The following is a 102703-nucleotide window of genomic DNA, read 5'->3' on the forward strand; positions in this document are numbered from 1 at the left end:
TCGCAAACGCCCTTCAGGTTGGCGATCACCCCGTCCATTGAGAACACGCCGTCGGTGGCGATCAGCACGTGACGCGCGCCGGCGTCGCGCGCCTCTTTCAGACGGGCTTCCAGCTCCACCATATCGTTGTTGGCGTAGCGGAAGCGCTTCGCTTTACACAGGCGCACGCCGTCGATGATCGACGCGTGGTTCAGGGCATCGGAGATAATCGCATCTTCCGCGCCGAGCAGGGTTTCAAACAGGCCGCCGTTAGCATCAAAGCAGGAGGAGTAGAGAATCGCATCTTCCATACCGAGAAAATCGGCCAGCTTCTTCTCAAGCGCTTTATGGCTGTCCTGGGTCCCGCAGATAAAACGCACGGAGGCCATACCGAAGCCGTGGCTATCCATGCCGCTTTTCGCGGCGGCAATCAGTTCCGGGTGGTTCGCGAGGCCGAGATAGTTATTGGCGCAGAAGTTAATCACCTGGCTTCCGCCGACGGTGATATCCGCCTGCTGCGCCGAAGTAATAATCCGTTCTTCTTTAAACAACCCTTCCGCGCGCGCGGTATCCAGGTCATTGGTTAACTGTTTGTAGAAATCACCACGCATTGCAACTCTCCAGATTCGGCAAAATTTGGCACATATTACCTAAAGCTATACGCTGATACGAGATGATGCATTACTGCATGAATTATTTGCAGCATAAATCACGAGTCCCTCTCCACCTTATCGGCGAATGGCTGAAGCCTTTTCGATGTAGTGATATGATAGGAGTATTCATGTCCGGATTGTCTCTGGACTACCCACTTCAAAGGTTACAGTTATGATCATCGTTACCGGCGGCGCAGGCTTTATCGGCAGCAATATCGTTAAAGCGCTGAATGACCAGGGCATTACCGACATTCTGGTCGTAGATAATCTGAAAGACGGCACCAAATTCATCAATCTGGTGGATTTGAACATTGCCGACTACATGGATAAAGAAGACTTTCTGATCCAGATTATGGCGGGCGAAGAGTTCGGCGATATCGACGCTATTTTCCATGAAGGCGCCTGCTCTTCCACCACGGAGTGGGACGGCAAGTACATGATGGATAACAACTATCAGTACTCTAAAGAGGTGCTTCACTACTGCCTGGAGCGTGAAATTCCGTTCCTGTACGCCTCTTCCGCGGCGACCTACGGCGGCCGCACCAGCGACTTTATTGAATCCCGCGAATACGAACAGCCGCTCAACGTTTACGGCTACTCCAAGTTTCTGTTTGATGAATACGTCCGTCAGATCCTGCCGGAAGCGAACTCGCAGATCGTCGGCTTCCGCTATTTCAACGTCTACGGGCCGCGCGAAGGCCATAAAGGCAGCATGGCCAGCGTCGCTTTCCATCTGAATACTCAGCTGAATAATGGCGAAAGTCCGAAATTGTTTGAAGGCAGCGATGGCTTCAAGCGCGACTTCGTCTACGTCGGCGACGTCGCGGCGGTGAACCTGTGGTTCTGGGAAAACGGCGTTTCCGGCATCTTCAACCTCGGCACCGGCCGCGCGGAGTCTTTCCAGGCCGTCGCAGACGCAACGCTGGCTTACCACAAGAAAGGCAGCATCGAGTACATTCCGTTCCCGGATAAGCTGAAAGGCCGCTATCAGGCGTTTACCCAGGCGGATCTGACAAACCTGCGCGCAGCGGGCTACGATAAACCGTTTAAGACCGTTGCCGAAGGCGTAACGGAATATATGGCCTGGCTGAACCGCGACGCGTAAGAAGCAAGCATGAAAATACTGGTGATTGGCCCGTCTTGGGTGGGCGACATGATGATGTCGCAAAGTCTTTATCGTACGCTCAGGGCGCGCTATCCCCAGGCGATCATCGACGTGATGGCGCCCGCATGGTGCCGTCCGCTGCTCTCGCGCATGCCGGAAGTCAACGAAGCAATCCCGATGCCGCTCGGTCACGGCGCGCTGGAAATCGGCGAACGGCGTAAGCTTGGGCACAGCCTGCGCGAGCGTCGCTACGACCGCGCTTACGTTCTGCCTAACTCGTTTAAATCGGCCCTCGTGCCGTTCTTTGCGGGAATACCGCATCGCACCGGCTGGCTCGGCGAGATGCGCTACGGCCTGCTGAACGATGCCCGCAAGCTGGATAAAGACGCCTGGCCGCTGATGGTCGAACGCTACGTCGGTCTGGCCTACGACAAAGGCGTGATGCGCTGCGCGAAAGATCTGCCGCAGCCGCTGCTCTGGCCACAGCTGCAGGTGCATGAAGGCGAAAAATCGCAGGCCTGTAGCGCGTTTAATCTCTCAACCGAGCGCCCGATCATCGGCTTCTGCCCCGGCGCTGAGTTCGGCCCGGCAAAACGCTGGCCGCACTATCACTACGCCGAGCTGGCGAAACAGCTGATCGACGAAGGCTTTCAGATCGTGCTGTTTGGCTCCGCGAAAGACCACGAAGCGGGCAATGAAATCCTCGCCGCGCTTAATACCGAACAGCAGGCATGGTGCCGCAATCTGGCCGGGGAAACCCAGCTTGAGCAGGCCGTTATTCTGATCGCCGCCTGTAAAGCGGTGGTCAGCAACGATTCCGGCCTGATGCACGTCGCCGCCGCGCTGGACCGTCCGCTGGTGGCGCTCTACGGGCCCAGCAGCCCGGACTTTACTCCCCCGCTGTCGCATAAAGCGCGCGTGATCCGCCTGATCAGCGGCTACCACAAAGTGCGTAAAGGCGATGCCGCCGAAGGCTATCATCAGAGTTTGATCGACATTACGCCGCAGCGCGTACTGGAAGAATTAAACGACCTGTTGCTGGAAAAAACGGAACAAGAGGAAGACTAGCGGATGCGGGTACTGATCGTAAAAACCTCGTCCATGGGCGACGTGCTGCACACGCTGCCCGCGCTGAGCGACGCCGCGCTGGCCTTTCCCGGCATTCGTTTCGATTGGGTGGTTGAGGAAGGCTTCGCGCAGATCCCCTCCTGGCATGAGACCGTTGACCGGGTCATCCCGGTGGCGATTCGTCGCTGGCGCAAGGCGTGGTTTTCCGCGCCGATCAAAACCGAGCGCAAGGCTTTCCGCGACGCCGTACGGGCGGAAAAGTACGACGCGATCATCGATGCCCAGGGGCTGGTGAAGAGCGCCGCGCTGGTCACCCGGCTGGCCCGCGGCGTGAAGCACGGTATGGACTGGCAAACCGCCCGCGAGCCGCTGGCATGCCTGTTTTACAACCGTCGCCACCATATTGCTAAACAGCAGCACGCCGTTGAGCGCACCCGCGAACTGTTCGCGAAAAGCCTCGGCTACGCGAAGCCGGAAACCCAGGGCGACTACGCGATCGCCCGTCATTTTTTGCGCCAGGCTGATCCGTCCGCCGCGGCGTATCTGGTGTTCCTCCACGCCACGACGCGCGATGATAAGCACTGGCCGGAAGAGAACTGGCGGGCGCTTATCGCCCTGCTTGCCGACAGCGGCGTACGCATCAAACTGCCGTGGGGCGCGCCCCATGAAGAAGCGCGGGCCAGGCGCCTGGCGGAGGGGCACGATTTTGTCGACGTCCTGCCGCGGATGAGCCTGGAGCAGGTAGCTGAGGTACTGGCAGGCGCGCGCGGGGTGGTTTCCGTCGACACCGGCCTGAGCCATCTCACCGCCGCGCTCGATAAACCGAACTTCACGCTGTACGGCCCGACCGATCCGGGGCTAATTGGCGGCTACGGTAAAAATCAGTACGTGGTGCGCCCGGAAAGCGGCAGCAGCACGGGGGATATTCCCGCCTCCCGGATTCTGCAACTGTTGAAATCTCAGGAACTGGCTTAATGGGTTCATTATTTAAGCAGATCTATCGCTACACGCATCGACGCGCCTTTCGCCATAACGAAAATCTCTGGCCGTTTACCCACATCACGCGTGCGGCGAGCGGTGAAATCCGCACCCTGAAATACAAAGGGAAAACGGTGCCGCTGGTTAATCTCAGCGAACTGAAGGATAGTGCCGAGGGCGAGGTGCTGCTGACCGCCACCGGTCCCTCGACGCGCCGCATTGATTTTACGCGGCTGCCGAAAAGCGTTCCGGTGATGGGGGTGAATGGCGCCTGGCATCTCTCTGATAAAATTAAATTTTCGCTCTATACCATTGTCGATATGGAGTTTTACGATAAAAAGCCGGACGTGATTCGTTCGGTGATTAGCCAACCCGATCTCGTGCTCTTCACCACCATGCACGGTATCGCCAAAATCCTCGACCGTCACGGCGCGGAACTGCGCTGTCGTTTGGCATTAATTGAAGACGCCTGTTATAAAATTTATCAGCCCAAAGTCGCCAAAAGCGCGATACCGCAGGTCTGGAAAGGCGTTGCGGCGTTACGCTTTCACCCGCAGCGGCAGGATATTTGCTTTAGCACCGATATCCGCCAGGGAATTTTCGACGCCGGAACCGTGGTCTACTGGGCCCTGCAAATTCTGATGTGGCTGGGATTTAAAACCATTCTGATAAGTGGTCTGGATATGAGTAATTTCAACCAGCCGCGCTTCTACGAAACGGAACAGGATAAACTCCCCTCCTGGCTGGCAAATAAGGTGGATGACCTGGTCATGCCGTCCTTTTCGCACGCTGCCAACGTGCTGCAACAAAACCATATTCGGGTCGTTAACTTCTCTTTAGAAAGCGCGGTTCCGGAAACGATTTTCGCAAAGGTTTCTTTTGATGAGTACTTTAAAAATAAGTAGTTACGCCAGACAGGGCTACACCGTTTTCTTCACTTTATTTCTGTTTTTTAGCGCCGTTTTTTGCGTATCAACCCGGACAAACAACCTTCTTCATTTATCTATTTTGCTGTTTTTGCTTTCACTGCTTAACCACGATAACCGTCAGGCGCTAGCGGAAAGCATCCGCCAGCGGTGGCTGGTTTATATCCTGCTGGTGGTATTCTGCGTTTACTATGCCCTGAGCAACATTTGGGGGCAGACGCCGCAGCATATCGACTCGCCGCTGACGCACGGCGCCTATTTATTTTTTTATCTCCTGCTGCTAACTACCCTGCTGGGCGACCCCCGAACCCGACATCTGGCGCTGCTGAGCGTCGTTGCCGGGATCACGGTGCTCTCCATCTGGACGATGGCGATCGATTTCACCCTGGTCCTCAAAGAGCGCCTGGTATCACCGGGTAATCCCGGCCCGACTAACGTTATCGACCTCGCGGGTTATTGCGGTATCGGTATCCTTATTTGCGCCATGCTGCTGAAGGAGAAAGGCAGCCATCTCCTGTATGTGCCGATGGCGATCATGCTGGTGATGCTGTTTCTGACTCAAAGCCGCGGCCCGATTATCGCCCTGCTGGCGGCGTTTGTTTGCACCCTGCACCTGCACGTCTTTACCCGGCGTAATGTTCTGATTGTCGCCGCGCTAGCGTTGGTTCTGGGCGCGCTTTTCTTCTTCACGCCAACGGGAGACCTGCTGCTGGCGCGCTTTGAAGAGCTGGGCACCCAAAGCGGTTTGCGCCTCAGTATCTGGCGCCATACGCTCCAGGAAGTGGCCAGCCAGCCGTGGCTGGGTCGTGGCTTTGACTACGAGCTCAACTTTACCAACTACAGCGGCGAGCATATCACCACCACCCACAGCGTCTATCTTGGCGCACTGCTGAAAGGCGGCATAATCGGCCTGGCGCTGCTGCTGGCGGTGAATGCCGGAGGGTTATGGCAGGCATGGCGTAACCAGCAGGATGGCCGCTACGGGCTGGCGATTTTTATCTATGCGCTGATTTTTATGGCTTCGCAGGGCATGTTTATCATCAGCAACCCTCGCGAAAGCTGGCCGCTGTTTTGGCTACCGCTGGGCATTGCGCTCAGCGGAGGCCTGAAGGCGAAACGCTAAGAGAAGGAGAAGGGCCCGCAGCGGGCCCTTTTTTATGCCTGCTGGCGAGCGGCGATCAGGGCATCCGCCTGGGCTTTGATCACCGGCCAGACCGCGTCAATGGTCATGTCGGCGACGTTAGTCTCTTCGCAGACAATTTGTCTGGCCTTGTCATAACCCGGAGCCCAGATGGTATAGCCCGGCAATCCGGTGTCTTTGAGTTTACGTTTGTTGTAAACCGCCACCATGGGCTTGTCGAACGCGCGAGCAATATGCACGATGGCGGTATCCGCCGTAATCACCAGATCGCAGTGGCGAACAATCTCAACCGCTGAATTAATATTGCTATCAGGCAGATGCAGCGCCGTTTCCAGATTAAGCTGACGAATTTTCTCGCTATGCCCGACCATCACGACGCTGATTTTATAAGGGAGCGTATATAAGCGCTCAATCAGGGCAGAAACCTGATGACGGCAAAAGTCTTTATCCGTTGAGGCGGTAAACGGGTTGATGGCAATGCAGAGCTCGCTACCCTGTTGCTGAGCCAGCAGTGTTTTAACTCTTTCCCGCTCAAAAGCATCGCCGGGCAGATGATAGTGGTAATGAGGGTGTTCTATGCCAAATAGCCTGGCGACGGCTTTATAGCGGGCGGAAATATGGCTGCTGCTATCCAGAAAAGGGATGGAGTGATCGTAAAGTTTATATTCTTGTTTATTAAAACCGATAACGCAGCCAGGCTGCAAATCAGCCAGCAGTTTAAAACGCTCGTAGGTTTTAACATCGTCAAAATCAACGACCGCGTCAAATCCTGCCGCGCGCAACGCATTTAACGGCATCCGCGGCTGATATAAATAGACCTGCTCAAGAAAATCCGCGCCGGCAAGCATCTGCTTACAAACCGGCCCGGTCAGCACAGAAACCTTATAGCCCCGGTCGGCTAAAAGCTTTGCGCAGCCGGTTGTCACGACCATATCCCCAACTTTGTCATCCAGGCGCAATAATAAAACATGCTGAATCTTCGCGGGATTAAAGGGCTGGCGCGCGCTTTTATTTCTGTAACGATAGTTAATTAAATTAAACTTAATTTCGCGGAAGAAGGCATTTTTCTTCCGCGTAAACTGCTTCACGATACGCATACGGTACCTGGTTGTGATCTTTTATCGCTGTGTGCGTTTCTGTTGGTAATACTCCGCCAACGTCATTCCCTTCACCTGTGGCGCCAGCCAGCTGAAAAAAGACTCCAGATCGGCATATAAACGCTCGATATCCTGCTCGTTTTTAAACGTTGGACTGCCGCCGGGCATGTACTCAGAAGAGTGGAGCATATATTCGACGTAGTCATTGCCCTGAGTCAACGTTTGTTCCACCACTTTTTTCATCGTCTCGACGTTGCCGCCCATCGGACGCAGCCAGTGAACGGACGGCGAGCGCACTTTACCGCGCAGGCGATCGTAACCCTGCTTCAGGCTATTCATCCACGCGGGATGCTTGTACTGAATGCTCATCGGCACTTCCAGCAGCGATGATTGCCCTTCACGGCGGATATCGTTCTCGTCGAGGAAATAGGCGTGCTGCGGGAAATGACGGTAATCGGTGCCGCCGTCGCCCTGCGGCGCGCCTTTCGCCGTTTTCCAGTTCACCCGCGGCGTAACCGAACAATCCACCAGATAGCCATACTCCATCAGCAGACGCGCGTAGCGCTCGTCAAAGGCCCAGCGTCCTGCGCGATGGCTGACCATTTTGGTCTGGAAGGTCTCCTCCAGCAGACGGGTCATATAGTCGACTTTCGCCCGCATCGCCGCATCGCTGTACTCAATCAAGTACGGTTTATGCCGCCAGTCGTCATCGGTGAGCGGATCGGTCGGCGGACTGTTCCAGGCGTGCAGATGCATACCGATTTCCGCGGTTCCCCGGGCGATCGCATCCTTAGCGAATTCGATATAAACCGGGTCGATGGCCATTTCATAGTTGGTCAACCAGACCGGTTTGAAACCGTACTTTTCGCAAAGCTGCTGAAAACGCGGTAAATAACGCGCATTCTCGGTGGTGATGCTGTCATGTTTTTGCCAGAGGTTATCGCCCTCTGTGTCAATCGTGATGAGAAATGCGGGTTTGTGCACGAAAACGTCCTCAGGCCATACGTATCGGGTCATGGTAGAGCAAGACAACGCTTCTCTCAATCTATCTGATCCCCTAGAATCGGAACCCTGACCCTGAATGAAGAACAGAGAATGACGCCTGAAACCCGCACTTCCGGCCGCGTGAACCCGGCGCGAATCCTGGTCATCAAGCTGCGCCATCATGGCGATATGCTATTGATAACCCCGCTTATTCACGCGCTAAAACAGCAATATCCCGCCGCCAGCGTGGATGTGCTGCTTTATGAAGAAACCCGGGATATGCTCGCAGCGAATACCGATATCACCCACATTTACGGCATTGACCGGCGCTGGAAAAAACAGGGCGCCGGCCATCAGCTAAAGATGGAGTGGCGTCTGATTCGCACGCTCCGCCAGCAGCGCTACGATATGGTGCTCAATCTTGCCGATCAGTGGCCCAGCGCGATCATCACCAAACTGACCGGCGCGGCCACCCGCATCGGTTTTGACTTCCCGAAACGTCGTCATCCGGCCTGGCGTTTTTGCCATACCGCCCTCGCCTCAACCGAGCAGCATAACCAGCAGCATACCGTGCAGCAGAACCTGTCGATTCTGGCGCCGCTTGGGCTGGCTATTGATGACGCGCCGGCGAAGATGGGCTACAGCGATCAGGACTGGCGCGCCAGCCGCGCGCTGCTGCCGGAAGAATTTCAGGATAACTATATCGTCATTCAGCCGACCTCCCGCTGGTTCTTTAAGTGCTGGCGCGAAGCGCGGATGAGCGCCCTGATTAACGCGCTTTCTGACGCAGGCTACCCGGTCGTGCTGACCTCCGGCCCTGACGCCAGAGAGAAGCAGATGATCGACACCATTATGGCGGGCTGCCCCGATGCTCGCCTGCACTCCCTCGCCGGGCTGCTCACCCTGCGCCAGCTGGCCTCCGTCATCGATCATGCCCGTCTATTTATCGGCGTCGACTCGGTGCCAATGCACATGGCTGCCGCGCTGGGTACGCCGCTGGTCGCGCTTTTCGGCCCCTCCAAGCTCACCTTCTGGCGTCCCTGGCAGGCGCAGGGCGAGGTTATCTGGGCAGGCGATTTCGGCGCTATTCCCGACCCTGATGATATCGATACCGGCACGGACGAACGTTATCTCGATTTAATTCCCACCGACGCGGTTATCGCGGCGGCGAAAAAGGTACTGGCATGAGTAAATTCAGGCTGGCTCTGGTACGCCAGAAGTATCGCCCGGACGGCGGCGCGGAACGCTTTGTCTCCCGCGCGCTGGAAGCCCTCGACGACAGCGATCTTGAACTGAACGTCATCACTCGCGAGTGGCAGGGGCCGGTGAAGCCCGAGTGGAACATCCACATCTGCAATCCGCGCAAGTGGGGGCGGATCAGCCGCGAGCGTGGGTTTGCCGACGCCGCCCGCCAGCTTTGGCAGCGCGAATCATTTGACCTGGTGCAAAGCCATGAGCGCATCCCCGGCTGCGACCTGTACCGTGCCGGAGATGGCGTACACCGCCGCTGGCTGCAGCAGCGCTCGCGCATTTTGCCCGGCTGGAAAAGCCGCCTGCTGTTTGCCGACCGCTACCATCGCTATGTGATGCAGGCCGAGCGCGAAATGTACCAGGACTCGCACCTGCGCGGCGTTATCTGCAACGCGGAGATGATTAAACGCGAGATTATTGAAGACTTCGGCCTGCCGGCGGAAAAAATCCACGTCATCTATAACGCCATCGATAACCAGCGTTTTCTGCCGCCGACGGAAGAAGCCTTCGTCGCGCTGCGCGCCAAATGGAATCTGCCGATCCAGGCGACCTGCCTGATTTACGTCGGCTCCGGCTTTGAGCGCAAAGGGCTGGATGCGGCGATCCGCGCCATCGCCCCGACCAATCGCTACCTGCTGGTGGTGGGCAAAGATAAAGAGCAGGCTCGTTACCAGCAGTTGGCGAAAACGCTGAACTGCGAGGAACGGGTGCGCTTTTTCGGTATGCAGTCGGAAACCCTGCCGTTCTACCAGATGGCCGATGGCCTGCTGCTGCCGACGCTGTACGATCCGTTCCCCAACGTCATTCTCGAAGCGATGGCCTGCGGCCTGCCGGTGATTACGACTACCGGCTGCGGCGGCGCGGAGTTTATCGTTCAGGGCAGCAACGGCTACGTTTGCGATGCGCTGGATATCCCGGCCCTGCAGGAGTCGGTTAACGCCCTGCCCGCTCGGGCTTTGGGTTCTGCAGAAGGCCAGCGCGCCCGCGAGCGGATCATGACCTGCACCAGCGAACGGCTCTCGGCGCAGCTGCTCTCCCTCTATCAGGATTTGGTGAAATAACGATGCGCATACTGTTTGTTATCGACGGCCTGCCCGGCGGCGGCGCGGAAAAAGTGGTACTGACGCTGGCGGAGCATTTTCTTAGCCAGGGCGAACAGGTGTCGCTTTTTTCCCTGCGCGACATCTGCGAGTATCCGCTACCGGCGGGGCTGGATTATCAGGTCATCGCCGACCGCTGCCGCAAACCCTGGCGCAAACTCACCGAGCTATCCCGGCGCGCGCGCCAGCTTGATACGGCAATCGAGAAAGCAGAACAGCAGGGCCGTTTCGAACTGGTGCTATCGAATCTGCATAAAACCGACCGCATCGTCTCCCGCAGCCGCCTGCTGAACGGGCGCAACGTCTGGTTCTGCCTGCACGGCGTGTTCTCGACTTCCTATCTCGGACACCGCAGCGGTTTTGACCGCTGGATGAAAAAGCAGAAGATCGGGCGCGTTTATCAGGGACGCAACGTCGTCACCGTCTCCGATGCGGTCGGTCAAGACCTGGTTGAGCAGTTCGCCATTCGCCCCGCCCAGCTGAAAACGATTTATAACCCGTTTGATATCGCCGCCCTGCGCGCCGCGGCTGAAGAACCCAGCCAGCGCCCCGACGGCGACTATATTATCCACGTCGGCCGCTTTCACCCCGGCAAACGTCACGACCGCCTGATTGAGGCCTATGCGCAAAGCGGCATCGACGCGCCACTGGTGCTGCTGGGGCAGGGCAAACCGGAACAAGAACAGCGCCTGCGCCAGCTGGCGCAGCAGCTACAGGTTGCCGATCGCGTCCTGTTTAAAGGCTTCCAGAAAAACCCGCTGCCGTGGATTAAAGGCGCGCGGATGCTGGTCCTGAGCTCCGATAGCGAAGGCTTTGGCAACGTGGTGGTGGAGGCGCTGCTGCTGGATACGCCGGTCGCCAGCACCCGCTGCCCGGGCGGCGTGACCGAGATCCTTACCGGCGAGCTGTCGCGCGGCCTGGCGGATCTCAACAGCCCGGCGCTGGCTCAGACGATGCAAAGCATTTACCATAGCCCGCCGGCCATCGACGCAGCGGCGCTGGAGAAGTTCAGCGTGGCATCGATTTGTCAGCAGTATCGTCAGCTGCGCAGCGCCTGACGCCGTTATTTAACCAGGATCAATGAGTTATGAGTCAAACGCCTTTACTAAGCATCGTAGCCGCCGTCTATAACGGCGAAAAATTCCTTGCGCAATTCTTTGAGTGCCTTGAGCAACAGCAGCTGGAAAGCTATGAACTGATCCTGGTGAACGACGGGTCGACGGACGGCAGCCTTGCGGTTATCGACCAGTGGAAAGAGCGCCTGCAAAACGTGATCGTGCTGGAGCAGGAAAACCAGGGCGTGTCGGTGGCGCGCAATACCGGCCTCGCCGCGGCGACCGGTAAGTACCTGACCTTCCCGGATATCGACGATAAGCTTTACCCGGGCATGTACCGTACGCTTCTGGAAATGGCGGAAAAGGGCAATCTTGACGTCGCCACCTGCAACGGCCGCTACGTCTACGAGACGAAAAAAGATATCCATCCCATTTTCCCGCTGGACCGGCTGCAGTCGACCGGCGTTTTGCCCGGCCACGTCTGGTTAAAGCAGGCGCTGGATTCTCGTAAGTTCCTGCACGTCACCTGGCTGAATATCTATCGCCGGGAATTTATCGCGAGCCACCGCTTCCATTTTGAGCCTGGCCTGCGTCATCAGGATATCCCCTGGACCACCGAAGTGCTGCTGGCGGCAGAACGCGTGCAGTACACCAGCGAGCAGTTCTACGATTACTATATTCACTCGGAATCGGTGTCGCATAAACCGGACAACGACGACACGCTGATGCGTTCAGCGCGCCACTACATGAAGATTCTGGAGATGCTGGACGCCATCAACCAGCGCTACCCGGATAAGGTTCGCGATATTTCCGCCTGCCGCTGGCAGATCGCCAAAGAGGGGCTGGGAATTATTCATACCTTCGATAGCATGAAAGATGAGTCAAAAAAGCATATTATCATTAAAGAGTTTTTCGACCGCGGCATCTGGCGCCTGATCTGGAAAAACGCCCGTACGTTCCGTCTACGCTGGCGTCTTGGACGCCGCTATCTGCGCATCAAGCGCTATCGCGACGCGGCTTAATACTGAATCCCTTAGTTTCCGCCAAAGAGATAGCTTTACGCGGGTTAAATGCTTAGAATTTGCCCGCAAAAACATAAATACGGATAAATCGCTTGGAATTGCTTTATACCGCCCTACTTTACCTCATTCAGCCGCTGGTGTGGCTGCGACTGCTGTTACGCAGCCGTAAGGCCCCTGCCTATCGTAAACGCTGGAAGGAACGTTATGGCTTCTGCCAGAACAAGGTAGAACCGGGTGGCATCCTGCTGCATTCCGTTTCCGTTGGCGAAACCCTGGCGGCTATCCCGCTGGTGCGCGCGCTACGCCACCGTTACCCCTATCTGCCGATCACCGTCACCACCATGACGCCAACCGGGTCTGAGCGCGCCATGTCCGCTTTTGGCAAAGACGTGCATCACGTCTATCTGCCTTACGATCTGCCCGGCGCGATGAATCGCTTCTTCAATACCGTTCAGCCAAAGCTGGTTATCGTGATGGAAACCGAGCTGTGGCCGAACATGGTCGCCACACTGCACAAGCGTAAAATCCCACTGGTGATCGCTAACGCTCGTCTGTCCGAACGTTCGGCGAAAGGCTATGCCAAACTGGGTAAATTTATGCGTCGGCTGCTGAGCCGCATTACGCTTATCGCCGCGCAGAACGAAGAAGACGCTAACCGCTTTATCGCCCTTGGCCTGAAACGCAATCAGCTGGCGGTCACCGGCAGCCTGAAGTTTGATATTTCGGTCACCCCCGAGCTGGCGGCTCGCGCCATCACCCTACGCCGCCAGTGGGCGCCGCACCGCCAGGTGTGGATTGCCACCAGCACCCACGACGGCGAAGAACAAATTATTCTTCAGGCGCATAAAAAGCTGCTCGAGCGTTTCCCCAACCTGCTGCTGATCCTCGTCCCTCGCCACCCGGAGCGCTTCGGCGACGCCCGCGAGATGGTGCAGAAAGCGGGAATGAGCTACACCCTGCGCAGTACCGGCGAAATCCCGTCGAACAGTACCCAGGTGGTGATTGGCGATACCATGGGCGAGCTGATGCTGCTGTACGGTATTGCCGACCTCGCGTTTGTCGGCGGCAGCCTGGTGGAACGCGGCGGTCATAACCCGCTGGAGCCCGCCGCTCACGCGATTCCGGTATTGATGGGCCCGCACACCTTCAACTTCAAAGATATTTGCGCCAAGCTGCAGCAGGACGACGGTCTGATTACCGTGACCGACGCCGATTCGCTGGTGACGCAGGTTTCCAACCTGCTGACCGATGAAGATTACCGTCTGTGGTACGGCCGTCACGCGGTGGAAGTCCTGCACCAAAACCAGGGCGCCCTCTCCCGTCTGCTACAGTTACTACAACCCTACCTGCCGCAGCGGAGCCACTGATGTCGCCTCGCCTCTCGGTCGTGATGATCGCCAAAAATGCGGCGGATCTGCTGCCTGATTGTCTGGCCTCGGTAAGCTGGGCCGATGAGATAGTACTGCTGGATTCCGGCAGCAGCGATAACACCGTTGAACTCGCCCGCAGCCTGGGTATTCAGGTACATATCAACCGCGACTGGCAGGGCTACGGCATTCAGCGTCAGCGCGCCCAGGACTACGCCACCGGCGACTATGTGCTGATGATCGATACCGACGAGCGCGTTACCCCGGAGCTTGCGCAGTCCATCCGCAGCGTGCTGGCCGCGCCGAAAGCCGGGGCAATATACAGCATCGCCCGCCGCAACTATTTTCTTGGCCGCTTTATGCGCCACAGCGGCTGGTACCCCGACCGCGTGATGCGCCTGTACGAACGCGACCGTTACCGCTATAACGATAATCTGGTTCACGAATCTCTCGACGGCCAGGGCGCGCAGGTTATCGAACTCGCGGGCGATCTGCTGCATCTGACCTGCCGCGATTTTTTCGGCTTTCAGCAAAAGCAGCTGGCTTACGCCGCCGCCTGGGCGCAGGAGCGCCATCAAAGAGGGAAGAAGACCTCGCTGGCCGCTATCTTCGGCCATACGCTGGGCGCCTTTGTTAAAACGCTGCTGCTGCGCGGCGGCGTGCTGGATGGAAAGCAAGGTTGGCTGCTGGCGGTAGTCAACGCGCAATACACGTTTAATAAATACACCGAGCTGTGGGCCCTGAGCCGCGGCTACTCGGAGAAAGTATCATTATGAGCACAAAAGCGATCTATCCGGGAACCTTCGACCCTATCACCAACGGCCATATTGATATCGTCACCCGCGCGGCCAGCATGTTCGATAAAGTGCTGCTGGCTATCGCCGCCAGCCCGAGCAAAAAGCCGATGTTCACCCTCGACGAGCGCATCGCGCTGGCCACCCAGGCAACGGCGCATCTGGTTAACGTTGAGGTTATCGGCTTCAGCGATTTAATGGCTAATTTCGCCCGCGCGCAGCAGGCCAATATTTTGATTCGCGGCCTGCGGGCGGTGGCGGATTTTGAATATGAGATGCAGCTGGCGCATATGAACCGTCATCTGATGCCGACGCTGGAGAGCGTGTTTCTGATGCCGTGCAAAGAGTGGTCGTTTATCTCCTCTTCGCTAGTAAAAGAAGTGGCGCGCCACCAGGGCGACGTCTCTCACTTCCTGCCCGCTAACGTTCACCAGGCGCTGCTGAAGAAGCTGTAATCCTGCGCCTTCGGGGCTCTTCCCGGAGGCGATGCTGCGCATCTGTCCGGGCTACCGGACCAAGCGCAGCGCGAGACGGGATCAACGCAACCATCGCACCTTACTTCTGGCACTGGCGGCAATAAAACGTCGCCCGCTGTGCATGCTTGCTGCCGATAACCGGCGTCCCGCAAATGCGGCAGGGTTCACCTTTGCGACCATAAACCTGCAGCTCCTGGGCAAAATAGCCTGGTTTGCCGTCGCTTTGCAGGAAATCCTTCAGCGTCGTCCCGCCCTGTTCGATGGAGCGCAGCAGGACCAGCTTAATCACTTTCACCAGCTGCTCGCACTCCTCTCGCGACAGAGAAGAGGCCAGCCTGTCGGGATGAATACCCGCCGAAAACAGCGATTCGCTGGCGTAGATATTGCCCACCCCAACCACCAGCTTGTTATCCATCAGCCAGGGCTTAATCGCGGTTTTCTTCTTCGCGCACTTCTGCTGGAGATAATCAGCGTTGAACTCATCGCTCAGCGGCTCCGGCCCCAGATGCGCCAGCGCCGGATGGCCCTCCAGCTCTTTGGTCCACAGCCAGGCGCCAAAGCGGCGCGGATCGGTATAGCGCAGGACCTTGCCGTTACTCATCACCAGGTCTACGTGATCGTGCTTCTCTGCGGGCAGCTCTTCGCTGAGGATACGCAGGCTGCCGGACATGCCGAGGTGGACGATAATCCAGCCGTCAGGCAGCTCCAGCAGCAGGTATTTGGCACGGCGGCGCACGCTGAGCACCGGAACGTCGCTCAGGCGATAGATCTCTTCGGAAACCGGCCAGCGCAGGCGTCCGTTGCGCACCACGGCGTGCAGGATGGTGGCGCCAACCAGGTGCGGTTCAATCCCGCGGCGGCTGGTTTCTACTTCAGGTAATTCAGGCATATTTTTCTCATATTAAAACAGCAGGCGCCGCTATTTTACCTCGTTCAGGAGGCCGCGACGCGACTAGTGCTGAAAATTCACGCCGATGGTTATCTGCCTGCCATCGGGCTGCGGTTTGAACTTCCAGCGCCAGAGCATATCGACCGCCCGCGCATCGTACTGTTCCACTTCGCTGCTTTTGCTCACCAGCACCAGCGTCGGCGCGCCGTTTTTATCAATATCAACGGTAAGCTCAGTCCGTTTATCGCCCTGCATCTGCGGCGCCTTCCACTCAACGCCGAAGAAAGACGCGTTCAACACCGCATTCTTGTCGATATCAACCGTCATACTCACCGGCGGGTCAAAGGGAACGAGCGTTTCATGGCGGTCCAGCTTTTTGCTCGCCGGCAAGATTTCCCCGGCTTTTGCGGTCTCTTCACCTTTCGCTCTTTCCCCGAGGATATCAGCATAATCCGCGTACACTTTTGCCGAAAGAATCGCATTACGCTCGCCCATGCCAACCCGCATCAGTAGCTTAGTTTTGATATTCGCTATTTTCTGCTCGGTATCCTCGGCGAGTGGCTGTAGCAACAGGGAGTAGATCATTGCGCCGATGTACAGTTCAGGATCGCGCTCGGCCCACAGGCTGCCCCACCCCATCCACACCTGCGGATCCTCCGGAGCCAGCGCCAGCAGTTGCGCCCACGTCGCCCGTTTCTCGTCAAAGGAAACATAGCTCTTTCTCAGCGCCAAATCCTTCAATAACGGCGCATAGTAGGGATGCGTTTCGACCAGCGCTTCCATCGCCTCGGTCATTTCGGTAAAACCTTCTATTCTGCCTTTGGTCGTTTTTTCTCGTTTTTTGAAGTAGATAAGCTGTAAATTGCGCGCCTCTTCCGCGCTCAGTTTCTTCTGCGGAAAAAGCGCTTTCATCCGGGTGAATTGAGCGGCCATCTCTTGCGCGGCGGCTTCCATTCCAGGTTTATTATGCCGGGCCGCCAGCCGTGAGATACGCATCGCCCGTGATTCCATTTCCCGATAGTGTTCATTCGGAGACAGGCGATCGCTGATAAAGGTCACCGGCATCAGCAGGCGCTTTCCCTGCCGATTAGAGTGAAAACGCCACTGCGGCGCGTAGTGGAGCGCCGCTTTATCAAACTCGGGAACGCCGCTGCTGCACTCAACCACCACGTTTAACAGCTCGCCGCTGGCGTCTGTATCCAGCGAGAGTACCGTCGTCGCCGACTTGATATATTTATTTATCGCCGGGTAGAGCATCGGCGGCACCGTCTCTTTGCCGATCCCATATCTTTCTGGCTCAATGCTGACGTGCCCCGGAAAGTGCTCGTTAACTGTGCTGATGCCACGCACGGGGCCTTCTTTAAACACGATCGATTTCGATAAAGGCAGCACCTTGCTACCTTCGCCTTTTTCCGTTGCATACCGGTCCAATGGCAAATCACAGGAGCGCGTCTGCATTCTGGCCTGCAGAATATGTAGGATTTGCCGGTCGTCAGACGGCATTTGCGCGATATACGCCGCTAACCGCTGCTGTAGCGCAGGCTGGCGCGAGCTATCCTTCAGGCCCTCCGCCATCAATAATCCGCTCGTAATGCTTTGCGTAAGCGCCTGAAACTGCGAATTTCGCACCCGCTCATTATCGCGGGACTGGATCAGCGCTAACGCCCAACCCAGCCAGGCGTCAGAGTTTTCCGGCGCAATGGCGATTGCCTGCCGAAAGGCTCTTTCCGCCCGCGATTTGTCCGCATCCGTTGTCAGCGTCAGGATAGCCGCGGCCAGCGTCAGATCGCCACGGTCCGGCATCCAGCTGAGATAATCCGTTATTTTGGGTAATGCTTTCGCTTCTTGTTCGCGATAGCCCAGTGCCTGCTGCCAGAGCGCATCCGCGGCGGCGGCATCTTTTTCACTCCAGCCAAGCGGCAGCTCCGCTAATGGCTTTTTCTGCGCGATAAATTGCTCGACAATCTTGTGCTGATTAAACGGTTCCCCACGCAGGATTATCTGAATAAAACGGGCATGACGGTCATAGAGAAAATCCGCCCAGGCGGGCGATGCCAGCTGATTCATACTCTGCCAGCGCCGCTGGTTTTGCTCGCCAATTGGGACATTGAATAAGGTGATACCGATAACAAAAACAATCTGCGCCACGGCAGCAATCAGATAGCCTTTATTGCGCCGGGTAATCGCCACCCACATCAGGGCGGAAAAGTAGAGAGTTCCCCCTAGCCACAGGCCGTAGAGCAATAAACGCTGGGGAGCATTCAGCGCCGCCGGTAAAAGCGAAAGCTTATCCACCAACATAAAGGGTGCAGACCAGAGAAAGAGCACCATATTCGGCGCGACAAAAAGCGCAATCAAAGACAAGATGACCAGCAGGTGTTTTAACTTCGGCGTAATCATTTATGGCTTACTCCGAAGAATCGCCAGCAGCCCCATCACGGCTATCCAGACAAAAATCAGGATTAACGCCGCATTATCGTACCAGGCATGCCAGGGACCGCTCAGTTGGGTAAAATTACGCGCTAATATGGCCATCACCAGCGTGCTAATCACAGCCAGCGCGCCATGCCAAACAAATGCAGGAACTTTGCTGCGCATATTGCGCCACAGCAGCGTTAACGGCCCCGGCCCAGTTGGCTGACGAGGTACCGCAGCGGCTGGCGCCACGCGAGGCTGCCGCTTTGCGGGCGCAGGCTTTGGACTAACGGTTTGTGTCCGCTTATGCTGCTTCGCCTGTTTTACGCCCTCAACAACCTGTTTTTCACGTGCGCAGACCAGGCACGGCATCCCGGCGAAATGCTGGTGTTTCTTACTACAGAGAACAATTTTTTGCGTACTGCGTAGCGCATAAGGACGCAGGATCTTCGCCCATTCATCGGCGGAAGGACGTTGGGCAGGCGAATCGCTAAAGGCGCGATCGAATAGCTTGCGTAGCCCAGCGGGCAGCAGGTGATGGGTACTGGCCGGTACCGGAGAGATATTCTTTGCGGCATTGATGCCGTAGGCGTAGCAACCGGCGGCGATGCGACCGGGTAAATCATCAGGCACTTTTGCCGCCTGCGCGCGGCCGCTATAGGGATGAATGCCGTGGTTGAGCAACTGGAAAATAATCACCGCCAGCGAGAAGCGGTCCTGAGCCTCTTCCTGTTCGCCCGGCACCTGGCCAATGCGCTGGAACTCAGGCGCCAGGTAATCCGGCGTGAACTGCCCGGCCGGGAAACGCTCGCCCTCGCCCTGGATGCTAAAGCCATCGCAGTCAAGCAGCGCGATGTACAGGCTGTCGCGATAAAAACGCAGGTTGACCGGCTTCATGTCGATAACCCGGTGCTGGCGCGCGTGTAACGCCGAGACCAGGGTGGCGAGGTTGCAGGCCAGGCTCACTTTGGCGCCAATCCCCTCCGGCAGATTCTGCGCCTTCGCCTGCCGCGACTGCAAAATATACTCCAGCTCAATAGTGCGCCGGGTATCGAGCACCGGCATAACAAAGCCAATAACCCGCTTGCGCTCGTCGAAGAGCAAATAGTCAGGCCACGCCAGTTGGACGATCGCTTCACCGTCAGCAGGCGCGGGGATTTCCGGGCGCTGCGCAAGCATGGCGCTAAGCTTGCGCTGGTAATAGCCGGTATCGATATTGGGATGATAGATTTTCGCGACGCGGGAAGGGTCATCCGCCAGAAAATAGACGCTGCCAGCGCCGCCGCTCTTAATCAGTTTTCCCAGGCGTACCGCGCGACGTTGCTCGTTATAACACCCAGGGGCTTTTTTATGCTTCATTACGCAGAGCTACCAGAAGCGTCTTATCATCGCCGGTTATCGCCCAGGTGCGCGGGTCGTCAAGCGTGGCGCGTATCGCCTCACTCCCTTCAACCTCAGAGACCTGCAGCAAATAACGCAAAACAGGGTCCATAAAGGGGGAGAATAGCGCATCGCCGCGCTGGTTTAGCGCAAACGGCTGCACGCCGTCGGACATCATCACCAGTTGCGTGGCTCTGCCAGCAAACTGACGGATGCGTAAATGTTCGCGCCAGTCGTGGCTGGTGAGAAACCAGGTCTGGTTGGCGTATTCACCGTTTTCAGGTAACGAGAAGTGCTGCTCAGCGTCGATGCTCAACTCCGCGACGCCATCACCGATATGCAGCACCACTGAGGCGGTTTCCCCGAGCCATGCGGCCACAACGGTACAGGCAAAATCGCCTGCGGAAAGCCCTCGCTCCTGCGCCGCCAGCAGAACGACCTCACGCACGCTCGCTATCAGCGTCGCCAGCTGCTGTTCATCAGGCGCGGCGGTGAATTTCGCCAGCCGTTCGGCCAGCTCTCGGGCGACTAAAACCGCACCCTGTTCGCTATAAGCGGCTGAGCCTGCGCCGTCGCATACGGCGGCGACCAGACGATCGCCCAAATTGCGGTAGCAAAAGGCATCCTGACAAGGAAGGTTATTTTGTCGGTGGCTGCTGCCAATGACCGACGAAGCGTAAACGCGCCAGTTCATCGCGTCAGACCGAAATTTCTGACCAGCTATCCGTCGGCGGCAGCTGTGCTCTACCGCCAGGGGTAGACTGCGAAACTACCTGCATGCTGGCGCTCAGCCAGAGGAACAGCTCGCGGAACTGCAAACCTTTTAGCTGCTTCACGCCGTTTATACCGCTACGGCTGAAGTGACCCATCGATTCGGAAGCCTCGCTACCCACGCTAATCGGGAATACGGCAACCTTATTCGCCGCCTGCGCCTCGCGGCACTCCTGGGCCGCCGTCTGCCAGTTATCCGTTGGCGCGCCGTCCGACATCAAAAACAGCCATGGCCGGGTATAGGGTACGCCAGCTGCTTTCAGGCGCTGCTTTTCAGCTTCAATTTCACTTAACGCCATGCTGACGGCCTGCCCGGTAGGCGTTAAGCCGTTGGCTTCAAGAACAGGTGCGGTGAAATCCATCGCATCGCACCAGTCGCCGTACAGCTGACACTCGTCGTAACCGCCATATTTAATCACCAGCAGGCGAACGCGTTTGGCGGCTATCACATCATGCTTGAGTTCTTCTTCCAGCAGCTTGAGCCCCTGATTTAGCTGGGCGATTGGCTGGCCGTCCATGCTGCCTGAGCAGTCAAGGACTAAAATCAAAGGCGTACGCTGTTCACTATTATCGATAAATGAAACATCCGGAATTAAAGACGTCATAACAATCCCTGTCGGTGGTTTTCTGTACCGGCAGGATAAACACCCCATGCTGGTAAGACAAGAAAAACCAATTCATTCATATGGTTAATGATTATCAATAAAAAAGAAGAGCGGGATATATTTCGGAGGCAGGATGAGTGTAAAGCGAAAACAAAAAACCCCGCCGGGGCGGGGTTTTTCTGTACAAGGAGTCTAAAATTATTTGATTTTAGCTTCTTTGTATAAAACGTGCTGACGGACAACTGGATCGAACTTTTTCAGTTCCAGTTTTTCCGGCTTAGTACGCTTGTTCTTCGTGGTGGTATAGAAGTGACCAGTACCAGCAGAAGAAACCAGCTTGATTTTCTCACGAATACCTTTAGCCATGATTTATTTCCTCTAAGTACTTAGTACTTTTCGCCACGGGCACGCAGTTCGGACAGAACTGTATCGATGCCTTTCTTATCAATAACACGCATACCTTTAGCAGATACGCGCAGGGTGACAAAACGCTTCTCGCTCTCAACCCAGAAACGGTGAGAGTGCAGGTTCGGCAGGAAACGGCGTTTAGTCGCGTTCAGTGCGTGGGAACGGTTGTTACCGGTCACCGGACGCTTGCCAGTAACTTGGCAGACTCGGGACATGTCTATTCTCCAAAAATCAAATTAGCTCGAGCTTCGTATGGGGTATTGGCGCCTCGTCAGGCTTTACAGCCCGGTCATCGCAGTTCTAAGCGAACTCTCGATTGCCAGGCCCAAATGCCAAACCCGAGATTCTCAAAGGTGGCGTAGTATACGCTGACTCGGCGATGTGCTCAAGTCCCGAACAGACAAAGATCCCGATGGATCGCGCGATCGGGGCTAAATCCAGCCGCGTTCAGCGAAAGATACGTACGCTCCGCGGCCAATGACAAGGTGATCCAGCACACGTATATCCATGAATCGACAACATTTTATCACTCTTTCGGTAATCAGCCTGTCGGCCTTGCTCGGCTCAGGACTACCGGATGGATGATTATGTGCCAGGATCACCGCGGCGGCGTTCACTTTGATGGCTTCGCGTACGATTTCTCGCGGATGCACCTCAACGTGGCTAAGAGTACCAGAAAAAAGTCGGCTATGTTTCAATACCCGATTCTGATTGTCTAAAAAGATCACCATGAAGATCTCGCGCTCTTCGTCGGCCAGCTGGCTTTGCAGAAATTCTCGCGTCATCGATGGGGTAACCAGCGAGGGTTCTTCGGTCATTCGCAGACTAAAATAGCGTCGCGCCAGTTCAGCGATCCCTTTTAGCTGCGCATATTTCGCCAGGCCAATGCCTTCCACCTCGGCAAACTGCGACTCCTCCGCCGATAACAGGCCGTACAGCGAGCCAAAACGCTGCAGCAACTCGCGCGAAAACGTCATCACATCCTGCGTGCGGGTACCGGTACGTAAAAATAGCGCCAACAGTTCAATATCCGACAAAACTTCGATACCGTAGCGCTGCATCTTTTCCCTCGGCATCAGGGATTCTTGTATTTCCATCGCGGCCTCTCCTTCCTACTCCGCGCTATCCTGGCACAGCCTTTTTGCGCCGCCGATACGCAAGTTTTATCCCTGCGTGGCGCCTCGCAAAGTGAATCTCTACCAGGCACACGATGCCGTGAGGATTGTGATAAGATGCGCGAATTCTGGTGTACCGCAACAGGAAAAAATCATGATGAGTCTGGCTGGTAAAAAGATCGTTCTTGGCGTGAGCGGCGGCATTGCCGCCTATAAAACGCCAGAACTGGTGCGCCGCCTGCGTGACCGCGGCGCGGATGTCCGCGTCGCCATGACGGAAGCCGCAAAAGCCTTCATTACGCCGTTAAGCTTACAGGCGGTGTCCGGTTATCCGGTATCCGACAGCCTGCTCGACCCGGCCGCCGAAGCGGCGATGGGCCATATTGAGCTGGGGAAATGGGCTGATCTGGTCATTCTTGCCCCCGCCACCGCCGACTTAATCGCCCGCATCGCGGCAGGCATGGCCAACGATCTCGTCTCGACGATCTGTCTCGCTACGCCGTCACCGGTCGCCGTCGTGCCCGCCATGAACCAGCAGATGTATCGCGCCGCCGCCACCCAGCATAATCTTGGCGTCATCGCCGCCCGCGGCCTGCTGGTATGGGGCCCGGACAGCGGCAGCCAGGCCTGCGGCGATATTGGCCCAGGGCGGATGCTCGACCCGCTGACCATTGTGGATATGGCCGCGCAGCATTTCTCTCCTGTCAAAGATTTGCAACATCTGAACATCATGATTACCGCGGGCCCCACCCGCGAGCCGCTGGATCCGGTGCGTTATATAACCAACCACAGTTCTGGTAAGATGGGCTTCGCGATTGCCGCCGCCGCCGCGCGTCGCGGTGCGAACGTTACGCTGGTGAGCGGCCCGGTTTCGCTGCCTACGCCGCCGTTTGTACACAGAATTGATGTCACCACAGCGCTGGAAATGGAAGCCGCGGTGCAAAATAGCGCGTCTCAACAGCAGATTTTTATTGGCTGTGCGGCAGTCGCCGACTACCGTGCGGTCGCCATCGCCGAAGAAAAAATTAAAAAACAAGGTGATGAATTAACCCTGAAAATGGTTAAAAATCCGGATATCGTCGCAGGGGTCGCTGCGCTTAAGGCCAACCGCCCTTACGTCGTTGGGTTTGCCGCCGAAACAAATAATGTGGAAGAATACGCACGGCAAAAGCGAGCCCGCAAAAATCTTGATCTGATTTGCGCCAATGATGTTTCACAGCCAAATCAAGGATTTAACAGCGACAGCAATGCATTACACCTTTTCTGGCAGGAGGGAGATAAGCGCTTACCACTTGAGCGCAAGGAACTCCTGGGCCAATTATTACTCGACGAGATCGTTACCCGTTATGATGAAAAAAATCGACGTTAAGATTCTGGACCCGCGCGTTGGTCAGCAATTTCCGCTGCCGACCTATGCCACCTCCGGCTCCGCCGGACTTGACCTGCGAGCCTGTCTCGATGACGCCGTAGAGCTGGCTCCCGGCGCAACCACTCTCGTGCCGACCGGCCTGGCGATTCATATTGCCGATCCTTCTCTGGCCGCGGTCATTCTCCCGCGCTCCGGGCTGGGCCATAAGCACGGTGTCGTACTGGGTAATCTGGTCGGTTTGATTGATTCTGACTATCAGGGCCAGTTGATGGTTTCCGTCTGGAACCGCAGCCAGCAGAGCTTCATCATCGAACCCGGCGAGCGTATCGCGCAAATGGTGTTTGTGCCTGTTGTGCAGGCGGAATTTAACCTGGTGGAAGATTTTGACGCCACCGATCGCGGCGAAGGCGGCTTCGGTCACTCAGGGCGTCAATAAGCCCGGCGATAGAAAAAATCTTTCGGGGCGTCGCCGACAAAAGGGCAGCCTGAAGGATGAAGTGGAACCAGCATCGCAAAGCGCACTAATGCAATAACATCACCGCAGGCCACAGCTTGCGGTCGCTTTGTGGGTGCCTGCCTGACAAGTGCTTTTTTCAGGGGTATTTTAAAACATGGCAGAAAAACAAACTGCGAAAAGGAATCGTCGCGAAGAAATACTTCAATCTCTGGCGCTAATGCTTGAATCCAGCGATGGGAGTCAGCGCATTACCACAGCGAAACTGGCGGCGTCCGTTGGCGTATCCGAAGCGGCTCTGTATCGGCATTTCCCGAGCAAGACCCGCATGTTTGATAGCCTGATTGAATTTATTGAAGACAGCCTGATTACGCGCATCAATTTGATTTTAAAAGATGAAAAAGACACCTCAGCGCGCCTGCGGCTGATTGTTCTGTTGATTCTTGGGTTTGGCGAGCGTAATCCTGGGCTGACACGAATTCTGACCGGCCATGCGCTGATGTTTGAACAGGACCGGCTTCAGGGCCGTATCAATCAGCTGTTCGAGCGTATTGAAGTTCAGCTGCGTCAGGTGATGCGGGAAAAGAAAATGCGCGAAGGCGAAGGCTTTACCGTCGATGAGGCCCTGCTGGCCAGCCAGCTATTGGCCTTCTGCGAAGGGATGCTGTCGCGCTTTGTGCGCAGCGAGTTTAAATATCGCCCGACGGACGATTTTGACGCCCGCTGGCCGCTGGTCGCCGCCCAGCTGAAGTAATTATCGCCTGTCTCTATGCAGCCAGAAAGGCTGCATCTCTTCCCACAGGAACTTTATCCGCGTTGATATCCTGCAGCTCTTAGCGTAGCGGCTTAAATCAGCCCGGCGCCTGCCGGGCCGCGGTTTATACGCCGTACGCTTCGCGATAGGCGCGAACTGACGCCAGGTGTTCAGCCATTTCCGGCTTCTCTTCCAGATAGCTAATCAGGTCTTTCAGCGTCACGATGGAAATCACTTTACAGCCGTAGTCGCGCTCAACTTCCTGAATCGCGGAGATTTCGCCGCGCCCGCGCTCCTGACGGTCAAGAGAAATCAGCACGCCGGCCAGCTCCGCGCCGTTGGCCTGGATAATTTCCATCGATTCCCGAATCGCGGTGCCTGCGGTGATAACATCATCCACCAGCATCACGCGGCCCTGCAGAGCGCTTCCCACCAGATTTCCGCCCTCGCCGTGGGTTTTCGCCTCTTTACGGTTAAAGCAGTAAGGCAGATCGCGGTCATGGTGTTCCGCCAGCGCGACCGCCGTGGTCGTGGCAATCGGAATACCTTTGTAGGCCGGGCCGAACAGCAGGTCAAAATCAATCCCGGAATCCACCAGCGCTTCGGCGTAAAAACGGCCTAACAGAGCCAGATCGCGCCCGGTATTAAACAGGCCGGCGTTGAAGAAATAGGGGCTCTTGCGCCCGGATTTCAGCGTAAACTCGCCAAACTTAAGTACCTGCTTGTTAAGCGCAAACTCAATAAACTGGCGCTGATACGGTTTCATGGATTCGCTCCTCATCTTACTTTTCTACGGACAAAAAAAAGGCGACTTCTCAGTCGCCTTAAAAACTAGTTTTGCAACGCCGCTTTCTGCGTCGTGACAATGGATTCGATACCCCCCCGGGCCAGTGCCAGCAGGGTGAGGAGTTCTTCATGAGTGAACGGCTCGCCTTCCGCCGTTCCCTGCACCTCGATGATGCGACCATCTTCGGTCATCACCACGTTCATATCGGTTTCCGCCGCGGAATCCTCAACGTATTCCAGATCGCAAATCGCTTCGCCATTCACGATGCCTACGGAGACCGCCGCCACCATCCCTTTCATCGGGTTGGTTTTCAGCTTACCGGCCGCAACCAGCTTATTGAGCGCATCGGCCAGCGCCACGCAGGCTCCGGTTATCGATGCGGTGCGGGTGCCGCCGTCGGCCTGCAGTACGTCGCAGTCCAGCGTGATAGTGAATTCACCCAGCGCTTTCAGGTCAACTGCAGCGCGCAGTGCGCGCGCGATCAGGCGCTGGATTTCCATGGTGCGCCCGCCCTGCTTACCTTTTGCGGCTTCACGCGCGTTGCGAGTGTGGGTAGAACGCGGCAGCATGCCGTATTCCGCGGTGATCCACCCCTGGCCCTGGCCTTTCAGAAAGCGCGGCACGCCTTCATCAATAGAAGCGGTGCACAATACTTTCGTGTCACCAAATTCGACCAGCACGGAGCCTTCTGCGTGTTTTGTGTAGTTACGGGTCAGGGTTACTGGGCGCACTTGATTAGCGCTACGGCCTGCTGGACGCATGGTGTTCTCCGGCTTGAAACGAATGTGGCTGCGCATTATACGGATAATGCGCGCTTATTCCTATCCTGATAAGGCCTCGAAAGCTATAATCCACCCCACTCTCCTTTAAAAACAGGAACGTCTATGATCCGCAGTATGACCGCCTACGCCCGGCGTGAAATCAAGGGTGAATGGGGTAGCGCCGCGTGGGAACTGCGCTCGGTAAACCAACGATATCTGGAAACCTACTTCCGCCTGCCGGAGCAGTTCCGTAGCCTGGAGCCCGTGGTGCGTGAACGTATTCGTTCCCGTCTGACCCGCGGTAAAGTCGAATGTACCCTGCGTTTTGAGCAAGACCCGAGCGCGCAGGGCGAGCTGATCCTCAACGAAAAACTGGCAAAGCAGCTGGTTAACGCCGCCAACTGGGTCAAAATGCAGAGCGACGAAGGCGAAATCAATCCGGTCGATATTCTGCGCTGGCCTGGCGTAATGTCGGCTCATGAGCAGGATCTGGACGCTATTACCGCCGAAATCCTGGGCGCGTTGAACGGCGCGCTGGATGATTTTATCGTCGCCCGCGAAACCGAAGGCCAGGCGCTGAAAGCGCTGATCGAACAGCGTCTCGACGGCGTGACGGCCGAAGTGGCTAAAGTGCGCGCCCATATGCCGGAAATTTTACAGTGGCAGCGCGAGCGTCTGGTTGCCAAGCTGGAAGATGCGGAAGTGCAGCTGGAAAACAACCGCCTCGAGCAGGAGCTGGTGCTGATGGCGCAGCGTATAGACGTCGCCGAAGAACTGGATCGTCTGGAAGCGCACGTGAAAGAGACGTGGAATATCCTGAAGAAGAAAGAAGCGGTCGGTCGCCGCCTCGACTTTATGATGCAGGAGTTCAACCGCGAGTCGAACACCCTGGCGTCTAAATCTATCAATGCTGAAGTGACGAACTCCGCCATTGAGCTGAAAGTACTGATCGAACAAATGCGCGAGCAGATCCAGAACATCGAGTAACGGTTTCCCGCCCGCCACATCACGTTCGGACAAAAGGCCATGGTAAATCATGGCCTTTTATTTTCGCTGCGTTTCAGAAGAAATAGTTTTTATCCAGTATCCGGCAGGTTAAAAACGCCCCTGCGGCGCACAGCAGCGTGGGAGCCAGATAGCTGTGATCCATGTGGGTGAACTCCATCACCAGCGCTACCGCCGTTAGCGGCATTTGCATGGATGCAGCGAGGAACGCCGCCGCGCCGACGAGAGCAAAACTGGCGCACTCTCCCCCGGGAAGCAGCTGTTGCCAGAGCATGCACAGCAGCAGGCTGGTCATGCCGCCGACCGCCAACCCAGGCGTCAGCAGGCCGCCTTCCGCGCCGCCGCGCAGCACCGCCAGAATCACCACCATTTTTAGCGCCAGCAGCATCGCCGCCCCGGGGAAACCCAGTTCATCGTTGAGAGCCAGCTGCATAGGCCCTTTACCGTTTCCCGGAAGCTCAGGGAAATAGAGGCTGAGGACGGCGAGCAGGGAAAACGCCAGCAGACAGAAAACCGGCATCTGCCAGTTACTTCGGACGTGCGAACGCGCCGTGCTGGTCGCTTTGCGAAAGAGCCAGGCCCCGGCGCCAAGAATGGGGCCGGCGATAACCGCCCACCAGAGAAATGAATGCGGCAGGATGTCGGAAGCAAAATGGTATTGCGATTCATCGCCTAACCCGAGCGTTGCCGTCCACGCGGCAATCGCCGAGGTGATAATCGCCGCCAGCATTTTTTCCCAGCTAAACGACAGCAGCATGACCTCAAGGCTGAATAACGCACCGGCCAGCGGGACGTTATACACCGCCGCCAGGCCCGCACCGGCGCCGCAGGCAACCAGCGTTCGGGTTTCATCCGCCGTCAGCCCCAGCTTACGCGCCACCATCCCCGCCCCCAGCGCGCCCATTTCCCGGGGAGCCACTTCGCGACCAAGCGGAGAGCCCAGCGCCACGGTGACGATCTGCAACAGAGCATGAATCGTTGTGGTACCCGCAGGCATTGGCACGGAAGGGTTAGCCACCGCCGCCGCAATTGAAACCCGCTTCTGCCCATAGCGTCCAAGCAGCCACCAGCCGAACCCGGCGATGGCTCCCCCCGCCACAATGGCCGAGATGCGACGAGGCCAGGAAGAATCCGTGACGCCCTGTAGAAATGACTCCGCGCTCACGATCTGCCCAGGGCTGTAGCCAAAAGCCAGGTGCTGAATCGCGTGTAAAATCAGCGCCAGAACCATACCTGACAGACCGGCCAGTATCCCCGTCAGCACAACGGCAATCAGGCGGGTGAAAGAGTTTTTATTGCCAGCGGCTGCAGTCATTTTCTCAGGCCCTGAAGGAGGAAAATAAAAGGATAAAGGTCGGGAATTAAACATTAGGTATTCATTACGTATTCGCTAGAGATGTACGCCAGCGCCTTCATCATTACTTTTTCTAATCTATATTAAATAATAAAATGACATATTAACGTTTAAAAACAGGATACATAGGCAATACAAACATTACATAAATCTGGTTAAAGACATTCACTTTAGAAAAACTCAATCGTGATCCTGAGCACAAATCGTTAACCTTCCGCCATCACCGTGGGGGATTTATGCTGCTTCATATTCTTTATCTGATTGGGATTACGGCGGAAGCCATGACCGGCGCGCTGGCTGCCGGGCGCCGCCGTATGGATACGTTTGGCGTCATTATCATCGCTACCGCGACGGCCCTCGGAGGCGGTTCGGTGCGCGATATTCTGCTTGGCCACTATCCGCTTGGCTGGGTACAACACCCCGAGTACGTCATTATTGTTGCCGTGGCCGCGGTCCTGACCACGATTGCCGCCCCGGTGATGCCGCATCTGCGACGCTTGTTCCTGGTGCTTGATGCGCTCGGCCTGATCGTGTTCTCTATCATTGGCGCCCAGATCGCGCTGGATATGGGCCAGGGCCCGGTCATCGCCTCCATTGCCGCTGTGATCACCGGCGTTTTTGGCGGCGTGCTGCGCGATATGTTCTGCAAGCGCATCCCGCTGGTGTTCCAGAAAGAGCTGTACGCCGGGGTATCATTCGCCGCCGCGGTGCTTTATATCGCGCTCCAGCATTACGTCAGCAATCACGATGTGGTGGTTATCTCCACCCTGCTGTTCGGCTTTACCGCCCGCATGCTGGCGCTGCGCTGGAAGCTGGGCCTGCCGGTATTTAATTACAACCATAGCGCACATTAGTGCTTTCAGAATCCCGGAACGCGTTGCCCGCTCAGCCACTTCGCTAGCGCGGCAACATCCGGATGATGTAAGAACGTCACCAGCTGCCGCGCTCGTTCTGCTCCGATACCCGGCAGGCGTCGCCACTGCTCTTCGTTGCGATCCTGCATCCGTCGCCAGTCATCCTCCTTCAGCCCGGCAAATGCCATCTTCGGTATGGGCACGCCGATTGCCTGTATCCAGCGCAGGAAAGGCCGTTCGCGCGCAAGGTTAAACTGATGCCACAGCCGCTGCCCGCGCTGCGCAGAGATGCCCGGGATGGATTGCAGCCGCTCCGGCGTAAACGCCAGCCATGAAAAGAGATGCCCCATGCTGCGGGCATCGTGCAGAGTTCGCCACAGCGCTTCCCCCGCGCCGTCAATATCGAGAACCGATCGGGATGAGAGCCAGACCAGCCGCGAGAGAAACTGCTCCGCGCACTCGGGGGTGGCGAAGTAGCAGGTTAAGGCATTGAAACGCGCCGCCGGTGGCCGGGGTTTATTACGCTGAGCCGTGCGCCAGACGACCGAATCGATGCGCGGTATCCCCTGCCCGGCAAGGCTGATTTGCAGCTGATCGCCAACACCGATGTCCAGATTGTACCAGCGGGATACCGAGCCGACGTTCACCCGCTGCACGCGCTTATCGTCCAGCAGCTGCGGCTCCAGGAGCGCCACCACGGCTATTTTACCGCTGCGCCCGACGCTAAAGCTGATACCGCGAACCTCCATAACCCGCGAGGCAGGCGGGTATTTCCAGGCGATAACCCAATCGCCCTGACCCGGCGCCCAGTAACGCCCGGCGGACTCTTTTGCCCGCCGCACCACAACGCCATCGGTGGCAAAAGGCAGCGGTGAAGTCAACCAACGCTGGCGCCATCGTTCAACCTGCTGCGCATCCGCGACCGGATGCGAAAAAAGCGTGCTGTAAAGAAAGCCGCCCTGCCGCAGCAGCGCCAGCCGCTGTTCCATATCCTCTGGACCATCGGGCCACGCCCAGATAAAGATGCCCAGCCTATCAAGTTCCGCTTGCGCCTCCTGGCGCATCATCATGCCGGCTACTTTTGACCGCGCGTTCATGCCGCCCATTCGCTTTTGTACATGCCCCTCGCGGAGCAGGAACAGCTCACCCTGCAGCACGCTATTCGCCAGTACGCCGTCAGAGGTTTTAGGAATTGAGGGGATCTGCAAGACCCTGGCCGTCCAGTCTTCCCCGGTCAGGCCGTTACCCCGGCTTATGGCCTGCGTCAAACGCCCCTGCCGATACACCAGCGTGATCGCGACGCCATCGACTTTCGGCTGTACCCACAGGCCGGACTGGCCACGCATCCAGCGCGCCACGTCGGCTTGATTCGCCAGTTTACGCACGCCGGTGTGCGCCACCGGATGTCTGGTATCCCCCCTTAGCGGCGGAAGCGCAGAGTGAGCGGGAGTCTCGCCGGTGAAGCAGCGCTGCCAGTATGCCAGCCGCGCCGCAAGCTGGTCATAGACTTCATCGCTTACCGTACTGCTCCCCTGCTGCCAGTAGGCGTTATTCCATTCCGTTATCCGCTGACCGAGACGTTCCATTTCCTGTTCAGCCTTGGCCTGCGGCCACGCGGGGCAGGCTGCCTGCCCGTATCCCACCAGCATCCACAGCACCAGCGCCCAGACTCCTTTTTGCATCGCGATGCCCTCCTGTTTTCTCACCGGGGATTGTGCCGCAGGCTTATTTTCATCGGCGAGAGGGGATTTTTAACGCTGCGAGCAGGCTTCCGGCTTTTCTGTGTTGTTTCTGCAACGCCCGGAGAAATCAGGGAAACGGCAAGCAAAATGAAAGAAAGAACGCAAAAAGTGTGACAGGGACTGCGTCACGCTGCGCCGCCGTGTATAATAGGCTCGTATGTAAGCTCTATTTCGACCACCACATACAAAAGACACTCATGGCTCAAGGCACGCTTTATATTGTTTCCGCCCCTAGCGGCGCGGGTAAATCCAGCCTGATTCAGGCTTTATTAAAAACCCAACCGTTGTACGACTCTCAGGTTTCTGTTTCGCATACCACACGCGCTCCGCGCCCGGGTGAAGTGCACGGTGAACACTATTTCTTTGTGAATCACGACGAATTCAGGACGATGATTGGCAGAGACGCTTTTCTTGAACATGCAGAAGTCTTTGGCAACTATTACGGCACCTCGCGCGAAACTATCGAGCAGGTACTGGCGACCGGCGTCGATGTCTTCCTCGATATTGACTGGCAGGGCGCGCAGCAAATCCGCAACAGAATGCCCGGCGCGCGCAGCATTTTTATTCTGCCGCCGTCAAAAGATGAGCTTGATCGTCGCCTGCGCGGCCGCGGTCAGGACAGCGAAGAGGTTATCGCGAAACGTATGGCGCAGGCAGTTGCAGAAATGAGCCATTACGCGGAATATGATTACCTGATTGTGAATGATGATTTTGATACCGCGCTGAGCGATCTGAAAATTATTATTCGCGCCGAACGTCTGCGCATGAGCCGCCAAAAGCAGCGACATGGCGCTTTAATCACCAAACTGTTGGCAGACTGAACCCACATTCAGTATTATGCCCAGTCATTTCTTCACCTGTGGAGCATTTTAAGTATGGCACGCGTAACTGTTCAGGACGCTGTAGAGAAAATTGGTAACCGTTTTGACCTGGTACTGGTCGCCGCGCGTCGCGCTCGTCAGATGCAGGTAGGCGGAAAGGATCCGCTGGTACCGGAAGAAAACGATAAAACTACCGTTATCGCACTGCGCGAAATCGAAGAAGGTCTGATCAACAACAAGATCCTCGACGTTCGTGAGCGCCAGGAACAGCAAGAGCAGGAAGCCGCTGAATTACAAGCCGTTACCGCTATTGCTGAAGGTCGTCGTTAATCACACTGCGGGTCGCCCTTGTATCTGTTTGAAAGCCTGAATCAGCTGATTCAAAACTACCTGCCCGAAGAGCAAATTAAACGTCTTCGGCAGGCTTATCTCGTTGCACGTGACGCTCACGAGGGCCAGACACGTTCAAGCGGTGAACCCTATATCACGCACCCGGTAGCGGTAGCCTGTATCCTGGCCGAGATGAAACTCGACCACGAAACGCTGATGGCCGCTCTGCTGCACGACGTGATAGAAGATACCCCCGCCACCTACCAGGACATGGAGCAGCTTTTTGGTAAAAGCGTTGCTGAACTGGTAGAGGGGGTGTCAAAACTTGATAAGCTTAAGTTTCGCGACAAGAAAGAGGCCCAGGCCGAAAACTTTCGCAAAATGATTATGGCGATGGTGCAGGATATCCGCGTCATCCTTATCAAGCTTGCTGACCGCACCCATAACATGCGTACGCTGGGCTCATTGCGCCCGGATAAGCGCCGCCGCATTGCCCGCGAAACGCTGGAAATCTACAGCCCTCTGGCGCACCGTTTAGGTATTCATCACATCAAAACCGAGCTCGAAGAGCTGGGCTTTGAGGCGCTGTATCCTAACCGCTACCGCGTTATTAAAGAGGTGGTCAAAGCGGCGCGCGGCAACCGTAAAGAGATGATTCAAAAAATCCTCTCCGAAATCGAAGGGCGCCTGCAGGAAGCGGGAATTCCCTGTCGCGTAAGCGGTCGCGAAAAGCATTTGTACTCCATCTACTGCAAGATGGTGCTCAAAGAGCAGCGCTTTCACTCGATTATGGATATCTACGCTTTCCGCGTCATCGTCCATGATTCCGACACCTGCTACCGCGTGCTTGGCCAGATGCATAGCCTTTACAAGCCGCGTCCGGGTCGCGTCAAAGACTACATTGCCATTCCAAAGGCGAACGGCTATCAATCTTTGCACACCTCGATGATCGGCCCGCACGGCGTCCCGGTTGAGGTACAAATTCGTACCGAAGACATGGACCAGATGGCGGAAATGGGGGTGGCGGCGCACTGGGCTTATAAAGAGCACGGCGGCGAGAGCAGCACCACCGCGCAAATCCGCGCCCAGCGCTGGATGCAGAGCCTGCTGGAGCTTCAGCAGAGCGCCGGTAGTTCATTTGAATTTATTGAGAGCGTGAAATCCGATCTGTTCCCGGATGAGATTTACGTTTTCACCCCGGAAGGGCGCATTGTCGAACTGCCCGCTGGCGCGACGCCGGTGGATTTCGCCTACGCGGTGCATACCGATATCGGCCATGCCTGCGTCGGCGCGCGCGTCGACCGCCAGCCGTATCCGCTGTCGCAGTCGCTCTCCAGCGGCCAGACGGTGGAAATCATCACCGCGCCGGGCGCACGCCCGAACGCCGCGTGGCTGAACTTTGTCGTCAGCTCGAAAGCGCGCGCCAAAATTCGCCAGCTGCTGAAAAACCTCAAGCGCGACGATTCCGTTAGCCTCGGACGCCGCCTGCTCAACCACGCCCTCGGCGGTAGCCGTAAGCTGGCGGAGATTCCGCCAGAGAATATTCAGCGTGAACTTGAGCGCATGAAGCTGACAACCCTTGACGATCTGCTGGCCGAAATCGGCCTCGGCAACGCCATGAGCGTCGTGGTGGCAAAAAACCTGCAGCAGGGTGAAACTACCGCCGTGCCTGTACAGCCGGCGCCTATCGGCCATAACCATCTGCCGATTAAAGGCGCAGATGGCGTGCTGATCACCTTTGCCAAATGCTGCCGTCCGATCCCCGGCGACCCGATTATTGCGCACGTCAGTCCTGGCAAAGGCCTGGTTATCCACCATGAGTCCTGTCGTAACATTCGCGGCTATCAGAAAGAGCCGGAGAAATTTATGGCGGTCGAGTGGGACAAAGAGACGGCGCAGGAATTTATCACCGAAATCAAGGTGGACATGTTCAACCATCAGGGTGCCCTGGCGAATCTTACCGCCGCGATCAACACCGCCTCTTCCAATATCCAAAGCCTGAATACGGAAGAGAAAGATGGCCGCGTTTATAGCGCCTTTATTCGCCTCACCGCGCGCGATCGCGTACATCTGGCGAATATTATGCGCAAAATTCGCGTCATGCCGGATGTGATAAAAGTCACCCGTAACCGAAACTAGTATTATGAATTCACAGCGTTATGCGCGTATCTGCGAGATGCTCGCCAGGCGTCAGCCTGACCTGACGGTCTGCATGGAGCAGGTCCACAAACCTCATAACGTCTCTGCGGTCATTCGTACGGCCGACGCCGTTGGCGTGCATGAAGTGCACGCTATCTGGCCGGGTAGCCGTATGCGTACCATGGCCTCTGCGGCGGCCGGCAGCAATAGCTGGGTGCAGGTTAAAACCCACCGTACTATTGGCGAGGCCGTCACGCATTTAAAAGGCCAGGGCATGCAGATCCTGGCGACCCACCTCTCTGATAAAGCCGTTGATTTCCGTGAAATCGACTATACCCGCCCTACCTGTATCCTGATGGGGCAGGAGAAAACCGGCATTACGCAGGAAGCGTTAGACCTGGCGGACCAGGACATCATCATTCCGATGACTGGCATGGTGCAGTCGCTGAACGTTTCCGTCGCCTCGGCGCTTATCCTCTACGAAGCCCAGCGCCAGCGGCAGAACGCCGGCATGTACCAGCGCGAAAACAGCATGCTGCCGGAAGAAGACCAACAGCGTCTGCTGTTTGAAGGCGGCTATCCGGTGCTGGCGAGGGTCGCAAAACGCAAAGGTCTTCCCTACCCCCACGTCAACGAGCAGGGCGAAGTCGAAGCCGATGCCGCGTGGTGGGCCACCATGCAGGCGGCGAAGTAATCATGCAGGGCCGTCTGCTGGATGCGGTGCCGCTCAACTCCCTGACGGGCGTAGGCGCGGCCCAGAGCAGTAAACTGGCGAAAATCGGCCTTCACACAGTGCAGGATCTGCTTCTGCACCTGCCGCTACGCTACGAAGACCGCACCCATCTGTATCAAATCGGCGAACTGCTGCCCGGCGTTTACGCCACCGTTGAAGGCGAAGTTCTCAACTGCAATATCACTTTCGGCGGCCGCCGGATGATGACCTGCCAGATAAGCGACGGCTCCGGCATCCTCACCATGCGCTTTTTTAACTTCAGCGCGGCGATGAAAAACAGTCTGGCAACCGGGCGCCGCGTGCTGGCCTACGGCGAAGCGAAGCGCGGTAAGCACGGAGCGGAGATGATCCACCCGGAATATCGGGTTCAGGGCGATATGAGTACGCCTGATTTACAGGAAACGCTGACCCCGGTTTATCCCACCACCGAAGGCATCAAGCAGGCTACGCTGCGCAAGCTCACCGACCAGGCGCTGGAGCTGCTTGAAACCTGCGCGATCGCCGAGCTGCTGCCGCCGGAGCTGGCCCAGGGGATGATGAGCCTGCCGGACGCCTTACGCACCCTGCATCGCCCGCCGCCCACGCTACAGCTTAGCGAGCTGGAAAGCGGTAAACATCCGGCCCAGCGGCGCTTAATTCTGGAAGAGCTGCTGGCGCATAACCTCAGCATGCTGGCGCTGCGGGCAGGCGCCCAGCGCTATCACGCCCTCGCGCTTAGCGCTAACGACACGTTAAAAGACAAGCTGCTGGCCTCCCTCCCCTTTACGCCGACCGGCGCGCAGGCGCGCGTCACGGCTGAAATCGAGCGCGATATGGCGCTGGACGTGCCGATGATGCGTCTGGTGCAGGGGGACGTGGGCTCCGGTAAAACCCTGGTTGCCGCGCTTGCCGCCCTGCGCGCCATCGCCCACGGCAAACAGGTGGCGCTGATGGCGCCGACCGAGCTGCTGGCTGAACAGCACGCCAATAACTTCCGCAGCTGGTTCGAACCGCTGGGCGTTGAGGTGGGCTGGCTGGCGGGCAAACAAAAAGGCAAAGCGCGCCAGGCGCAGCAGCAGGCTATCGCCAGCGGACAGGTGCAGATGATTGTCGGGACCCACGCCATCTTTCAGGAGCAGGTCCAGTTTAACGGCCTCGCGTTGGTAATTATCGATGAACAGCACCGTTTTGGCGTCCATCAGCGGCTGGCGCTGTGGGAAAAAGGCCAACAGCAGGGTTTTCATCCGCACCAGCTGATTATGACCGCCACACCGATTCCGCGTACCTTGGCGATGACCGCTTATGCCGACCTCGACACCTCGGTCATCGATGAACTGCCGCCGGGCCGTACGCCGGTCACCACGGTGGCCATTCCGGATACCCGACGCAGCGATATTATCGACCGCGTGCGTAACGCCTGCACCCACGAAGGTCGTCAGGCCTACTGGGTCTGTACGCTGATTGAAGAGTCGGATCTGCTGGAAGCCCAGGCGGCGGAAGCCACCTGGGAAGAGCTGAAGCTCGCGCTGCCGGAGCTGAATATCGGCCTGGTGCACGGGCGCATGAAGTCCGCCGAGAAGCAGGCGGTGATGAGCGCGTTCAAGCAGGGCGAGCTGCATCTACTGGTCGCCACCACGGTGATTGAAGTCGGCGTGGATGTGCCCAACTCCAGTCTGATGATCATCGAAAACCCGGAGCGTCTGGGCCTGGCGCAGCTGCACCAGCTCAGAGGCCGCGTCGGGCGCGGCGCGGTAGCCTCCCACTGCGTGCTGCTCTATAAATCGCCGCTGTCAAAAACCGCCCAGAAGCGCCTGCAGGTTCTGCGCGACAGCAACGACGGTTTCGTCATCGCTCAGAAAGACCTGGAAATTCGCGGTCCCGGCGAGCTGCTCGGCACCCGCCAGACCGGCAACGCAGAATTTAAAGTCGCGGACTTACTGCGCGATCAGGCCATGATCCCGGAAGTTCAGCGCATCGCCCGCCATATTCACGAACGCTATCCCCAGCAGGCCCAGGCGCTGATTGAGCGCTGGATGCCGGAAACCGAACGCTATTCCAACGCGTAGCGCGAACGTCATCTCGCCACGCTGCGCATAATTTTTATTCAGATGAGTGGATTATGAAACGAGAACTGGCCATCGAATTTTCGCGCGTCACCGAAGCCGCCGCGCTGGCAGGCTACAAGTGGTTAGGCCGTGGTGATAAAAACACCGCCGACGGCGCCGCCGTCAACGCCATGCGCATTATGCTCAACCTGATCAACATCGACGGCACCATTGTGATTGGCGAAGGCGAAATCGACGAAGCGCCGATGCTGTACATCGGCGAGCGCGTCGGTACCGGCCACGGCGATGCGGTAGATATCGCCGTCGATCCCATCGAAGGCACCCGCATGACGGCGATGGGCCAGGCCAACGCGCTGGCGGTCATGGCGGTAGGCGATAAGGGCTGCTTCCTGAACGCGCCGGATATGTACATGGAAAAGCTGATTGTCGGCCCGGGGGCGAAAGGTACCATCGATATGAACCTGCCGCTGGCGGAGAACCTGCATAACATCGCCCGCGCGCTGAATAAGCCGCTGAGCGAATTAACGGTCACCATCTTAGCCAAGCCGCGCCATGACGACGTCATTGTTGAGCTGCAAAAGCTGGGCGTGCGCGTGTTCGCCATCCCCGACGGCGACGTTGCCGCCTCTATTCTGACCTGCATGCCGGACAGCGAAGTTGACGTTATGTACGGTATCGGCGGCGCGCCGGAAGGCGTCGTTTCCGCAGCGGTGATCCGCGCGCTGGACGGCGATATGAACGGCCGTCTGCTGGCGCGTCACCACGTGAAGGGCGACAGCGAAGAGAACCGCCGCATCGGCGAAAACGAGCTGGAACGCTGCAAAGCAATGGGCATTGAAGCCGGCAAAGTGCTGCGCCTGGACGATATGGCGCGCAGCGACAACGTCGTTTTCTCGGCGACCGGCATCACCAAAGGCGATCTGCTGGACGGTATCACCCGTAAAGGCAATATGGCCACCACCGAAACCCTGCTGATCCGCGGCAAATCCCGCACAATTCGCCGTATTCAGTCGATTCATTATCTCGATCGCAAAGATCCGGATATCCAGCTGCACATCCTGTAAAACATTTGATCAATAGAGCTTTCCAGCCTTTTCGGGCTGGAAATCTGCTCTCGTCGCGGTGAAGATACGCTAACAGGATTGAGAGGAGAGACGCTATGGCAAACTGGGTTACAGGCAAAGTCGTAAAGGTTCAAAACTGGACGGATGCGCTGTTTAGCCTCACCGTTCACGCACCGGTTGCGCCGTTTACCGCAGGTCAGTTTGCCAAGCTGGGCCTGGACATTGACGGTGAACGCGTGCAGCGCGCGTATTCCTACGTCAACGCCCCCGGCAATCCCGATCTTGAGTTCTACCTGGTGACGGTTCCGGAGGGCAAGCTCAGCCCACGGCTGGCGGCACTGAAGCCGGGCGACGAAGTGCAGATTGTCAGCGAAGCCGCCGGTTTCTTCGTCCTGGAAGAGGTACCGGATTGCGACACGCTATGGATGCTCGCTACCGGCACGGCGATTGGCCCGTACCTGTCGATTCTCGAAGAAGGGAAAGACCTGGATCGTTTTGAAAACCTGGTACTGGTGCACGCCGCGCGATATGCCGCCGATCTCAGCTATCTGCCGCAGATGCAGGCGCTGGAAGCGCGCTATGCGGGCAAGCTGCGCATCCAGTCGGTCGTGAGCCGGGAAACCGCGCCGGGCATGCTCACGGGGCGCATCCCGTTCCTGATTGAAACCGGCGCGCTGGAAGAGGCCGTCGGCCTGCCGATGAACGCCGAGAGCAGCCACGTTATGCTGTGCGGTAACCCGCAGATGGTGCGCGACACTCAGCAGTTGCTGAAAGAGACCCGGCAGATGAGCAAGCACCTGCGGCGCCGACCGGGTCATATGACCGCCGAACACTACTGGTAATCAGGATTCCGCTTTCCAGCGCACGTCCAGCGTCTCTTTACCAAACTTATTCGCGCCCTGGGTGCCGACAAACGCGCCCAGGTCGATCAGCATCATGACGATAATCAGCGTCGGTATAAACCGCCCGACGCCCCACTGCCAGACCACAGGCAGCATTGACCAGTTGCCCGCCAGCAGCATCCACGCCAGAATCATCAGCAGCGCCCAGAGCCCGGATTTACCCCGATCGTGCAGGCGTTTAATAGTCACCGCCGCCGTCGGCCACAGCAGGCACACCAGAATAAAAGCCGCCGTCTGTAGATTAAGAAGATTACTGCCGGCCAGCGTGAACAACGCGCTCATGGTCACTATCCAGATAGCGATCCAGATCCAGAAGTCGCGACGTCCAATCCGCCCTTTAATTGAGAATAGCCACTGCTGTAGGGTCATATTTTATTCCTTATCATCATCACCGACGTAGTTTACCCTGAAGGCGTGACTTTTTGACAAGCGTGACGGTTCTCGTTTTAATCGTCAGCAGATAAAAAAAGGGAAGATGGGCATGAAGAAGTGGGCAACCTTATGTTTGATTGGGCTGGCGGCGTTATCCGTTGGCCAAAAGGCGTTGTCCGCCGAGTCAGACGCCAGCGCTACGGCACCCTATCTTCTCTCCGGCGCGCCGGTCTTTGATATTTCCATCAGCGAGTTTCGGGAAAAATTCAATCGCGATAACCCGAAGCTAACGCTCAATGAATTTCGCGCCGTCGCCGCCAGCAAAGACCAGGCGAACCTGACCCGCGCCGCCACCAAGATCAATGAGAACCTCTACGCGTCGACCGCGCTTGAACGTGGAACCCTCAAAATTAAATCGATGCAAATAACCTGGCTACCGATTCAGGGGCCGCAGCAGAAAGCGGCGAAAGCCAGGGCCCTGGAGTATATGAGCGCCGTGATGCGCGCTTTTGTGCCCACGCTAAGTCAGACGCAAAGCCAGCAAAAATTGCAAAAACTGCTGACCACCGGAAAAGGCAAACGTTACTTCAGCGAAACCGAAGGCGCGGTGCGCTATGTGGTGGCAGACAACGGCGAAAAGGGGCTGACCTTCGCTGTTGAACCGATTAAGCTGGCGCTATCTGAAACGCTGGAAAACAACAATAAATGACAAAAAGCAAAGCCTTTCCAGTGATGAATCTCTATACTGTTTCACAGACCATGCTGCCCTCGGGGGCGGCTATATTCCTTAATTCGCTTTGAAGCGTGGAGAATAAAAATGCGACATCCTTTAGTGATGGGTAACTGGAAACTGAACGGCAGCCGCCACATGGTAAACGAACTGGTCGCAAACCTGCGTACCGAACTGGCTGGCGTGACCGGCTGTGCAGTTGCAATTGCTCCGCCTGAAATGTACATCGACCTGGCGAAACAAGCCGCTGCCGGCAGCCACATTCACCTGGGCGCGCAGAACGTTGACCTGAACCTGTCCGGCGCATTCACCGGCGAAACAAGCGCTGAAATGCTGAAAGACATCGGCGCTCAGTACATCATCATCGGCCACTCCGAGCGTCGTACCTACCACAAAGAGTCCGACGAGCTGATCGCTAAAAAATTCGCGGTACTGAAAGAGCAGGGTCTGATTCCGGTTCTGTGCATCGGTGAAACCGAAGCGGAAAACGAAGCGGGCAAAACCGAAGAAGTGTGCGCCCGTCAAATCGACGCCGTTCTGAAAACTCAGGGCGCGGCGGCCTTCGAAGGCGTGGTTATCGCTTACGAACCCGTATGGGCGATCGGTACCGGCAAATCCGCTACCCCGGCTCAGGCCCAGGCGGTGCACAAATTCATTCGCGATCACATCGCGAAAGCCGATGCGAAAGTGGCTGAACAAGTGATCATCCAGTACGGCGGTTCCGTTAACGCGGGCAACGCAGCGGAGCTGTTCACCCAGCCGGACATCGACGGCGCACTGGTTGGCGGCGCATCTCTGAAAGCTGACGCTTTCGCGGTGATCGTTAAAGCAGCAGAAGCCGCGAAAAAAGCGTAATTCGCTTTAAAGGCTACCCCCGGTCGCGCTTCGCAACCGGGCTACTGACCAGAAATCTGCAATATTTGTAGCCCGGCTCAGCACAGCGCAAGCCGGGTTTTTTACCCCGCTATAGTTTCCCCAACGCCTGATACCACAGATAGTCCAGCGGCAGCAGAATCAAATAGCTCACCGCCGCCAGCGCGATACACAGCAGCATTCCCGCCCTTGCAGGCACTTTCCCCAGCCCCATCGCCACCACAATCGGTGACGCTTGATACGGCAGCAGCGGCGTGGAGTACCCCAGCACCTGAATCATAATCACGCTCAGCAGCGGGAAGCCGGTCGCATCGGAGAAGCTCTGCGCGAAGGTGGTATACAGCGCCGGTACGCCGTTGGCGGTCATGATAAAGTTCAGCGCGCTGGTAATGCCGGTCAACGCGAGAAAGCTGGTAAACGGACTCTCTTTATCCAGCGGCATAATCTGCAGCAGCGCATTGCCCACCACGCCGCCGATACCGGTTTGGGTCACGGTGATAGCCAGCCCGAGAATGCCGGCAACGTAAATACAGGTGCGGATATTCACGCCGCTGGAAAACTCCTCGCCGCTGATAAAGCCGACCCGCGGCAGCAGCGTTACCACCGCCGCCGCCAGCCCCGTCCAGGCCGGCCCCACGCCGTGCCAGCTTTCGGTCACCCAGAGCGTCAGCACCACCGCCAGCAGCCACGCCAGGCGCTTCTCATCGCGGCTCATCGGCGGCAGCGGCGTCATGTCGCGCGGCGGGTGCGGTTTTCCGGGAAACAGCCAGCATATTAATGCAATCAGCACAGCGCCTTTGAGCCAGCCGAGCACCGGCGTATGCAGCAGTAAATAGGGCAGGTAATTCAGGTGAATACCATATGATCCCTCCGCCGCGCCGCTCATCACCAGATTCGGGACGTTGGCGGGTAGGATGGTGGCAGACAGCTGGAAGGTACCGAACCCCACCGCCAGCGCCAGGCCAAACCACGGGCGCGTCCCCTCTTCAATACCGGCACGCCTGGCCATTGCCGCCACAATCGGCATCAGCAGCGCGATACGTCCCATATTGGACGGCATCACAAACGCCAAGGCATAGCTGAGCAGCACCACGCTGGCGACCATCAGCGGCCAGGAGTCGGTCAGCCGCGACGAAAGCGACCGCGCCGCCCTGTCCGCAAGTCCGGTTTTGCGGATAGCGATCCCCAGCACAAAGCCGCTGAACACCAGCCAGAACGCCGATGAGGCAAAGCCGCCGAAAATCACCTCCGGCGGCGCGATTTTGGCGATCATCGCCGCGGCAAAAAACAGCAGCGCGGTCATAAACTCCGGTAGTAAAGAGGTCGCCCAGAGGAGAATAGTGATGCCGACGATGATAGAGGGAAGGAACAGAGGGTGGGAAAACCAGAGCGACATACCTGTCTCCTGTCGTTTTTTTCAGCAAGAATACGACGGACAACAGGACAGGTAAACGCCAGATATAGTGGGGTTATGACAACACCGGTGCGGGCAGATTAGTGATAATGAATTTCGCCAAAGTATTCCGACAGCACGTAATAACGGCAATATTCAAAAGGGCTGTTATGCCCGGCCTGAAACGTCTGTCTGGCGACGGATAATAGTGGTTTATTCGCCGCGATCTGCAGTTTTTCGCACAGGTCGGGGGAAGGTAAGATCGCCTCAACCTTTTCAATCGCCGAGTCACTGGTGACGTTTAATAGCGAATAAAGCGACGTATGTTCCAGCGCCTCTGGCGTGAGCTGCAGATCGGGAAAGAAGCTAAGATCGAGATAGATCTTTTCATGGTTAAACGGACGATTATTCAGGCAACGAATACGCGAGATATAGAGATAATGATGATGGGCGGGCAGGCTCAAACCATCTGCCTGAGCGTCACGCGCGCGACGCGGCGCAATCTCAAGAATACGGTTCTCTATCTCGACGCTGGCATCCTGAAGATCGCTGGTAATGCCGCGAAACGTGTGGCCGTAGCTCACTCCCTCCGGCACTGAGCACACTACCGATCCGCTTCCGCGCTGGGACGAAATAATGCCCGCATTGATTAATTCGCTCCAGGCCTGTTTAACCACGATGAGCGAGACGTTATAGGCTCTGGCAACCTCTTTTTGCGTCGGCAGCTGGCTGCCTAACGGCAAGGACCCATTCTGAATCTGCTGACAGATGATAAAAAATAGTTGCTTATAAAGCGGAGTAAAGCTCGTTTTATCAACCTGCAAACTGCGCACCTCACGTCTTCGCCAGCAGGGGACGTTTTACCGTCCCCGGCAGGGTGAATTCGCTACCCTGCGATTTGCCTGGCCAGTTGTGCCAAATCGAAATGATTCATACGATCCACGGTCGTTAAATAATCGGCGGGAAAAGCCTCCACGCCATGGAATGCGCCGGAAATCGCTCCAACCATGGTAGCGACAGTATCAGTATCATTGCCGATATTAACGCCGGAGATAATAGCATCTACGGCAGAATTCGGACAACACGCGAACAGGCCAAAGGCCGCCGGTACGGCTTCACTGACGTGCAGCCCGGAACCAATAATATCGGCAAGTTCCACCACCGCCGTTTCCCAATGACGATGGCGTTGACCGATAGCCACGGCCAGCTCGATGCGTCGGGCAACGGATGGGCCTGCCACCATCATCGCTCCTTGCTCCTGCGCCAGCAGATAGCCTCTTTGCGCGCCATAAATACCGGCGGCAATAATGGTGTCCGCATTGGTCTGCGATCTTAATGCTTCACTGGTTGCCGCCGCCATCGCCGCTGCGCCGGACATCGCCAGCACGTTATTATGCGTAAAGCGGCAAATCTGCAGCGCGCAGTGAATCGCCGCGTCAATATCCCCCGGATGCAGCACCGCCGCCGGCCAAATCTTCATGGCGGCGCCGTTGGTGGCTTCCGCGTTTCCCTTATTAATAATCTGTACCGACTGCTTTTCGCCTTCAAGATCGCCCTGCAAGGAGGCACGATTGTCATTGAATATCGCTTTCATTGCCGCACGCGTCGTCGGGCCGGTAAAGTTGGCGTAGTAAGGGTAATCCAGCCACTGCTGGAAGGCCTCGCGCATCGCCTCATCGCTGACCTGGCGCTGATGACGCAGCAGCGCGTCCATAATGTATTTCGCCTGAATAAAATCATCCGTGCACATACCCGCTTCGTTGCAGCGGCCAAACGTATCCGCTGGCGGTTTTTGAAAGGTCGTTACCCAGCCGCCGAAATAGTCCTTAATTTGCTGCTGGGTCCGTACTTCCGTCGCCGCGCCCATCGCGTCCGCTGCAGCGGCGCCTACCAGGCATCCCAGTATTTTGTTTTGATCAACGTGCATGATGACTCCTTATTTCACGGTCATGGCTTGTGCCAGCGAACGGCTGGACAGAAAAGTATTGAGCTGGTCGGGATACGGCAGAGCGGTCATTGCCCCTTTTGCCGTCACCGCCATTGCGCCGCAGGCGTTGGCATTGCTGATGGCCTCCGCCAGCAAGGCATGATTCCAGTAGTTTTCGCGGGAAAGCGTGAACAGCAGGCCGCCGACAAAGGCATCGCCAGCTCCGGTGGTATCGACGACCTCCACGCGCGGGGCGGGAAAAAGGAACTCTCCCTCGGCGGTGATGAGCAACGCCCCTTCGGCCCCCAACGAAATGATGGTGGTATCACAGCCCAGATCGCGCATGTAATACCGCGCATCCAGCCAGTGGCTGGCGCCGCTCAGCTGACACAGCTCATCGGCCGAGACTTTGCAGATAGACGCCAGCGCAGCGGAGCGGGCGATCAGGTCAGGGATCTCAGCGGTATTGCGCCACATCTTGCTGCGCAAGTTGACATCAAACAGAACGTAGCCGCCGGCCTCCCGCATTCTTCGCGCGCCCTCAAGACATGCCTCGCGAGCGGGACTGTCGGTGAGACCAATGGAGCTAAAGTAAAACCATTCGTATTTTCTGAACGTCGGCAGATCCTGAGGTGAAACGTAGGTATCAGCCCCCGGATGCACCAGATAGGTAAAGCTGCGCTCGCCGTCAGCCGTCAGATTGACGATCAGTACCGCACTGGTCAGGCTCGCATCCAGCCGCAGCGAAGAGACATCGACGCCGTTATCCTGAAAAACCTGGCGCAGGAAACGCCCGGCGTCATCGTCGCCAAGGCAGCCGATAAAACCGCACGTTCCGCCCAGCCTGGCAACGCAGACCCCCACGTTCGCCGAAGCGCCTCCGGGACATTTCAGGTAGCTGTTCTGTTTTTCCGGTACCAGGTCTACGGAGGCGTCTCCGATCGCCCAAACCTTATTCATGGCATTCATTTACGCCTCCTTATGCCTGTTTTTGCGCAAGGGCGAGCTGAATATCACGATAATATTCGTTATTAATCAGATACTTTTTCATAAGCAGCCCAACCGCAAGATGGAACAGTGCCGGAATGAGCGTCATCATCAGCGCAATACCGGTGAGCGAACGCGCGCTCTGTTCAACGTCGGCCTGATAGCCAAAGTGGCTCAGCAGAAATCCCAGTACGCCCCCCGCGATCCCCATACCAAACTTCTGGAAGAAGAGAATGCCGCCAAACGCGAGGCCGGATACCCGCAGCCCGGTTTTCTTTTCGCCATAATCCACCGCTTCGGCGATAGAGGACCAGAACACCGGCATTTGCATATCGCAGAAGAAATTAATAAGAAAATAGAATGTAAATGCCAGGATAAGATTTTCACGCCCGACGAAGAAATACATCATCGCGCTTAGTACAAAGGTAATAATCTGGGTGTAGCGGAACATCTTAATTTTATCCCAGAACTTGGTTATCCAGGTGGTGGCGATCATCGCCAGAATAGAGGCGACAACGCCGGTAGTCAGAAAAGGTGAAATCAGGCTATCGCCGCCATTAAGATAATACTTGGCATAATAGGCCGCGACGGAACCGCGAATAACGTAACCGCACATCAGCAATAAAATAACAACCCCAAGAATAATCCACTGATCGTTACGTAACAGATACTTAAACTGCTTCCCTACCGATAGCGAAGTAATTTCCGGCTCGCTACGTTCACGGGTGGTGAGAAAACAGAAGATAAACAGCAGGGCCCCCATCGCGCCCATTAGCCCCATAGAAAACTGGTAACCCAGCGCCTTGTTGCCCTGCCCCAGCCAGACGGCAAGCATCGGGACGACAATAGTGACCAGGAAAGCGGCAATTTTGGTCATCACAAAGCGATAGCCGTTTGCGCTTAGCCGTTCCACGGGATCGCTGGTAATCACGCCAATCATCGAGATATAGGGAATAGTGATAGCGGTATAGACCAGGGTCATCAGAATATAGGTGCCATAGGCCCACGCCAGCTTGGCCATATAAACCATATCAGGCGTGATAAACATTAAATAAACGGCGAAGCCAAAAGGGATGGCAAACCACAGCAGCCACGGGCGATAGCGTCCCCAGCGCGTATTCAGCTTATCGGTAAGGACGCCCATGGCCGGATCGATAATGGCATCGATCATCCGCACAACCACGAAAAGTACGCCGACATCAGCGGCGCTCAGGCCGTAGATATCGGTATAAAAATAGGCGAGAAGCAGCTGCATGGCGATGATCACAACGTTTATCGCCATATCTCCTGCGCCGAAGCCGATTTTTTCCACGATAGAAAGTTTCATGTTGATATTCCTTTACGCTTAGCCGCGCAAATAGAGGGAACAATTAATGATGTCACTACATGAAATAAAAACGTTTTTATAAATAAGCCACCAGTCAGACATGCAATGGAGGCTATGAAGAGAGTGTAACGATCCTCAAAAAGATATAAAGGTATACCTTTATATCTTTTGATCGGTTTCACATATTTTTATACACCCGATCCTACCCCGACGTTAAACCGGGATAAGAATCAAGGAGATAATGAATGGCGGGAACGTAAAGGAAATTAACGGGATGCCAGAATGGCGCAGCTATGGTCCTGAATCTCTTCCGCCGATGCGCGATTCAGCGTCAGCAGGTTACGCTCGGTCGCCAGCAGCACCAGCGAGCCGTCGCTCTGCTTCGCCATCGCCAGCGCGAAACGCCCCATATGTTCGCGCGCTTCCGGCACCTCTTCAGCCAGCATCAGGAACGGGCTGCGCTGCGCCAGCTCCGTTTCGGTGACCCGGCGCGCCAGATATTCGTGGCCCAGTAGTCCACCGGGCAGCGGCAACCAGCGACTGCTGATAGCGGGCGCTTCCTTGTCCAGCTGAGTACGGACATCGGGACGCAAGCAGGAGATATGGATATGGAAATGATTTTGCGTGCGTCCGCTGCGCGAGTTGATGGTCAAGGAGACCGCGTCATCCGATACGGCGGAACCACGATGCTGGCTCATGATTTCACGCCCCTGCCAGGCCTGCCAGAAGAAGTTCGGCGTCAGGGGATTGAGCAGCAGCGGGCTTTCGGTGCCGTTAATGCGGTAAGTGGGCATCAGCAGATACTGCAGCGGGCCATTGCGGTCTTTAAACAGGACATAGCCGCCCTTCAGGTTCACTTCCGCGCAGGGCGCGGAATTCTGGCGCTGCTGTTGATTGGGGACGCACTGTTGCAGAACAATTTTGCGCAACGCGTCAGGGTTGCCGGAATGGAGCCAGTAGTAGCCGCCGGCCATCGCCGCCACAACCGCCACCAGCAGCGCTAATAAAAGGTATCGTACTCTTCGCATTCTATTTTCCTGTCTCAGCCAGAAACGGAAGAGTAACGCAGTTTGATGACTAAATGAAAACAGGAAGAGGTTCGGTGTGTTTTCCCGGAGGCGGCGCTATGCGCCTGTCCGGGCTACCCCCTATTCCCGACAAACTCACCGCTGCCGGGAATAAGAAGAGGCTATTTAACGCTGATTGATCTGGTCGAAGGTGCCGCCGTTGGAGAAGTGCTCTTTCTGCGCTTTCGTCCAGCCGCCAAACACGTCATCAATGGTGAACAGCTTCAGTTTCGGGAACTCATCGGCGTATTTTTTCGCTATTTCAGGGTCACGCGGGCGATAGAAGTTCTTCGCCGCAATCTCCTGGCCTTCCGGCGAATAGAGGTACTTCAGATACGCTTCCGCCACCTGGCGAGTGCCCTTCTTGTCGACCACTTTATCCACCACGGAAACCGTCGGCTCGGCGAGAATCGATTCGCTCGGCGTCACGATCTCAAATTTATCTTTACCCAGCTCATTGGTCGCCAGCAGGGCTTCGTTTTCCCAGGCGATCAGCACATCGCCTATCCCGCGCTCTACGAAGGTGTTCGTCGCGCCCCGGGCGCCGGAATCCAGCACTTCGACGTTCTTAAACAGCGCTTTTACGAACTCCTGCGCCTTCGCCTGGTCGCCATTGTTCTGGTGCAGGGCGTAGCCCCAGGCCGCCAGATAGTTCCAGCGCGCGCCGCCGGAGCTTTTCGGGTTCGGGGTAATCACCGACACGCCTGGTTTAATCAGGTCGTTCCAGTCGTGAATCTGCTTCGGGTTGCCTTTACGTACGAGGAACACGATGGTGGAGGTATACGGCGCGGAGTTATCCGGCAGACGTTTCAGCCAGTTTTTGTCGATTCGGCCGCGTTCGGCAATTGCATCGACGTCATAGGCCAGCGCAAGGGTCACCACGTCGGCTTCAATACCGTTGATCACCGAGGTCGCCTGTTTGCCGGAGCCGCCGTGGGATTGACGAATCACCACGTTGTCGCCGGTTTCTTGCTTCCAGTGGGCGCTAAAAGCTTTGTTGTACTGTTCGTACAGCTCGCGCGTCGGATCGTAAGAAACGTTTAATAGTTGAATGTCTTTTGCCAGAACGCTGGCGGATGCCAGCAACAGAGTTAACCCCACGCCCCACTTATTCATCGCACCGCTCTCTTTATGTAGTGTTGTGATGGATTAAGCGTGCCAGAAAGCGGACTGATGATTAAAGAATAAAAAAAGATTGGCTATAACTTGCGAGTATATAGAACGGGGAAGTGTTGCCCCCTCCCGAACGGGAGAGGGCGGGAAGCGTTAGACTTCTTCCATACGGCCCAGCAGCGCCTGCAGACGATCCTGCCAGCCCTGCTGCTGTTCTTTCAGCTGACCGTTTTCACGCTCAAGCTCTTCACGGCTGTGCTGTGCGCTCTGTACTTCCTGCGCCAGCGTGTTGTTCTTCTCTTTCAGCTCTTCGATTTCCATCTGTAACAGAGTGATGGTATCAATCGCCTGCTGAACTTTAGATTCTAATTTCTCAAACACTTCTAATGACATCGTCATACCTCTCCTGAACTTGCAAGGCGTTGATAGAAACCGTCCGTTTCGTATACGCGTTGACGCCTTAACGAAAATTAGCGCACTACAGTGGTGATGTAGTCGATTGTATGAAGCCCCGTCGCCCCTGTCCAGCGACAACCCGCGTAGATTGCGGTTTGCGACACTTTTCAGCCTTTACCTGGTCCGTTCGCCGCTTTTACCCGGCAGTTTTTCGTAATTGTTAATCAAGGCGTAAAAAAATGCGCGGTGAAACGCTCCCGCAAACGACCGAACACGCGTTTATGGCGCGAAAACGCTCATTTTCTTGACGTGGTACACACATTTGAATTTCGATATTTCTCGTTTTTGTTCGTTAACGATAAATTAACACTATGCCTACATGGCAGCGTGGTCGCCTGCGACCTTCACACATACAATAATCATCACTACGCTTCAGGATTCGATTATGAGCCAAACATCAACACTAAAAGGCCAGTGCATCGCAGAGTTCCTCGGTACCGGGTTGTTGATCTTTTTCGGCGTTGGGTGCGTCGCTGCGCTTAAGGTCGCGGGAGCCAGCTTCGGTCAATGGGAAATCAGCATCATCTGGGGTCTGGGCGTCGCCATGGCGATTTACCTGACCGCAGGGGTTTCCGGTGCGCACCTTAACCCGGCGGTCACCATCGCGCTGTGGCTGTTCGCCTGTTTTGACGGTCGTAAAGTTGTTCCTTTTATCATTGCGCAATTCGCTGGCGCCTTTTGCGCTGCGGCTTTAGTTTACGGGCTTTATTACAATCTTTTCTTCGATTTCGAACATACCCACAATATGGTGCGCGGTAGCGTCGAAAGTCTCGAGCTGGCAGGCATTTTTTCTACTTACCCGAACCCGCATATCAATTTTGTGCAGGCCTTCGCGGTAGAAATGGTGATTACCGCTATCCTGATGGGCGTCATTCTGGCGCTGACCGACGATGGCAACGGCGTGCCGCGTGGCCCGCTGGCGCCGCTGCTGATTGGTCTGCTGATCGCCGTTATCGGCGCATCCATGGGCCCGCTGACCGGCTTCGCCATGAACCCGGCGCGTGATATCGGACCGAAAGCCTTCGCCTGGCTGGCAGGCTGGGGCAATGTCGCTTTCACCGGCGGCAAAGATATTCCTTATTTCCTGGTGCCGCTGTGCGCGCCAATCGTCGGTGCTGCGCTGGGCGCATTTTGCTACCGCAAGCTGATTGGCCGCCACCTGCCTTGCGACACCTGCGTCGTCGAAGAGAAAGAAGCCGCATCCCCCTCTACGACGCAACACAAAGCTTCGCTGTAATCTGACTACGGGACTCATACTATGACCGACAAAAAATATATCGTAGCGCTCGACCAGGGCACCACCAGCTCCCGCGCCGTGGTAATGGATCACGATGCCAATATCGTCAGCGTCTCTCAGCGAGAATTCGAACAAATTTATCCGCGCCCAGGCTGGGTTGAACACGACCCGATGGAGATCTGGGCATCGCAAAGCTCTACGCTGGTCGAAGTACTGGCAAAAGCCGATATTAGCTCCGATGAAATCGCGGCGATCGGTATCACCAACCAGCGTGAAACAGCCATCGTGTGGGAGCGTGAAACCGGCAAGCCGATTTATAACGCTATCGTCTGGCAGTGCCGCCGTACCGCCGAAATCTGCGAGCAGCTCAAGCGCGACGGCATGGAAGAGTACATCCGCAAGGCCACCGGCCTGGTGGTTGACCCCTACTTCTCCGGCACCAAAGTGAAGTGGATCCTTGACCACGTCGAAGGCGCGCGCGAGCGCGCTAAACGCGGCGAGCTGCTGTTCGGCACCGTAGATACCTGGCTTATCTGGAAAATGACCCAGGGACGCGTTCACGTGACCGACTACACCAACGCCTCGCGTACCATGCTGTTCAATATCCACGAGCTGGACTGGGACGACAAAATGCTCGACGCGCTGGATATCCCGCGCGCCATGCTGCCGGAAGTGCGCAAATCTTCCGAAGTGTACGGCCAGACCAACATCGGCGGTAAGGGCGGGACGCGTATTCCGATCGCCGGTATCGCCGGCGACCAGCAGGCGGCGCTGTTCGGCCAGCTGTGCGTTAAAGAAGGAATGGCGAAAAACACCTACGGTACCGGCTGCTTTATGCTGATGAATACCGGCGAGAAAGCGGTGACGTCAACGCACGGCCTGCTGACCACCATCGCCTGCGGTCCGCGCGGTGAGGTGAACTATGCGCTGGAAGGCGCGGTGTTTATGGCGGGCGCCTCCATTCAGTGGCTGCGCGATGAGATGAAGCTGATTAGCGACGCGTTCGATTCCGAATATTTCGCCACCAAAGTGAAGGATACCAACGGCGTGTACGTCGTTCCGGCGTTTACCGGCCTCGGCGCGCCGTACTGGGACCCGTACGCCCGCGGCGCGATCTTCGGCCTGACCCGCGGCGTAAACTCCAACCACATTATTCGCGCCACGCTGGAGTCGATTGCCTATCAGACCCGCGACGTGCTGGAAGCGATGCAGGCTGACTCGGGGATCCGACTGCACGCCTTGCGCGTTGATGGCGGAGCGGTCGCCAACAACTTCCTGATGCAGTTCCAGTCCGATATTCTCGGCACCCGCGTGGAGCGCCCGGAAGTCCGTGAAGTCACCGCGCTGGGCGCAGCCTATCTGGCCGGTCTGGCGGTCGGTTTCTGGCAGAATCTGGATGAGCTGCAGGAGAAAGCCGTTATCGAGCGCGAGTTCCGTCCGGGAATTGAAACCACCGAGCGTAACTATCGCTACAGCGGCTGGAAGAAAGCGGTAAAACGCGCGCTGGCGTGGGAAGAGCACGACGAAGCGTAAGTTTGTTGAGGTATTCCCGGCTTGCGGCGTAAACGCCTTAGCCGGGCTACCAAAACCAAAAACCGCGCTGGCCTGTAGCGCAGCGTCTCCGGGTTTTTATCAGCCGAATACCGGCAGCAGCAGATAGAGCTTAATCACCAGCGCGTTAACGATATCGATAAAGAACGCGCCCACCATCGGCACCACCAGAAACGCCATGTGCGACGGACCGAAACGGTCGGTTATCGCCTGCATGTTGGCAATCGCCGTCGGCGTCGCGCCGAGGCCGAAACCACAGTGGCCGGCGGCCAGCACCGCGGCATCGTAGTTTTTACCCATCATCCGGTAGGTCACAAACACCGCATACAGCGCCATCGCTACCGTCTGCACCGCCAGAATGGCAATCATCGGCAGCGCCAACGACGCCAGCTCCCACAGCTTCAGGCTCATCAGCGCCATCGCCAGGAACAGCGACAGACTGACGTTACCCAGCACCGACACCGCGCGATCGAACACGCGATACAGCCCCAGCGCCGACAGGCTGTTGCTCAGGATCACGCCGATAAACAATACGCAAACGAAAGTGGGCAGTTCAAATACGGTTCCCGCCAGCAGTTGCGCAACGATCTTCCCTACCGTTAAGCAGATGGCGATCAGCGCAATGCTCTCAATCAGCACCAGCGAGGTGATCATGCGCCCCATATCCGGCTTTTCAAACGCGGTCGGCGCGAGCTGATCGTCCGGTGTGCCGTCAGGGGAAGAAGAGTGCTTAACCAGATAGCGCGCCACCGGCCCGCCGATCAGGCCGCCAAGGACGAGGCCGAAGGTTGCGCAAGCCATCGCCACTTCGGTGGCGTTGGCGAAACCATAGCGCTCAACAAACAACTTACTCCACGCCGCGCCAGTGCCGTGGCCGCCGGAAAGGGTAATCGAACCGGCCAGCAGCCCCATCAACGGGTCGAGGCCCAGCAGCTTCGCCATGCCGATACCGAGGGCGTTTTGCAGCAGCAGCAGCCCCACCACCACAATCAGGAACGTCCCCACGACTTTACCGCCAGCCCGCAGGCTGGCGAGGTTGGCGTTGAGGCCGATAGTGGCGAAGAACGCCAGCATTAGCGGATCTTTCAGGCTCATATCGAAATCAATTTCGATATCCATGCTTTTCTTTAATACCAGCAGCGCCAGCGCGACCAGCAGGCCGCCCGCGACGGGCTCAGGAATGGTGTATTTCTTGAGGAAAGGAACGGTTTGAACGAGTTTTCTACCCAGTAGCAACACTAAAGTTGCGGCAACGAGCGTCGATAAGGTATCGAGATGAAACATAAAAAAGAGCTCCTTATAGGCGCATGATCCATTCACACGCGACGATATTCCCGGTGTCGATTGCTTCTCATCATGAGTAATCGGGAAGGGATTTTAAGCAGAAGTGTGGAAAAAAGGACAGGAAAAGATATTTTGTAGGGATATTGATGCGATCAAGCATACAAAATGTTAATAAATGTTTGTTGCCTATTCCTTGTATAAATATTTATCGCTAACGAGTGGCAAACGTTTGCTTTTGGTCTACAGTCCGATAAAATCCCCGCTTTGCCACCTTTGGGATTGTTGTGATGTCCGTTAACACCGCAGAGTCAGAAAATGCGCAACCGGTTGCGCACAAGCAAACCAGCGAATTAATCTACCGCCTCGAAGACCGCCCGCCGCTACCGCAAACCCTGTTCGCCGCGTTCCAGCACCTGCTGGCGATGTTTGTCGCGGTCATCACTCCGGCGCTGTTAATTTGCCAGGCCCTGGGCCTTCCGGCTCAGGATACGCAACACATCATCAGCATGTCCCTTTTCGCCTCCGGCGTGGCATCCATCATTCAAATCAAAGCCTGGGGCCCGGTCGGCTCCGGTCTGCTCTCAATTCAGGGCACCAGCTTTAACTTCGTCGCGCCGCTGATCATGGGCGGCACCGCGCTGAAAACCGGCGGCGCCGATGTTCCGACCATGATGGCCGCGCTGTTCGGCACCCTGATGCTGGCCAGCTGTACGGAGATGGTTCTCTCCCGCGTCCTGCATCTCGCCCGCCGCATTATTACCCCGCTGGTCTCCGGCGTGGTGGTGATGATTATCGGCCTGTCGCTGATTCAGGTTGGCCTGACCTCCATCGGCGGCGGCTACGCGGCTATGGCCGATCACACCTTCGGCGCGCCGAAAAATCTGCTGCTGGCGGGCATCGTGCTGGCGCTGATCATTATCCTTAACCGCCAGCGCAACCCATATCTGCGCATCGCTTCGCTGGTTATCGCGATGGCGGCCGGCTACCTGGCGGCATGGTTGCTCGATATGCTGCCGGCCAATACCGCGCCGACGGAAAGCAGCCTGATTATGGTGCCTACGCCGCTGTACTACGGGCTGGGCATCGACTGGAACCTGCTGCTGCCGCTGATGCTGGTGTTTATGATTACCTCGCTGGAAACCATCGGCGATATTACCGCCACCTCTGACGTCTCCGAGCAGCCGGTTTCCGGCCCGCTCTATATGAAGCGTCTGAAGGGCGGCGTGCTGGCTAACGGCCTGAACTCCTTCGTCTCGGCGGTATTCAATACCTTCCCGAACTCCTGCTTTGGCCAGAACAACGGCGTGATACAGCTGACCGGCGTCGCCAGCCGCTATGTCGGTTTCGTGGTCGCGCTGATGCTGATCGTGCTCGGGCTGTTCCCGGCGGTGAGCGGTTTTGTACAGCATATTCCTGAGCCGGTGCTCGGCGGCGCGACGCTGGTCATGTTCGGCACCATTGCCGCCTCCGGCGTGCGTATCGTCTCCCGCGAGCCGCTGAACCGCCGGGCGATCCTGATTATCGCCCTGTCGCTGGCCGTCGGCCTTGGCGTCTCCCAGCAGCCGCTGATCCTGCAGTTCGCCCCTGACTGGCTGAAGAACCTGCTCTCCTCGGGTATCGCTGCTGGCGGTATCACGGCGATTGTGCTGAATCTGATTTTCCCGCCAGAGAAAAACTGATCCTCTCTGACGCTCCGGCCGCGCGATGCTGGCCGGGGCGTCTGCATCATCAATCTCACATCATCTCATTACACAATTCCTGTCTTGAGGATTGCGCATAATTCGGGCATAACAGCCTTATGTGCCTCGCTCAGGATCGAAGATCATGAAATTTCTCAGAAAGCTGATTCTCTGGCTGCTGATTGCCCTGCTGGTGGTGATTATTGCCGCTTACTTCCTGCTGCAAACCCAGTGGGGTGGGCGCCAGGCCAGCGCCTGGCTAAGCGACGGCACCGGCTGGAAGGTTTCTTTCAACAAGATGAACCATAATTTCTCCTCGCCGATGCACCTGCAGCTGCAAAACGTCACCCTCGGCCGCGACGGCAAACCCGCCACACTGGTGGCGCAAACGGTGGATATTGGTTTTAGCAGCCGCCAGTTTAGCGACCCGCTGCATGCCGACGAAATCGTCCTCAGCGACGGCACGCTAAACTTTTCCCCTTCCTCTGCGGCGCTGCCGTTCGCCGCCGACCGTCTGCAGCTGCGCAATATGGCGTTCAACAGCCCGGAGAGCGACTGGGATCTGAGCGCGCAGCGCGTCACCGGCGGCGTCAGCCCGTGGGCGCCGGAAGCGGGCAACGTGCTCGGCAAGAAAACGCAGATTCAGATCAGCGCCGGTTCGATGACGCTCAACGGTATTGAAGCCAGCAACGTGCTGATTCAGGGGAATATTGATAACGGCGAAGTGTCCCTCTCGACCATTGGAGCGGACGTCGCCCGCGGTACGCTCACCGGCACGGCGAAACGCAGCGCCGACGGCGGCTGGCAGGTCGATAATTTGCGCCTCAGCGAAATCCGCCTGCAAAGCGATAAATCCCTCGCCGACTTTTTCGCGCCGCTGACTACCCTGCCCTCGCTACAGATTGGCCGCCTTGATGTCACCGACGCTAGCCTGCAGGGGCCTGACTGGGCGATCGCCGGTCTCGACCTTAATCTGCGCAACCTCACCCTGAGCCGCGGCGACTGGCAAAGCCAGGAGGGTACGCTGTCGATGAACGCCAACGAGTTTATTTACGGCTCGCTGCACTTCCTCGACCCGATCCTTAACGCCGGGTTCTCACCGCAGGGCATCGCGCTGCGCCAGTTCACCTCACGCTGGGAGGGCGGCATGGTGCGCACATCCGGCAATTGGCTGCGCGCCGGCAACGCCCTGGTGCTGGATGACGCGGCGTTCGCCGGGCTGGAATACACCCTGCCGGACAACTGGAAGCAGCTGTGGATGGCGCCGCTGCCCGACTGGCTGCAAAGCCTGACGCTGAGAAAGTTCAGCGCCAGCCGCAACCTGATTATCGATATTGAACCGGCGTTCCCGTGGCAAATCACCGCGCTTGACGGCTACGGCGGCGAGCTGCAGCTGGTGAAAAACCGCAGCTGGGGCGTGTGGAGCGGTAGCGCGACGCTGAACGCCGCCGCCGCGACGTTTAACCGGATTGACGTCCGCCGCCCGTCGCTGAAGCTGAGCGCCAACGCCTCAACGGTGAACGTTAACGAGCTCAGCGCCTTTACCGAGCGTGGGATCCTGCAAGCCACCGCGGCGGTGTCGCAGCTCCCGCAGCGCCAGGTCAACCTGAGCCTCAACGGTCGCGGCGTGCCGCTGAATATTTTGCAGGCGTGGGGCTGGCCCGCGCTGCCGGTTTCCGGCGACGGGAACCTTCAGCTGACGGCGACCGGCAGCGTGCAGGCGGATGTGCCGCTGAAGCCGACCGTCAACGGGCAGCTTAGCGCGATAAATATGGAGAAACAGCAGGTGGCGCAGGTGATGCGCAACGGGGAGGTCTCCAGCACCCAGCCCCCTTCAGCACCGGCGACAACGACTCCCTGACTTTCCCTCTCCCTCCCCCCTCTCCCCACGGGAGAGGGGCCTGTTCCATTCGCGAAACCTGTTGCCATTAAGCGGCTGTTTGTACCTATTTCCCGCAACCTGTTCCTTTCAAATAACGGACTTGCTATAACAAAAATACTGGAAGTTAAAAAAATAATTAAAGTCCCTGAACCTACAAAAATAAAGGAACAACCATGTCCGTAATACGTCAGCGTATTCTGGAGAATATGCAAAAATTCTCCAGAGCAATGATCGGCGCAGTATTGTTCTTGCCGGTCATTGGCTTAATTTTGGCACTCAGTTCAGTCTTAACTAACCCAACATTAATTTCGGAGACCAGTTTTTTACACCAGCTCGGACAGCTCCTCGGCGATACCTTCTGGCCTTTATTCGGCAATCTGGGATTACTCTTTTGCGTCGGCATTAGCTATGGTCTGGCAAAAGATAAAAAAACCGAAGTCGCGCTGGTTTCGGTAATGTGTTTTATCATGTTTCTTGGCGCTAACCACTCGTGGCTGGAGCATACCCACGGCCTTGCGGAAAAAATTAACGGCGAATATTACGGTACCGGGCAGACTCAGCTGCTGGGCTTTGTGGTGGTCGATATGGGGGTTTTCCTCGGGATTATTCTCGGCTGCACCATCGCCTGGGTGCATAACAAAGTCTCGACGATTGAACTACCCGGCGCGCTCTCCATGTACGGCGGAGCCAAGCTGACGCTGGTGGCGATGACGCCGGTCGTCATTTTCTACGCCATCGCCTTTACCTGGTTCTGGCCGTTTATGACCCACGGCATCGCGGCGCTGACCGGTTTTATGAAAAACGCCGGCGTAGCGGGAGTCTTCGTTTACGGCTTCTTTGAAAAATTCCTCATCCCCACCGGCCTGCACCACTTCGTCTGGTCGCCGTTCCAGCTCACGCAAATCGGCGGCACGCTGAGCGTCGACGGCCAGGTCGTCTCCGGTACCCAGGCGATTTTCCTCGCCTATATGCGCCACCCGGATTTAACCCCGGTGATGAACGAGGCGCTGCGTTTCTCGCAGCAGGGGATGACCACCATCTTCGGCCTGGCCGGCGCCTCGTTGGCGTTTTACCACACGGCGAAACCGGAGAAAAAAATGATGGCCAAAGCGATTCTGCTACCGGCCATTATCACCTCCATGCTCACCGGCATCACCGAGCCGATTGAGTTTACCTTCCTGTTCGTTTCGCCGCTGCTGTGGGTGATCCACGCCACCTTAACCGCGGCCTCGCAGGCGATTTGCGACATCTTTACCGTGCGTCCCTGGGGCGCTTCCGGGCTGATTGAGTTCCTGATTTACAACCTGCCGCTGCCGGTATCCCTGACGCGCTGGCCCGGCTACGTGCTTATCGGGATCGGTCAGTTCGCCGTCTACTACGTTATCTTCCGCACCCTGGTCGTTAAGTTGAATCTCAAAACGCCGGGTCGTGAAGACGATGAAAACGTGAAGTTATATAGCAAGGCGGATTATCGTAAAAAAATGGGCGAACCGCAGTCGGTGACTAACGAAATTATCAATGGCTTGGGTGGTAAAGAGAACATTATTTCCGTCGACAACTGTTTCACCCGCCTGCGCGTCGCTATTCATAATATGGATCTGGTTGACGATACGATATTAAAAAGCACCGGCGCAAATGGCGTAGTACGAAATCGAAATGAAGTTCAGGTTATTTACGGCGTCAAAGTGGGACAGGTTCGTTCCCGGGTTGATAGCTGGCTAGCAGAAAATTAATTGGGAGTGATTTATGAAATTAACCGTATTAGGCGGGGGCGGCGTTCGCTCTGCGTTTCTGGCAAAATCTCTGGCATATAATGCGCACCGCATTGGGTTAACGGAAGTGGTATTTCTCGACAGCTCCGCGGAGAACCTGGAGATATTCGGCGAGATTGCCCGCTATGTGTTTAATGCTATTCGCCCGGATATTCACTTCAGCGTGACCAGCGACCCGGTGCCGGCGCTGAAAAATAGCCACTATGTGATCACCACCCTGCGGGTCGGCGGCGATGAGAGCCGGATCCGCGACGAGCGTATCGCCCTGGAGCACAATACGCTGGGCCAGGAGACCACCGGGGCGGGCGGATTCGCCATGGCGATGCGCTCCATTCCGGCGATTCTCAACTACTGCCGCCTGATTGAAGAACATGCCGCCGAAGACGCCATTCTGTTTAACTTCACCAACCCGTCGGGCCTGGTCACCGAGGCGATTATCAAATCCGGCTTTAAGCGTCGGGTGTACGGCATCTGCGACGCGCCGTCGGAGCTGATTCGCGAGCTGCCGGCAATCCTCGGCTGCGACGAGCGCGATCTCGGCGTCGAGTGCTACGGGCTGAACCACTTCTCCTGGTTTACCCACTTCACCGTGCGCGGCGAGGATGTCACCGAGCGCCTGATCGCCAGCCCGGACCTGTATCGCAAGACGGCAATGCAGTACTTTTCACCGGAGCTGGTTCAGCTGTGCGATAAGCAGCTGCTGAATGAATATCTTTATTACTACTACTATCGCGAAGTGGCTTTAAAAGCGATTCAGAACGCGCCGGAAACCCGCGGCGAGCAGATTGCCCGCATCAATCACGATATGCGCGAAGAGCTGCGGACCGTGGATGTGAAAGCCAACCCGGAAGCGGCGTTTACCCTCTGGATGAAGCACTATCTGCGCCGGGAAAATAGCTATATGCAGAACGAGTCGCAGCAGGAAAAATTCCATACCCGCGAGCCGTTGACCTTAAAGCAGTTTATCGAGGAGCCGGATACCGGCGGCTACGCGGGCGTGGCGCTGGATATTCTGGAGGCGGTCAACAGCACCGCCACCAAGCGTATCGTGGTGTCGATGTCGAACAACGGCACGCTGGACTTCCTGCGCCCGGATGATGTGATTGAGATCAGCTGCGACCTGAGTAAAGACGGCCTGAAGCCAGTGACACCGAAGCATGTGCCGACGGCGCAGAAAAATATGATCGCCAGCGTGAAAGAGTATGAGCGGCTGGCGGTGGCGGCGATTCTGCAGCGCGATAAATCGCTGGCGGTACGGGCGCTAATGGCGCATCCGCTGGTCGGCTCGTATTCGCTGGCGAAAACGTTGGTTGAAGCCTATCTCGACGATAAGCAGTTCGCCGACTGGCAATAAACGTCCGGTAAAATCCCCCGGATGGCGGCTAACGCCTTATCCGGGCTACGGGTTCGCCGCCGACTGCGGGCCGGGTAGCCCGGACAGGCGCGTCAGGCGCCGCCTCCGGGAAGGCCCGCCTGCATAAACCACATCTTCAGCAGCCGCTCAAAGCCGAGTATGCAGTAGCCGAAAAACGGATTGCTCCAGTAAATATCGTCATCAAACTTTTGCGGGTCATGAATGATAAACGCCGTATCCGCCGCCTGCGCCAGCGGGCTTTGATAATCGCCGGTAAAGCAGACCAGGTTAATCTCCTTGCCTTCCAGCGCTTTCACCCAGTTCAGCGCCGAACTGCTGCGTCCGGATTTGGAAATAATCCAGATCGAATCAAATTTGGCGGCGTTCTTCTGCTCGAGAATTTCGTAATCCGGCCACAGCGCCAGGCTGGCATTCACCCCGGTCACCAAAAATTTATTGTAGATATACTGGGCGATCAGCTGCGAAAAGCCGCTACCGTGAATCAAAATGCGGTGATGTTGCAGGCTTTCCAGCAGCGGAGCTATCCGCTCCGCCGGCTGAATGCTCATATAATCGATGTCGTTGGTCACATCGAGTTTGGGCATGGTGATATTGAATTTAATAAAATAGACCAACTCCAGCCAGCCGCTGAATTTCAGCTTCTTCGCCAGGCGCACCAGCGAAGAGGGATTGCTATAACAGTGCTCCGCCACGGCGCGGATCCCCTCGCGAACGCATTGCTCAGGATCGTTCTGAATAAAACGCAGCACGGTCATTTCCGTTTTGCTTAGCTTCACGTCACGAAAGATGTTTTCTAAATCCATACCGGGCTCCTCTCAGCGCTAAACTACGCTATCACCCGGCGGCGCTGGCGTCTGTGTCATCAATCACCAGAATGAAATGAACGTTACTTTTTTAGACAAAATGGAATAAAAAAACCCTCCGCTAAAGAGGGTGGTGGATTCGGCAATGTCTATCTTTTTTCAGCACCCATACTCACTGCACAATAACCATTTTTTTGGTTCATCTTCCTGAATCATCGGGAAGCGGCCGCTCTCTTCCAGAAAACGGTTATCGCGCTTATCATCGTTCACCATCGAAATTTCCCAGCCCATCACCAGCGCGTTTTCAGCCCAAAAACGGTGGTACAGCGTGGGCGGCAAGCAAACACCCTGTCCGGGGTTAAGAACCAGGGTTTCTGCCGGTTTCAGCGTGCGCTGGCGGCCATCAACCGCGACGCTCACGCTGCGCTGCATATCCAGCCGTTCATCTTCTGTTGCCCATGCCAGCTGCAGACAGAGCCGGCCACCGCCGCGGTTCAGAATGTCTTCCATTTTGTGATAATGAAAATGCCAGGGGGTTTGCTGATCCTGCTGAATCTGCAACATCTTCTCGGCGTAGGGTTTGGGATAGCGCGAATCGCCCGGCGCGCCATTGCGCAGGGTCAACAGCGTCAGTCCGGTTTCCTGAAAACGGCCGCTGCCAAAATCGGTAATATCCCAGCCAAGCTGTAGATCCCGAACTTCTCGCCACTCTTCAGTCCGCTTTTTCGCCCAGATATCGGCGGTAAAGCTGGCAAACTCGGGTAAGCAAATGCGAAAGGACTCGGCGATAGCGTGCGCTTTATCAATCGCGTAGTTAATCTGTGAACGTTTCATTTTCGACTCCGCTTCGGACGGCTAGCCAGGCTGCGCCGCGCATGCCGCTACTGTCGCCATGTCGGGCAGGCACGATGGGGGTAATGAAATGGTCGGTAAACACCAGCGGGGCGACATCCGCCTCCAGGTCGTTCACCAGCAGCGCCACGTTAGACAGACCGCCGCCGAGAACAATCACGCCGGGATCGATAAGATTCACCACCGTCGCCAGCGTCCGCGCCAGCTGCTGGCGAAAGCGCAGCACCTGCTCGCAGGCGGCATGCTCGCCCTCCAGCGCCCGGGCGATAATAGCCTGACTGCTGAGCGCCTCTTGGGTCAGCAGACGATAGCGCGCGCTCAGCCCGGTGCCGGAAATAAAGGACTCGACGCAGTTATATTTTCCGCAATAGCAGCGCGCGGGCGGCCCATCGTTGACCTCCTGATATCCCGGCAGCGTGATATGCCCGCACTCCGCCGCAATCCCTGACGCGCCGGGGAAAATCTGGCGATTAAGCGCAATACCGCCCCCGCATCCGGTCCCCAGCGTCATGCCAAATACCAGTGAATAATCGGCGCCTGCGCCATCGCAGGCCTCTGATAAAGCGAAACAGTTGCCATCGTTCGCCAGCACAACCGGCTGGCCCAGGCGCTGCTCAAGCTCATCCTGTAAGCGGCAGCCGTTGATGACCTGAATATTGGCATTGCGGATCTTGCCGCTCTGCGGGGAGATACTCCCCGGCAGGGCGATACCGATAGCCAAAGGCTGAGCCAGCTCATCACCAATCGCGGTGATTAACTCCACCAGCGTTGCAATAAACTGCTGCCGGGTCTGTTTTCGCGTTTCAACGCGAAAACGCCTCCATTCATGGCCCTGTTCATCCATCACTACGGCGGCGATTTTGCTCCCGCCGATATCCAGCCCCAAATACTTCATACCGGCCTCCTTATTCATAGCGAGGCAGGTTTCCCCGCCCCGCCGCGGGATTAGTACAGGCTGGCCTTGCCGGTTGAGCCAAACAGCTTCATTTTGTGGTGAATCACCTCGCGCGCGGCGTTTATCGGCTCCGGGTAAATCACATTCGGATCCCACCAGGTCTCTTTTGCCAGAATTTCGCGCGCTTTCTGGAAATAGGCATACTTCATATCGCTGGAAATATTGATTTTGCCGACGCCAAGCGTAACGGATTCCGCAATTTCCGCATCCGGATTAGCCGAGCCGCCGTGCAGCACCAGCGGAATCGACAGACGTCCGGCGATATCGCGCAGAATGTGCATCTGCAGCTTCGGCTGCATCCCCTTCGGATAGATACCGTGCGCGGTGCCAATCGCCACCGCCAGCGTATCCACGCCGGTGCGGGCGACGAAATCTTCCGCCTGCGCCGGGTCGGTATAGGTCACTTCTGACACGCCGCCTTCCACGGAAGTCCCGGTCTGGCCGATGGTCCCCAGTTCACCTTCCACCGACACGCCTACCGCGTGCGCCAGCCGCACCACCTCGCGGGTCAGGGCCACGTTTTCTTCATAGGGCAGCAACGAGCCATCGATCATCACCGAGGTGAAGCCGCACTGGATAGCACGTAAAACATGTTCCACCGATGCGCCATGATCCAGATGCAGGGTGAAAGGCACGCGGCTGCGCTGGGTGATATCCCGCACGTAGCTAAAAAACGCGTCGCCAACAAAATCGTGCTCGCTGGGGTGAATGGAAATAATCGCCGGCGTATTTGTCGCTTCCGCCTCTTCCACCACAGCGCGAATAAAACAGCTATCCGCCACGTTAAATGCGCCGATAGCAAAACCGTGTTCACGGGTGGGTTTAAGTAATTCGTGCATTGAAACTAACATCGTTATTCTCCAGTTTCAGGGTGTAGTAAGCCTTGCCAGGGCATACGGGCGCCGGCATGGAAGGCATTACTGAAAGTTAATCAGGCTTTGTTGATAGAGCCGGATGCGCGTAAATAGGGGACGATGGCGTCAGCGCTGGCCTGCTCCATCACCGATAGCGCATCGGCCAGCTCAATGGTGCTGTCGTGGCACAGGGTGTGCAGCAGCGCCGCTTTCCCCGCTTCAAATACCGCCGCCCCAACGTTGATTTTTGCGACCCCGAATTCCGGGCAACGTTGCAGCTGCTCGAACGGCGTACCGCTCCCGCCGTGCAGCGCCAGCGGCACGGATGACGCGCGCTGTATCTGCGCCAGGCGGTCGAAATCGAGCATCGGTGTTACGCCGGGGGCGTACATACCGTGGGCGGTTCCCACGGAGACCGCCAGCAGGTCAATCCCGGTCTGTTCGATAAAGGGAGAGACGTCCTGCGGCTGGGTCATTAAATCGGCATTGCTGGCCTGGTCGTAGCGCGGCGCATCCGCCAGGTGCCCCAGTTCGCCCTCCACGCACAGCCCAACGCTGGCGGCCAGTTCAGCGACCGCTCGGGTCTGGCGGATGTTCTCCGCCAGCGCGAACGCCGAAGCATCGATCATTAACCCGCTAAATCCGGCGCGGAAAGCCTGACGTATTTTTATTGGGTCTTTGCCGTGATCGAGACTTAACGTCACGGGTACGCTCGCTTCTTCCGCCAGTACCCTGACTACCGCCGCCGCCGTCGTCGCCGGAAAGTGCGACAGGTGACCCTGATACAGGTTGAGAATAATCGGCGCGCGATGTTTTTCCGCCACGCGCACCGCCGCGCGTGCGCTTTCCAGGTTCATGCAGTTAATCGCCAGCAGGGCATACCGTTCACGCCAGGCTTTGATCACCATACTTTTCATATCGGCAAACATAGGGCCTCCGTTTATTCGAGGGTAAAGGTGATTTCGTCGTCTTTGACCTTTTGGTCGTTCAGCTCATCAAACTCTTCATCGCGCTCGGTTACCGGCTTTTTCCACAGCGAGAGCATCACGCCGCAAATCACGGTGCCAATCGCCAGAGAGAGGCAGAACAGCAGGGGATGCGTAAAGAGCGGCACCACGAACATCCCACCGTGCGGCACCGGACTCTCGACGCCCCAGGTCATGATCAGGCCACCGGCCACCGCTGACGCCACCACGCAGGATCCCACGACGCGCAGCAGATCCCGGGCGGCGATGGGGATCACCCCTTCGGTGATCATGCAGATCCCCATCGGGAACGCGGCCTTCAGGGCTTCGCGTTCGGCACGGGTATATTTATGGCGGGTCAGCAGGAACGAGAGGGTGATACCGAACGGCGGGATTATCGAACCCACAAACTTCACCGCTTCCGGGCCGTAAACGCCGCTGACCAGCAGACCATCGGCAAACAGCGACATGGTTTTATTCACCGGACCGCCGAAGTCGAAGGTCGCCATGGCGCCAAGGATGGCGCCCAGCAGGAAACGCGAGCCGCCCTGCATCGACTCCAGCAGGTGGATCAGCGCGTCCTGCAGCCAGGCAATGGGCTTGCCGATCAGAGTCATCATCAGCAAACCGCTAATAATGGTGCTTAATACCGGCAGCACCATAATCGGCATCAGCCCCTGCATCGACTTCGGCAGCCGAATATAGTGCTTCAGCGCCAGTACCGTGTAGCCCACGAGGAAGCCGCCCAGCATGCCGCCAATAAAACCGGTATGAATTTGCCCGCAGACAAAACCCACGATCAAACCCGGAGCAAATCCAGGACGATCGGCAATGGAGTAAGCGATAGCGGCGCAGATCAAGGGTACAATCAGCCCCATTCCCCAGCCGCCGATTTGGTTTAACATCCACGGAATGGTGCCGGTTTTCTCGCCGACGTTCGTCCCGCCAAGGACTTGTCCCAGCGCGATACAGATCCCGGCGGCGACGATCAGCGGTATCATCCATGAAATACCGGTTAATAAATGCTTCTTAATTTCCTGTGAGACGGGAGTTTTATTCTCACTCATGGTAGATCCCTCCAGATTAAGGATCAGGCATTCGCTAAGGATTTTTCGACCTTTTCGATAAACTGAATCGGCGACTTAATCACGACTTCCGTTTTTACTCTGACAATCCGTTTATTTTTAAAACGCTCTTCGCCTTTGATTTTCACATCAATGGCAAGAATAACGACATCCGCAGCGTCAATATCTTCCGCCGCCAGTTCATTTTCAGTACCAATGGTTCCCTGGGTTTCGACTTTGACATTGTGGCCCAGCGCTTTCGCGCCTTTAATCAGTTTCTCACGTGCAATATAAGTATGAGCAATACCTGCGGTACAGGCAGCAACACAGACAATATTCATCTCGGACTCCGCTAGTTATTGTTAGTAAATATCCGACTCGGCATATTGGTTAAACAGATCAATAATCCTCTGCGGACTGGTTTCTTTGAGCAGTTGTTCAATAATGTCATCATCCGCCAGCGCGCCAGCGACCTGAGACAATAAGCGAATATGGGTGGTATTTTGATCTTCCAGACGAACGGCAAATAAAATAATGCAGCGTACCTGGCTGCCGTCCAGCGTTTCCCAAGCGATATCCTGCCGGGTGCGGCCAATGGCAAGGGTGGTATTAACAACGGCGGACGACTTTCCATGCGGGATCGCAATATGATTTTCAAACCCCGTTGAGCCTTCCGACTCACGCTGCCAGACATCCTGAATAAAGGTTTCGCGACAGCTTATCGCCCCGTCTTTTTGTAATAAGTCGGTTAACTCCTCGATGGCTTCCGCTTTATTCGTAGCGTGCATATCTAACAAAACGCGTTTGGTGTTTAAAATCCTGGTTATGTCCATATTCTTTACCTCATGGATATAAAACTTCATTATCTACAGCAGATATTGCCGCGCGATGTAATTTGTCGGTAATGATTTTATCCGTAACCCGTCGGATATCGGCATCATTAAAAAATGCGCTAACATAGACTACCGGCAAAGCTATTTCCGGCAGATTAATCGTCGAAATAACCAGTTCAATCTGGTCCTGCGGTTGAAGGGTATGCAGGCTGCTTGCCGAAACTACGCCGACGATGGTCCAGTCAGGAAACGCTCTCAACACTCTACTTTTCAACAGATGAGATGTGCCGATTCCCGTAGAACAAACCAGCAGAACGCGCTTGCTGGCGACCTGCCTTTCCATCGCCGCCTGGAAATGAACGGTGAGATAGCCAACCTCGTCGTCGGAAACCGCGCACTCGCCCCAGCCGCTGAAAACCTGATTGACGGCCCGCTGGGTGAGCGGCCATACGTCCGTCAGCTCGCCCTTGATATCCTCAAGCAGAGGGTTACGAATATAAATCCGAAAATTAAGGCGGTTAATGAGCGGCTTTATATGAATGAGCAGACCATCGTATAACGCGCGATCGGCGGTTAAATCGATATCAATCATGGTAGAAAAGGCGCTAATCAGGCGACCCGTGATTTGTCTGGCCTCATCGCTTGAGTGCATATAGCGCGCCATGCTTACGTCATCACGCTCTTCCACCATAACGCCGGATGAGATGATGTACTGATAAATAAACCAGACTTCATCTTCCGGCAGCGAATGGTCAATCCGCAGTTCAATTTTACGCAGCATATTCTGGGCAACGCTAAATATCGTCTCATCAAAAATCTGCTGCCCCTGTTCACGCCGCGGTAAGGCATTCCCACGGGTAATGCGATACATCATAATCAGGATATGGGTGAAGATATTCACATAATACGGTTCGCCTAATGACCAGCACAGCTTACGCTCCATTTCCTGTAATAATGACTGTACAAATATAACGTCATCTTCACCAAAATAATGCACCAGCGCTTTATAGCTTCCTGAGTCCAGCCGGGAATGGATAATACAGCCGGGCTCATTATGATTAATTACCCCATTAATTAACGACGCCATCGCCTGGCGGACGCTGTTTTCACTGCCTTCGATATGCGTCCCGCTCTGGCTGCGGATCAGCGTTAAGCCGAGCGGCGTAATCCATGATTCAATAATTTTCAGGTCATTAACGATAGAAGCGCTACTGATAAAATAACGCTCAGAGAGCTTATTAATTGATGTCTCCCGCGGCGTCTCACTTAACAGCTGCGAAGCAATTTTCACACGCCGGGAGTTATTCATCATGACATCGCTGTCCTCCCCCTCGTTACCGAGTAATTGGTCTAATTGCAGCAGGTCGGTGACATTATCAGCGATCAGCATCACGCCGGCACCTGAGCGTTTGTCGATCGTCATTTTCCACTCAGATAACCACTGTTCTAAAAAGCGTAAATCACGCTGAACCGTTTTTTCTGACACATTTAAATATTCGGCAATTTTCATCAGCGTAACGTATTCTCTGCGGGGCAGGAGAAATTTCAATAATCTGTTCTGTCGTGAGGTAATCATTTGCATTATTTACCCTTTTTGCATACCAGATTAATGGCTGGAGACATCGCGATACCACGCGAGCGCTACATAAATCATTGAGGATAAATATAAGTAGCTGAGGCGTAAACAACAATACTAAATTTTGTCCAGACATCCGGACAGAAATAAAACGAAGAGAGGGATTAAGGCATAATTATAATTCAGATCACATTTCAGGAAGAAATATACGTGATAGCGATCTCAATTCACCATATGAATATACCTGGGAATGGTAAACCGCCTTTAGCCGGATAGCATTCCCGGAGGCGGCGCTTGACGCGCCTTGTCCGGGCTACTGGCCCGCAGACGATGGGAAGCCTGTAGCCCGGCTGAGCGTAGCGCGAGCCGGGGAAAAGCGGAGGCTGCATTGCGCGTTGTTTCCCCGGAGGCGGCGCTTGACGCGCCTTGTCCGGGCTACGGGTCCGCAGATGGCTGTGAACCCGTGCTTCAGGAAGCAAAAACTTACAGCGTAATAGTCAGCGCATTACCCTGCGCGGTCACCACCACGCCCAGCTCACTGCCTGCCTGAGCGCCGCCCTGCACGCCCGCTACCTGCTGGATATTGCGCAGGCATAGCGTCCAGCCGCTGGCCTTGCCTTCGCCGCTGACGGTGATGGCGTTGCCCTGGCGTTTCGCCTTCAGCGTAAAGACCACCGACCCGTCCGCGGCCGGCACCTGGCAGACGGCTTCGCGACCATCGTCGAGGTTGAACAACTGGAAGGCGGTACCTTCGTTCCATGCATAGTCCGGTTTCTGGTCGTTGTTGCCCAGCGCCAGCAGAGTGTTATCGCGCACGTACACCGGCAGGCTCAGCACGTCGTGATTCTGCTTATGCCAGCGGCTGCCCTGGGCTTCGTCGTTGCGCCACAGATGGGTCCAGCGGCCTTCCGGCAGCCAGAACTGCACATCGCCCGCTTCGCTAAACACCGGCGCCACCAGCACTGAATCCCCCAGCATGTACTGCCGATCCAGATAGTCGCAGGCCGGGTCGTGCGGGAACTCCAGCATCATCGAACGCAGCATCGGCGTACCGAACTCATTGGCCAGCGCCGCCTGACGGTAGAGATAAGGCATCATGCGGCATTTCAGCTGCGTGAAGTGACGCACCACGTCGCAGGACTCGTCATCGTAAGCCCACGGCACGCGATAGGATTTGCTGCCGTGCAGACGGCTGTGGCTCGACAGCAGGCCGAAGGCGCACCAGCGCTTGTAGACGTGGGCGGGCGCGGTGTTTTCGAAGCCGCCGATATCGTGGCTCCAGAACCCAAAGCCGGACATGCCGATCGACAGGCCGCCGCGCAGGCTTTCCGCCATTGATTCATAGTTGGCGTAGCAGTCGCCGCCCCAGTGTACCGGGAACTGCTGCGCGCCCACCGAGGCGGAGCGGGCGAACAGCACCGCTTCTTTCTCGCCGACGGTCTCTTTCAGCACGTTCCACACCAGCTCGTTATAGATGAAGGCGTAGTGGTTGTGCATTTTTTGCGGATCGGAACCATCAAACCACTGCACATCGGTCGGGATACGCTCGCCGAAGTCGGTCTTGAAGCAGTCAACGCCCATCGCCACCAGGCCTTTCAGCTTGTCGGCATACCACTGGCAGGCTTGCGGATTAGTGAAGTCATAAATCGCCAGGCCCGGCTGCCATTTATCCCACTGCCACAGCGAACCGTCCGGACGTTTCAGCAGATAGCCTTTCTCCTGCAGCTCTTTAAACACCGGCGAGCGCTGGCCAATATACGGGTTAATCCACACGCAGACCTTCAGCCCTTTCTCTTTCAGCCGTTTAATCATGCCTTCCGGGTCAGGGAAGGTCAGCGGATCCCACTCGAAATCGCACCACTGGAAGGCTTTCATCCAGAAGCAATCGAAGTGGAACACGTGCAGCGGCAGATTACGCTCCGCCATACCGTCGATAAAGCTGTTAACCGTCGCTTCGTCGTAGTTGGTGGTAAACGAAGTGGTCAGCCACAGGCCGAAAGACCAGGCTGGCGGCAGCGCCGGACGCCCGGTAAATCGGGTATAGCGGTTCAGCACCTCTTTCGGGGTCGGGCCGTCGATGACGAAATACTCCAGGTGCTCGCCTTCGACGCTGAACTGCACCTTAGAGACTTTCTCGGAGCCGATTTCGAAAGAAACGCGCTCAGGATGGTTAACCAGCACGCCGTAGCCGCGGTTAGTCAGATAGAACGGGATATTTTTGTACGACTGTTCGGTGCTGGTGCCGCCATCTTCGTTCCAGGTGTCGACCGTCTGACCGTTGCGCACCAGCGCGGTAAAGCGCTCGCCGAGGCCGTAAACGGTGTCGCCGACGCCGAGATCCAGGCGCTCGAACATATAGTTGCGGTTGGTTTTCGTATCCTGCACGTAGCCGTCGTTTTTCAGTTGGCTACCGGTAATCCGCACGCCGTCGCGCAGGAAATCCAGCGACCAGAAGTCGCCTTTCGTGACGCGTGCGGTCAAATTGCCGCTCTTCAGCTCGGCAAATTCAGCGCCGTTGTGAATTTCCACCTTCACATCTTTTACAACGTTCAGCGGGTAATGCGGGCCGTTGTTCAGCGCGCCCTGGAAGTGCTCCATGCGTACGCCGATCACCCCTTCCTGCGGTGAGAAGAAGCGCACGGTAAATAGCGGAACGTCCAGTTGGGCGGCGCGTTCGCGAACTTCGCGCGACGCCACATAGACGACCATCTCGTTACCTTGCTGCTCAACCTCATAGACCTGCACGGGCTGGATCAGATTGAGCCCTGGTTGAATAAGCCAGTTTCCATCACTGATTTTCATGAATAGCTTCCTCTTAGTTTTGCAATTCTTTGCCGTTCGGCGCTGCAATGAATTCCTGCTCGTTGCGACGCGCCCCCTGAGCCAGCTCCGCCATCATTTTTTTCAGGAACGGGGTTTTCAGGGTGTAGTAGCGTTTAGCGATAACCGCGCTCAGCAGATAGCAGACCGCCGGAGCGAGGGTGAACAATGAGATGATGATGGTGATAGTGGCGCTGTTCTGGGTTTTGGCCGCGGCATCGTAACCGCCGCCCGCCAGCATCCAGCCAATCAGCGCGCCGCCCAGCGCAAGGCCCAGCTTGAGCACAAACAGGGTGCCCGCAAAGCTGATGCCGGTCAGGCGTTTACCGTTGCACCATTCGCCGTAGTCGACGGTGTCGGACATCATCACCCACTGAATCGGCGTCACCAGCTGGTGCAGCACGCCAATCACGAAGATAAAGGCGAACATGGTGATTTCGGCGTCCATCGGCACGAAGAACATCGCCACGCTCAACGCCGCCAGCAGGGCGTTGGTCCACCAGAAGACGCTAACTTTGCATTTCCAGTCGGTGAGCGGCTTCGCCAGCGCCGAGCCAATCAGGTTGCCGACGCAGTAGGTGGTGAGAAAGGCGGTAAACAGGCCAGCGGATCCCATGATCCAGGAGGTGTAATACATCATCGCGCCGCCGCGAACGCACACCGCGAGGATGTTGAGGATGGTCAGCAGACCAACGACACGCCACTGATCGTTGCGCCAGATATCGCGCAGGTCTTCCCGCATCGAGGTAGAGCTCGGCGGCGCTTCGACGCGCTCTTTGGTGGTGAAGAAGCAAAACGCCAGCATCAGGAAAGCGATCACCGAGAGCACCGCGATGCCGCCCTGAAAGCCAAAGGCTTTGTCTTCGCCGCCGATAAAGTTCACCAGCGGCATCATCAGCACGGTGGAGAGCATGCCGCCCGCCGTCGCCAGCACAAAGCGCCAGGACTGCAGGGAGATGCGCTGCGTTGGGTTGTCGGTGATAACCCCGCCCAGCGCGCAGTACGGAATGTTAACGACGGTGTAGAGCAGGGTCAGCAGCGTGTAGGTGACCGCGGCGTAAATCAGCTTGCCGTTATGGCTCAGGTCCGGCGAACTGTAGGCCAGTACGCAGACGAGGCCGAACGGAATCGCGCCGAACAGGATCCACGGGCGGAATTTCCCCCAGCGGCTGCGGGTACGGTCGGCCAGCAGCCCCATGCAGGGGTCGGATATCGCATCCAGCGCGCGGGCCAGCAGGAACATGGTGCCGACATAGCCGGCAGGAATACCAAAGATATCGGTATAGAAAAACATCATATACAACATGACGTTATCAAAAATGATGTGGCTCGCGGCATCGCCCATGCCGTAGCCAATCTTCTCTTTGACGGACAAAATATGATCTTTCATCGCACACTCTTCTCTCAGCGCTACCGCGGGTTGGTACCGGTTACATGCTTTGTAAACCATCCGCGCAGTAAGATGAATTGCGATATCTCATAATCAAATTACGTTTCTTGTTTTATGTGATCCCGGTAGCCTGAAAGAGTGTTTAAAAGTGTAAGCCACGGATTTTGCAAGGAATTGTTTAAGAAGGTTCTGTAAAGTCCAGTTTTAACAGTAAAAAAGTGCGTTTGGGTATGTGGTTAATGCAGGAAAGTAGCTATAATGCGCCCCGCCTCCATGTAGCAATCGAGGCGCGGAAGATCGTCATCTCCGGTGAGGTGGCTGGACTTCAAATCCAGTTGGGGCCGCCAGCGGTCCCGGGCAGGTTCAACTCCTGTGATCTTCCGCCAGTTCAATCATCTTTATCCATATGAACTTATCCAGAAAATCAGCCTTTCGGTTCAATGCCTTTCGCTTTTAGCGCGCTTCTCGCCAGTTCTTTAAACCAGCTCGCGAGACTCACTCCCTCTTCCGCTGCCACAGCATCCAGCTGTTCCTTTAATGCCGGATCAATGCGCATTTTAAACTGCGGAGACTGACCGCCGCCCTTTGGTTTTTTTTCGCGCGCTATGATTGACATGAGGCCACCTATCCAACTAATCTTAACTTATAGGAGGCCACCTAAAAGCCTCTTGTACAGACAACGCTCCGATGTGCGGGAACCCAGCCGGAGGGTCTAACCACACCAACTATCAAGGAGTTGATTATAGCTGATTTGCATTCTACCCCAGGCTTTGCCGTTTCCGGAATAGAGCATCAACAACACGCTTCATCTCGTCTGGCGCCCGGACATGTTCGCCTTCAGGGTAGCCGCTCCCAAATGACGCCGGGTTAATCGTCCGTCTAATGAAATTTATGCTCTTCTGACATACTATGCGAACCAAAGCAGGTTAACCCGGAGGCTATATGGCAAATGAACACTTAACGTCGTCCCCCATAGGCGAGTTCGTTATGTTTGCCAGCGGTGATGGGAAAGTACGTGTTGAATGCCGCTTTGAAAGCGATACACTTTGGCTCTCGCAGGCAATGATCTGCGAACTCTATGGTAAAGCGAAAGCCACCATCAGCGAGCATATAAAGCATATATTTGAAGAAGGCGAACTTGAGGAAAATTCAGTTGTTCGGTTTTACCGAACAACTGCCAGTGATGGAAAAAATTATCAGGTTCAACTCTTTAGTTTGCCTCTGATACTTGCCGTTGGCTATCGCGTTCGCTCCCCTCGCGGCACTCAGTTCCGCCAGTGGGCAACCCAGACGCTCCAGCAATACCTGATCAAAGGTTTTGTGATGGACGATGAGCGGTTAAAAAATCCGCCTGTTGTTCATCGGCTGTACCCGACTATTTCGATGAGATGCTGGAGCGCATCCGAGATATTCGCGCCAGCGAACGCCGTGTTTATTTGCGCGTACGAGAGGTATTTACCTGCTGTGCTCGCCTTTCTGCCGGCCGGCGCCTTGCCCGGCCTACATTATCTTTGGGTCTGTGTAATACCCACAGAGCTGCGCTGCATGGCGTTTAGTTATACAATCCCAGCTTCTGTGATAGTTCACTCAGCTCACGCATCGCCTCCAGGCTTTTTTGTTTCCGCTGTTCCGCAGCCACCTTCTCCCGCACCAGCTCCGCCACCCTCTCCGGCTCCTCAGACGAAACCACCCGGCAATCGTCTAAGGCACAATATTCCCTAAAGCGCTGGCGGAACTTCATCTCTTCTTTTTCTCTGACCAGACCAAAGCCGCGCATCAGCTGGCGCGCGACCACGATGCGCGTAGCGATATCGATATCCTCTGAAGGCAATAGCAGGATGGAATACCCGGACTGCCGCACAAGCTGCCGATTCCCCGCGACAATCTCCGGGCAGACATCGGTGGCAAGAAATCCCGAGGAGAGCACCACCACTCGTTTTTCATGCGGATTCTCCGCCAGCAGGCGAGAGCATAGCGCGGCGTTATCACGCACATAGCGCTCGTATCCATTGCGCTGAATATATTGGCGAATATTTAAAAGCTGCTCGCAAAATTCGCTATCGAGATCGATAAACCGGTAGTTCATCGCCTGCGCCAGCAGCGCTCCAACCGTGCTTTTTCCCACCCCGCCGGGGCCAATCAGAAATAGCGTATTCATCTTTACTCCTCGCGTCCGTGTGAAAGCATTATGTCAGCAGAATACGCCAAATAATGCCGCGATCGCGGCCGTTTTTGTTCACTCCCATCTCCCCAGCCAATCATTTCCATCCAATGTTTGCGTTATTCCCTTCACCTTTAAATCCTTACACTAACGGGATAACGTGGCTTAAAAGGAGACCAATGATGACACCCGAACTCAAACACAGCTTCTCTATCACCATTGAGGTCGACAAACCGGTCATTGTCTCCCGCAGCCCGCAGAGCGGGAAACGTCAGCTGATCCCTATCCTCAGCGGAATCGTACGCGGTGAGCTCAACGGCCACGTCTTACCCGGCGGCGTCGACAGCCAGATCGTCGAGCCTGACGGCACCTGCCGCCTCTCCGCGCGCTATGCATTACACGTGGAAGAAGGCACGGTATACATCGAAAACAACGGCATTCGCCGCCTACCCGAAGAGTACAAAGAACGTCTTTTCGGCGATGATATGCGCTTTTTTAGCGATATTCCGCCGGAATCTATCTATTTTCGCACCGTACCGACTTTTGAAGTGGATACGCCGGCGCTGCGCTGGCTCACCACCTCGCTGTTTATCTGTTCCGGCGGCCGCACGCAGGACGGCGTGATGCTCGATTTTTATCGCGTCCGCTGATTTTCACTTTTTCAATATAACTGTTATCGCCGTCGGGCCATGTTTCCCCCGCCTGCCGCGGTCTATCCTCAATACATTCAAACGATGAACTTCATTCAAAACCGGAGAGTGTATGAAAGCGATCGCCATTACTCGCGCAGCGACCGAAGGCAGCAATATTCCTTTTTTAACCGACATTGAGCTGCCGCAGCCGGTTGCCGAGGGGCATGACCTGCTGGTTGAAGTGAAGGCCATTTCCGTCAACCCGGTGGATACCAAAGTCCGCGCCGGGTTTAACGCCGATACCCCACGCGTGCTGGGCTGGGACGCGGTCGGCGTGGTGAAAGCCGTCGGCAGCGCGGTGACGCTGTTCGCCGCAGGAGATGAAGTGTGGTACGCCGGCGCGCTGGGCCGTCCGGGCAGCAACAGCGAATTTCAGTTAGTGGACGAACGCATCGTCGCCCGCAAACCGCGTTCGCTGGATAACGCCTCCGCCGCCGCGCTACCGCTCACCGCCATCACCGCCTGGGAGCTGCTGTTCCACCGCCTTGGCGTAGAGGAAGGCGGCAACGCGGGCGACACGCTGCTGATCGTCGGCGCGGCGGGCGGCGTCGGTTCGATACTGACCCAGCTCGCCAGCAAGCTGACCGGCATGACGGTCATTGGCACCGCCTCGCGTGCGGAAAGCCAGAAATGGGTACGGGAAGCGGGGGCGCATCATGTTATCGATCACAGCAAACCGCTCGCCGACGAGCTGGCGCGGATTGGTGTTAAAGCGGTGACCCATGTCGCCAGCCTGACCAATACCGACCAGCACTATCCGCAGCTGATCGCCGCTCTCGCACCGCAGGGCAAGCTGGCGCTTATTGACGACCCGGAAACCCTCGACGTCGTACCGCTGAAGGCAAAAAGCATCTCCCTGCACTGGGAATTTATGTTTACTCGCTCGATGTTCGCAACGCCGGATATGATCGCCCAGCATCAGCTGCTGACCCGCGTGGCGGCGCTGATGGACGACAACACCATTAAGACCACCCTCGGCGAGCACTACGGCGCCATCACTGCCGCCAACCTGCAAAAAGCGCACGCGCAGCTGGAAACCGGGCGTTCGGTGGGCAAAATCGTGCTGGAGGGCTTTTAAGATGAGCAACGAAGCGATCTCGATTATCGCAGTGCTGAAGGCAAAGCCGGGCCAGCAAGATGCGCTGCGGCAAGCCCTGCAGGCGCTGCTGCTGCCGACGCGTCAGGAGCCGGGCAACCTCGATTACGCCCTGTTTCAGCTGCGCGACGCGCCGGATACGTTCTATATGCGCGAATCCTGGCGCAATCAGGAAGCGCTGGACGCGCATGTCGCCCTGCCGCACTTCCAGAATTTTATCGCGCAGATGAATAACCTGCTTGCCGAACCGCTGCGGCTGGATTACCTGACGCCCGTCGAGCACGGCACCGTCGCCGATATTGAGCTGATTCGCGGCGGCTAAGCTCCGCGGCGAAAGGTGCGCCGCCACTCCGCCGGGCTGACGCCAAAGCGCGCTTTAAACTGCTGGCGCCAGGTCACGGCGGAGCGATAGCCCACCTCCTCCGCCACCTGCCCGACCGGTAAATCCCCCGCCTCCAGCAGGTGCTGGCTGCGCCGCAGGCGCTCGGCGGCCAGCCAGTCGGCGATGCCCATCCCGGTCGCTTTGGCGAAATGGCGGGTCAGGGTCCGGCGGCTCATCGCCGCCACCTGCGCCAGCGAGTCGAGATTATGCGGTTCGCGAATGTGCTGCTGAAGATACTCAAGCAGGCCGTTTATCCGCGCGTCGCGGGTGTTTTTCGGTACCGGCTGGGCGATAAACTGCGCCTGGCCGCCCTCACGGTGCGGTGGGACGATCATCCGCCGGGCGATCTGATTGGCGACAAGGCTGCCAAAGCGCTGGCGAATGAGATACAGGCAACAGTCGAGCGCCGCCGCGGTACCCGCCGAGGTGATAATCCCCTCATCGTCAACGTACAGCGCGTTGATATCCAGCCGCACCTGCGGAAACAGGCGCTGAAAATCCTGCTCAAACTCCCAGTGGGTCGCCGCGCGCCTGTCGTCCAGCAGCCCGGCGTAGCCGAGTACAAACGCCCCGAGGCACAGGCCGACGATCTGCGCGCCGTTATTGCGCGCGCGAACCAGGCCGTCCAGCAGCGACTGCGGAGGGCGCTGATTTACCGCCCCCCAGTAGGGCACCACCACGATATCCGCCTGCTCCAGGAGGGAAAAATCGCCGCTGGCGTTCAGCGCGAATCCATCGCGGGCGCTCAGCAGCCCGGGCCGTTCGGCGCAAATATGCAGGTTAAAGCGTTTGGTTTCCGAGACCGTATCGCCAAATAGCATACAGGGCACCGAGTAGTGGAACGGGCTAAACCCGTCCACCGCCACAATCGCCACTTCCGTGAGTTTCATCGCCCGCTCCGCTTTTAAAAGACCATACTTTCCCCATCCTGAGGGATACTGACCGCCTCGGCAATCTGATTGTCAGCCACGTACTGGCGCAGCTCATCGCGGCTGAGCAGACAGTGGTTCACCGCTTCCAGATGGCTGGCGACGATTTTGGCCTCCGGCAGGGTGAAGTGCGCCTTCAGCACATCCTCTTTGCCCATGATGATCGGCCCAAAACCGATGACGTGCGCATACCCGGCATTCAGCACCACCACGTCAGGGCGCAGCCTGAGCATGTCGGCTTCCACCTCATCGCGCCAGATAGTATCCCCTACCAGCCACAGAGTTTTCTCCTGCGGATGGCGCAGCACCACGCCGCAGGCTTCGCCCAGGCGCTCGGCCATTGCCGGCACCGCATAGGTGCGGTCGCTGCCGTGCTGGCCCGAGGTGGTTTTCACCAGCGAAACGTCTGCAAACGCGCTGTCCTCAGAGAGCAGACGAATATCGCGAAAGCCCTGGCCGCGCAGCAGCTGAGCGTCGGCGTCATGCTGGACGTAAACAGGCAGGGTTTTGGGGATCGCGGCGATCGCCGCCTCGTCCCAGTGATCATCATGGGTGTGGGTGACGATAACGGCATCCACGTCAACGATCGCTTCAATGGAAAAAGGTAATTCCACCAGTGGGTTACGCAACTCGCTGTGCGCGGTACCGGCGAAGCCCGCCCAGGCGCCCTTGGCTGAAAGCATCGGGTCAATCAAAAATTTTTTACCCGCATATTCAATAAGCTGGGTAGCATTACGCACATGGGTGATTTTCATGATGTTCATTCCTCTTCGCGGTTATCTGGCGAACATCGTACGTCCCACAAGCCTGGCGCAATATGGGCGTTTGGGCAATGATCGATGAAATCGGGCCAATCTGCGACGGTTGCCATTGGCTCCCGGCTATGGTGTGCTGAACGCTCAACTTTGAGGAACAGTGGCTACGATGAAAAAGAAACTCACCTCCGCCGATATGCACGATGTCGAGGTTCTGGCAGACACCCCTTGGTTCAGCATGCGCAAAGTCGGGATTGATATGGCGCCCGGCGATCGGCAGGATTTTTACTCCATTCACTATCCTCGCCCGGCTGTAGGGATTGTGGCGATGCAGGATGACAAAGTGCTGCTGATTCGCCACTACCGTTACCTGATCGATCGGGTGGTGTGGGCGATTCCTTCCGGCGGCGTCGACGAAGGCGAAGACCCGCGCGAGGCGGCCCTGCGCGAGCTGCGGGAAGAGACCGGCTGGCAGGCGCAGCGCGCCGACGAAATTATCCGCTATAACCCCTCCTACGGCAGCAGCGACCAGCTGTTTATTACCTGGCTGGCCCACGATTTGACCTGGGTGGGAATGGATGAAGATCAGGACGAAGTGATGGAAACGGGCTGGTTTACCCTCGAAGAGATAGGCCAGCTAATCGCCCGCGGCGAGATGCCGGACGGGCTATCGCTGGTGCCGCTGCTGCATCTGATGGCGCAGCGGCGCATCGGTTTAGCGTAGCGGCTTCAGCATCCGCCAGCGGAACCACAGCTGAGCGACGAGGATCAGCAGGCCGCCGATAATTTTCTGCAGCGGTAGCTGTTCGCCGTACCACAGCGCGGCGGCAATCACCGTCAGCAGCGGTTCCAGCACCATGATAATCGCCGCGCTGGCGACCGCCGCGTACTTCTGCCCCTTCATTTGCAGGCCGAAGCGCAGGCTGGTGGCGATAACGATGCTGGCGAGCAGCCAGCCGAAAGTCGGCAGGGTAAACGGCTGGCTCCAGCTTTCAACGACGGCGGAGATCCCAAGCCCGACGAGCCCGGTGATGCCAAGCTGTACGGTGGTCAGCGGGATCAGCGGCACCTCGCGGGCGCTTTTGCTGGTGTAGCAAAACCAGATCGACTGCACCAGCGCGGTCAGCAGAAACCAGCCCTGGCTGGGGTGAAACGCAATCGGCATATGCAGGCTGAGTAAGCCGAGACCGACAACCGCAATCGGCAGGCACTCCCAGTAGGCCCGCGCCGGCCGCGCCTTCATCATCACCCAGGCGGTAAGCGGCACGAACAGCATCGACAGGCTCATAATGAACGCCCCTTCGCCCAGCGACGGGGTCGTCGATACCGAGTAGATCCACAGGCACAGGTTGAGCGCAAACCACAGGCCGCTGATAATCATGCGCGGCCAGTGCTGCCTCTCGACGCGCAGGCCGCGACAGAAAGGCAGCAGCAGCAGCGCGGCGAAGAAAAAGCGCAGGCCGAGGAAAGCGAAAACCGGCATGCCAGCAATCGCTTCACGGGAAAAAATCCATCCGCAGGCGGCGATAACCGTCGCGGCTATGAGCAGCAAATCAGCCTGGCGTTGCCGGGTCATCGCCACGTCTCCTTGTGTGAAAAATTACCAGCCGGGCACCGCGCCGCCGTTGAAGATCGTCTCCGCCGCCTTCGCCACTTCCGGCGACTGGTAGGAGTGGATAAACGCTTTCACGTTTTCCGCGTCTTTGTTGTCTTCGCGGGTCACGATGATATTCACATAGGGCGAGTTTTTATCTTCAATAAAGATACCGTCGCGCACCGGGGAAAGGCCCGTTTGCTGCAGGTAGGTGGTGCTGATGATCGCCACGTCGACCTTCGGGTCGTCGATGACGCGCGGCAGCTGCGCTCCTTCCAGCTCCATAATTTTCAGGTGATGCGGGTTGTCGGTGATATCGACCGCCGTCGGCAGCAGGCCGGTGCCCGCTTTAAGGGTAATCAGCTTCTCCTGCTGCAGCAGAAGCAGCGCGCGGCCCAGATTGGTCGGGTCGTTCGGAATGGCGATGGTCGCGCCGTCTTTCAGATCGGCGACGGATTTTATTTTGCGCGAGTAGCCCGCCATCGGGAAGACGAAGGTGTTGCCCACCGCCACCAGACGATAGTTGTGGGCTTTATTATCCTGTTCGAGGAACGGGCGATGCTGAAAGACGTTGGCGTCCAGATCGCCAGCGTTAGTGGACTCATTCGGCAGCAGCGAGCCGCTAAAGCCCACCAGCTCGACGTCGAGGCCATATTTCTCTTTGGCCACTTTCTTCGCCACTTCCGCCACATCCTGTTCCGCGCCGTTAATGACGCCGACTTTAATGTGCTTCGCATCGCTGCCCTTCTGGTCGCAGCCCGCCAGCAGCAGGCTCGCCAGCACCACGGCGGCGGCTGTCCGTAAACGCAATTTCATTGTTATAACCCCGTCAGTCCATAGAAAATCGTTATTATTTTTCGTCTGAAACTATAACGACTTTAGGGCGAGGTTTTAAACGCAAAAACCGCAACCGGAAATAAAATCATCTTCCGCCTTTCTCCCGGGGGCGGCGCAATGCGCCTGCCCGGGCTACGGGTTCACCGTCGGCTGCGATCGCGTAGCCCGGACAGGTGCGCAGCGCCGTCTCCGGGGATCTCTTCAACGGTGAGGTTCATTTCGCAGAACGGGGACGCGCCTTACAGCCCCAGCTCGCTCAGCCCCGGGTGATCGTCCGGGCGACGGCCCTGGGGCCAGTGAAACAGACGCTCGCTCTCGGTGATGGGCAGATCGTTGATGCAGGCGTAGCGCGTCTGCATCAGTCCGTGCTCGTCGAATTCCCAGTTCTCGTTGCCGTAGGAGCGAAACCAGTTGCCGCTGTCGTCGTGCCACTCATAGGCAAAGCGTACCGCAATACGGTTATCGCTCCACGCCCACAGCTCCTTAATCAGCCGGTACTCCTGCTCTCTACGCCATTTGCGCTGCAGGAAGTCGATAATCTGCGTTCTGCCGTGAACAAATTCGCTGCGGTTGCGCCATTCGCTATCGACGGTATAGGCCAGCGCGACCTTAGCGGCATCGCGGCTGTTCCAGCCATCTTCTGCGGCACGGACTTTTTGCGCGGCGCTCTCGCGGGTGAACGGCGGCAGAGGCGGACGTTGTTCGGTCATCATGAATCTCCTGTTTGAATACGCTGCTGCAGGCGCTGGTTTTCCCGCTCCAGTTCGTCAATACGCTGTTGCAGCGTCTGGCTATACTCCGCCACCTGCTGAGCGGTGTAGCGGGGAGTAATATGCTGGGGGCAGTTCCAGTCAAAAGCCTGCAAATGAAAACGGTAAATACGCTCAATCCGGGCCCGATAGTTCGCCGGCGCGACCCGCGCCAGCAGCTGCGGGTCGGCATCCGCCGCCACCACCTCTACGGTGGCGTAGATTTTCAGCCTGGCACGGCGCGGGTAATCCATCAAAAACAGACAGGCCCGATCGCTGCCGCGCAGGTTGCCGGTGGTGATGTACTGTCGATTACCGGAAAAATCCGCCATCGCCAGGGTGGTGTCATCCAGCAGATGCAGAAAGCCCGCCGGGCCGCCGCGATGCTGAATATAGGGCCAGCCGGTTTGCGAAAGGGTGGCCAGATAGAAGCTGTCGCGGGTGGCAATCATCGCCTCCTCGCTGGCGCCGAAGCGCTCACCCCGGCGCTGGCGATGCGGCGACTGCCACAGCTCATCGCTGCCCATTTCATGCTGGACAGCCATCACGTCCGGCGTCATGGCGATATCAAGAAATTCTGCTGGCATAGGTCCTCCCGATGCGTTGCGGCGTAACTCATCATGGACTGTGCAGGCAGAAAAGATAATAGTGGCAATATGACAATCATCTTTCCGAAAAACGGGATAATTATGGACCGACTCAGCGCGATGGCGTTGCTGGTGAAAGTGGCCGAACTCGGCAGCATGTCGGCGGCGGCGCGGGCGTTAAATATGCCCCTGACCACCGTTAGCCGCCAGGTTGGCGAACTGGAAAATACCCTCGGCGTGCGCCTGATGATCCGCACCACCCGCAAGCTGACGCTGACCGATACCGGCGTCGATTATGTCGCCGCCGCGCGGCGCATTCTCGAAGAGGTGGAGAACGCCGAGCGCCAGGCGGCGGGCGAATATCAGGAGCCAAAAGGCGAGCTGGTTCTCTCGGCGCCGACCATGTTTGGCCGTCAGCATGTTTTACCGGTGGTGACGGATTTTCTCGCCCGCTACCCGCAGATTCGCGTCCGTTTACTGCTTAGCGACCGCAACGCCGATCTGGTGGGCGATCATATTGATTTAGCGGTACGGATCGGCGCGCTACCGGACAGCGGGATGGTGGCCACCCGGCTGGGCGAAATGCGCATCGTCACCTGCGCGCACCCGGCCCTGCTGGAAAAGCACGGCATGCCGCAACGCCCGCGCGAGCTGGCCGCGCTACCGATCGTTCGTATTGAATCGCCGATGCCTTATCGCGGCTGGCGCTTTAACGCCGAAGAGGCGGAGGACCGGCTGGTGGCGCTGCAGCCGGTGCTGTCGCTGACTACACCCGAAAGCGCCGCCGACGCCGCCCGTCTGGGGGCAGGCGTGGCGCGCCTGCTGCACTACCAGGCGATTGACGGTCTGGCCTGCGGCGAGTTGACGCTTTTCCTGCAGGCGATGGAACCAGAGCCTGCGCCGGTGCACCTGCTGTACACCTCCCGGGATCTGGCTCCGCTTAAGCTGCGTAAATTCATCGATTTCGCCGCGCCGGCTCTGCGCCAGGCGCTGTTGCGTATCGCCGCCGCCGTCTAGCGTGCGCCGGTTTTCAGCGGCGCTTCTTTCAGTAGCCAGGAGAGCGCAAACGCCACCGCCATAATGCAGGCTGCCATCAGAAACGCCGCATGGATAGCGGACCCGAAGGCGTCCAGATAATCGAGGCGGATCTCCGCCGGGAGATTCTGTACCGCCGCCGGGTTCAGCGCCCTCGGCAGCTGTGCCCCTTCCGGTAGCAGGCGCAGCAGGTTGCTTTGCAGCACGTGGGTAAATACCGCCCCGAACAGCGCCACGCCGATAGAACCGCCAATCGATCGAAACAGCGTGACCCCGGAGGTCGCCACGCCGTACATCTGCGCGGGCATCGCGTTCTGTACCGCCAGCACCAGCACCTGCATCACCAGCCCCAGGCCCGCCCCCAGCACGCCGGTAAACAGATACAGCTGCCACATCGCTGAGTGGATGGTAATGCGCGTCAGCAGCACCATGCCGACCACCCCCAGCAGGGTGCCGATAATCGGAAACACCCGATACTTACCGGTACGGCTGATAATGCGCCCGCTGATGATTGACGTCAGCAGCAGGCCGCCCATCAGCGGGATCAGCTGCAGGCCCGCCTCGGTCGGCGTCGCCTCTTTGACCACCTGTAAATAGAGCGGCAGGAAGGTCACCGAGCCGAACAGCGCCATGCCGATAACAAAGCCAATCAGGCTGCACAGCAAAAAGCTGCGGTTGCGGAACAAGGAGAGCGGAATAATCGGCTCGCTGGCCAGCCGCTCTTCATGAATAAAGCCGATAATCCCGACCAGGCCAAAAGCCAGAATGCACCACAGCTGCGGGTCGCTCCACGCGCGGACGCTGCCGCCCTCGGAGGTAAAAAGGATGATGCACAGCAGCGCCATGCTGAGGTAGATCGCTCCCAGCCAGTCGATCTGGTGCTGGCTACGCTTGTTGCTGCTGTGAAAGACCGCGCCGATCACCAACAGCGCAAACAGCCCCAGCGGCAGGTTGATATAAAAAATCCAGCGCCAGGAGGCGTGCTGTACCAGGAAACCGCCGATTAACGGTCCGATCACCGTCGCCAGACCAAAGACGCCGCCGAATAACCCCTGATAGCGGCCGCGATTCGCGGGCGGGATGACGTCAGCCACCGCCGCCATGCTGATCACCATCAGGCCGCCGCCGCCCAGCCCCTGCAGGCCGCGCATCAGCACCAGTTGGGTCATATTTTGCGCCAGCCCGCAAAGAACGGAACCGGCAAGAAACAGCACAATCGCCACCTGCAGAACGACTTTTCGCCCGAAGAGATCGCCGAATTTGCCGTACAGCGGTACCGCGATGGTCGAACTCAGGATATAGGCGGTGACCACCCACGAGAGTTTATCCAGACCGCCAAGTTCGCCGACAATGGTCGGCAGCGCGGTGGAGACGATGGTCTGATCCAGCGCCGAGAGCAGCATCACCAGCAGCAGGGCGCTGAAGAGCAGGCGGATCGAGGGCACCGCCGGTTGGCTGGCGATTTCAGATGTCATAGCATGACTCGCTTGAAATTAATTAAATGCATAATTAATATTTAGGGAAATGATGAATCTGGTCAAGGGATCGCCACAGGATGTCAGCACAAAAAGACAATGAAGCCCCGCGTCGCCCCGGTCGCCCGCGCGGGCAGAAATCCGGCCCCGCCAACCGCGAACAGCTGATGGATATTGCCCTGGCGCTGTTTGCCCGCCACGGGATCGCCCGCATTTCGCTGAACGCCATCGCCAAAGAGGCGGGGGTAACGCCCGCGATGCTGCACTACTACTTCAGCTCGCGCGAAGCGCTGGTGGAAAAGCTGATCGAGGAGCGCTTTATGCCGCTGCGCAGCGAAATCGGGCAGATTTTTGTCGCGCATGGCGACGATCCGGTCACCGCTTTTACGCTGCTAATTGAAACCCTGGCGGCCATGGCGGAGAAAAACGCGTGGTTCGCGCCGCTGTGGATGCAGGAGATCATCGGCGAGATGCCGGTGCTGCGCCAGCAGATGCACGCGCGTTTTGGCGATGAAAAGTACCATAAGATGCTGGAGACGGTGCGCCGCTGGCAGCAGCAGGGCAAGCTTAATCCGGCGCTCTCCCCAGAGCTGCTGTTTACCACGCTGATAAGCCTGGTGCTGGTACCTTTTTCCCGCACCCACACCGATCCGCGGCTGCAATCGGTGGACAAGCAGATGATTGTCAGCCATGCCCTGGCGCTGATAGGCAGCGGGATCGGCGGCTAATTCTCCCCGGCTCGCGCTGCGCTTAGCCGGGCTACAGGTTTACAACCGTCTGCGATCCGGGGGATACAATCCGGTTCACTGCCGCCTGCATTCGGGTAGCCCGGACAGGCGCACAGCGCCGCCTCCGGGAGGTCTCCTGGGGGCTGCTTTACAATACTTTCGACAAATAATGGCGCTGCATACCCACGTGCGGGAAGTCCGGCAGCGACATCTGCAGCTGATAGCCCAGCTTCTGGTAAAACGGCAGCGCCTGGAAGCTGAACGTATCCACCAGCATATGGCTGCAGCCGCGCTCCCGCGCCTGGGATTCCGCTTCATGCATCAGCTCGCTGCCGAGGCCGCTGCCGCGCGACGCTTCGCTGACCCACAGATACTCAATACACAGCCAGCTGCCTTTGCGTTTGGCAATCAATCCCCCGCGCATCTCGCCAGCAGCATCGCGTGAATAAACGCCCAGCTCGCCGAACTGGGCTGGGTCAAGAAAGCGCAGATTGAATTCCCGCAGCCCCGTCAGCAGCTCTTCTTGATCGGCGGGATTAATGTTCTCTGTTATTATTAATGTCATTGATTATCTCCATCTTTTATTTTTCATAGACCATTCACCATCCTACTTTCACAAAATATCCTTTTTTTCTCCATTATTTCCTGACTAAATTCCCTGCACTAAATTTTGTGTAAAAAATCTTCCCATCATTCGGTTCAGACGTATAATGGAAAAAAATGAGAACGATCATTCTCAAAAACACAAACCATGGAGAACCCCATGAAAAATGCCCTGTAGCAGGCGTCATCCCTCGGTTCAGCGCCTGTAACCGCCGTCTGATACCGTATTCGCCGCACGGGGAAATGTCGGAAAAACCGCTTAATTAATAGCGGTATTCGCAGATTCATTTACTGCAAACAGGAATATTTATTTCCCCTTTGGTTATTTGTGCTTGCCCGGAGATGCATCATCGCCCGGCCTATCACCCCGCCAGTGAATTTGCGGGGCGGACGTCGTTCATCCTGAGAAAATATAATGAAATATACTTTAGCCCCCATCGCAGCAGCATTATTTCTCCTTAGCGGGTGCGATAATGCGCAAAACGCTTCCCCGCAGCAGATGACGCAGGAAGTCGGCGTCGTGACCCTGCAAGGCCAGCCTGTCCCGGTGGTGAGCAGCCTGACCGGACGCACCACCGCCTCGCTTAGCGCAGAAGTGCGCCCGCAGGTTGGCGGGATCGTGCAAAAACGCCTGTTTACCGAGGGCGATATGGTCAAAGCCGGACAGGCGCTATACCAAATCGACCCGTCAAGCTATCGCGCGACGTTTAACGAAGCCGCCGCCTCGCTGAAACAGGCCCAGGCGCTGGTCATCGCCGATTGCCAAAAAGCCCAGCGCTACGCGGTGCTGGTCAAAGATAACGGCGTCTCCCGTCAGGACGCCGATGACGCGATAGCGACCTGTAACCAGGATAAGGCCAGCGTCGAGTCGAAAAAAGCGGCGCTGGAAAGCGCGCGCATCAACCTGAACTGGACCACCGTGACCGCACCGATTGCCGGGCGCATCGGGATCTCTTCCGTCACGCCGGGCGCGCTGGTGTCCGCCGATCAGGATACCGCGCTGGCGACGATCCGCGGCCTGGATACAATGTACGTCGATCTCACCCGATCCAGCGTCGATCTGCTGCGCCTGCGTAAGCAAAGCCTGGCGAGCAACAGCGATACCCTTAACGTCACCCTGACTCTTGAAGATGGCAGCACCTACAGCGAAAAAGGTCGCCTGGCGCTGACCGAAGTGGCGGTAGATGAATCGACCGGTTCGGTCACGCTGCGCGCGGTCTTTCCCAATCCGCAGCACGTGCTGCTGCCCGGTATGTTCGTTCGCGCCCGCATAGACGAAGGCATCATGAACGATGCGATCCTCGCCCCTCAGCAGGGCATCACTCGCGATGCCAAAGGCGATGCCACCGCGCTGGTGGTTGACGCTAATAACAAGGTTGAACAGCGCAGCGTGGAAACTGGCGAAACTTACGGTGACAAATGGCTGATCGTCAACGGCCTGAAGAGCGGCGACAGGTTGATTGTTGAAGGAACCGGCAAAGTGGCGCCGGGCCAGCAGGTCAAAGCCGCCGAAGTCAAAAATGACGGAGGCAACGCCTGATGTTCTCCCGTTTCTTCGTGCGACGCCCGGTCTTCGCCTGGGTTATCGCCATTCTGATTATGCTCGCCGGGATTCTGGCTATCCGCACCCTGCCGGTCGCCCAGTATCCTGACGTCGCGCCGCCGGCGATAAAAATCTCCGCCACCTACACCGGGGCTTCTGCGGAAACCCTGGAAAACAGCGTGACCCAGGTTATCGAGCAGCAGCTCACCGGACTGGACAACCTGCTCTACTTTACGTCCACCAGCAGCTCCGACGGCTCGGTCAGCATTACCGTCACCTTTGAGCAGGGTACCGACCCGGATACCGCCCAGGTTCAGGTGCAGAACAAAGTGCAGCAGGCGGAGTCGCGCCTGCCGAGCGAAGTTCAGCAGTCCGGCGTGACGGTGGAGAAATCGCAGAGCAGCTTCCTGCTGATCCTCGCGGTGTATGACAAAAACAACAAAGCCACCAGCTCCGATATCTCCGACTGGCTGGTCAGCAATATGCAGGACCCAATGGCGCGTATTGAGGGCGTCGGCAGCCTGCAGGTGTTCGGCGCGGAGTACGCCATGCGCATCTGGATGGACCCGACCAAACTGGCCTCCTATTCGCTGATGCCATCCGATGTACAATCGGCGATTGAAGCGCAGAACGTGCAGGTGTCCGCCGGTAAAATCGGCGCCCTGCCCGCCACCAACGCACAGCAGCTGACCGCCACCGTCCGTGCCCAGTCGCGGCTGCAAACCGTCGCCCAGTTCAAAGAGATTATCGTCAAGAGCAAGAGCGACGGGTCGGTGGTGCGCCTGAGCGACGTCGCCCGCGTGGAGATGGGCAGCGAAGATTACACCGCCTCCGCCAATCTCAACGGCCACCCGGCTGCGGGGATCGCGGTGATGATGGCGCCGGGCGCTAACGCCCTGAATACCGCGACGCTGGTGAAAAACAAGATTGCCGAGTTCCAGCGCCAGATGCCGCAGGGCTACGATATCGCCTACCCGAAAGACAGCACCGAGTTCATCAAAATCTCGGTGGAGGATGTGATTCAGACGCTATTCGAGGCGATTATCCTCGTGGTCTGCGTGATGTATCTGTTCCTGCAAAACTTCCGCGCCACGCTGATCCCGGCGGTGGCGGTTCCGGTCGTGCTGCTGGGCACCTTCGGCGTGCTGGCGCTGTTTGGCTACTCCATCAACACCCTGACGCTGTTCGCGATGGTGCTGGCGATAGGCTTGCTGGTGGATGACGCCATCGTGGTGGTGGAAAACGTCGAGCGTATCATGCGCGACGAGGGGCTGCCCGCCCGCGAAGCCACCGAAAAATCGATGGGCGAAATCTCCGGCGCGCTGATCGCCATTGCCCTGGTGCTCTCGGCGGTGTTCCTGCCGATGGCCTTCTTCGGCGGCTCAACCGGAGTGATTTATCGCCAGTTCTCGGTGACCATTATCTCGGCGATGATGCTCTCCGTAGTGGTCGCCTTAACCTTAACCCCGGCGCTGTGCGGCGCGCTGCTAAGCCATTCGAAACCGCATACCAAAGGCTTCTTCGGCGCCTTTAACCGCCTGTGGGGACGCACCGAGCAGGGCTATCAGCATCGTGTGGTCGGCGGCCTGCGCCGCTCGGCGATGATGATGGGCGCTTTTGTCCTGATTTGCGGCGGCATGGCGCTGGCGATGTGGAAACTGCCGGGCAGCTTCCTGCCGACGGAGGATCAGGGCGAAATCATGGTCCAGTATACGCTGCCCGCCGGGGCGACGGCGGTACGTACCGCCGAGGTTCGCCGCCAGGTCACCGACTGGTTCCTGACGAAAGAGAAAGCCAATACCGACGTGATCTTTACCGTCGACGGCTTTAGCTTTAGCGGCAGCGGACAAAACGCCGGGATGGCCTTCGTGTCGCTGAAAAACTGGTCCGAACGTAAAGGCGAAGAAAATACCGCTCAGGCCATCGCCCTGCGCGCCACCAAAGAGCTCGGCAGCATTCGCGACGCCACCCTGTTCGCCATGACCCCGCCGTCGGTTGATGGCCTGGGGCAGAGCAATGGCTTCACCTTCGAACTGATGGCCAGCGGCGGCACCGATCGCGATAGCCTGATGAAAATGCGCAGCCAGCTGCTGGCGGCGGCGAATCAAAGTACCGAGCTGCAGTCCGTACGCGCCAACGATCTGCCGCAAATGCCGCAGCTGCAGGTGGATATTGATAACAACAAAGCCGTGTCGCTCGGGCTGTCGTTAAGCGATGTCACCGATACCCTCTCCAGCGCCTGGGGCGGTACCTACGTTAACGACTTTATCGATCGCGGTCGCGTGAAGAAGGTCTATATCCAGGGCGAAAGCGACGCCCGCGCCGTGCCGTCCGACCTCGGTAAATGGTTCGTGCGCGGCAGCGACGACAGCATGACGCCGTTCTCCGCCTTCGCTACCACCCGCTGGCAATACGGCCCGGAAAGCCTGGTGCGCTACAACGGCTCCGCCGCCTTTGAAATCCAGGGCGAAAACGCCAGCGGCTTCAGCTCCGGCGCGGCAATGGACAAGATGGAAGCCCTGGCCAATGACCTGCCGGCCGGCACCACCTGGGCGTGGAGCGGCATGTCGCTGCAGGAAAAACTCGCCAGCGGCCAGGCGATGAGCCTCTACGCCATCTCGATTCTGGTGGTCTTCCTGTGCCTCGCGGCGCTGTATGAGAGCTGGTCGGTGCCGTTCTCGGTGATCATGGTGATCCCGCTTGGGCTGCTCGGCGCGGCGCTGGCGGCCTGGATGCGCGGTCTGAGCAATGACGTTTACTTCCAGGTAGCGCTATTAACCACCATCGGCCTGTCGTCGAAGAACGCCATCCTGATCGTCGAATTCGCCGAATCGGCGGTGGAAGAGGGCTATTCCCTGTCGCGTGCCGCCATGCGCGCTGCGCAGACCCGCCTACGCCCTATTGTGATGACCTCGCTGGCGTTTATTGCCGGGGTGCTGCCGCTGGCGATCGCCACCGGAGCCGGGGCCAACAGCCGCGTGGCGATCGGTACCGGGATTATCGGCGGAACCCTGACCGCGACGCTGCTGGCGGTGTTCTTCGTGCCGCTGTTCTTTGTGCTGGTGAAACGCTTCTTCACCCGCCATCGTTCTTCTCAGGAGTAAGTTATGTTTCGTTTTACCTTAGTTTTTGTTGCGCTCCTGACGGCGGGCTGCGTCTCTTTCGACCCGAACTATGAGCGTCCGGCCGCGCCGGTCCCGGCGACCCTGCCGGGCAGCCACGGCGAGGCAACCGCGGTGGTCAGCGACTGGCAGCAGGTGGTGAATGACGCCCGCCTCAAAAAAGTGGTGAGTATCGCGTTGACCAGCAACCGCGACGTGCAGAAAGCGCTGGCCGATATCGAAGCCGCGCGCGCCCAGTTTGGTGAAACCCGCGCGTCGCTGTTTCCGACCCTCGACGCCGAGCTGAGCCATACCCGCAGTAAAACGGTGGCCAGCGGCCTGTCGTCGTCAGCGGAAGCCGACGGCGCGGTCTCCAGCTTCGAACTGGATCTGTTTGGCAAGAACCAAAGCCTGACGCGCGCCGCGCGGGAAACCTGGCTTGCCAGCGAATTCACCGCCCAGAATACGCGTCTGACGATGATCGCCGATCTGACCACCGCGTGGATAACCCTCGCCGCGGATAACAGCAATCTGGCGCTGGCGCAAGAAACCATGGCCAGCGCCGAGAACTCGCGCCGCATCGTCACCCGCCAGATGGAAGTCGGCACCGCCTCGGCTGGCGACCTGAGCGATGCCGAAAGCGTGTACCAGCAGGCGCGCGCCAGCGTCGCCAGCTACCGCACGCTGGTGGCGCAGGATAAAAACGCGCTCAACCTGCTGGCCGGGGAAACCGTGCCGGATAGCCTGCTGCCCGGCACGCTGGAAAGCCTTGGCGATCGCAGTATCACCCTGGTGCCGGCGGGCGTCTCTTCATCGGTACTGCTGCGCCGCCCGGATATCCAGGAAGCGGAGCATAACCTGAAGAGCGCTAACGCCGATATCGGCGCGGCGCGGGCCAACTTCTTCCCGTCCATCTCGCTGACCGCCAGCGCCGGGGTCGGCAGCGACTCGCTCTCGTCGCTGTTCAGCCACGGCATGCAGGTATGGTCATTCGCGCCGTCCATCAGCCTGCCGCTGTTTACCGGCGGCAGCAACCTGGCGCAGCTGCGCTACGCTGAAGCGGAGAAAAAGGGGCTGATCGCCACCTATGAGAAGACGATTCAGAGCGCTTTCAAAGATGTCGCCGACGCGCTGGCGCGGCGGGAAACGCTCAGCGAACAGCTGGACGCGCAGAATAAATACGTCGCGGCGGAGCAGAAATCGCTGAATATCGCGCTGAAGAGCTATCAGGCCGGGGTCGGAGATTATCTGTCGGTGCTGACCGCCCAGCGAACGCTGTGGTCGGCGCAGGCCACGCTGATCTCCCTCCAGCAAACGGACCTGGAAAACCGCATCACCCTCTGGCAGTCGCTGGGAGGCGGCGCCAGCTAACACCTTTACCGGGCGACAGCGCCCGGTTTGATGACAAGGAGCCCGCTTGTATGCCCCGAATCTCCCTTTCCTGGGTTGTGGTTCTCGGTTTGCTCAGCGCCATTGGGCCGCTGTGTACCGACTTCTATCTGCCCGCGCTGCCGGAAATTACCCAGCAGCTTAGCGCTACCGGCACGCAGACCCAGCTCTCTCTGACCGCGGCGCTGATCGGCCTCGGCCTTGGGCAACTGTTTTTCGGCCCGCTGAGCGACCGTATTGGTCGTAAAAAGCCGCTGGCGCTCTCCCTGCTGCTGTTTATTTTCTCCTCAGCGATGTGCGCGATAACCTACGATATCCATATGCTGATCGCCTGGCGCTTTCTGCAGGGCTTCGCCGGCGCGGGCGGCTCGGTGCTGTCGCGATCCATCGCCCGCGACCGCTATCAGGGCACCCTGCTGACCCAGTTTTTCGCCCTGCTGATGACCGTAAACGGCATCGCGCCGGTGCTTTCGCCGGTACTTGGCGGCTGGATCATCACCGCCTTCGACTGGCGTATTCTGTTCTGGGCGATGGCGGCGATTGGCGTGGTGTTACTGCTGCTCAGCCTGACGGTGCTGCACGAAACGCTGCCGGAAAAAAGCGCCGCATCGGTTGCGCAGCGGCAGGATGAGACGCCGGTGCTGAAAAATCACCGCTTTATGCGCTACTGCCTGATTCAGGCCTTTATGATGGCCGGGCTGTTCTCCTATATCGGCTCATCTTCGTTTGTTATTCAGAGCGAATATGCCATGAGCGCGATGCAGTTCAGCCTGCTGTTCGGCCTGAACGGTATTGGGCTGATTATCGCGGCGCTGATCTTTTCCCGCCTGGCGCGCCGCTTCAGCGCCGAATCTCTGCTGCGCGGCGGTCAATTGCTGGCGGTGGCGTTTGCCGCCATCACCCTGCTCTTCGCCTGGCTATCGCAGCCGACGCTGGCGCTGGTCGGCCTGTTTTTTACCGTTTCCATGATGAGCGGCATCAGTACCGTTGCCGGCTCGGAAGCGATGAACGCCATTCACGCCCGCCAGTCCGGCACCGCTTCCGCCCTGATGGGCACGCTGATGTTTGTGTTCGGCGGGATTGCCGCGCCGCTGGCCGGACTCGGCGGCGAAACGATGCTCAAAATGAGCCTGGCGATGACCCTTTGCTATCTGGCCGCGCTGCTGATTGGCCTGAAAAAACCACGTTCCGTCGCATAACCTCCCCTGGCGGTAATAAAATATTCCAATTTTATTACCGCCATATTTCCCGCCAACGCTGAAATCTCCTATTATCTCTTCAACACCAATCGTGATAGTCTTCACATGAAAGGAATAATTAATTCCTTATACTGCCCGCCACTGTGAATAAAGAGGTTCTTATGAGTATCGACCTGAGCAAACTGCTGACCGAGCGCCGCAACGCCAATAGCGCCAACATTGATACCCTCTCCACCGAAGAGATGCTGACGGTGATTAACCAGGAAGACCAGCAGGTGGCTCACGCCATCACCCCCTATCTGGCGCAAATTGCCCAGGTCGTGGATAAGGTCGCAGCGGCGCTGCAGGCGGGCGGGCGACTGATTTATATCGGCGCGGGGACCTCCGGTCGTCTGGGGATCCTTGACGCCAGCGAGTGTCCGCCGACCTTCGGCACTCGCCCCGAACAGGTGGTGGGCATCATCGCGGGCGGCCATAAAGCGATTCTGAGCGCCGTAGAGAACGTTGAAGACAACAAAGCGCAAGGGGCGATGGATCTGCAGAATATTAATTTTAGCAGCCGCGATGTGCTGGTCGGGCTCGCGGCCAGCGGACGCACGCCGTACGTCATCGGCGCCATGGAGTATGCCTACAGCCAGAACGCTTTCGTCGCCATCGTCAGCTGCAACCCGCACGGGGAAATGGCCCAGCTGGCGGACGTCGCCATTACGCCGGTGGTCGGCCCGGAAGTCGTTACCGGCTCAACGCGGCTCAAGGCAGGCACCGCGCAGAAGCTGGTGCTGAATATGATCTCCACCGGGGCGATGATCCGCATTGGCAAGGTCTACAGCAACCTGATGGTGGATGTGGAAGCGACCAACGCCAAGCTTATCGAGCGCCAGGTGTCCATCGTCATGGAAGCGACCGAATGCGATCGCGCAACCGCCCAGAGCGCGCTGGAGGCCTGCGGTCGCCACTGCAAAACGGCGATTGTGATGGTGCTGGCTGATTTAAGCGCCCCGGATGCCCAGGCGCTGTTGGCAAAAAATAACGGCTATATCCGCAAGGCGCTGAGCCACTCATGACCGCTGACCAACAGGTAATCTGCAATGGCAAAAATAAATAAAGAGATGATAGCGCGGATCCTTCAACACGTTGGCGGCGCCGGTAACGTCGCGCAGGCGGGCAACTGTATGACCCGGCTGCGCCTGACTCTGCGCGATGAATCACGGGCCGATAGCGCCGCCATCCGTCAGATTGAGGGCGTGATGGGGGTTATCGTCAGCGATGAGCAGTTCCAGGTCGTGCTTGGCCCCGGCAAGGCGCAAACCGCGGCGGAAATGATGAATGCGTTACTGGAAGACGCTCCGGCGGAGACGCCGTCGCTGGCCGATGTCGCCGCCGAGAAGAAGCAGGCGCTGAAGAGCAAGCAAACCAGCGGCATCCAAAAATTCCTCGCTAAATTCGCCACCATTTTCACCCCGCTGATCCCCGGTTTTATCGCCGTCGGCCTGCTGTTAGGATTCGCGACCCTGGCGGAGCAGATATTTGTCCTCGAAAACGCGCATCCGAACGCGACGATGGTGGCGCTGATCGGCTACATGAAGGTATTCAGCAAGGGGATGTTTACCTTCCTGAGCATCCTGATCGGCTATAACGCCCAGAAAGCCTTCGGCGGCTCCGGGGTCAACGGGGCCATCATCGCTGCGCTGTTTGTCCTCGGCTACAACCCGGAGGCCACCAGCGGCTTCTATTCCGGGATTTCGACCTTCTTCGGCCACGGTATCGACCCGCGCGGCAATATTATCGGCGTGCTTATCGCCTCGATTATCGGCGCGTGGGTGGAAAGACAGGTGCGCCGCATCATGCCTGCCAACCTCGATATGATCCTCACCTCGGCGGTGACGCTGCTGATCATGGGCGCAATCACTTTTACCGTCATTATGCCGATCGGCGGCTGGCTGTTTACCGGAATGTCATGGCTATTCCTGCACCTTAACGGCAACCCGTTCGGCTCTGCGGTGCTGGCCGGCCTGTTCCTGCTGGCGGTGATGTTCGGCGTCCATCAGGGCTTCGTGCCGGTCTATTTCGCGCTGGTGGATGCGCAGGGGTTTAACTCGCTGTTTCCGATTCTGGCGATGGCCGGGGCCGGACAGGTCGGCGCGGCGCTGGCGCTGTTCTGGCGGGCGAAGCACGGCTCTCTGCTGCGTACGCAAATTAAAGGGGCGATTATTCCCGGCTTCCTCGGCATCGGCGAACCGCTGATTTATGGCGTGACGCTGCCGCGCATGAAGCCGTTTATCACCGCCTGCCTCGGCGGCGCCTGCGGCGGTTTCTTCCTCGGGCTTGTCGCCTGGATGGGGCTACCGGTCGGCCTGAATACGGTATTTGGCCCGTCCGGGCTGGTGGCGCTGCCGCTGATGACCTCCAAAAGCGGGATCTACGCCGGAATGGCGGTGTATGCCGCCGGGCTGGCGGTCTCTTATCTGTGCGGCTTCGCCCTGACCTGGCTGTTCGGCAGTAAAAACGTTGATTTGAGCTAGAGCGCGCATCTGACGCACGGCGGTGAACGTGAGTTTATCCGCCGCATGGCGGGAGGTACTGACGCCCCATGCTGAATATTTTTTGCGCGTGGCGTCGCGTTTCTGTCGGCCCGGTCAGGCGCCAGCCGCCACCGGGCAACGTCGGCGAGGGTACATCTGATAAAGGATCCGGCTACCATTTCCTGCCCCGCTTCCCGCGCGTGCTCATGCTATGATGCTGCTTTCGCACTATTTTCACCTGAGGGAAAGATGGGCTCCAGCAAAAAAGGGATGCTGAACGTACTGATCGCCGCTGTGCTGTGGGGCAGTTCCGGCGTCTGCGCGCAATATATTATGCAGCAAAGCCAGATGTCATCGCCGTTTCTGACCATGACGCGCCTGTTGTTCGCCGGCCTGATCCTTCTGATGCTCTCGTTCTTTCACGGCGATAAGATTTTCCGCGTCCTGCTAAACCGCAAAGACGCCGTCAGTCTGCTGATCTTTTCGCTGTTCGGCGCGCTCACCGTGCAATACACCTTCCTGATGACTATCGAGCAATCCAACGCCGCCACCGCGACGGTGCTGCAGTTCCTGTCGCCGACGATTATCGTCGCCTGGTTTGCCATCGCCCGCAAAACGCGCCCCAGCCCGCTGGTGCTCGCGGCCATCGCCACCTCTCTGGCGGGCACTTTCCTGCTGGTCACCCACGGTAACCCGACGACGCTGTCGATTTCCCCCACGGCGCTGTTCTGGGGGATTGCTTCGGCGTTTGCCGCTGCTTTTTATACGACTTACCCTTCGACGCTGATTGCCCGCTACGGCACGCTGCCGATTGTCGGCTGGAGCATGCTGCTCGGCGGCGCGATGCTGCTGCCGTTCTATGCCGGACAGGGCAACCATTTTGTGGTGACCGGCGGCCTGCTGCTGGCCTTTTTCTACCTGGTGGTAATCGGCACCTCGCTGACCTTTAGCCTCTACCTGAACGGCGCGCAGAAGATTGGCGGCGCGAAGGCGGGGATCCTCAGCTGCGCGGAGCCGTTGAGTAGCGCTCTGCTCTCTCTGCTGCTGCTCGGCATCACCTTTACCCTCCCGGACTGGCTGGGCACGCTGCTGATCCTCTCGTCGGTGGTGCTGATCGCCCTGGATTCGCGGCGGCGGGTTAAAACGGCCTGACGATTATCGGGCAGGAGATGCTGCGACCTGCGTTTGCAGCATCTTCAGGTCGTCATCCGACAGCTCACAAACCACCTGCACCAGCTCGCGCTCAAATCCCTGTTCCAGACATGAACGAGCAATACGCAACGCCTCTTCTCGTTTCCCTTCCTGAAATCCTTCATAAAACCCCAGGTAAAATTCCAACAGGTATTCCAGTAAATACTCTTGTTGTAACTCCTGTGGTATCTCTTCCAGCGGTAGCCTCTCTACAATCGTCATTAATTTTCCCCCATCTTGAGGGATGCATCCTGGAATGCATTCAGATCGTCATCCGAGAGCCCAATAGTCATCCGTACCAGCTCGCGCTCAAACCCCTGCTCCAGAAGTGAACGGGCAATACGCAACGCTTCTTCTTCTCTACCCTCTTGTTTACCTTCTAACTTGCCCTCCAACTTGCCTTCTTGTCTCCCTTCCTGCCGTAGCCTTTCCGCAATCGTCATGAGTACCTCCTTATGTTGAGGAACGCGCCGCTCGACCTCGTGAAGAAATTCACCAAAATGAGGCGCATCGCCGCACTGCAGCATGTAATTAAACAGCGCTTTCAACTGGCTGTCATTAGCGCAACCTTTAACCAACAGCTCGGCTAATCGCTCCACCAGGCCAACTAAATCGCGCTGGCGAATATGCTTTTGAATCAGCTCCAGCAACGCCACACGCCGGTGCTGCATAATGTCGTCATCCGGCACCACCGTAATATCCACCAGCGGGAAAGCGGCGGCATAGATCCGCCGCGCGGCCTCCGTATCGGCAAACTCTTCCAGCCAGCACAGCGAGAAAGGATAGGGGCTTTTCGCGCCGTGATAGAACAGCATCGGCACCACCAGCGGCAGCGTTTTGTGCCCGGCGTCCAGATGACGCTGCATCGCCGTCAGCGCGTAGCGCATCAGCCTGAATGCCATGTGCGCATCCGGCGTGCTCTGATGTTCAATCACCACGTAGATATAGCCGTCACCGTCGCTGGTTTTCAGCGACCACAGTACGTCGGAGTAGCTGGCGCGCAAATCGGCCTCAATGAAGCTGCCGGACTCCAGCTTAAGCGTTTGCAGGTCGCACAGCTGGCGCAGCGAAGCGGGAAGATGAATCTCGATAAAATCCCTTGCGCACTCGGGATGCGATAAAAACTGTTTAAAAACCGCATCGTGCGGCGTCGAGGTCGTTCCTTTTTTCGTCATGGTCCGCCATCCCTGAAACGCGATAGCTGGAATATATCCATCACCGCGACGCCGGGCATCTGCGCATCAACGGCTTTGCTTGCCGCTACGGAAGATAAATTTCAGCGACTGAAACAGATACATTCCTGCGGAAAGCAACACGCAAAATGTTGATTCAGGAATGCGTCTATAGTTAGAGGAACGCTTTAATAAAAATAAGGATATCCGTGATGAAGAGAATGAAAATTGCGCTTTCGCTGGCCGTCTGTCTGGTGCTCCCCAGCGTGGCGACAGCCGCACCGCTCTCCGGGCTGAAGTTTGAACAGCAAAAGCAGCAGATAGTGAAGGATGTGAGGAAAAACTGCCCTAACAGCAGCGCGCTGGACGATACGCAGTTTGCTAACCGCGTACTGGAATCAGCGGAAAATAAGACTGCCGTACAAAGCGCGACGCGGGCGCTGGATAAAAACAACAGCGCCGCTTACCAGAAGGCCATTAGCGCCATAGCTTGCCCCATGCCCTAGCGCCGGTTGCAGGGTCGCCATCAACGGTTCGGAATGATCAAATCCCCGCGCAGCGGGCTGCTGCCGAGTATTTGCGTCTTCTCGGTCAGCCAGTTGACGATCTGGCTGGCCATCGCGTCCATTGAATATTCTATCGCCGGAATGGTCGGAATACCGGGCAGCTGTAACGAGCCCGCAAGGCTGAACACCATAACTTTTTCCGGCACCGAGCGATTAAACGCCTGAAGCTGCGGCACCACCAGCTGCGCCTGCTGCTCGTTGGCCACCAATAACGCATTAAAATTCAGGGTGGTTGTGTTGTTTACCAGCTCCTGCACCGCCACGGACGGCGAATGGCTGTCGAGAAAAACCAGGTTGCGATTGAACGGCAGAAAATTCTTTTCCAGCGCGTGCTTATAGCCCAGCAAAACCTGGTCAGCAAAGCCGCTGGCCTGGGGATGGATCAGCGCAATCTGGCGCCGCCCCTGGCTTATCAGATAGTTGCAGGCCGTTTCCGCCGCGAAGGCATGGTCAAACTGAATGCTATTCGTTCCGTCGCTTTCCAGGCAGTCAATCAGTACTACGTCGGGCCGGTCGATATTGAGCGGAAACCGTGCGCCGATGATTAATACATTATCGCAAAGGCCGCAGGTCAACTCATCCAGCGAATGCAGCACTCTGCTGCGGCTGTTGGCAAAACGCAGCAGCAGATGCTTCTGGTGCTGGCTAAGCTGTTTCTCCAGCGCGTAGAGATAGCTGGTGGTTTGATTAATGTTGTCCTGGGCGCAAATGACGCCGATGCAGCCGGTAGTCTGACTCAGCAAAGATTGCGCTATCATATTCGGCCGGTAGTTAAGCTCTTCCGCCGCCTGCAGTACCGCCTGTCGGCTGGCTTCCTTTACGCCGCGCGAACCGCTCAACACCCGAGAGACTGTGGCTTTCGACACCCCAGCTAACCGTGATACATCGTTGATTGTAGACATTATTTTCCCCTGACAGGGTCAATCCGATCCCTGTAAATCCTTAAACCTGAATCGCTTCAATAATAACCAGCGGCAGTATATCCGTTTCCCTTTTTATTTGGAAACCGATTTTCCATTTCATGGAAAATCGCAGCAAAAACCAGGAAAATTTGTGAGCCAAATCTAATTAACAGCCCCTTTGACTGACAGATCTTGATGGTTATCACAGTTCTGTTTTTTATAAATGGAAACCGGTTTCCGTCTGATATCAAATCATCCACGCAATAACTTTTTACATTTTGAGGACGAACGTCGATGTACAAGATTATGCTGTGCTGCTCTGCCGGAATGTCCACCAGCCTGCTGGTCAGAAAGATGGTTGATGCCGCGAAGGAACGTAATCTGCCGGTGCAGATTGACGCCTATGGAGTTTCCGAATTTGACATGCAGTTTCCGCAATACCAGGTGGTGCTTCTTGGGCCACAGGTGAAATACATGCTGAAAAACTTATCTGAGAAAGCCGCTCCCCTGAATATTCCGGTCCAGCCGATTAACACCATGGATTACGGAATGCAGCGGGGAGATAACGTCCTGGATTATGCCCTGTCGCTGATTGCAGCGCATTAAGAGGTGTGCAAATGAGTTCTCTGTATCAGTCCATGATTGCCGTGATCGAGCAATCAATTACCCCGCTGGCAGGACGCCTTGGGCAGCAGAAATACGTTATCGCGATTCGCGATGGCTTCACTGCCGCATTGCCGTTTATGATCATCGGCTCATTCATGCTGGTATTTATCTTTCCACCTTTCTCCCCGGATACCACGAATGGTTTCGCCCGCGGCTGGCTGGATTTCTCCCAGCAGTACCGTGAACAGCTGATGCTGCCGTTTAACCTCAGCATGGGCGTAATGACGTTTTTTATTTCGGTGGGAATCGGCGCCAGCCTGGGACGTCAGTTCCAACTCGACCCGGTGATGTCCGGTCTGCTGGCGTTCATGGCCTTCTTACTGGTTGCCGCGCCGTACGCCGATGGCAAAATCTCCACCCAGTACCTCTCCGGTCAGGGCATTTTTACCGCCTTGATCACCGCCATCTACTCCACCCGCGTTTACGCCTGGTTAAAGCAGAACAATATTACGATTCGCCTGCCAAAAGAGGTGCCGACCGGCGTTGCCCGCTCGTTTGAAATTCTTATCCCGGTACTGGTGGTGATCGCGACCCTGCATCCGCTGAATCTGTTTATCGAAGCGCAGACCGGTATGATCCTGCCGCAGGCGATTATGCACCTGCTGGAGCCCCTGGTTTCCGCCTCTGACTCCCTGCCGGCGATTCTGCTTTCCGTCCTGATGTGCCAGATTTTCTGGTTCGCCGGGATCCACGGTTCGCTGATCGTGACCGGCATTATGAACCCCTTCTGGATGGCCAACCTGTCGGCAAACCAGGCCGCGCTGGCGGCCGGTGCGGCACTGCCGCATGTCTATCTGCAAGGTTTCTGGGATCACTATCTGCTGATAGGCGGCGTCGGTTCCACGCTTCCGCTGGCGTTCCTGCTGCTGCGTAGCCGCGTAACCCATCTGCGTACCATCGGTAAAATGGGCATTGTGCCAAGCTTCTTTAATATCAACGAACCGATCCTGTTCGGCGCGCCGATTATCATGAACCCGATGATGTTTATCCCGTTCGTCTTTGTCCCGATGATCAACGCCGTTCTGGCTTATGGCGCGACGCGTCTCGGCTGGCTCAGCCAGGTGGTTTCGCTGACGCCGTGGACAACGCCGGCGCCTATCGGCGCATCGTGGGCCGCAAACTGGACGTTAAGCCCGGTGGTCATGTGCCTGATTTGTATGGTGATGTCGGCGCTAATCTATCTGCCATTCCTGCGCGCCTATGAACGTTCCTTAATGAAAACTGAAGTTGAAAAAGCAAAAGCCGCGGTTCCGGTTGCCGAAACGGTCAGCCAATAATGAAGCAATATATTTAATATTATCTTTTAGATGACGGCATAAATAATGCGGAAAAGGGATTTTGCTGCATTATTTAAATAATAAAGTTAATGACCTCAGGATCTATCATGATTGAATTAGAAGATGCGGTAATGGAAATTATCGTTAACGCGGGACAGTCACGCTCATTGTGTTTTGAAGCACTCCATTGCGCCCGTAACGGTAATATAGATGAAGCGCGCTTACTACTGAATGAAGCCGATGGTTACGCCCGTCGGGCGCATCAGATGCAGACCCGGCTTATCGAGCAGGATGCCGGCGAAGCGCGCCAGCCGATGACGTTAATTATGGTCCATGCTCAGGATCACTTAATGAACTCACTGCTCGCCCGTGAATTTTCGGAAGAGTTAATTCATTTATACCAGCGTTAATTTATATCAATATTTAACAACTGTATCCGGAATAAATACACCAGCTTATCCTGGCGGGATGGCTATTATCTGAATATATGAATTATTAAAAGCGAGATAATTATGAAAACTGTAAAAATGCTGCCATTAGCAATGGCGGTCGTCGCCGCGCTGTGCCCAATTTCCGTATTCGCGCAAGAATTTACGCAGGAACAGATCGACGCCATTGTGGCGAAGGCCGTCGATAAAGCCCTCGCCGAGCGCCAGGCGAAAATCGACGCTGCCGCCGATAAAAAAGTGGATGTTATTACTAACCCGCAGACCACCGCCGCC

General features: G+C 57.1%; 98 protein-coding genes, 1 tRNA gene and 2 pseudogenes (1 of these 101 running past the window's edge). 52 read left to right on the top strand and 49 right to left on the bottom strand.

Features of this window, described 5'->3' with window-relative positions; translation table 11 throughout:
- Positions 1–590, bottom strand: the 5' end (the start) of a protein-coding gene (gene kbl, locus KOSB73_RS29820; RefSeq protein WP_024359723.1) for a glycine C-acetyltransferase. Its footprint begins 604 nt before the window's first position; the window shows 590 of its 1194 coding nt (coding positions 1–590); it begins with the start codon at positions 588–590; its stop codon lies off the left edge, out of view.
- A gap of 214 nt (positions 591–804) precedes the next feature.
- Here kbl and rfaD point away from each other — a divergent pair, with 214 nt between their 5' ends.
- Genes rfaD through KOSB73_RS29845 form a run of 5 tightly spaced genes read left to right on the top strand, consistent with a single transcriptional unit; the run spans position 805 to position 5832 of the window.
- Positions 805–1737 (top strand): ADP-glyceromanno-heptose 6-epimerase, encoded by a 933-nt coding sequence (gene rfaD / locus KOSB73_RS29825; RefSeq protein ID WP_024359722.1) that lies wholly within the window; start codon positions 805–807, stop codon positions 1735–1737.
- A 9-nt stretch (positions 1738–1746) separates the two neighbouring features.
- Complete coding sequence (gene rfaF / locus KOSB73_RS29830) at positions 1747–2805, top strand: ADP-heptose--LPS heptosyltransferase RfaF (RefSeq protein ID WP_004137738.1); 1059 nt, start codon at positions 1747–1749, stop codon at positions 2803–2805.
- A 3-nt stretch (positions 2806–2808) separates the two neighbouring features.
- Positions 2809–3780: a lipopolysaccharide heptosyltransferase RfaC gene (gene rfaC / locus KOSB73_RS29835; protein ID WP_098141424.1), complete on the top strand. Its 972-nt coding sequence runs from the start codon at positions 2809–2811 to the stop codon at positions 3778–3780.
- Complete coding sequence (locus KOSB73_RS29840) at positions 3780–4688, top strand: hypothetical protein (RefSeq protein WP_004137736.1); 909 nt, start codon at positions 3780–3782, stop codon at positions 4686–4688. The genes rfaC and KOSB73_RS29840 overlap by 1 nt, the downstream gene beginning before the upstream one ends.
- Complete coding sequence (locus tag KOSB73_RS29845) at positions 4666–5832, top strand: O-antigen ligase family protein (RefSeq protein WP_098141426.1); 1167 nt, start codon at positions 4666–4668, stop codon at positions 5830–5832. The genes KOSB73_RS29840 and KOSB73_RS29845 overlap by 23 nt, the downstream gene beginning before the upstream one ends.
- Before the next feature lie 32 nt (positions 5833–5864).
- On the opposite strand, the gene KOSB73_RS29850 is transcribed toward KOSB73_RS29845, so the two are convergent.
- A complete protein-coding gene (locus KOSB73_RS29850) occupies positions 5865–6947 on the bottom strand; it encodes a glycosyltransferase family 9 protein (protein ID WP_004137734.1) in 1083 nt (360 codons plus the stop codon).
- Positions 6948–6968: 21 nt separating this feature from the next.
- Positions 6969–7931: a polysaccharide deacetylase family protein gene (locus KOSB73_RS29855; protein ID WP_004137733.1), complete on the bottom strand. Its 963-nt coding sequence runs from the start codon at positions 7929–7931 to the stop codon at positions 6969–6971.
- A gap of 111 nt (positions 7932–8042) precedes the next feature.
- Between KOSB73_RS29855 and rfaQ the strand changes: the two genes are divergently transcribed.
- The 7 genes from rfaQ (at position 8043) to coaD (ending at position 14975) form a co-directional block, all read left to right on the top strand.
- Entirely contained in the window at positions 8043–9119 is a 1077-nt protein-coding gene (gene rfaQ / locus KOSB73_RS29860; protein ID WP_004137731.1) for a putative lipopolysaccharide heptosyltransferase III, read from the top strand.
- On the top strand, positions 9116–10243 hold the full coding sequence (locus KOSB73_RS29865; protein ID WP_098141428.1) for a glycosyltransferase family 4 protein: 1128 nt from the start codon (positions 9116–9118) through the stop codon (positions 10241–10243). Before rfaQ ends, KOSB73_RS29865 begins: the two co-directional genes overlap by 4 nt.
- 2 nt (positions 10244–10245) lie before the next feature.
- Positions 10246–11340 (top strand): glycosyltransferase, encoded by a 1095-nt coding sequence (locus tag KOSB73_RS29870; RefSeq protein WP_004137727.1) that lies wholly within the window; start codon positions 10246–10248, stop codon positions 11338–11340.
- A 29-nt stretch (positions 11341–11369) separates the two neighbouring features.
- Positions 11370–12359: a glycosyltransferase gene (locus tag KOSB73_RS29875; protein WP_004137725.1), complete on the top strand. Its 990-nt coding sequence runs from the start codon at positions 11370–11372 to the stop codon at positions 12357–12359.
- A 92-nt stretch (positions 12360–12451) separates the two neighbouring features.
- Positions 12452–13726, top strand: a complete 1275-nt coding sequence (gene waaA / locus KOSB73_RS29880; RefSeq protein WP_024359715.1) for a lipid IV(A) 3-deoxy-D-manno-octulosonic acid transferase — start codon at positions 12452–12454, stop codon at positions 13724–13726.
- Entirely contained in the window at positions 13726–14502 is a 777-nt protein-coding gene (locus KOSB73_RS29885) for a glycosyltransferase family 2 protein (protein WP_098141430.1), read from the top strand. The genes waaA and KOSB73_RS29885 overlap by 1 nt, the downstream gene beginning before the upstream one ends.
- Positions 14499–14975, top strand: coding sequence for a pantetheine-phosphate adenylyltransferase (gene coaD / locus KOSB73_RS29890; protein WP_004106901.1), 477 nt, complete (start codon positions 14499–14501; stop codon positions 14973–14975). The genes KOSB73_RS29885 and coaD overlap by 4 nt, the downstream gene beginning before the upstream one ends.
- Before the next feature lie 100 nt (positions 14976–15075).
- On the opposite strand, the gene mutM is transcribed toward coaD, so the two are convergent.
- The 8 genes from mutM to radC form a co-directional block, all read right to left on the bottom strand.
- On the bottom strand, positions 15076–15885 hold the full coding sequence (gene mutM / locus KOSB73_RS29895) for a bifunctional DNA-formamidopyrimidine glycosylase/DNA-(apurinic or apyrimidinic site) lyase (RefSeq protein ID WP_004137720.1): 810 nt from the start codon (positions 15883–15885) through the stop codon (positions 15076–15078).
- 63 nt (positions 15886–15948) lie between these two features.
- On the bottom strand, positions 15949–18285 hold the full coding sequence (locus KOSB73_RS29900; RefSeq protein ID WP_049086961.1) for a TonB family protein: 2337 nt from the start codon (positions 18283–18285) through the stop codon (positions 15949–15951).
- Entirely contained in the window at positions 18286–19659 is a 1374-nt protein-coding gene (locus tag KOSB73_RS29905) for a hypothetical protein (RefSeq protein WP_004137717.1), read from the bottom strand.
- Positions 19649–20374 (bottom strand): PP2C family serine/threonine-protein phosphatase, encoded by a 726-nt coding sequence (locus KOSB73_RS29910; protein ID WP_098141432.1) that lies wholly within the window; start codon positions 20372–20374, stop codon positions 19649–19651. The genes KOSB73_RS29905 and KOSB73_RS29910 overlap by 11 nt, the downstream gene beginning before the upstream one ends.
- Positions 20375–20378: 4 nt before the next feature.
- Entirely contained in the window at positions 20379–21056 is a 678-nt protein-coding gene (locus tag KOSB73_RS29915; protein ID WP_049131051.1) for a vWA domain-containing protein, read from the bottom strand.
- Between the two features lie 198 nt (positions 21057–21254).
- On the bottom strand, positions 21255–21422 hold the full coding sequence (gene rpmG, locus KOSB73_RS29920) for a 50S ribosomal protein L33 (protein ID WP_003024094.1): 168 nt from the start codon (positions 21420–21422) through the stop codon (positions 21255–21257).
- A 20-nt stretch (positions 21423–21442) separates the two neighbouring features.
- Entirely contained in the window at positions 21443–21679 is a 237-nt protein-coding gene (gene rpmB, locus KOSB73_RS29925) for a 50S ribosomal protein L28 (protein ID WP_002436699.1), read from the bottom strand.
- A 216-nt stretch (positions 21680–21895) separates the two neighbouring features.
- A complete protein-coding gene (radC, locus tag KOSB73_RS29930; RefSeq protein WP_004126657.1) occupies positions 21896–22561 on the bottom strand; it encodes a RadC family protein in 666 nt (221 codons plus the stop codon).
- 175 nt (positions 22562–22736) lie between these two features.
- Here radC and coaBC point away from each other — a divergent pair, with 175 nt between their 5' ends.
- The 3 genes from coaBC to slmA all read left to right on the top strand — a co-directional run bounded on the left by coaBC (position 22737) and on the right by slmA (position 25156).
- Complete coding sequence (gene coaBC, locus KOSB73_RS29935; RefSeq protein WP_024359710.1) at positions 22737–23948, top strand: bifunctional phosphopantothenoylcysteine decarboxylase/phosphopantothenate--cysteine ligase CoaBC; 1212 nt, start codon at positions 22737–22739, stop codon at positions 23946–23948.
- The gene (gene dut / locus KOSB73_RS29940) at positions 23926–24384 is read left to right on the top strand and encodes a dUTP diphosphatase (RefSeq protein WP_004126662.1); all 459 of its coding nucleotides are present in this window, start codon (positions 23926–23928) and stop codon (positions 24382–24384) included. Before coaBC ends, dut begins: the two co-directional genes overlap by 23 nt.
- Before the next feature lie 175 nt (positions 24385–24559).
- Complete coding sequence (slmA, locus tag KOSB73_RS29945) at positions 24560–25156, top strand: nucleoid occlusion factor SlmA (RefSeq protein ID WP_004137709.1); 597 nt, start codon at positions 24560–24562, stop codon at positions 25154–25156.
- Positions 25157–25280: 124 nt separating this feature from the next.
- On the opposite strand, the gene pyrE is transcribed toward slmA, so the two are convergent.
- Together pyrE and rph are read right to left on the bottom strand one after the other, a co-directional pair.
- Positions 25281–25922 (bottom strand): orotate phosphoribosyltransferase, encoded by a 642-nt coding sequence (gene pyrE, locus KOSB73_RS29950; protein ID WP_004126666.1) that lies wholly within the window; start codon positions 25920–25922, stop codon positions 25281–25283.
- A gap of 65 nt (positions 25923–25987) precedes the next feature.
- Positions 25988–26704, bottom strand: a complete 717-nt coding sequence (gene rph, locus KOSB73_RS29955) for a ribonuclease PH (protein WP_004106921.1) — start codon at positions 26702–26704, stop codon at positions 25988–25990.
- A gap of 123 nt (positions 26705–26827) precedes the next feature.
- Here rph and KOSB73_RS29960 point away from each other — a divergent pair, with 123 nt between their 5' ends.
- Positions 26828–27691: a YicC/YloC family endoribonuclease gene (locus KOSB73_RS29960; RefSeq protein WP_004137708.1), complete on the top strand. Its 864-nt coding sequence runs from the start codon at positions 26828–26830 to the stop codon at positions 27689–27691.
- Between the two features lie 73 nt (positions 27692–27764).
- Here KOSB73_RS29960 and KOSB73_RS29965 read toward each other — a convergent pair whose 3' ends face one another.
- Positions 27765–29024 (bottom strand): chloride channel protein, encoded by a 1260-nt coding sequence (locus KOSB73_RS29965; RefSeq protein ID WP_098141434.1) that lies wholly within the window; start codon positions 29022–29024, stop codon positions 27765–27767.
- A 275-nt stretch (positions 29025–29299) separates the two neighbouring features.
- Between KOSB73_RS29965 and KOSB73_RS29970 the strand changes: the two genes are divergently transcribed.
- A complete protein-coding gene (locus KOSB73_RS29970; RefSeq protein ID WP_004126674.1) occupies positions 29300–29917 on the top strand; it encodes a trimeric intracellular cation channel family protein in 618 nt (205 codons plus the stop codon).
- 5 nt (positions 29918–29922) lie between these two features.
- Here KOSB73_RS29970 and ligB read toward each other — a convergent pair whose 3' ends face one another.
- Entirely contained in the window at positions 29923–31599 is a 1677-nt protein-coding gene (ligB, locus tag KOSB73_RS29975) for an NAD-dependent DNA ligase LigB (RefSeq protein ID WP_098141436.1), read from the bottom strand.
- Between the two features lie 257 nt (positions 31600–31856).
- Here ligB and gmk point away from each other — a divergent pair, with 257 nt between their 5' ends.
- The 7 genes from gmk (at position 31857) to fpr (ending at position 39633) form a co-directional block, all read left to right on the top strand.
- Entirely contained in the window at positions 31857–32480 is a 624-nt protein-coding gene (gmk, locus tag KOSB73_RS29985; RefSeq protein WP_004137706.1) for a guanylate kinase, read from the top strand.
- A gap of 54 nt (positions 32481–32534) precedes the next feature.
- Complete coding sequence (rpoZ, locus tag KOSB73_RS29990; RefSeq protein WP_004106927.1) at positions 32535–32810, top strand: DNA-directed RNA polymerase subunit omega; 276 nt, start codon at positions 32535–32537, stop codon at positions 32808–32810.
- An 18-nt stretch (positions 32811–32828) separates the two neighbouring features.
- Complete coding sequence (gene spoT, locus KOSB73_RS29995; RefSeq protein ID WP_024359707.1) at positions 32829–34949, top strand: bifunctional GTP diphosphokinase/guanosine-3',5'-bis pyrophosphate 3'-pyrophosphohydrolase; 2121 nt, start codon at positions 32829–32831, stop codon at positions 34947–34949.
- Between the two features lie 4 nt (positions 34950–34953).
- Complete coding sequence (gene trmH, locus KOSB73_RS30000) at positions 34954–35643, top strand: tRNA (guanosine(18)-2'-O)-methyltransferase TrmH (protein ID WP_024359706.1); 690 nt, start codon at positions 34954–34956, stop codon at positions 35641–35643.
- Between the two features lie 2 nt (positions 35644–35645).
- Positions 35646–37727 carry an ATP-dependent DNA helicase RecG gene (gene recG, locus KOSB73_RS30005; protein WP_004137703.1) on the top strand — a complete coding sequence of 694 codons (2082 nt, stop codon included), beginning with the start codon at positions 35646–35648 and terminating at the stop codon, positions 37725–37727.
- A gap of 53 nt (positions 37728–37780) precedes the next feature.
- On the top strand, positions 37781–38791 hold the full coding sequence (gene glpX / locus KOSB73_RS30010) for a class II fructose-bisphosphatase (RefSeq protein WP_004137701.1): 1011 nt from the start codon (positions 37781–37783) through the stop codon (positions 38789–38791).
- Between the two features lie 95 nt (positions 38792–38886).
- Positions 38887–39633 carry a ferredoxin--NADP(+) reductase gene (gene fpr / locus KOSB73_RS30015; protein ID WP_004137698.1) on the top strand — a complete coding sequence of 249 codons (747 nt, stop codon included), beginning with the start codon at positions 38887–38889 and terminating at the stop codon, positions 39631–39633.
- Here fpr and KOSB73_RS30020 read toward each other — a convergent pair whose 3' ends face one another.
- Positions 39634–40062 carry a DUF805 domain-containing protein gene (locus tag KOSB73_RS30020; RefSeq protein ID WP_049086954.1) on the bottom strand — a complete coding sequence of 143 codons (429 nt, stop codon included), beginning with the start codon at positions 40060–40062 and terminating at the stop codon, positions 39634–39636.
- 112 nt (positions 40063–40174) lie between these two features.
- Here KOSB73_RS30020 and KOSB73_RS30025 point away from each other — a divergent pair, with 112 nt between their 5' ends.
- Together KOSB73_RS30025 and tpiA are read left to right on the top strand one after the other, a co-directional pair.
- Entirely contained in the window at positions 40175–40774 is a 600-nt protein-coding gene (locus KOSB73_RS30025; RefSeq protein WP_049089287.1) for a DUF1454 family protein, read from the top strand.
- Positions 40775–40882: 108 nt separating this feature from the next.
- A complete protein-coding gene (gene tpiA, locus KOSB73_RS30030) occupies positions 40883–41650 on the top strand; it encodes a triose-phosphate isomerase (protein ID WP_004126701.1) in 768 nt (255 codons plus the stop codon).
- 109 nt (positions 41651–41759) lie between these two features.
- Here tpiA and KOSB73_RS30035 read toward each other — a convergent pair whose 3' ends face one another.
- The 8 genes from KOSB73_RS30035 to zapB form a co-directional block, all read right to left on the bottom strand.
- A complete protein-coding gene (locus KOSB73_RS30035; protein ID WP_004137693.1) occupies positions 41760–43064 on the bottom strand; it encodes an SLC13 family permease in 1305 nt (434 codons plus the stop codon).
- Between the two features lie 98 nt (positions 43065–43162).
- Complete coding sequence (locus tag KOSB73_RS30040; RefSeq protein ID WP_004137691.1) at positions 43163–43885, bottom strand: GntR family transcriptional regulator; 723 nt, start codon at positions 43883–43885, stop codon at positions 43163–43165.
- 62 nt (positions 43886–43947) lie between these two features.
- The gene (locus tag KOSB73_RS30045) at positions 43948–44988 is read right to left on the bottom strand and encodes an ADP-ribosylglycohydrolase family protein (RefSeq protein WP_024359703.1); all 1041 of its coding nucleotides are present in this window, start codon (positions 44986–44988) and stop codon (positions 43948–43950) included.
- Positions 44989–44997: 9 nt separating this feature from the next.
- Positions 44998–45957, bottom strand: coding sequence for an aminoimidazole riboside kinase (locus KOSB73_RS30050; protein WP_049086948.1), 960 nt, complete (start codon positions 45955–45957; stop codon positions 44998–45000).
- Positions 45958–45967: 10 nt separating this feature from the next.
- Positions 45968–47302: an MFS transporter gene (locus tag KOSB73_RS30055; protein ID WP_049086947.1), complete on the bottom strand. Its 1335-nt coding sequence runs from the start codon at positions 47300–47302 to the stop codon at positions 45968–45970.
- Positions 47303–47568: 266 nt separating this feature from the next.
- Positions 47569–48330, bottom strand: a complete 762-nt coding sequence (locus KOSB73_RS30060; RefSeq protein WP_098141438.1) for a CDP-diacylglycerol diphosphatase — start codon at positions 48328–48330, stop codon at positions 47569–47571.
- A gap of 165 nt (positions 48331–48495) precedes the next feature.
- On the bottom strand, positions 48496–49485 hold the full coding sequence (locus tag KOSB73_RS30065) for a sulfate ABC transporter substrate-binding protein (protein WP_004137680.1): 990 nt from the start codon (positions 49483–49485) through the stop codon (positions 48496–48498).
- Between the two features lie 150 nt (positions 49486–49635).
- Entirely contained in the window at positions 49636–49881 is a 246-nt protein-coding gene (gene zapB, locus KOSB73_RS30070; protein WP_009652751.1) for a septal ring assembly protein ZapB, read from the bottom strand.
- A 442-nt stretch (positions 49882–50323) separates the two neighbouring features.
- On the opposite strand from zapB, the gene KOSB73_RS30075 reads away from it, so the two are divergent.
- Both KOSB73_RS30075 and glpK read left to right on the top strand, forming a co-directional pair.
- The gene (locus KOSB73_RS30075) at positions 50324–51175 is read left to right on the top strand and encodes an MIP/aquaporin family protein (RefSeq protein ID WP_004106970.1); all 852 of its coding nucleotides are present in this window, start codon (positions 50324–50326) and stop codon (positions 51173–51175) included.
- Positions 51176–51196: 21 nt separating this feature from the next.
- Positions 51197–52708, top strand: coding sequence for a glycerol kinase GlpK (glpK, locus tag KOSB73_RS30080; RefSeq protein WP_004126722.1), 1512 nt, complete (start codon positions 51197–51199; stop codon positions 52706–52708).
- A gap of 99 nt (positions 52709–52807) precedes the next feature.
- Here the strand turns inward: glpK and gltS are convergent, their stop codons facing one another.
- Positions 52808–54010, bottom strand: a complete 1203-nt coding sequence (gene gltS, locus KOSB73_RS30085) for a sodium/glutamate symporter (RefSeq protein ID WP_024359700.1) — start codon at positions 54008–54010, stop codon at positions 52808–52810.
- A gap of 287 nt (positions 54011–54297) precedes the next feature.
- Between gltS and KOSB73_RS30090 the strand changes: the two genes are divergently transcribed.
- The 4 genes from KOSB73_RS30090 to KOSB73_RS30105 all read left to right on the top strand — a co-directional run bounded on the left by KOSB73_RS30090 (position 54298) and on the right by KOSB73_RS30105 (position 60697).
- Complete coding sequence (locus KOSB73_RS30090) at positions 54298–55689, top strand: nucleobase:cation symporter-2 family protein (RefSeq protein WP_004137676.1); 1392 nt, start codon at positions 54298–54300, stop codon at positions 55687–55689.
- Positions 55690–55834: 145 nt separating this feature from the next.
- On the top strand, positions 55835–57550 hold the full coding sequence (locus KOSB73_RS30095) for an AsmA family protein (protein WP_064343342.1): 1716 nt from the start codon (positions 55835–55837) through the stop codon (positions 57548–57550).
- Positions 57551–57744: 194 nt separating this feature from the next.
- A complete protein-coding gene (locus tag KOSB73_RS30100) occupies positions 57745–59304 on the top strand; it encodes a PTS transporter subunit EIIC (RefSeq protein ID WP_004137673.1) in 1560 nt (519 codons plus the stop codon).
- Positions 59305–59317: 13 nt separating this feature from the next.
- The gene (locus KOSB73_RS30105; protein WP_082237933.1) at positions 59318–60697 is read left to right on the top strand and encodes a family 4 glycosyl hydrolase; all 1380 of its coding nucleotides are present in this window, start codon (positions 59318–59320) and stop codon (positions 60695–60697) included.
- Between the two features lie 92 nt (positions 60698–60789).
- Here KOSB73_RS30105 and KOSB73_RS30110 read toward each other — a convergent pair whose 3' ends face one another.
- From KOSB73_RS30110 to KOSB73_RS30160, 11 genes are all read right to left on the bottom strand, one after another.
- A complete protein-coding gene (locus tag KOSB73_RS30110) occupies positions 60790–61521 on the bottom strand; it encodes a MurR/RpiR family transcriptional regulator (protein WP_004126732.1) in 732 nt (243 codons plus the stop codon).
- Positions 61522–61680: 159 nt separating this feature from the next.
- Positions 61681–62355: a D-lyxose/D-mannose family sugar isomerase gene (locus KOSB73_RS30115; protein WP_024359696.1), complete on the bottom strand. Its 675-nt coding sequence runs from the start codon at positions 62353–62355 to the stop codon at positions 61681–61683.
- Complete coding sequence (locus tag KOSB73_RS30120; protein WP_024359695.1) at positions 62336–63268, bottom strand: ROK family protein; 933 nt, start codon at positions 63266–63268, stop codon at positions 62336–62338. Before KOSB73_RS30120 ends, KOSB73_RS30115 begins: the two co-directional genes overlap by 20 nt.
- Positions 63269–63318: 50 nt before the next feature.
- The gene (locus KOSB73_RS30125) at positions 63319–64179 is read right to left on the bottom strand and encodes a ketose-bisphosphate aldolase (protein WP_064343343.1); all 861 of its coding nucleotides are present in this window, start codon (positions 64177–64179) and stop codon (positions 63319–63321) included.
- A gap of 80 nt (positions 64180–64259) precedes the next feature.
- Complete coding sequence (locus tag KOSB73_RS30130) at positions 64260–65111, bottom strand: class II fructose-bisphosphate aldolase (RefSeq protein ID WP_004137661.1); 852 nt, start codon at positions 65109–65111, stop codon at positions 64260–64262.
- 11 nt (positions 65112–65122) lie between these two features.
- Positions 65123–66214, bottom strand: coding sequence for a PTS fructose transporter subunit IIC (locus tag KOSB73_RS30135; RefSeq protein WP_004137659.1), 1092 nt, complete (start codon positions 66212–66214; stop codon positions 65123–65125).
- Positions 66215–66237: 23 nt separating this feature from the next.
- The gene (locus tag KOSB73_RS30140; protein WP_004126741.1) at positions 66238–66552 is read right to left on the bottom strand and encodes a PTS fructose transporter subunit IIB; all 315 of its coding nucleotides are present in this window, start codon (positions 66550–66552) and stop codon (positions 66238–66240) included.
- 21 nt (positions 66553–66573) lie between these two features.
- On the bottom strand, positions 66574–67044 hold the full coding sequence (locus KOSB73_RS30145) for a PTS sugar transporter subunit IIA (RefSeq protein WP_004126743.1): 471 nt from the start codon (positions 67042–67044) through the stop codon (positions 66574–66576).
- Between the two features lie 10 nt (positions 67045–67054).
- Complete coding sequence (locus KOSB73_RS30150; RefSeq protein WP_098141440.1) at positions 67055–68626, bottom strand: BglG family transcription antiterminator; 1572 nt, start codon at positions 68624–68626, stop codon at positions 67055–67057.
- Positions 68627–69103: 477 nt separating this feature from the next.
- Positions 69104–71422 (bottom strand): alpha-xylosidase, encoded by a 2319-nt coding sequence (gene yicI / locus KOSB73_RS30155; protein WP_098141442.1) that lies wholly within the window; start codon positions 71420–71422, stop codon positions 69104–69106.
- Positions 71423–71435: 13 nt separating this feature from the next.
- Positions 71436–72830, bottom strand: coding sequence for a glycoside-pentoside-hexuronide family transporter (locus tag KOSB73_RS30160; protein WP_098141444.1), 1395 nt, complete (start codon positions 72828–72830; stop codon positions 71436–71438).
- A gap of 291 nt (positions 72831–73121) precedes the next feature.
- On the opposite strand from KOSB73_RS30160, the gene KOSB73_RS30165 reads away from it, so the two are divergent.
- A tRNA-Sec gene (locus KOSB73_RS30165) sits at positions 73122–73216 on the top strand.
- A 38-nt stretch (positions 73217–73254) separates the two neighbouring features.
- Here KOSB73_RS30165 and KOSB73_RS30170 read toward each other — a convergent pair.
- Entirely contained in the window at positions 73255–73446 is a 192-nt protein-coding gene (locus KOSB73_RS30170; RefSeq protein ID WP_004855540.1) for a toxin-antitoxin system HicB family antitoxin, read from the bottom strand.
- Positions 73447–73772: 326 nt separating this feature from the next.
- On the opposite strand from KOSB73_RS30170, the pseudogene KOSB73_RS30175 reads away from it, so the two are divergent.
- A pseudogene (locus KOSB73_RS30175) lies at positions 73773–74299 on the top strand (virulence RhuM family protein); the annotation flags it as partial.
- An 83-nt stretch (positions 74300–74382) separates the two neighbouring features.
- Here KOSB73_RS30175 and KOSB73_RS30180 read toward each other — a convergent pair.
- Positions 74383–74988: a shikimate kinase gene (locus tag KOSB73_RS30180; protein ID WP_004137647.1), complete on the bottom strand. Its 606-nt coding sequence runs from the start codon at positions 74986–74988 to the stop codon at positions 74383–74385.
- Positions 74989–75173: 185 nt separating this feature from the next.
- On the opposite strand from KOSB73_RS30180, the gene KOSB73_RS30185 reads away from it, so the two are divergent.
- From KOSB73_RS30185 to KOSB73_RS30195, 3 genes are all read left to right on the top strand, one after another.
- Positions 75174–75641 (top strand): DUF3237 domain-containing protein, encoded by a 468-nt coding sequence (locus KOSB73_RS30185; protein ID WP_004137646.1) that lies wholly within the window; start codon positions 75174–75176, stop codon positions 75639–75641.
- A 112-nt stretch (positions 75642–75753) separates the two neighbouring features.
- Positions 75754–76761: a zinc-binding alcohol dehydrogenase family protein gene (locus KOSB73_RS30190; protein WP_098141446.1), complete on the top strand. Its 1008-nt coding sequence runs from the start codon at positions 75754–75756 to the stop codon at positions 76759–76761.
- Between the two features lies 1 nt (position 76762).
- Positions 76763–77101, top strand: coding sequence for a putative quinol monooxygenase (locus tag KOSB73_RS30195; protein ID WP_004137644.1), 339 nt, complete (start codon positions 76763–76765; stop codon positions 77099–77101).
- Here KOSB73_RS30195 and KOSB73_RS30200 read toward each other — a convergent pair.
- A complete protein-coding gene (locus KOSB73_RS30200; protein WP_024359685.1) occupies positions 77098–78051 on the bottom strand; it encodes a GlxA family transcriptional regulator in 954 nt (317 codons plus the stop codon). The genes KOSB73_RS30195 and KOSB73_RS30200 overlap by 4 nt on opposite strands.
- A gap of 14 nt (positions 78052–78065) precedes the next feature.
- A complete protein-coding gene (locus tag KOSB73_RS30205) occupies positions 78066–78845 on the bottom strand; it encodes an MBL fold metallo-hydrolase (RefSeq protein ID WP_064410601.1) in 780 nt (259 codons plus the stop codon).
- Between the two features lie 169 nt (positions 78846–79014).
- Here KOSB73_RS30205 and KOSB73_RS30210 point away from each other — a divergent pair, with 169 nt between their 5' ends.
- Positions 79015–79569 (top strand): NUDIX hydrolase, encoded by a 555-nt coding sequence (locus KOSB73_RS30210; RefSeq protein WP_098141447.1) that lies wholly within the window; start codon positions 79015–79017, stop codon positions 79567–79569.
- On the opposite strand, the gene KOSB73_RS30215 is transcribed toward KOSB73_RS30210, so the two are convergent.
- The 4 genes from KOSB73_RS30215 to KOSB73_RS30230 all read right to left on the bottom strand — a co-directional run bounded on the left by KOSB73_RS30215 (position 79561) and on the right by KOSB73_RS30230 (position 82612).
- On the bottom strand, positions 79561–80421 hold the full coding sequence (locus KOSB73_RS30215) for a DMT family transporter (RefSeq protein ID WP_049131725.1): 861 nt from the start codon (positions 80419–80421) through the stop codon (positions 79561–79563). The genes KOSB73_RS30210 and KOSB73_RS30215 overlap by 9 nt on opposite strands.
- Positions 80422–80445: 24 nt before the next feature.
- Entirely contained in the window at positions 80446–81255 is an 810-nt protein-coding gene (nlpA, locus tag KOSB73_RS30220; protein WP_049131726.1) for a lipoprotein NlpA, read from the bottom strand.
- Between the two features lie 260 nt (positions 81256–81515).
- Entirely contained in the window at positions 81516–81986 is a 471-nt protein-coding gene (locus tag KOSB73_RS30225) for a nuclear transport factor 2 family protein (RefSeq protein WP_024359683.1), read from the bottom strand.
- The gene (locus tag KOSB73_RS30230) at positions 81986–82612 is read right to left on the bottom strand and encodes a pyridoxamine 5'-phosphate oxidase family protein (protein WP_024359682.1); all 627 of its coding nucleotides are present in this window, start codon (positions 82610–82612) and stop codon (positions 81986–81988) included. Before KOSB73_RS30230 ends, KOSB73_RS30225 begins: the two co-directional genes overlap by 1 nt.
- A gap of 102 nt (positions 82613–82714) precedes the next feature.
- On the opposite strand from KOSB73_RS30230, the gene KOSB73_RS30235 reads away from it, so the two are divergent.
- Entirely contained in the window at positions 82715–83629 is a 915-nt protein-coding gene (locus tag KOSB73_RS30235; protein WP_004133154.1) for a LysR family transcriptional regulator, read from the top strand.
- On the opposite strand, the gene KOSB73_RS30240 is transcribed toward KOSB73_RS30235, so the two are convergent.
- Positions 83626–85122, bottom strand: coding sequence for an MDR family MFS transporter (locus KOSB73_RS30240; RefSeq protein ID WP_024359680.1), 1497 nt, complete (start codon positions 85120–85122; stop codon positions 83626–83628). The two genes, KOSB73_RS30235 and KOSB73_RS30240, sit on opposite strands and share 4 nt — an antisense overlap.
- A gap of 80 nt (positions 85123–85202) precedes the next feature.
- Here KOSB73_RS30240 and KOSB73_RS30245 point away from each other — a divergent pair, with 80 nt between their 5' ends.
- A complete protein-coding gene (locus KOSB73_RS30245; RefSeq protein ID WP_004133150.1) occupies positions 85203–85850 on the top strand; it encodes a TetR/AcrR family transcriptional regulator in 648 nt (215 codons plus the stop codon).
- Positions 85851–85998: 148 nt separating this feature from the next.
- Here the strand turns inward: KOSB73_RS30245 and KOSB73_RS30250 are convergent, their stop codons facing one another.
- Positions 85999–86415, bottom strand: a complete 417-nt coding sequence (locus KOSB73_RS30250; protein ID WP_049131599.1) for a GNAT family N-acetyltransferase — start codon at positions 86413–86415, stop codon at positions 85999–86001.
- Positions 86416–86868: 453 nt separating this feature from the next.
- Between KOSB73_RS30250 and KOSB73_RS30255 the strand changes: the two genes are divergently transcribed.
- The 7 genes from KOSB73_RS30255 to KOSB73_RS30285 all read left to right on the top strand — a co-directional run bounded on the left by KOSB73_RS30255 (position 86869) and on the right by KOSB73_RS30285 (position 97359).
- The gene (locus KOSB73_RS30255) at positions 86869–87993 is read left to right on the top strand and encodes an efflux RND transporter periplasmic adaptor subunit (protein ID WP_049131596.1); all 1125 of its coding nucleotides are present in this window, start codon (positions 86869–86871) and stop codon (positions 87991–87993) included.
- A complete protein-coding gene (gene eefB, locus KOSB73_RS30260; RefSeq protein ID WP_004133144.1) occupies positions 87993–91100 on the top strand; it encodes a multidrug efflux RND transporter permease subunit EefB in 3108 nt (1035 codons plus the stop codon). Before KOSB73_RS30255 ends, eefB begins: the two co-directional genes overlap by 1 nt.
- Positions 91101–91103: 3 nt before the next feature.
- The gene (locus KOSB73_RS30265) at positions 91104–92468 is read left to right on the top strand and encodes an efflux transporter outer membrane subunit (RefSeq protein WP_049087021.1); all 1365 of its coding nucleotides are present in this window, start codon (positions 91104–91106) and stop codon (positions 92466–92468) included.
- Positions 92469–92518: 50 nt separating this feature from the next.
- The gene (locus KOSB73_RS30270; protein WP_049087022.1) at positions 92519–93685 is read left to right on the top strand and encodes a multidrug effflux MFS transporter; all 1167 of its coding nucleotides are present in this window, start codon (positions 92519–92521) and stop codon (positions 93683–93685) included.
- Positions 93686–93846: 161 nt separating this feature from the next.
- Positions 93847–94749 carry an N-acetylmuramic acid 6-phosphate etherase gene (murQ, locus tag KOSB73_RS30275; RefSeq protein ID WP_004133138.1) on the top strand — a complete coding sequence of 301 codons (903 nt, stop codon included), beginning with the start codon at positions 93847–93849 and terminating at the stop codon, positions 94747–94749.
- 24 nt (positions 94750–94773) lie between these two features.
- Positions 94774–96207 (top strand): PTS N-acetylmuramic acid transporter subunit IIBC, encoded by a 1434-nt coding sequence (gene murP / locus KOSB73_RS30280; RefSeq protein WP_098141448.1) that lies wholly within the window; start codon positions 94774–94776, stop codon positions 96205–96207.
- Positions 96208–96456: 249 nt separating this feature from the next.
- Positions 96457–97359 carry an EamA family transporter gene (locus tag KOSB73_RS30285; RefSeq protein ID WP_004133132.1) on the top strand — a complete coding sequence of 301 codons (903 nt, stop codon included), beginning with the start codon at positions 96457–96459 and terminating at the stop codon, positions 97357–97359.
- A 3-nt stretch (positions 97360–97362) separates the two neighbouring features.
- Here KOSB73_RS30285 and KOSB73_RS30290 read toward each other — a convergent pair whose 3' ends face one another.
- On the bottom strand, positions 97363–97620 hold the full coding sequence (locus KOSB73_RS30290; RefSeq protein ID WP_004133131.1) for a hypothetical protein: 258 nt from the start codon (positions 97618–97620) through the stop codon (positions 97363–97365).
- Entirely contained in the window at positions 97620–98573 is a 954-nt protein-coding gene (locus KOSB73_RS30295; protein ID WP_098141450.1) for an Rpn family recombination-promoting nuclease/putative transposase, read from the bottom strand. The genes KOSB73_RS30290 and KOSB73_RS30295 overlap by 1 nt, the downstream gene beginning before the upstream one ends.
- 209 nt (positions 98574–98782) lie before the next feature.
- Here KOSB73_RS30295 and KOSB73_RS30300 point away from each other — a divergent pair, with 209 nt between their 5' ends.
- A complete protein-coding gene (locus tag KOSB73_RS30300) occupies positions 98783–99076 on the top strand; it encodes a YicS family protein (protein WP_049087025.1) in 294 nt (97 codons plus the stop codon).
- Between the two features lie 20 nt (positions 99077–99096).
- Here KOSB73_RS30300 and KOSB73_RS30305 read toward each other — a convergent pair whose 3' ends face one another.
- Positions 99097–100038, bottom strand: coding sequence for a LacI family DNA-binding transcriptional regulator (locus tag KOSB73_RS30305; protein ID WP_049087026.1), 942 nt, complete (start codon positions 100036–100038; stop codon positions 99097–99099).
- 294 nt (positions 100039–100332) lie between these two features.
- Here KOSB73_RS30305 and KOSB73_RS30310 point away from each other — a divergent pair, with 294 nt between their 5' ends.
- The 4 genes and pseudogenes from KOSB73_RS30310 to KOSB73_RS30325 form a co-directional block, all read left to right on the top strand.
- A complete protein-coding gene (locus tag KOSB73_RS30310; RefSeq protein WP_004133123.1) occupies positions 100333–100644 on the top strand; it encodes a PTS sugar transporter subunit IIB in 312 nt (103 codons plus the stop codon).
- 11 nt (positions 100645–100655) lie between these two features.
- Positions 100656–101981, top strand: a complete 1326-nt coding sequence (locus tag KOSB73_RS30315; RefSeq protein WP_004133122.1) for a PTS sugar transporter subunit IIC — start codon at positions 100656–100658, stop codon at positions 101979–101981.
- Positions 101982–102088: 107 nt separating this feature from the next.
- Positions 102089–102391 (top strand): PTS lactose/cellobiose transporter subunit IIA, encoded by a 303-nt coding sequence (locus KOSB73_RS30320; RefSeq protein WP_004855598.1) that lies wholly within the window; start codon positions 102089–102091, stop codon positions 102389–102391.
- A gap of 102 nt (positions 102392–102493) precedes the next feature.
- Positions 102494–102703, top strand: a pseudogene (locus tag KOSB73_RS30325) (putative porin); the annotation flags it as partial.

Origin of the sequence: Klebsiella grimontii, from assembly GCF_900200035.1 — a bacterium.
Lineage (GTDB): Bacteria > Pseudomonadota > Gammaproteobacteria > Enterobacterales > Enterobacteriaceae > Klebsiella > Klebsiella grimontii.

What these genes read in the sequence shown, in the direction of transcription:
- KOSB73_RS30200 (WP_024359685.1), bottom strand. Translation starts at nt 78,051, where the DNA reads ATGAAACTCACGGAAGTGGCGATTGTGGCGGTGGACGGGTTTAGCCCG.
- slmA (WP_004137709.1), top strand. Translation starts at nt 24,560, where the DNA reads ATGGCAGAAAAACAAACTGCGAAAAGGAATCGTCGCGAAGAAATACTT.
- KOSB73_RS30110 (WP_004126732.1), bottom strand. Translation starts at nt 61,521, where the DNA reads ATGGATTTAGAAAACATCTTTCGTGACGTGAAGCTAAGCAAAACGGAA.
- KOSB73_RS30180 (WP_004137647.1), bottom strand. Translation starts at nt 74,988, where the DNA reads ATGAATACGCTATTTCTGATTGGCCCCGGCGGGGTGGGAAAAAGCACG.
- KOSB73_RS30095 (WP_064343342.1), top strand. Translation starts at nt 55,835, where the DNA reads ATGAAATTTCTCAGAAAGCTGATTCTCTGGCTGCTGATTGCCCTGCTG.
- KOSB73_RS30125 (WP_064343343.1), bottom strand. Translation starts at nt 64,179, where the DNA reads ATGTTAGTTTCAATGCACGAATTACTTAAACCCACCCGTGAACACGGT.
- coaBC (WP_024359710.1), top strand. Translation starts at nt 22,737, where the DNA reads ATGAGTCTGGCTGGTAAAAAGATCGTTCTTGGCGTGAGCGGCGGCATT.
- dut (WP_004126662.1), top strand. Translation starts at nt 23,926, where the DNA reads ATGATGAAAAAAATCGACGTTAAGATTCTGGACCCGCGCGTTGGTCAG.
- KOSB73_RS30105 (WP_082237933.1), top strand. Translation starts at nt 59,318, where the DNA reads ATGAAATTAACCGTATTAGGCGGGGGCGGCGTTCGCTCTGCGTTTCTG.
- KOSB73_RS30285 (WP_004133132.1), top strand. Translation starts at nt 96,457, where the DNA reads ATGGGCTCCAGCAAAAAAGGGATGCTGAACGTACTGATCGCCGCTGTG.
- KOSB73_RS30115 (WP_024359696.1), bottom strand. Translation starts at nt 62,355, where the DNA reads ATGAAACGTTCACAGATTAACTACGCGATTGATAAAGCGCACGCTATC.
- recG (WP_004137703.1), top strand. Translation starts at nt 35,646, where the DNA reads ATGCAGGGCCGTCTGCTGGATGCGGTGCCGCTCAACTCCCTGACGGGC.
- KOSB73_RS29965 (WP_098141434.1), bottom strand. Translation starts at nt 29,024, where the DNA reads ATGACTGCAGCCGCTGGCAATAAAAACTCTTTCACCCGCCTGATTGCC.
- glpK (WP_004126722.1), top strand. Translation starts at nt 51,197, where the DNA reads ATGACCGACAAAAAATATATCGTAGCGCTCGACCAGGGCACCACCAGC.
- KOSB73_RS30130 (WP_004137661.1), bottom strand. Translation starts at nt 65,111, where the DNA reads ATGTTTGCCGATATGAAAAGTATGGTGATCAAAGCCTGGCGTGAACGG.
- KOSB73_RS30315 (WP_004133122.1), top strand. Translation starts at nt 100,656, where the DNA reads ATGAGTTCTCTGTATCAGTCCATGATTGCCGTGATCGAGCAATCAATT.
- KOSB73_RS30075 (WP_004106970.1), top strand. Translation starts at nt 50,324, where the DNA reads ATGAGCCAAACATCAACACTAAAAGGCCAGTGCATCGCAGAGTTCCTC.
- KOSB73_RS30255 (WP_049131596.1), top strand. Translation starts at nt 86,869, where the DNA reads ATGAAATATACTTTAGCCCCCATCGCAGCAGCATTATTTCTCCTTAGC.
- rpoZ (WP_004106927.1), top strand. Translation starts at nt 32,535, where the DNA reads ATGGCACGCGTAACTGTTCAGGACGCTGTAGAGAAAATTGGTAACCGT.
- murQ (WP_004133138.1), top strand. Translation starts at nt 93,847, where the DNA reads ATGAGTATCGACCTGAGCAAACTGCTGACCGAGCGCCGCAACGCCAAT.
- KOSB73_RS30055 (WP_049086947.1), bottom strand. Translation starts at nt 47,302, where the DNA reads ATGAAACTTTCTATCGTGGAAAAAATCGGCTTCGGCGCAGGAGATATG.
- KOSB73_RS30270 (WP_049087022.1), top strand. Translation starts at nt 92,519, where the DNA reads ATGCCCCGAATCTCCCTTTCCTGGGTTGTGGTTCTCGGTTTGCTCAGC.
- KOSB73_RS30150 (WP_098141440.1), bottom strand. Translation starts at nt 68,626, where the DNA reads ATGCAAATGATTACCTCACGACAGAACAGATTATTGAAATTTCTCCTG.
- KOSB73_RS30160 (WP_098141444.1), bottom strand. Translation starts at nt 72,830, where the DNA reads ATGAAAGATCATATTTTGTCCGTCAAAGAGAAGATTGGCTACGGCATG.
- KOSB73_RS29875 (WP_004137725.1), top strand. Translation starts at nt 11,370, where the DNA reads ATGAGTCAAACGCCTTTACTAAGCATCGTAGCCGCCGTCTATAACGGC.
- KOSB73_RS30195 (WP_004137644.1), top strand. Translation starts at nt 76,763, where the DNA reads ATGAGCAACGAAGCGATCTCGATTATCGCAGTGCTGAAGGCAAAGCCG.
- KOSB73_RS30140 (WP_004126741.1), bottom strand. Translation starts at nt 66,552, where the DNA reads ATGAATATTGTCTGTGTTGCTGCCTGTACCGCAGGTATTGCTCATACT.
- KOSB73_RS30250 (WP_049131599.1), bottom strand. Translation starts at nt 86,415, where the DNA reads ATGACATTAATAATAACAGAGAACATTAATCCCGCCGATCAAGAAGAG.
- KOSB73_RS29910 (WP_098141432.1), bottom strand. Translation starts at nt 20,374, where the DNA reads ATGAACTGGCGCGTTTACGCTTCGTCGGTCATTGGCAGCAGCCACCGA.
- rfaF (WP_004137738.1), top strand. Translation starts at nt 1,747, where the DNA reads ATGAAAATACTGGTGATTGGCCCGTCTTGGGTGGGCGACATGATGATG.
- KOSB73_RS30035 (WP_004137693.1), bottom strand. Translation starts at nt 43,064, where the DNA reads ATGTCGCTCTGGTTTTCCCACCCTCTGTTCCTTCCCTCTATCATCGTC.
- radC (WP_004126657.1), bottom strand. Translation starts at nt 22,561, where the DNA reads ATGGAAATACAAGAATCCCTGATGCCGAGGGAAAAGATGCAGCGCTAC.
- KOSB73_RS30295 (WP_098141450.1), bottom strand. Translation starts at nt 98,573, where the DNA reads ATGACGAAAAAAGGAACGACCTCGACGCCGCACGATGCGGTTTTTAAA.
- nlpA (WP_049131726.1), bottom strand. Translation starts at nt 81,255, where the DNA reads ATGAAATTGCGTTTACGGACAGCCGCCGCCGTGGTGCTGGCGAGCCTG.
- KOSB73_RS29870 (WP_004137727.1), top strand. Translation starts at nt 10,246, where the DNA reads ATGCGCATACTGTTTGTTATCGACGGCCTGCCCGGCGGCGGCGCGGAA.
- KOSB73_RS29885 (WP_098141430.1), top strand. Translation starts at nt 13,726, where the DNA reads ATGTCGCCTCGCCTCTCGGTCGTGATGATCGCCAAAAATGCGGCGGAT.
- KOSB73_RS30210 (WP_098141447.1), top strand. Translation starts at nt 79,015, where the DNA reads ATGAAAAAGAAACTCACCTCCGCCGATATGCACGATGTCGAGGTTCTG.
- KOSB73_RS30265 (WP_049087021.1), top strand. Translation starts at nt 91,104, where the DNA reads ATGTTTCGTTTTACCTTAGTTTTTGTTGCGCTCCTGACGGCGGGCTGC.
- KOSB73_RS30290 (WP_004133131.1), bottom strand. Translation starts at nt 97,620, where the DNA reads ATGACGATTGTAGAGAGGCTACCGCTGGAAGAGATACCACAGGAGTTA.
- KOSB73_RS30300 (WP_049087025.1), top strand. Translation starts at nt 98,783, where the DNA reads ATGAAGAGAATGAAAATTGCGCTTTCGCTGGCCGTCTGTCTGGTGCTC.
- murP (WP_098141448.1), top strand. Translation starts at nt 94,774, where the DNA reads ATGGCAAAAATAAATAAAGAGATGATAGCGCGGATCCTTCAACACGTT.
- ligB (WP_098141436.1), bottom strand. Translation starts at nt 31,599, where the DNA reads ATGCAAAAAGGAGTCTGGGCGCTGGTGCTGTGGATGCTGGTGGGATAC.
- rpmB (WP_002436699.1), bottom strand. Translation starts at nt 21,679, where the DNA reads ATGTCCCGAGTCTGCCAAGTTACTGGCAAGCGTCCGGTGACCGGTAAC.
- rpmG (WP_003024094.1), bottom strand. Translation starts at nt 21,422, where the DNA reads ATGGCTAAAGGTATTCGTGAGAAAATCAAGCTGGTTTCTTCTGCTGGT.
- KOSB73_RS29905 (WP_004137717.1), bottom strand. Translation starts at nt 19,659, where the DNA reads ATGAAGCATAAAAAAGCCCCTGGGTGTTATAACGAGCAACGTCGCGCG.
- KOSB73_RS30190 (WP_098141446.1), top strand. Translation starts at nt 75,754, where the DNA reads ATGAAAGCGATCGCCATTACTCGCGCAGCGACCGAAGGCAGCAATATT.
- KOSB73_RS30065 (WP_004137680.1), bottom strand. Translation starts at nt 49,485, where the DNA reads ATGAATAAGTGGGGCGTGGGGTTAACTCTGTTGCTGGCATCCGCCAGC.
- KOSB73_RS30240 (WP_024359680.1), bottom strand. Translation starts at nt 85,122, where the DNA reads ATGACATCTGAAATCGCCAGCCAACCGGCGGTGCCCTCGATCCGCCTG.
- pyrE (WP_004126666.1), bottom strand. Translation starts at nt 25,922, where the DNA reads ATGAAACCGTATCAGCGCCAGTTTATTGAGTTTGCGCTTAACAAGCAG.
- gmk (WP_004137706.1), top strand. Translation starts at nt 31,857, where the DNA reads ATGGCTCAAGGCACGCTTTATATTGTTTCCGCCCCTAGCGGCGCGGGT.
- rph (WP_004106921.1), bottom strand. Translation starts at nt 26,704, where the DNA reads ATGCGTCCAGCAGGCCGTAGCGCTAATCAAGTGCGCCCAGTAACCCTG.
- KOSB73_RS30320 (WP_004855598.1), top strand. Translation starts at nt 102,089, where the DNA reads ATGATTGAATTAGAAGATGCGGTAATGGAAATTATCGTTAACGCGGGA.
- KOSB73_RS29840 (WP_004137736.1), top strand. Translation starts at nt 3,780, where the DNA reads ATGGGTTCATTATTTAAGCAGATCTATCGCTACACGCATCGACGCGCC.
- KOSB73_RS30100 (WP_004137673.1), top strand. Translation starts at nt 57,745, where the DNA reads ATGTCCGTAATACGTCAGCGTATTCTGGAGAATATGCAAAAATTCTCC.
- rfaC (WP_098141424.1), top strand. Translation starts at nt 2,809, where the DNA reads ATGCGGGTACTGATCGTAAAAACCTCGTCCATGGGCGACGTGCTGCAC.
- gltS (WP_024359700.1), bottom strand. Translation starts at nt 54,010, where the DNA reads ATGTTTCATCTCGATACCTTATCGACGCTCGTTGCCGCAACTTTAGTG.
- KOSB73_RS30060 (WP_098141438.1), bottom strand. Translation starts at nt 48,330, where the DNA reads ATGCGAAGAGTACGATACCTTTTATTAGCGCTGCTGGTGGCGGTTGTG.
- KOSB73_RS29970 (WP_004126674.1), top strand. Translation starts at nt 29,300, where the DNA reads ATGCTGCTTCATATTCTTTATCTGATTGGGATTACGGCGGAAGCCATG.
- KOSB73_RS29850 (WP_004137734.1), bottom strand. Translation starts at nt 6,947, where the DNA reads ATGCGTATCGTGAAGCAGTTTACGCGGAAGAAAAATGCCTTCTTCCGC.
- coaD (WP_004106901.1), top strand. Translation starts at nt 14,499, where the DNA reads ATGAGCACAAAAGCGATCTATCCGGGAACCTTCGACCCTATCACCAAC.
- KOSB73_RS29865 (WP_098141428.1), top strand. Translation starts at nt 9,116, where the DNA reads ATGAGTAAATTCAGGCTGGCTCTGGTACGCCAGAAGTATCGCCCGGAC.
- KOSB73_RS30245 (WP_004133150.1), top strand. Translation starts at nt 85,203, where the DNA reads ATGTCAGCACAAAAAGACAATGAAGCCCCGCGTCGCCCCGGTCGCCCG.
- mutM (WP_004137720.1), bottom strand. Translation starts at nt 15,885, where the DNA reads ATGCCTGAATTACCTGAAGTAGAAACCAGCCGCCGCGGGATTGAACCG.
- rfaD (WP_024359722.1), top strand. Translation starts at nt 805, where the DNA reads ATGATCATCGTTACCGGCGGCGCAGGCTTTATCGGCAGCAATATCGTT.
- KOSB73_RS30305 (WP_049087026.1), bottom strand. Translation starts at nt 100,038, where the DNA reads ATGTCTACAATCAACGATGTATCACGGTTAGCTGGGGTGTCGAAAGCC.
- KOSB73_RS29845 (WP_098141426.1), top strand. Translation starts at nt 4,666, where the DNA reads ATGAGTACTTTAAAAATAAGTAGTTACGCCAGACAGGGCTACACCGTT.
- KOSB73_RS30020 (WP_049086954.1), bottom strand. Translation starts at nt 40,062, where the DNA reads ATGACCCTACAGCAGTGGCTATTCTCAATTAAAGGGCGGATTGGACGT.
- KOSB73_RS30050 (WP_049086948.1), bottom strand. Translation starts at nt 45,957, where the DNA reads ATGAATGCCATGAATAAGGTTTGGGCGATCGGAGACGCCTCCGTAGAC.
- KOSB73_RS29900 (WP_049086961.1), bottom strand. Translation starts at nt 18,285, where the DNA reads ATGATTACGCCGAAGTTAAAACACCTGCTGGTCATCTTGTCTTTGATT.
- eefB (WP_004133144.1), top strand. Translation starts at nt 87,993, where the DNA reads ATGTTCTCCCGTTTCTTCGTGCGACGCCCGGTCTTCGCCTGGGTTATC.
- glpX (WP_004137701.1), top strand. Translation starts at nt 37,781, where the DNA reads ATGAAACGAGAACTGGCCATCGAATTTTCGCGCGTCACCGAAGCCGCC.
- KOSB73_RS30090 (WP_004137676.1), top strand. Translation starts at nt 54,298, where the DNA reads ATGTCCGTTAACACCGCAGAGTCAGAAAATGCGCAACCGGTTGCGCAC.
- yicI (WP_098141442.1), bottom strand. Translation starts at nt 71,422, where the DNA reads ATGAAAATCAGTGATGGAAACTGGCTTATTCAACCAGGGCTCAATCTG.
- KOSB73_RS30310 (WP_004133123.1), top strand. Translation starts at nt 100,333, where the DNA reads ATGTACAAGATTATGCTGTGCTGCTCTGCCGGAATGTCCACCAGCCTG.
- KOSB73_RS30120 (WP_024359695.1), bottom strand. Translation starts at nt 63,268, where the DNA reads ATGAAGTATTTGGGGCTGGATATCGGCGGGAGCAAAATCGCCGCCGTA.
- fpr (WP_004137698.1), top strand. Translation starts at nt 38,887, where the DNA reads ATGGCAAACTGGGTTACAGGCAAAGTCGTAAAGGTTCAAAACTGGACG.
- KOSB73_RS30135 (WP_004137659.1), bottom strand. Translation starts at nt 66,214, where the DNA reads ATGAGTGAGAATAAAACTCCCGTCTCACAGGAAATTAAGAAGCATTTA.
- KOSB73_RS30185 (WP_004137646.1), top strand. Translation starts at nt 75,174, where the DNA reads ATGACACCCGAACTCAAACACAGCTTCTCTATCACCATTGAGGTCGAC.
- KOSB73_RS30225 (WP_024359683.1), bottom strand. Translation starts at nt 81,986, where the DNA reads ATGACCGAACAACGTCCGCCTCTGCCGCCGTTCACCCGCGAGAGCGCC.
- KOSB73_RS29915 (WP_049131051.1), bottom strand. Translation starts at nt 21,056, where the DNA reads ATGACGTCTTTAATTCCGGATGTTTCATTTATCGATAATAGTGAACAG.
- trmH (WP_024359706.1), top strand. Translation starts at nt 34,954, where the DNA reads ATGAATTCACAGCGTTATGCGCGTATCTGCGAGATGCTCGCCAGGCGT.
- KOSB73_RS30170 (WP_004855540.1), bottom strand. Translation starts at nt 73,446, where the DNA reads ATGTCAATCATAGCGCGCGAAAAAAAACCAAAGGGCGGCGGTCAGTCT.
- KOSB73_RS30025 (WP_049089287.1), top strand. Translation starts at nt 40,175, where the DNA reads ATGAAGAAGTGGGCAACCTTATGTTTGATTGGGCTGGCGGCGTTATCC.
- KOSB73_RS30230 (WP_024359682.1), bottom strand. Translation starts at nt 82,612, where the DNA reads ATGCCAGCAGAATTTCTTGATATCGCCATGACGCCGGACGTGATGGCT.
- tpiA (WP_004126701.1), top strand. Translation starts at nt 40,883, where the DNA reads ATGCGACATCCTTTAGTGATGGGTAACTGGAAACTGAACGGCAGCCGC.
- zapB (WP_009652751.1), bottom strand. Translation starts at nt 49,881, where the DNA reads ATGACGATGTCATTAGAAGTGTTTGAGAAATTAGAATCTAAAGTTCAG.
- KOSB73_RS30235 (WP_004133154.1), top strand. Translation starts at nt 82,715, where the DNA reads ATGGACCGACTCAGCGCGATGGCGTTGCTGGTGAAAGTGGCCGAACTC.
- KOSB73_RS30045 (WP_024359703.1), bottom strand. Translation starts at nt 44,988, where the DNA reads ATGCACGTTGATCAAAACAAAATACTGGGATGCCTGGTAGGCGCCGCT.
- KOSB73_RS30145 (WP_004126743.1), bottom strand. Translation starts at nt 67,044, where the DNA reads ATGGACATAACCAGGATTTTAAACACCAAACGCGTTTTGTTAGATATG.
- KOSB73_RS30215 (WP_049131725.1), bottom strand. Translation starts at nt 80,421, where the DNA reads ATGACCCGGCAACGCCAGGCTGATTTGCTGCTCATAGCCGCGACGGTT.
- KOSB73_RS29960 (WP_004137708.1), top strand. Translation starts at nt 26,828, where the DNA reads ATGATCCGCAGTATGACCGCCTACGCCCGGCGTGAAATCAAGGGTGAA.
- rfaQ (WP_004137731.1), top strand. Translation starts at nt 8,043, where the DNA reads ATGACGCCTGAAACCCGCACTTCCGGCCGCGTGAACCCGGCGCGAATC.
- KOSB73_RS30205 (WP_064410601.1), bottom strand. Translation starts at nt 78,845, where the DNA reads ATGAAAATCACCCATGTGCGTAATGCTACCCAGCTTATTGAATATGCG.